The 115,343-nt window shown below is 57.5% G+C and carries 107 protein-coding genes and 1 pseudogene (2 of these 108 only partly in view); 66 read left to right on the top strand and 42 right to left on the bottom strand.

All coding sequences use genetic code 11. The features are described 5' to 3' along the window. Together sitC and sitD are read left to right on the top strand one after the other, a co-directional pair. Nucleotides 1–686, top strand: the 3' portion of a protein-coding gene (gene sitC / locus BN3796_RS16735) for an iron/manganese ABC transporter permease subunit SitC (protein ID WP_061709492.1). 163 nt of this gene lie to the left of the window's left edge; the window shows 686 of its 849 coding nt (coding positions 164–849); its start codon lies off the left edge, out of view; it ends in the stop codon at nt 684–686. Beyond that, on the top strand, nt 683–1,522 hold the full coding sequence (sitD, locus tag BN3796_RS16730) for an iron/manganese ABC transporter permease subunit SitD (RefSeq protein WP_061709491.1): 840 nt from the start codon (nt 683–685) through the stop codon (nt 1,520–1,522). The genes sitC and sitD overlap by 4 nt, the downstream gene beginning before the upstream one ends. Here the strand turns inward: sitD and entD are convergent. Then, nucleotides 1,458–2,147: an enterobactin synthase subunit EntD gene (gene entD, locus BN3796_RS16725; protein ID WP_061709490.1), complete on the bottom strand. Its 690-nt coding sequence runs from the start codon at nt 2,145–2,147 to the stop codon at nt 1,458–1,460. The genes sitD and entD overlap by 65 nt on opposite strands. 276 nt (nt 2,148–2,423) lie before the next feature. Beyond that, the gene (locus BN3796_RS16720; RefSeq protein WP_061709489.1) at nt 2,424–4,673 is read right to left on the bottom strand and encodes a TonB-dependent siderophore receptor; all 2,250 of its coding nucleotides are present in this window, start codon (nt 4,671–4,673) and stop codon (nt 2,424–2,426) included. 251 nt (nt 4,674–4,924) lie between these two features. Between BN3796_RS16720 and fes the strand changes: the two genes are divergently transcribed. The 3 genes from fes to entF are packed head-to-tail and all read left to right on the top strand — an operon-like array spanning nt 4,925 to nt 10,236. Further along, nucleotides 4,925–6,133: an enterochelin esterase gene (gene fes / locus BN3796_RS16715; RefSeq protein WP_061709488.1), complete on the top strand. Its 1,209-nt coding sequence runs from the start codon at nt 4,925–4,927 to the stop codon at nt 6,131–6,133. 27 nt (nt 6,134–6,160) lie between these two features. Then, nucleotides 6,161–6,373: an MbtH family protein gene (locus BN3796_RS16710; protein WP_061709487.1), complete on the top strand. Its 213-nt coding sequence runs from the start codon at nt 6,161–6,163 to the stop codon at nt 6,371–6,373. Then, on the top strand, nt 6,370–10,236 hold the full coding sequence (gene entF, locus BN3796_RS16705; protein WP_061709486.1) for an enterobactin non-ribosomal peptide synthetase EntF: 3,867 nt from the start codon (nt 6,370–6,372) through the stop codon (nt 10,234–10,236). The genes BN3796_RS16710 and entF overlap by 4 nt, the downstream gene beginning before the upstream one ends. A 189-nt stretch (nt 10,237–10,425) precedes the next feature. Here entF and cmoB read toward each other — a convergent pair whose 3' ends face one another. The 5 genes from cmoB to BN3796_RS16680 are packed head-to-tail and all read right to left on the bottom strand — an operon-like array spanning nt 10,426 to nt 14,004. After that, the gene (cmoB, locus tag BN3796_RS16700; protein ID WP_061709485.1) at nt 10,426–11,397 is read right to left on the bottom strand and encodes a tRNA 5-methoxyuridine(34)/uridine 5-oxyacetic acid(34) synthase CmoB; all 972 of its coding nucleotides are present in this window, start codon (nt 11,395–11,397) and stop codon (nt 10,426–10,428) included. Beyond that, nucleotides 11,394–12,137 carry a carboxy-S-adenosyl-L-methionine synthase CmoA gene (gene cmoA, locus BN3796_RS16695; protein ID WP_061709484.1) on the bottom strand — a complete coding sequence of 248 codons (744 nt, stop codon included), beginning with the start codon at nt 12,135–12,137 and terminating at the stop codon, nt 11,394–11,396. The genes cmoB and cmoA overlap by 4 nt, the downstream gene beginning before the upstream one ends. A 40-nt stretch (nt 12,138–12,177) precedes the next feature. Next, on the bottom strand, nt 12,178–12,573 hold the full coding sequence (locus tag BN3796_RS16690; protein WP_061709483.1) for an MAPEG family protein: 396 nt from the start codon (nt 12,571–12,573) through the stop codon (nt 12,178–12,180). Nucleotides 12,574–12,622: 49 nt separating this feature from the next. Beyond that, the gene (locus tag BN3796_RS16685) at nt 12,623–13,441 is read right to left on the bottom strand and encodes a DUF72 domain-containing protein (protein ID WP_061709482.1); all 819 of its coding nucleotides are present in this window, start codon (nt 13,439–13,441) and stop codon (nt 12,623–12,625) included. Then, entirely contained in the window at nt 13,438–14,004 is a 567-nt protein-coding gene (locus BN3796_RS16680; RefSeq protein WP_061709481.1) for a hydrolase, read from the bottom strand. Before BN3796_RS16680 ends, BN3796_RS16685 begins: the two co-directional genes overlap by 4 nt. A gap of 263 nt (nt 14,005–14,267) precedes the next feature. Between BN3796_RS16680 and aspS the strand changes: the two genes are divergently transcribed. The 6 genes from aspS to ruvB all read left to right on the top strand — a co-directional run bounded on the left by aspS (nt 14,268) and on the right by ruvB (nt 19,770). Continuing rightward, the gene (gene aspS, locus BN3796_RS16675; protein ID WP_061709480.1) at nt 14,268–16,040 is read left to right on the top strand and encodes an aspartate--tRNA ligase; all 1,773 of its coding nucleotides are present in this window, start codon (nt 14,268–14,270) and stop codon (nt 16,038–16,040) included. 117 nt (nt 16,041–16,157) lie between these two features. Further along, nucleotides 16,158–16,610, top strand: a complete 453-nt coding sequence (nudB, locus tag BN3796_RS16670) for a dihydroneopterin triphosphate diphosphatase (RefSeq protein WP_148381823.1) — start codon at nt 16,158–16,160, stop codon at nt 16,608–16,610. Between the two features lie 27 nt (nt 16,611–16,637). Next, on the top strand, nt 16,638–17,378 hold the full coding sequence (locus tag BN3796_RS16665) for a YebC/PmpR family DNA-binding transcriptional regulator (RefSeq protein ID WP_061709478.1): 741 nt from the start codon (nt 16,638–16,640) through the stop codon (nt 17,376–17,378). Between the two features lie 34 nt (nt 17,379–17,412). Beyond that, entirely contained in the window at nt 17,413–17,934 is a 522-nt protein-coding gene (gene ruvC, locus BN3796_RS16660) for a crossover junction endodeoxyribonuclease RuvC (protein ID WP_061709477.1), read from the top strand. Between the two features lie 205 nt (nt 17,935–18,139). Continuing rightward, nucleotides 18,140–18,751, top strand: a complete 612-nt coding sequence (gene ruvA / locus BN3796_RS16655; protein WP_061709476.1) for a Holliday junction branch migration protein RuvA — start codon at nt 18,140–18,142, stop codon at nt 18,749–18,751. A gap of 8 nt (nt 18,752–18,759) precedes the next feature. Further along, the gene (gene ruvB / locus BN3796_RS16650) at nt 18,760–19,770 is read left to right on the top strand and encodes a Holliday junction branch migration DNA helicase RuvB (RefSeq protein WP_061709475.1); all 1,011 of its coding nucleotides are present in this window, start codon (nt 18,760–18,762) and stop codon (nt 19,768–19,770) included. A 288-nt stretch (nt 19,771–20,058) separates the two neighbouring features. Here the strand turns inward: ruvB and znuB are convergent, their stop codons facing one another. Together znuB and znuC are read right to left on the bottom strand one after the other, a co-directional pair. Beyond that, nucleotides 20,059–20,844, bottom strand: a complete 786-nt coding sequence (gene znuB / locus BN3796_RS16645) for a zinc ABC transporter permease subunit ZnuB (protein WP_061709474.1) — start codon at nt 20,842–20,844, stop codon at nt 20,059–20,061. After that, nucleotides 20,841–21,596, bottom strand: a complete 756-nt coding sequence (gene znuC / locus BN3796_RS16640; protein WP_061709473.1) for a zinc ABC transporter ATP-binding protein ZnuC — start codon at nt 21,594–21,596, stop codon at nt 20,841–20,843. Before znuC ends, znuB begins: the two co-directional genes overlap by 4 nt. A 77-nt stretch (nt 21,597–21,673) precedes the next feature. Between znuC and znuA the strand changes: the two genes are divergently transcribed. The 3 genes from znuA (at nt 21,674) to lpxM (ending at nt 25,042) form a co-directional block, all read left to right on the top strand. Beyond that, nucleotides 21,674–22,618, top strand: a complete 945-nt coding sequence (gene znuA, locus BN3796_RS16635; RefSeq protein WP_061710047.1) for a zinc ABC transporter substrate-binding protein ZnuA — start codon at nt 21,674–21,676, stop codon at nt 22,616–22,618. A gap of 15 nt (nt 22,619–22,633) precedes the next feature. Then, nucleotides 22,634–23,953 (top strand): murein DD-endopeptidase MepM, encoded by a 1,320-nt coding sequence (gene mepM, locus BN3796_RS16630; RefSeq protein ID WP_061709472.1) that lies wholly within the window; start codon nt 22,634–22,636, stop codon nt 23,951–23,953. 117 nt (nt 23,954–24,070) lie between these two features. Continuing rightward, nucleotides 24,071–25,042, top strand: coding sequence for a lauroyl-Kdo(2)-lipid IV(A) myristoyltransferase (lpxM, locus tag BN3796_RS16625; RefSeq protein WP_061709471.1), 972 nt, complete (start codon nt 24,071–24,073; stop codon nt 25,040–25,042). A 30-nt stretch (nt 25,043–25,072) separates the two neighbouring features. On the opposite strand, the gene pyk is transcribed toward lpxM, so the two are convergent. After that, nucleotides 25,073–26,515: a pyruvate kinase gene (gene pyk / locus BN3796_RS16620; RefSeq protein ID WP_061709470.1), complete on the bottom strand. Its 1,443-nt coding sequence runs from the start codon at nt 26,513–26,515 to the stop codon at nt 25,073–25,075. A 109-nt stretch (nt 26,516–26,624) separates the two neighbouring features. Next, a complete protein-coding gene (locus BN3796_RS16615) occupies nt 26,625–27,494 on the bottom strand; it encodes a MurR/RpiR family transcriptional regulator (protein ID WP_061709469.1) in 870 nt (289 codons plus the stop codon). Between the two features lie 354 nt (nt 27,495–27,848). Between BN3796_RS16615 and zwf the strand changes: the two genes are divergently transcribed. From zwf to kdgA, 3 genes are all read left to right on the top strand, one after another. After that, nucleotides 27,849–29,324, top strand: a complete 1,476-nt coding sequence (gene zwf, locus BN3796_RS16610) for a glucose-6-phosphate dehydrogenase (protein WP_061709468.1) — start codon at nt 27,849–27,851, stop codon at nt 29,322–29,324. A 232-nt stretch (nt 29,325–29,556) separates the two neighbouring features. Then, nucleotides 29,557–31,368 (top strand): phosphogluconate dehydratase, encoded by a 1,812-nt coding sequence (gene edd / locus BN3796_RS16605; protein WP_061709467.1) that lies wholly within the window; start codon nt 29,557–29,559, stop codon nt 31,366–31,368. A 39-nt stretch (nt 31,369–31,407) separates the two neighbouring features. Beyond that, nucleotides 31,408–32,049, top strand: coding sequence for a bifunctional 4-hydroxy-2-oxoglutarate aldolase/2-dehydro-3-deoxy-phosphogluconate aldolase (kdgA, locus tag BN3796_RS16600; RefSeq protein ID WP_061709466.1), 642 nt, complete (start codon nt 31,408–31,410; stop codon nt 32,047–32,049). A 64-nt stretch (nt 32,050–32,113) separates the two neighbouring features. Here the strand turns inward: kdgA and purT are convergent, their stop codons facing one another. Continuing rightward, entirely contained in the window at nt 32,114–33,292 is a 1,179-nt protein-coding gene (gene purT, locus BN3796_RS16595) for a formate-dependent phosphoribosylglycinamide formyltransferase (RefSeq protein ID WP_061709465.1), read from the bottom strand. 170 nt (nt 33,293–33,462) lie between these two features. Between purT and BN3796_RS16590 the strand changes: the two genes are divergently transcribed. Both BN3796_RS16590 and ptrB read left to right on the top strand, forming a co-directional pair. Further along, nucleotides 33,463–34,110, top strand: a complete 648-nt coding sequence (locus tag BN3796_RS16590) for a tellurite resistance TerB family protein (RefSeq protein ID WP_061709464.1) — start codon at nt 33,463–33,465, stop codon at nt 34,108–34,110. A gap of 86 nt (nt 34,111–34,196) precedes the next feature. Continuing rightward, nucleotides 34,197–36,272, top strand: a complete 2,076-nt coding sequence (ptrB, locus tag BN3796_RS16585; RefSeq protein WP_061709463.1) for an oligopeptidase B — start codon at nt 34,197–34,199, stop codon at nt 36,270–36,272. Here ptrB and exoX read toward each other — a convergent pair. The 3 genes from exoX to BN3796_RS16570 all read right to left on the bottom strand — a co-directional run bounded on the left by exoX (nt 36,254) and on the right by BN3796_RS16570 (nt 37,931). Continuing rightward, nucleotides 36,254–36,916 (bottom strand): exodeoxyribonuclease X, encoded by a 663-nt coding sequence (gene exoX / locus BN3796_RS16580; RefSeq protein ID WP_061709462.1) that lies wholly within the window; start codon nt 36,914–36,916, stop codon nt 36,254–36,256. The genes ptrB and exoX overlap by 19 nt on opposite strands. Nucleotides 36,917–36,940: 24 nt before the next feature. Further along, entirely contained in the window at nt 36,941–37,594 is a 654-nt protein-coding gene (locus tag BN3796_RS16575) for a carbon-nitrogen hydrolase family protein (protein ID WP_061709461.1), read from the bottom strand. A gap of 106 nt (nt 37,595–37,700) precedes the next feature. Then, nucleotides 37,701–37,931: a DNA polymerase III subunit theta gene (locus BN3796_RS16570; RefSeq protein ID WP_061709460.1), complete on the bottom strand. Its 231-nt coding sequence runs from the start codon at nt 37,929–37,931 to the stop codon at nt 37,701–37,703. Between the two features lie 124 nt (nt 37,932–38,055). On the opposite strand from BN3796_RS16570, the gene yobA reads away from it, so the two are divergent. From yobA to pphA, 4 genes are all read left to right on the top strand, one after another. After that, nucleotides 38,056–38,430, top strand: a complete 375-nt coding sequence (yobA, locus tag BN3796_RS16565) for a CopC domain-containing protein YobA (RefSeq protein WP_061709459.1) — start codon at nt 38,056–38,058, stop codon at nt 38,428–38,430. A gap of 1 nt (nt 38,431) precedes the next feature. After that, nucleotides 38,432–39,304 (top strand): copper homeostasis membrane protein CopD, encoded by an 873-nt coding sequence (copD, locus tag BN3796_RS16560; RefSeq protein WP_061709458.1) that lies wholly within the window; start codon nt 38,432–38,434, stop codon nt 39,302–39,304. Nucleotides 39,305–39,316: 12 nt separating this feature from the next. Continuing rightward, complete coding sequence (locus BN3796_RS16555) at nt 39,317–39,655, top strand: YebY family protein (protein WP_061709457.1); 339 nt, start codon at nt 39,317–39,319, stop codon at nt 39,653–39,655. 453 nt (nt 39,656–40,108) lie between these two features. After that, nucleotides 40,109–40,753, top strand: coding sequence for a protein-serine/threonine phosphatase (gene pphA / locus BN3796_RS16550; RefSeq protein ID WP_061709456.1), 645 nt, complete (start codon nt 40,109–40,111; stop codon nt 40,751–40,753). Here the strand turns inward: pphA and BN3796_RS16545 are convergent, their stop codons facing one another. From BN3796_RS16545 to yebS, 5 genes are all read right to left on the bottom strand, one after another. After that, a complete protein-coding gene (locus BN3796_RS16545; protein WP_061709455.1) occupies nt 40,754–40,945 on the bottom strand; it encodes a YdfD/YebW family protein in 192 nt (63 codons plus the stop codon). Between the two features lie 100 nt (nt 40,946–41,045). Then, complete coding sequence (locus tag BN3796_RS16540) at nt 41,046–41,285, bottom strand: YebV family protein (protein ID WP_061710046.1); 240 nt, start codon at nt 41,283–41,285, stop codon at nt 41,046–41,048. A gap of 102 nt (nt 41,286–41,387) precedes the next feature. Beyond that, a complete protein-coding gene (gene rsmF, locus BN3796_RS16535; protein ID WP_061709454.1) occupies nt 41,388–42,827 on the bottom strand; it encodes a 16S rRNA (cytosine(1407)-C(5))-methyltransferase RsmF in 1,440 nt (479 codons plus the stop codon). Between the two features lie 76 nt (nt 42,828–42,903). Beyond that, nucleotides 42,904–45,537 (bottom strand): PqiB family protein, encoded by a 2,634-nt coding sequence (locus tag BN3796_RS16530; RefSeq protein ID WP_061709453.1) that lies wholly within the window; start codon nt 45,535–45,537, stop codon nt 42,904–42,906. Beyond that, nucleotides 45,506–46,789, bottom strand: coding sequence for a membrane integrity lipid transport subunit YebS (gene yebS, locus BN3796_RS16525; RefSeq protein ID WP_061709452.1), 1,284 nt, complete (start codon nt 46,787–46,789; stop codon nt 45,506–45,508). Before yebS ends, BN3796_RS16530 begins: the two co-directional genes overlap by 32 nt. 130 nt (nt 46,790–46,919) lie before the next feature. On the opposite strand from yebS, the gene BN3796_RS16520 reads away from it, so the two are divergent. The 4 genes from BN3796_RS16520 (at nt 46,920) to htpX (ending at nt 51,339) form a co-directional block, all read left to right on the top strand. Further along, on the top strand, nt 46,920–47,417 hold the full coding sequence (locus tag BN3796_RS16520; RefSeq protein WP_061709451.1) for a GAF domain-containing protein: 498 nt from the start codon (nt 46,920–46,922) through the stop codon (nt 47,415–47,417). 96 nt (nt 47,418–47,513) lie between these two features. Next, nucleotides 47,514–48,197 carry an RNA chaperone ProQ gene (gene proQ, locus BN3796_RS16515; protein ID WP_061709450.1) on the top strand — a complete coding sequence of 228 codons (684 nt, stop codon included), beginning with the start codon at nt 47,514–47,516 and terminating at the stop codon, nt 48,195–48,197. A 19-nt stretch (nt 48,198–48,216) separates the two neighbouring features. Beyond that, the gene (prc, locus tag BN3796_RS16510; RefSeq protein ID WP_061709449.1) at nt 48,217–50,265 is read left to right on the top strand and encodes a carboxy terminal-processing peptidase; all 2,049 of its coding nucleotides are present in this window, start codon (nt 48,217–48,219) and stop codon (nt 50,263–50,265) included. A 192-nt stretch (nt 50,266–50,457) separates the two neighbouring features. Then, nucleotides 50,458–51,339 carry a protease HtpX gene (htpX, locus tag BN3796_RS16505; protein WP_061709448.1) on the top strand — a complete coding sequence of 294 codons (882 nt, stop codon included), beginning with the start codon at nt 50,458–50,460 and terminating at the stop codon, nt 51,337–51,339. Nucleotides 51,340–51,401: 62 nt separating this feature from the next. On the opposite strand, the gene BN3796_RS16500 is transcribed toward htpX, so the two are convergent. Then, nucleotides 51,402–52,775, bottom strand: a complete 1,374-nt coding sequence (locus BN3796_RS16500) for an MFS transporter (protein WP_061709447.1) — start codon at nt 52,773–52,775, stop codon at nt 51,402–51,404. Nucleotides 52,776–52,952: 177 nt separating this feature from the next. Here BN3796_RS16500 and kdgR point away from each other — a divergent pair, with 177 nt between their 5' ends. Continuing rightward, nucleotides 52,953–53,744 carry a DNA-binding transcriptional regulator KdgR gene (kdgR, locus tag BN3796_RS16495; protein WP_061709446.1) on the top strand — a complete coding sequence of 264 codons (792 nt, stop codon included), beginning with the start codon at nt 52,953–52,955 and terminating at the stop codon, nt 53,742–53,744. Nucleotides 53,745–53,807: 63 nt separating this feature from the next. On the opposite strand, the gene BN3796_RS16490 is transcribed toward kdgR, so the two are convergent. Further along, on the bottom strand, nt 53,808–54,047 hold the full coding sequence (locus tag BN3796_RS16490; protein WP_061710045.1) for a YobH family protein: 240 nt from the start codon (nt 54,045–54,047) through the stop codon (nt 53,808–53,810). A 163-nt stretch (nt 54,048–54,210) separates the two neighbouring features. Between BN3796_RS16490 and mgrB the strand changes: the two genes are divergently transcribed. From mgrB to rlmA, 7 genes and pseudogenes are all read left to right on the top strand, one after another. Beyond that, the gene (mgrB, locus tag BN3796_RS16485) at nt 54,211–54,354 is read left to right on the top strand and encodes a PhoP/PhoQ regulator MgrB (RefSeq protein WP_061709445.1); all 144 of its coding nucleotides are present in this window, start codon (nt 54,211–54,213) and stop codon (nt 54,352–54,354) included. 73 nt (nt 54,355–54,427) lie between these two features. Then, a complete protein-coding gene (locus BN3796_RS16480; RefSeq protein WP_061709444.1) occupies nt 54,428–54,712 on the top strand; it encodes a YebO family protein in 285 nt (94 codons plus the stop codon). 22 nt (nt 54,713–54,734) lie between these two features. Beyond that, entirely contained in the window at nt 54,735–55,724 is a 990-nt protein-coding gene (locus BN3796_RS16475; RefSeq protein ID WP_061709443.1) for an MBL fold metallo-hydrolase, read from the top strand. A gap of 525 nt (nt 55,725–56,249) precedes the next feature. Continuing rightward, nucleotides 56,250–56,394: pseudogene (locus BN3796_RS16470) on the top strand (DUF2627 domain-containing protein). A 12-nt stretch (nt 56,395–56,406) separates the two neighbouring features. Next, nucleotides 56,407–56,616: a transcription antiterminator/RNA stability regulator CspE gene (gene cspE / locus BN3796_RS16465; RefSeq protein ID WP_001062678.1), complete on the top strand. Its 210-nt coding sequence runs from the start codon at nt 56,407–56,409 to the stop codon at nt 56,614–56,616. 217 nt (nt 56,617–56,833) lie between these two features. Then, complete coding sequence (gene ftsI, locus BN3796_RS16460) at nt 56,834–58,552, top strand: peptidoglycan glycosyltransferase FtsI (protein ID WP_061709441.1); 1,719 nt, start codon at nt 56,834–56,836, stop codon at nt 58,550–58,552. 62 nt (nt 58,553–58,614) lie between these two features. After that, on the top strand, nt 58,615–59,427 hold the full coding sequence (gene rlmA / locus BN3796_RS16455; protein ID WP_061709440.1) for a 23S rRNA (guanine(745)-N(1))-methyltransferase: 813 nt from the start codon (nt 58,615–58,617) through the stop codon (nt 59,425–59,427). Here rlmA and mntP read toward each other — a convergent pair. From mntP to manX, 5 genes are all read right to left on the bottom strand, one after another. Further along, complete coding sequence (gene mntP, locus BN3796_RS16450; protein WP_061710044.1) at nt 59,424–59,990, bottom strand: manganese efflux pump MntP; 567 nt, start codon at nt 59,988–59,990, stop codon at nt 59,424–59,426. The genes rlmA and mntP overlap by 4 nt on opposite strands. A 393-nt stretch (nt 59,991–60,383) precedes the next feature. Next, nucleotides 60,384–60,842, bottom strand: a complete 459-nt coding sequence (locus BN3796_RS16445) for a DUF986 family protein (protein ID WP_061709439.1) — start codon at nt 60,840–60,842, stop codon at nt 60,384–60,386. Nucleotides 60,843–60,893: 51 nt separating this feature from the next. Further along, nucleotides 60,894–61,745: a PTS mannose transporter subunit IID gene (locus BN3796_RS16440; RefSeq protein ID WP_061709438.1), complete on the bottom strand. Its 852-nt coding sequence runs from the start codon at nt 61,743–61,745 to the stop codon at nt 60,894–60,896. 12 nt (nt 61,746–61,757) lie between these two features. Then, a complete protein-coding gene (locus BN3796_RS16435; RefSeq protein WP_061709437.1) occupies nt 61,758–62,558 on the bottom strand; it encodes a PTS mannose/fructose/sorbose transporter subunit IIC in 801 nt (266 codons plus the stop codon). A 59-nt stretch (nt 62,559–62,617) separates the two neighbouring features. Then, nucleotides 62,618–63,580, bottom strand: a complete 963-nt coding sequence (gene manX, locus BN3796_RS16430) for a PTS mannose transporter subunit IIAB (RefSeq protein ID WP_061709436.1) — start codon at nt 63,578–63,580, stop codon at nt 62,618–62,620. A gap of 319 nt (nt 63,581–63,899) precedes the next feature. Between manX and BN3796_RS21205 the strand changes: the two genes are divergently transcribed. After that, nucleotides 63,900–64,058, top strand: coding sequence for a protein YoaL (locus BN3796_RS21205; RefSeq protein WP_407681211.1), 159 nt, complete (start codon nt 63,900–63,902; stop codon nt 64,056–64,058). Continuing rightward, nucleotides 64,046–65,599 carry a CNNM family cation transport protein YoaE gene (yoaE, locus tag BN3796_RS16425; protein ID WP_061709435.1) on the top strand — a complete coding sequence of 518 codons (1,554 nt, stop codon included), beginning with the start codon at nt 64,046–64,048 and terminating at the stop codon, nt 65,597–65,599. Before BN3796_RS21205 ends, yoaE begins: the two co-directional genes overlap by 13 nt. 6 nt (nt 65,600–65,605) lie before the next feature. Here the strand turns inward: yoaE and BN3796_RS16420 are convergent, their stop codons facing one another. The 4 genes from BN3796_RS16420 to pabB all read right to left on the bottom strand — a co-directional run bounded on the left by BN3796_RS16420 (nt 65,606) and on the right by pabB (nt 70,795). Then, on the bottom strand, nt 65,606–67,207 hold the full coding sequence (locus tag BN3796_RS16420; protein WP_061709434.1) for an EAL domain-containing protein: 1,602 nt from the start codon (nt 67,205–67,207) through the stop codon (nt 65,606–65,608). 111 nt (nt 67,208–67,318) lie between these two features. Then, nucleotides 67,319–68,683: an L-serine ammonia-lyase gene (sdaA, locus tag BN3796_RS16415; RefSeq protein ID WP_061709433.1), complete on the bottom strand. Its 1,365-nt coding sequence runs from the start codon at nt 68,681–68,683 to the stop codon at nt 67,319–67,321. 171 nt (nt 68,684–68,854) lie between these two features. Then, nucleotides 68,855–69,433 carry a CoA pyrophosphatase gene (locus tag BN3796_RS16410; protein WP_061709432.1) on the bottom strand — a complete coding sequence of 193 codons (579 nt, stop codon included), beginning with the start codon at nt 69,431–69,433 and terminating at the stop codon, nt 68,855–68,857. Nucleotides 69,434–69,436: 3 nt separating this feature from the next. Next, complete coding sequence (gene pabB, locus BN3796_RS16405) at nt 69,437–70,795, bottom strand: aminodeoxychorismate synthase component 1 (RefSeq protein WP_061709431.1); 1,359 nt, start codon at nt 70,793–70,795, stop codon at nt 69,437–69,439. Nucleotides 70,796–70,856: 61 nt separating this feature from the next. On the opposite strand from pabB, the gene BN3796_RS16400 reads away from it, so the two are divergent. Beyond that, the gene (locus BN3796_RS16400; RefSeq protein ID WP_061709430.1) at nt 70,857–71,036 is read left to right on the top strand and encodes a YoaH family protein; all 180 of its coding nucleotides are present in this window, start codon (nt 70,857–70,859) and stop codon (nt 71,034–71,036) included. A 6-nt stretch (nt 71,037–71,042) separates the two neighbouring features. On the opposite strand, the gene BN3796_RS16395 is transcribed toward BN3796_RS16400, so the two are convergent. Beyond that, on the bottom strand, nt 71,043–71,387 hold the full coding sequence (locus BN3796_RS16395) for a RidA family protein (protein ID WP_061709429.1): 345 nt from the start codon (nt 71,385–71,387) through the stop codon (nt 71,043–71,045). Between the two features lie 128 nt (nt 71,388–71,515). Here BN3796_RS16395 and BN3796_RS16390 point away from each other — a divergent pair, with 128 nt between their 5' ends. From BN3796_RS16390 to rnd, 5 genes are all read left to right on the top strand, one after another. Continuing rightward, the gene (locus BN3796_RS16390) at nt 71,516–73,426 is read left to right on the top strand and encodes an ATP-dependent DNA helicase (protein ID WP_061709428.1); all 1,911 of its coding nucleotides are present in this window, start codon (nt 71,516–71,518) and stop codon (nt 73,424–73,426) included. A 65-nt stretch (nt 73,427–73,491) separates the two neighbouring features. Next, on the top strand, nt 73,492–74,187 hold the full coding sequence (tsaB, locus tag BN3796_RS16385; protein ID WP_061709427.1) for a tRNA (adenosine(37)-N6)-threonylcarbamoyltransferase complex dimerization subunit type 1 TsaB: 696 nt from the start codon (nt 73,492–73,494) through the stop codon (nt 74,185–74,187). Nucleotides 74,188–74,224: 37 nt separating this feature from the next. Then, the gene (locus BN3796_RS16380) at nt 74,225–74,800 is read left to right on the top strand and encodes a Slp family lipoprotein (protein WP_061709426.1); all 576 of its coding nucleotides are present in this window, start codon (nt 74,225–74,227) and stop codon (nt 74,798–74,800) included. A 203-nt stretch (nt 74,801–75,003) separates the two neighbouring features. Continuing rightward, the gene (gene fadD / locus BN3796_RS16375; RefSeq protein WP_073885261.1) at nt 75,004–76,689 is read left to right on the top strand and encodes a long-chain-fatty-acid--CoA ligase FadD; all 1,686 of its coding nucleotides are present in this window, start codon (nt 75,004–75,006) and stop codon (nt 76,687–76,689) included. A 71-nt stretch (nt 76,690–76,760) separates the two neighbouring features. Further along, entirely contained in the window at nt 76,761–77,888 is a 1,128-nt protein-coding gene (rnd, locus tag BN3796_RS16370; RefSeq protein WP_148381813.1) for a ribonuclease D, read from the top strand. Nucleotides 77,889–77,970: 82 nt separating this feature from the next. Here rnd and minE read toward each other — a convergent pair whose 3' ends face one another. The 3 genes from minE to minC are packed head-to-tail and all read right to left on the bottom strand — an operon-like array spanning nt 77,971 to nt 79,789. After that, entirely contained in the window at nt 77,971–78,240 is a 270-nt protein-coding gene (gene minE, locus BN3796_RS16365; protein WP_008500504.1) for a cell division topological specificity factor MinE, read from the bottom strand. Between the two features lie 3 nt (nt 78,241–78,243). Further along, nucleotides 78,244–79,056 (bottom strand): septum site-determining protein MinD, encoded by an 813-nt coding sequence (minD, locus tag BN3796_RS16360; RefSeq protein WP_061709424.1) that lies wholly within the window; start codon nt 79,054–79,056, stop codon nt 78,244–78,246. 22 nt (nt 79,057–79,078) lie between these two features. Next, on the bottom strand, nt 79,079–79,789 hold the full coding sequence (minC, locus tag BN3796_RS16355; RefSeq protein ID WP_061709423.1) for a septum site-determining protein MinC: 711 nt from the start codon (nt 79,787–79,789) through the stop codon (nt 79,079–79,081). Between the two features lie 124 nt (nt 79,790–79,913). Between minC and BN3796_RS16350 the strand changes: the two genes are divergently transcribed. From BN3796_RS16350 to BN3796_RS16340, 3 genes are all read left to right on the top strand, one after another. Next, on the top strand, nt 79,914–80,189 hold the full coding sequence (locus tag BN3796_RS16350) for a YcgL domain-containing protein (protein ID WP_061710042.1): 276 nt from the start codon (nt 79,914–79,916) through the stop codon (nt 80,187–80,189). Between the two features lie 46 nt (nt 80,190–80,235). Then, a complete protein-coding gene (locus BN3796_RS16345) occupies nt 80,236–80,895 on the top strand; it encodes a fumarylacetoacetate hydrolase family protein (RefSeq protein WP_061709422.1) in 660 nt (219 codons plus the stop codon). A gap of 93 nt (nt 80,896–80,988) precedes the next feature. Next, complete coding sequence (locus tag BN3796_RS16340; RefSeq protein WP_061709421.1) at nt 80,989–81,429, top strand: YcgN family cysteine cluster protein; 441 nt, start codon at nt 80,989–80,991, stop codon at nt 81,427–81,429. A 49-nt stretch (nt 81,430–81,478) separates the two neighbouring features. Here the strand turns inward: BN3796_RS16340 and dsbB are convergent, their stop codons facing one another. Beyond that, complete coding sequence (gene dsbB, locus BN3796_RS16335; protein WP_061710041.1) at nt 81,479–82,009, bottom strand: disulfide bond formation protein DsbB; 531 nt, start codon at nt 82,007–82,009, stop codon at nt 81,479–81,481. A gap of 139 nt (nt 82,010–82,148) precedes the next feature. Further along, the gene (gene nhaB, locus BN3796_RS16330) at nt 82,149–83,687 is read right to left on the bottom strand and encodes a sodium/proton antiporter NhaB (RefSeq protein WP_061709420.1); all 1,539 of its coding nucleotides are present in this window, start codon (nt 83,685–83,687) and stop codon (nt 82,149–82,151) included. Between the two features lie 200 nt (nt 83,688–83,887). Here nhaB and fadR point away from each other — a divergent pair, with 200 nt between their 5' ends. After that, nucleotides 83,888–84,607 (top strand): fatty acid metabolism transcriptional regulator FadR, encoded by a 720-nt coding sequence (fadR, locus tag BN3796_RS16325; RefSeq protein ID WP_061709419.1) that lies wholly within the window; start codon nt 83,888–83,890, stop codon nt 84,605–84,607. A 33-nt stretch (nt 84,608–84,640) separates the two neighbouring features. Here the strand turns inward: fadR and BN3796_RS16320 are convergent, their stop codons facing one another. Then, the gene (locus BN3796_RS16320; RefSeq protein WP_061709418.1) at nt 84,641–86,173 is read right to left on the bottom strand and encodes a SpoVR family protein; all 1,533 of its coding nucleotides are present in this window, start codon (nt 86,171–86,173) and stop codon (nt 84,641–84,643) included. Between the two features lie 321 nt (nt 86,174–86,494). Between BN3796_RS16320 and BN3796_RS16315 the strand changes: the two genes are divergently transcribed. Together BN3796_RS16315 and dadX are read left to right on the top strand one after the other, a co-directional pair. Continuing rightward, nucleotides 86,495–87,793: a D-amino acid dehydrogenase gene (locus tag BN3796_RS16315; protein ID WP_061709417.1), complete on the top strand. Its 1,299-nt coding sequence runs from the start codon at nt 86,495–86,497 to the stop codon at nt 87,791–87,793. A gap of 9 nt (nt 87,794–87,802) precedes the next feature. Then, nucleotides 87,803–88,873 carry a catabolic alanine racemase DadX gene (gene dadX, locus BN3796_RS16310; protein WP_061709416.1) on the top strand — a complete coding sequence of 357 codons (1,071 nt, stop codon included), beginning with the start codon at nt 87,803–87,805 and terminating at the stop codon, nt 88,871–88,873. 28 nt (nt 88,874–88,901) lie between these two features. On the opposite strand, the gene BN3796_RS16305 is transcribed toward dadX, so the two are convergent. Together BN3796_RS16305 and ldcA are read right to left on the bottom strand one after the other, a co-directional pair. Further along, entirely contained in the window at nt 88,902–90,641 is a 1,740-nt protein-coding gene (locus tag BN3796_RS16305) for a potassium/proton antiporter (protein WP_061709415.1), read from the bottom strand. A 96-nt stretch (nt 90,642–90,737) separates the two neighbouring features. Further along, a complete protein-coding gene (ldcA, locus tag BN3796_RS16300) occupies nt 90,738–91,652 on the bottom strand; it encodes a muramoyltetrapeptide carboxypeptidase (protein ID WP_061709414.1) in 915 nt (304 codons plus the stop codon). 113 nt (nt 91,653–91,765) lie between these two features. On the opposite strand from ldcA, the gene emtA reads away from it, so the two are divergent. Beyond that, entirely contained in the window at nt 91,766–92,377 is a 612-nt protein-coding gene (gene emtA / locus BN3796_RS16295; RefSeq protein ID WP_061709413.1) for a membrane-bound lytic murein transglycosylase EmtA, read from the top strand. Between the two features lie 36 nt (nt 92,378–92,413). Here emtA and ycgR read toward each other — a convergent pair whose 3' ends face one another. Continuing rightward, entirely contained in the window at nt 92,414–93,145 is a 732-nt protein-coding gene (gene ycgR, locus BN3796_RS16290; protein WP_061709412.1) for a flagellar brake protein YcgR, read from the bottom strand. A 207-nt stretch (nt 93,146–93,352) separates the two neighbouring features. On the opposite strand from ycgR, the gene BN3796_RS16285 reads away from it, so the two are divergent. Next, nucleotides 93,353–93,607: a GlsB/YeaQ/YmgE family stress response membrane protein gene (locus BN3796_RS16285; RefSeq protein ID WP_061709411.1), complete on the top strand. Its 255-nt coding sequence runs from the start codon at nt 93,353–93,355 to the stop codon at nt 93,605–93,607. Between the two features lie 107 nt (nt 93,608–93,714). Continuing rightward, a complete protein-coding gene (locus BN3796_RS16280; protein WP_061709410.1) occupies nt 93,715–95,814 on the top strand; it encodes a TonB-dependent siderophore receptor in 2,100 nt (699 codons plus the stop codon). Nucleotides 95,815–95,860: 46 nt separating this feature from the next. Here the strand turns inward: BN3796_RS16280 and BN3796_RS16275 are convergent, their stop codons facing one another. After that, nucleotides 95,861–97,555, bottom strand: coding sequence for an alpha,alpha-trehalase (locus BN3796_RS16275; protein ID WP_061709409.1), 1,695 nt, complete (start codon nt 97,553–97,555; stop codon nt 95,861–95,863). Between the two features lie 272 nt (nt 97,556–97,827). On the opposite strand from BN3796_RS16275, the gene BN3796_RS16270 reads away from it, so the two are divergent. From BN3796_RS16270 to BN3796_RS21050, 14 genes are all read left to right on the top strand, one after another. Next, nucleotides 97,828–98,643 (top strand): OBAP family protein, encoded by an 816-nt coding sequence (locus tag BN3796_RS16270; protein ID WP_061709408.1) that lies wholly within the window; start codon nt 97,828–97,830, stop codon nt 98,641–98,643. Between the two features lie 154 nt (nt 98,644–98,797). Then, on the top strand, nt 98,798–99,547 hold the full coding sequence (locus BN3796_RS16265; RefSeq protein ID WP_061709407.1) for a phage antirepressor KilAC domain-containing protein: 750 nt from the start codon (nt 98,798–98,800) through the stop codon (nt 99,545–99,547). A 392-nt stretch (nt 99,548–99,939) separates the two neighbouring features. After that, nucleotides 99,940–100,431, top strand: a complete 492-nt coding sequence (gene tssB / locus BN3796_RS16260) for a type VI secretion system contractile sheath small subunit (RefSeq protein ID WP_061709406.1) — start codon at nt 99,940–99,942, stop codon at nt 100,429–100,431. Nucleotides 100,432–100,464: 33 nt separating this feature from the next. Further along, nucleotides 100,465–102,006: a type VI secretion system contractile sheath large subunit gene (gene tssC, locus BN3796_RS16255; protein ID WP_073885259.1), complete on the top strand. Its 1,542-nt coding sequence runs from the start codon at nt 100,465–100,467 to the stop codon at nt 102,004–102,006. 12 nt (nt 102,007–102,018) lie between these two features. Beyond that, entirely contained in the window at nt 102,019–103,359 is a 1,341-nt protein-coding gene (tssK, locus tag BN3796_RS16250; protein WP_061709405.1) for a type VI secretion system baseplate subunit TssK, read from the top strand. Further along, nucleotides 103,356–104,009 carry a type VI secretion system protein TssL, short form gene (gene tssL, locus BN3796_RS16245; protein WP_061709404.1) on the top strand — a complete coding sequence of 218 codons (654 nt, stop codon included), beginning with the start codon at nt 103,356–103,358 and terminating at the stop codon, nt 104,007–104,009. Before tssK ends, tssL begins: the two co-directional genes overlap by 4 nt. A 3-nt stretch (nt 104,010–104,012) precedes the next feature. After that, nucleotides 104,013–105,731: an OmpA family protein gene (locus BN3796_RS16240; RefSeq protein ID WP_061709403.1), complete on the top strand. Its 1,719-nt coding sequence runs from the start codon at nt 104,013–104,015 to the stop codon at nt 105,729–105,731. 2 nt (nt 105,732–105,733) lie between these two features. Next, nucleotides 105,734–106,225, top strand: coding sequence for a type VI secretion system effector Hcp (gene hcp, locus BN3796_RS16235; RefSeq protein ID WP_029883904.1), 492 nt, complete (start codon nt 105,734–105,736; stop codon nt 106,223–106,225). Nucleotides 106,226–106,388: 163 nt separating this feature from the next. After that, nucleotides 106,389–109,049, top strand: coding sequence for a type VI secretion system ATPase TssH (gene tssH, locus BN3796_RS16230; RefSeq protein WP_061709402.1), 2,661 nt, complete (start codon nt 106,389–106,391; stop codon nt 109,047–109,049). Continuing rightward, the gene (locus BN3796_RS16225) at nt 109,049–109,591 is read left to right on the top strand and encodes a hypothetical protein (protein WP_061709401.1); all 543 of its coding nucleotides are present in this window, start codon (nt 109,049–109,051) and stop codon (nt 109,589–109,591) included. Before tssH ends, BN3796_RS16225 begins: the two co-directional genes overlap by 1 nt. Further along, nucleotides 109,585–110,109: a putative T6SS immunity periplasmic lipoprotein gene (locus BN3796_RS20355; protein ID WP_073885258.1), complete on the top strand. Its 525-nt coding sequence runs from the start codon at nt 109,585–109,587 to the stop codon at nt 110,107–110,109. The genes BN3796_RS16225 and BN3796_RS20355 overlap by 7 nt, the downstream gene beginning before the upstream one ends. Nucleotides 110,110–110,191: 82 nt before the next feature. Then, complete coding sequence (locus BN3796_RS21200; protein WP_407681210.1) at nt 110,192–110,491, top strand: putative T6SS immunity periplasmic lipoprotein; 300 nt, start codon at nt 110,192–110,194, stop codon at nt 110,489–110,491. 252 nt (nt 110,492–110,743) lie between these two features. Further along, nucleotides 110,744–113,245, top strand: coding sequence for a DUF2345 domain-containing protein (locus BN3796_RS16220; RefSeq protein ID WP_061709400.1), 2,502 nt, complete (start codon nt 110,744–110,746; stop codon nt 113,243–113,245). Nucleotides 113,246–113,263: 18 nt separating this feature from the next. Beyond that, nucleotides 113,264–115,343: the 5' portion of a hypothetical protein gene (locus BN3796_RS21050; protein WP_238379242.1), read on the top strand. It continues 182 nt past the right edge of the window; only the first 2,080 of its 2,262 coding nucleotides appear in the window; it begins with the start codon at nt 113,264–113,266; the stop codon falls past the right edge of the window.

Below are 115,343 nucleotides of genomic sequence, written 5' to 3'. Positions count from 1 at the left end.
CGGGGGCTTACATGCTCGGGCTGCCCTTCTCGCTGGGGGCCTTTTTATCGGGTGGACTGGCGGCGGGGAGCATGCTGTTTCTCAACCAGCGCAGCCGCCTGAGGGAGGACGCCATTATCGGGCTGATCTTCTCCTCCTTTTTCGGCCTCGGCCTGTTTATGGTTTCGCTCAACCCGACCTCGGTAAACATTCAGACCATCGTGCTCGGCAATATTCTGGCTATCGCCCCGGAAGATATCCTCCAGCTGGCGATTATCGGCGTGGTGTCGATGGTTATCCTGCTGTTCAAATGGAAAGATCTGATGGTGACCTTCTTTGATGAGAACCACGCCCGCGCCATCGGTCTGCGTCCTGAACGGCTGAAGATCCTCTTCTTCACGCTGCTGGCGGTCTCTACCGTGGCGGCGCTGCAAACCGTCGGTGCCTTTCTGGTGATCTGTCTGGTGGTCACCCCCGGCGCAACCGCCTGGCTGCTCACCGACCGCTTCCCGCGCCTGCTGATGATTGCCGTCGCCATTGGCAGCATCACCAGCTTCCTCGGCGCGTGGGCCAGCTACTACCTGGACGGCGCGACCGGCGGCATTATCGTGGTCGCCCAGACGCTGCTGTTCCTGCTGGCGTTCGTCTTTGCGCCGAAGCACGGGCTACTCGCCAGCCGCCGCCGGGCGAAGGAGGTACACCCATGATGGCGCTGCTCCTCGAACCTTTCCAGTTTGCGTTTATGAATAACGCGCTGCTTATTTCCCTTCTGGTGGCCGTACCCTGTGCACTGCTGTCGGTTTTTCTGGTGCTGAAAGGCTGGGCGCTGATGGGCGATGCCATGAGCCACGCGGTCTTTCCCGGCGTCGTGCTGGCGTGGATGATGGGCCTGCCGCTGGCGCTGGGCGCCTTCGTTGCCGGTCTCTTCTGCGCGGTCGCCACCGGATACCTGAAGGATAACAGCCGAATCAAGCAGGATACGGTCATGGGGATCGTCTTTTCCGGCATGTTCGGCGCCGGGCTTATTCTCTACATTGCCGTGAAACCCGAAGTGCATCTCGACCACATTCTGTTCGGCGATATGCTGGGCATTAACGGGATGGACATTGTGCAAAGCGGTATCGTGGCGGGGCTGATTGCGCTGGTCATCGGAGTGAAGTGGCGCGATTTTCTGCTGTTCTGCTTTGATTATCAGCAGGCGCAGGCGAGCGGCCTGCGCACCCGCTGGCTGCACTACGGCTTACTGTGCATGGTTGCCCTGACCATCGTGGCGACGCTGAAAGCGGTGGGGATTATTCTGTCGATTTCGCTGCTGATTGCCCCGGGGGCGATCGCGGTGCTGATCACCCGGCGCTTTCATATGGCGCTGCTGGTCGCGGTCGCCATTTCAGCCCTCGTGTCGGTGAGCGGCGTCTATGCGTCGTTTTATCTCGACAGCGCGCCTGCGCCGACCATTGTGGTGCTGTTCGCGGTGGTATTTATCGTAACGTTTGTGGTGACCAGCGTGCAGGCCCGGCGGCGGGAGAGTGTGACAGCAGCGTAATCACCCCCTCGCCGTTGTGTAGCCAGTGAAGGGTGAAAGCGGTGCCTTCGGCAAACCCCGTCAGCGGACGGGGCAGCGCCAGCGTCAGCGTCTCCTCGTCCAGCATGGTGACGCGGGCGGCTTCAAATCCCATAAACGCCTGCACCTGCGGGAAGAGGGCCTTAAACAGGCTCTCTTTGGCGCTGAATACCAGCGTCAGGGCGAGGGCGAACGGGTATCCCGAGCGGGAAAGCACGGTCTCTTCCTCTGTATCAATGATGCCGTCTTTGATCTCCCTGGCTTCGTTTTCGGGGGGGATCGTTTCGCAATCGATGCCGATAAGCGCAGGGTGTTGCGTGACAATGGCCATAGCCTGCGTACCGCTGTGGGTGATGCTGCCGGAAATGCCGTCCGGCCAGAGTGGTTCTCCGCCGGGGCCGATGCCGGGAACCGTGTGGTCAGGTAAGGCATGCGCGGCGGCGATGCGCCCGGCCAGGTGATCGGTTTTGCGTTTGCGTCCGGCGTTAGCCAGCAGCGCGTAGTGGGGGAGCCAGAGAAGATCGGCGTCGCTGAAGGTGGTGGGGTCGAAAAAGATGCGGTGAACGGTGTGGCCGGCAAGAGAAAATGTGCTGTGGGTGGTGTGCATGGTTTTCCCCTATTTGACAGTGTGGCGTGGGGCCCCTCACCCCGGCCCTCTCCCCAAAGGGGAGAGGGAGAAAACACTAAAAACGCAGCGGGGTTGCCGTTTTGCTTTTACCTTGCCCTCACCCCGGCCATCTCCCCAGAAGGGAGAGGGAGAAAATACTAAAACGGCAGCGGGGCTGCCGTTTTGCTTTTACCTTGCCCTCACCCCGGCCATCTCCCCAAAGGGGAGGGGGAGAAAACACTAAAAACGGCAGCGGGGCTGCCGTTTTGCTTTTACCTAGAATCGCGTATTCACGCTCATATACCAGGTACGGCCAGGCTCGTTGTAAGTATATGCCCCTGCGCCATACATATAGGCGCCAGTCGTGGCGTTGCCCGTGGTCTGGGCATTACCTGCACGCCACTGGCGCTTATCAAAGACGTTATCCACGCCGCCGGTCAGGCTGACGTTTTTGGTCACGTCCCAGGTCGCGCTCAGGCCCACAATGCTGTACGGGCTCACCTCATCCGTCTCGGAGCCGGTCGCCGGTTCGCCTTTGTAGTTGTACTTCTTCGGCTGCTGCTTGCCGTACCAGGTGAAGGTCGACTGCAATGACACATCCTGACGTACCTGCCAGCTGAGGGTCGAGTTCAGCGTGTACTCCGGGATGATCGACAGACGGTCGCCAGTCTCCTTGTTCTTGCTTTGCAGCATCCAGGTGATGTTGTTGGTCCAGTTGATGGTATCGCTGACCGGCACGTTCAGCGTCCCTTCCAGTCCTTCCACCACCGCTTTCGGCACGTTTTCCCACTGGTAAATATCGGTCTGTACCTTACCGGAAGAGGTATGGCCAATCGGCGCATAGCCCGCTTCAATCTTGTCGCGATAGTCGTTACGGAACCAGGTCACGCCCGCCAGCCAGCCGTCGCGCTTCCACTCCAGCCCAACCTCTTTGTTGATGCTGGTTTCGGCCTTCAGATCGTCATTACCCAGCATGTAACAGCCCACGCCGTCGCTGCTGGCATAGCAGCCCTGGCCTTTACTGTACAGCAGGTAGTTCGGGTTGGTCTGGTAAAGGCTCGGCGCTTTATAGGCGCGGGCGATGCCCATCTTCAGCGTAAAGTCATCGCCAAGCCCCTGAGAGAGGTTCAGGGAGGGGCTCCAGTTATTACCCACAATGGTGTGATGATCGAAGCGCAGTGCCGGAGTCAGCATGGTGCTCTCGGTCAGCTCCATGTTGTCTTCCGCGAACAGGGAGAAAATCTCCGCCGAGGAGTAGGGGCTGCGGTCGTTGGACATACCGGGGATCGCGCCCCCCTGCAGAGCCTGGGTGTTAGAGGCACTATCCTTCATCCGCTGCTGGTTCCACTCGGTGCCCAGCGTCAGGTTCTGGTTGACGATAAAGTCGATCGGCAGGTTGATTTCGCTGTGCAGCATCACATCGGCCAGATCGGTGTCGGTAAATTTATTGCTGTTGAACAGCCCCTCCGTTCCCCCGGCGAGACCTTCGCCCAGACGGGAGTTGCGGGTATGCTCGTACTGCGCCCAGTTGCTGGTGGTGATGCCGTTATCCCAGCCGCCGTTCCAGGTCACCGCGTAGTGCTGGCGATAGATCCGGTTAGTCTCTTTGCCGTAGTTTTTCTTCACCAGGCCGTTAGTGCTGTTGTCGTTGTTGGTATTCTGGGTATCGCCCGCGTAGAGGTTATTCTGACGGCTGTAGCCCGCCTCAAACTCCAGCGACTGCATCGGGGCAAAATCCCAGCGCAGCACGCCGTTAATATCTTTATCTTCCACCCCTTCGCGGCCTGCCGGCAGGGTATCCGCGTAGATGCCGGTACGCTCAGACTGGTGACCGTCGTTAATATCCCAGGCGTCTGCCTGGGTTTTATCCAGATTACCGTACATGCGGAAGCTGAAATCGCCGCCCAACGGGCCGCTCAGGCTGAAGTTAGTGCGTTTTGTGGAACCCTCATCTTTATGCTCAGGGGCATTGAGGTAGGTGTTCCAGGAGCCATGCCACTGGCTATCGAATTTTTTGGTGATGATGTTCACCACGCCGCCTGCCGCGCCGTTACCGTAACGCGCCGCCGCCGGGCCGCGGATCACCTCGATACGTTCGATCATCTCTGGCGGCACCCAGCCGGTATCGCCGCGAGTATCGCGCTCGCCGCGCCAGCCCAGACGGATGGAGTTGCGGCTGGTAACCGGCTTGCCGTCGATCAGAATCAGGGTGTTTTCCGGACCCATGCCACGGATGTCGATCTGGCGGTTATTACCGCGCTGGCCGCTGGTGGAGTTACCGGTCAGGTTTACGCCCGGCATGGTGCGGATAATTTCCGACACGTCGCGGGCGGGGGGATTTTTACGAATTTCATCGGCGGTAATGGTGGAGACGCCCGGCGCCTGGAGATTCTGCTCGGCGGCGGTGATCACCATCGTCTCTTCCTGTGGCGCGCTACCGGTTGTCTCCTGCGCCATTGTCGGCAGCGCAACGCCATAAATTCCCACGTTGACCAGGAAGGCCAGGGAGTGAATCTTCTTATTCATTTTATGTCCTGCTTTTCGTTGCCGCGCCTCTCCGGGCTCCGTTCCCGAAAGGGAGAGAAGACAGCATGTTGTTCCGTCTCCTGCGTAAGCGTTCCCCTCCCGGGCGCACACAGGGCGAAGTCTCTTTTTTTTATCAACGCGCTTGCCACAGCGCGGGCACTACGCTATTGCAAATGCAAATTGTTATCAATAATATTATCAATAATTTTTGGCATCTAATAAAAAAATATGCATTTACATGAGGTTAAAGAGTGACGGCGCAAGTAACGGGAAGTGATGGCTGGTGGCAATCGAAGCGAGGCCCGCAGACGGTACGCGAAGGGGAGCATTACCGCGTGACCTTCTGGTGGCGCGATCCGGCCGGAACGGAACTTACCTCCCCCGTGAAGCGTGTCTGGATCTATATCACCGGCGTGACTGACCACCATCAGAACGCCAGGCCGCAGTCGCTGGCGCGCGTGCCGGGCACTGATGTCTGGCAGTGGGAGGGGGAGTTCAGCCCCGGCTGGCGCGGCAGTTACTGCTTCATTCCCTCTGATAACGCGCAGGACTTTGCCACAGATGTGTTTCATGGTGCCCTCCCGGATCGGATGGCGCTGCGCGAAGGCTGGCGCAAGCTTTTACCGAAGGCGATTGCCGATCCGCGTAATCCGCTGAGCTGGCGCGGCGGCCGGGGCCACCCGGTCTCGGCGCTGGAGATGCCCGACGCCCCGCCGCAGCCCGGCTGGGATTGCCCCGATGCGCCTTACACTCCCCCGAAGCAGATTCGCTGGCGCAGCCAGCGGCTCGGCAACGCGCGTCGCGTCTGGCTATTTACCACCGGCGAGACGACAGCGAAAGCGCGCCCGCTGGTCATTCTGCTGGATGGCCAGTTCTGGGCTGAAAGTATGCCGGTATGGCCGGCGCTGGCGGCGCTGACGGCGGAAGGCAAACTGCCCCCGGCGGTCTATCTGCTGATTGATGCTATCGACACCACCCATCGCAGCCGCGAACTGCCCTGTAATCCCGCCTTCTGGCAGGCGATCCAGGAGGAGTTACTGGAGCAGGTGCGCGCGCTGGCCCCCTTCAGCGATCGCGCCGATCGCACCGTGGTGGCGGGGCAGAGCTTCGGCGGGCTCTCCTCCCTGTACGCCGCCCTCAACTGGCCGCAGCGTTTCGGCTGCGTGCTGAGCCAGTCCGGATCGTACTGGTGGCCGCACCGGGGCGGTCAGGAGGAGGGGCTATTAACGACGCAGCTGAAAGCGGGTGAAAAAACCGCGCACGGGCTGCGCATTGTGATCGAGGCGGGCCGCCGGGAACCGCTGATTTTTCGTACCAGTCAGGAAATTTATACCCAACTACAACACACAGCACAGTCGATTTTCTGGCGTCAGGTTGACGGCGGACATGATGCGCTCTGCTGGCGGGGCGGGCTAACGCAGGGGCTGATAACCCTCCTGGATCCGCTCAGCAGCCAGTGACGCGCTTTTTTACGACAGGAGTTTGCTATGGAATTACGTCATCCTTTTGACGATCCGCAGGGGCAGTTCACCCTTCTACGTAACAGACAGAATCAGTACAGTCTCTGGCCGCAGCAGTGCGCGCTGCCCGCGGGCTGGGAAGTGGTTTGTGCGCCGCAGTCGCAGGAGGCGTGCCAGCAGTGGCTGGCGGAGCACTGGCAGACGCTGCTGCCCGTCCATTTTGCCGGGGAGAGAAGATGATGCGTTATCCTCTGGTAGCCGCCCAGCCGGGGATCTGGATGGCGGAACAGCTCTCCAGCCTGCCCAACGCCTGGAGCGTGGCTCACTACGTCGAGCTGAAGGGCGACATTGATGCCCCCCTGCTGGCAAAAGCGGTGGTGGCAGGCATGATGCAGGCTGATACCCTGCGAACCCGCTTTGAAGAGGATAACGGCGAGATCTGGCAGTGGATCGACGAATCAATGGCCCTCGCCGGGCCGCAAATTATCGACCTGCGCGCTTGTGCCGATCCCCATGCGGCGGCGCTGGCGCGCATGGAGGCGGATCTCAGCCAGAACCTGCGCGTCGACAGCGGCGAGCCGCTGGCGTGTCATCTGCTGCTGCAGGTGGGCGAGCAACACTGGTACTGGTATCAGCGCTATCACCATCTGGTGGTGGATGGCTTCAGTTTCCCGGCGATTACCCGCCAGATTGCCGCGATCTACAGCGCATGGCGTCATCATCTGCCGACGCCTGCATCGCCCTTTACCCCCTTTGCGGAGGTGGCAGACGAATATCAGCGCTACCGCGACAGCGACGCCTGGCATCGCGACGCCGCTTTCTGGGCTGAACAGCGCCGCCAGCTTCCGCCGCCGGTGTCGCTTTCCGCCGCGCCGCTGCCGGGACGTGCCGCCAGCAGCGAGATCCTGCGCATGAAGCTTAAGGACAGCCGCGATTTTCGCCAGCTTGCGCAGCGCGCAGGCCAGGTGCAGCGCACCGATCTGGCCCTGGCGCTGGTGGCGCTCTGGCTGGGCCGTCTCACCGGACGACCGACGTATGCCGCCGGGTTTATCTTTATGCGCCGCATGGGGTCGGCGGCGCTGACCGCCACCGGACCGGTGCTCAACGTGCTGCCGCTGGCGGTGACCATTGACCCCCGGGAAACCCTGCCGGGGCTGGCCGCGCGTCTTGCAGGACAGCTTAAGAAGATGCGTCGTCACCAGCGCTACGACGCCGAGCAGATTGTCCGCGACAGCGGGCGTCCCGCGGGAGAATCGCCGCTGTTTGGCCCGGTACTGAACGTGAAGGTCTTTGATTACCAGCTCGCGCTCGAGGGTGTGGAGGCGACGACCCACACCCTGGCGACCGGTCCGGTGAACGATCTGGAGCTGGCACTCTTCCAGGACGAAGAGGGCGGGCTGAGCATAGAGATCCTTGCCAACGCGCAGCGTTACGATGGAGCCACGCTTGGCCGCCACGTCGCGCGTCTGCATGCCCTGCTGGCGCAGTTTGCCGCCAACGGCGAGCTGACCTGCGGGGAGGCGGAAATGCTTCTGCCGCAAGAGTACCGGCAGCTTGCGGAAATCAACGACACCGCCGTGATGTTGCCCGAAACCACGCTGAGCGCGCTGGTGGCGGAGCAGGCGCGAAAAACGCCTGAGGCTCCGGCGCTGGCGGATGGGCAGATAACGCTCACCTACCGCGAGATGCGCGAGCAGGTGGTGGCGCTGGCCACGATCCTGCGCGAGCGCGGCGTGAAGCCCGGCGACAGCGTGGCGGTGGCGCTGCCGCGCTCCGTATTCCTGACGCTGGCGCTGCACGCCATCGTCGAGGCGGGGGCTGCCTGGCTGCCGCTGGATACCGGCTACCCGGACGATCGCCTGCGCATGATGCTGGAGGATGCGAAGCCGTCGCTGCTTATCACCACCGACGATCAGCTGTCGCGCTTTCGCGATCTGCCCGTCAGTAAGTTTAGTTACAACACACTAATGGCGGGGCAGGGGAGCGAGCCGCTCAACCTCGCGCGTCCGCACCAGACCGCCTATATCATCTTCACCTCCGGCTCGACAGGACGTCCGAAAGGGGTGATGGTGGGGCATACCGCCATCGTCAACCGCCTGTTGTGGATGCAAAACCACTATCCGCTCGATGCAAGCGACGTGGTGGCGCAGAAAACGCCGTGCAGCTTTGACGTCTCGGTCTGGGAGTTCTGGTGGCCCTTTATCGCCGGGGCGAAGCTGGTGATGGCCGAGCCGGAAGCGCACCGCGATCCGCTGGCGATGCAGCACTTCTTTGCCCGTTACGGTGTCACCACTACCCATTTTGTTCCCTCTATGCTGGCCGCCTTTGTCGCCGCATTAACCCCGGAAAATGCGGCCTGCTGCCGGAGCCTCCGACGGGTCTTTTGCAGCGGCGAGGCGCTCCCTGCCGCGCTCTGTCGCGAATGGGAGCAGCTTACCCGCGTGCCGCTGCATAACCTCTACGGTCCGACGGAAGCGGCGGTGGATGTCAGCTGGTATCCCGCCTGGGGTGACACGCTGGCGGCGGTCACCGGCAACAGCGTGCCGATCGGTTTTCCGGTATGGAATACGGGGCTGCGCATTCTCGACAGCATGATGCGCCCGGTGCCGCCCGGCGTGGCGGGGGATCTTTATCTCACCGGCATTCAGCTGGCGCAGGGCTATCTGGGCCGCCCGGATCTGACCGCCAGCCGCTTTATCGCCGACCCGTTTGCCCCGGGCGAGCGGATGTATCGCACCGGGGATGTGGCCCGCTGGCTGGATAACGGCGCGGTGGAGTATCTGGGGCGCAGCGACGACCAGCTGAAAATCCGCGGCCAGCGCATAGAGCTGGGCGAAATTGACCAGGCGTTGCTCTCCCTGCCGGACGTGGCGCAGGCGGTGACGCACGCCTGCGTCATCAACCAGGCGGCGGCCACCGTGGGCGACGCGCGCCAGCTGGTGGGCTATCTGGTCTCGGAGTCGGGGCTGCCGCTGGATCGCGATGCGCTGCGCGAGCGCCTGAAGGCGCAGCTGCCGCCGCACATGGTGCCGGTCCTGCTGCTGCAGATCGGCGCGCTGCCGCTCTCCGCCAACGGTAAGCTGGATCGCAAGGCGTTGCCGCTGCCCGAGCTGACTTGCCACACCGCTGGCCGGGCGCCGGAAACGGAGACTGAAGTGGCGGTGGCGCAGGCCTTTGCCGCGCTGCTGGGCTGCGACGTGAACGATAGCGAAGCGGACTTCTTTGCCCTGGGCGGTCACTCTCTGCTGGCGATGCGCCTGGCGGCGCAGCTCAGCCGCACCTTCTCCCGCAAGGTGACGCCGGGACAGATTATGGTGGCCTCGACGGTGAGTCAGCTTGCCGCTCTGCTGGAGAGCGAGCTGAGCGATGAGCAGGCAGAGCGGCTGGGCCATGAGACGCTCCTTCCGCTACGTAAAGGGAGCGGGCCGACGCTGTTCTGCTTCCATCCCGCCTCCGGCTTTGCCTGGCAGTTTAGCGTGCTGGCGCGCTACCTCGATCCGCGCTGGAGCATCACCGGTATTCAGTCGCCGCGCCCCGAGGGGCCAATGGCACAGTGTGCCACGCTCGACGAGGCGATCGCGCACCATCTGGCAACCCTGCGGGTACAGCAGCCGCACGGGCCATATTATCTGCTGGGGTATTCGCTCGGCGGCACGCTGGCCCAGGGGATTGCCGCCCGGCTGCGCGAAGAGGGAGAGACGGTGGCGTTTCTCGGTCTGCTGGATACCTGGCCGCCGGAGACGCAAAACTGGTCAGAAAAAGAGGCCAACGGACTCGACCCCGAGGTGCTGGCGGAGATCGAGCGCGAGCGTCAGGCATTTATCGCCGCTCAGCAGGGGCAGACCTCCGGCGAACTCTTCCGCGCCATTGAAGGCAACTACGCGGATGCGGTGCGCCTGCTTACTACCGCCCACAGCGCCAGGTTTGACGGCAAAGCGACGCTGTTTGTCGCCAGCCGTACGCAGACAATGGATCCGCATCAGGCATGGGCGCCGTGGGTAAGCGAGCTGGAGGTCTCTTATCAGGATTGCGCCCACGTGGATATCATCTCCGCAGAGGCGTTTGAGTCGATTGGCCCGGTGCTAAAGGAGAAGCTGGGCTAGGTTGTGTTTCACCTTCTCCTCTCGGAGGAGAGGACCGGAGTGCGAGGCTGTTTTTCACCTTCACCTCTCGGAGGAGAGGACCGGAGTGCGAGGCTGTTTTTCACCCTCTCCTCTTGGAGGAGAGGACCGGAATGCGAGGCTGTTTTTCACCCTCTCCCCTTTGGGGAGAGGGCTGGGGTGAGGGGCCCGTCAGGGCTTCGTCGCAATCAGCACCGCGCGCACCGGCGCGGGATAGCCTTCCACCGTTCTGCTCTGATCTTTCGGGTCGAGAAAATCGGCCAGCGATTCGGTAGTCATCCACCCGGTGCGACGCTGCTCTTCGGTTGTCGTCACACACTCGTCGGCGATACGGATATCGACAAAACCACACTTCGCCAGCCAGTTTTTCAGCGCCAGCGCGGAAGGGATAAAGTAGACGTTACGCATCTGCGCATAGCGATCGCCCGGGACCAGCACCGTATGTTCATCGCCCGGAACGACCAGCGTCTCCAGCACCAGCTCGCCGCCGCTGACCAGCTGATCCTTAAGCTGCCACAGATGCTCCAGCGGTGAACGCCGGTGGTAGAGCACCCCCATGGAAAAGACGGTATCAAAGGCCTTCAGAGCGGGAAGCTGTTCGATGCCAAGCGGCAGCAGGTGGGCGCGCTGGTCATTGCCCAGCAGCTTGCGCACCGCCTCGAACTGGCAGAGAAAGAGCTGGGTGGGATCGATGCCGACCGCCAGATGCGCGCCCGCGCCAATCATGCGCCACAGGTGATAGCCGCTGCCGCAGCCGACATCCAGAATGGTGCGCCCGCTCAGATCGGAGAGGTGCGGCAACACGCGCTCCCATTTCCAGTCAGAACGCCACTCGGTGTCGATATCGACGCCATACAGCGAAAACGGCCCTTTGCGCCAGGGCATCAGGTTGCGCATTAGCTTCTCGATACGCCGTTTTTGCCCTTCATCCAGCGGCGTTTCGCTCTGCGCCGTCACGCTGTGCAGCAGATCGAGTTTATAAGGGGCCATCTCCGGCAGAAACTCTACCGCGTTATTCCACTGTTTGAACTGTCCATGGAGGGCATCGCGCTGCCAGGCGGCGATCTGCGCGGGCAGCGTCTCCAGCCAGTGGCAGAGATGATTTTTCGCGATCAGCTGGTAGAAGTTACTGAAGTCAATCATGCGGATTTACTGTCCTTCAGCGCCACCAGCGAGCCAAAGTTAAAGCACTGGAACCACAGCTCGCTATGTTCAAATCCCGCCTGGCGCAGACGCGCCTTGTGGGTCTCCACCGAGTCGGTCAGCATCACATTCTCCAGCATGCTGCGCTTCTGGCTGATCTCCAGCTCGCTGTAGCCGTTGGCCCGCTTGAAGTCATGATGCATGTTAAACAGCAGTTCACCCACCTTCGCATCTTCAAAGCTGAATTTTTCCGACAGCACCAGCGCGCCGCCCGGATTCAGCCCCTGATAAATTTTGTCCAGCAGCAGCTGGCGATCGTCCGGCGCCAGAAATTGCAGGGTAAAATTCAGCACGACCATGGAGGCGTTCTCGATGGTGATATTACGGATATCGCCCTCAATCACCTCTACCGGGGTGGTGGCTTTCCAGGCGTCAATATGGCGGCGGCAACGTTCCACCATCGCGGGGGAGTTATCCACGGCGATGATCTTACAGCCTGCCTGATTGACGTTACGGCGGATGGAGAGCGTCGCGGCGCCGAGTGAGCAGCCCAGATCGTAGACCTGCGTATCGGGCTGAACGAAGCGCTCAGCCAGCATGCCGATCATTGAAATAATATTGGAATAACCAGGAACCGAGCGCTGAATCATATCCGGGAAGACTTCAGCTACCCGTTCATCGAAGGTCCAGTCGCCCAGGCTGGCGATAGGCGCGGAAAAAAGCGTGTCGCGATCAGACATAACGTTACTATCCGGGAAAAATAAAGGGGCGTATTGTGCGCTAACGCAGCGAGAAAACCAACTCCCACGGCATATACCACAGGTTAGCCAGCACCATTAGCAAAAGCGAGCACCAGGTGGCGCTCATGCCGGAACGACGCCAGCGAATCAGGCGATGATGAAAACCGTAATAGTGCATCAGGCGGCCGGCAATCAGCAGGATGCCGCAGACGTGCACCATCCAGGTTTCCGCGCCGTTCATCTCCATAAACAGCAGCAGAATCAGCGCCACGGGGATGTACTCCACCGCGTTGCCGTGAATACGGATAGCGCTTTGCAGCTCTGAAAAGCCCCCGTCACCATAGGAGACGCGGTACTGCGTTCTCAGGCGCACGACATCGAATGAAAATTTAATCAGCAGTAATGCACCCAACACCGCATACAACGCGCTGACCATACTTACTCCCTGTTTTTGGCAGATGGCGCGTCTATGATAGGCGCAGCGGCTAAAAAAGAGAAGATTGTTGTGGAATAGCCGGGGGGGCGCCCAACGAGGGGATGGCGTTGCGCAGCGCCTGCCAGAGCAGATCCACCAGCTCCGGCGCCTGGGCGATGTCGGGGGTGTGCAGAAAAAGATAAGGGGTGGTGGTCTGTTCCCATTTCGGCAGGGTGTTTAGCCAGACATCAAACAGCTCGCGGTTCTGCTGCATATTATCGCTGCCGATAAAGCGCACCATCGGATTCTGCGCCGTGACCACCGCATGTACCGGCACCTTCGGCTTTTTACGCTGGGCTTCCCGCACCGCCTCGCTGTGGGGCAGGGCGCTGTGTACCGGACGGCTGTCGAGCACCACCCGGTTAACGCCGCGTTCATGCAGGCCGCGGTTGAGCGCTTTTTCCGCCTCCCCCTTTTCAAAGAATGCCGGGTGGCGCACCTCCACGCCGTAGGTAAACTCTTTGGGGAGCGCGTCGAGAAAGTGCCAGAGCGCCGGAAGATCGCGCGGGCTGAAGCGCGCCGGCAGCTGGAGCCAGTACTGACCGATACGGCTGGCCAGCGGGGCCATGCGGGTGAAAAACTCCTGCGTCAGATCCTCGCAGCCGCGCAGCGCGGCGTCGTGCGAGATGGTCGCCGGGAACTTAAAGCAGAAGCGGAAGGCGTCGGTGGTCTGATCCCGCCACCGCTCGACGATCTCCGCGCGCGGCAGGGCGTAGAGGGTGGTATTCCCCTCCACGCAGTTAAAGTGCCGGGCGTACTCCTCCAGGCTGGTGATGCCAAGGCGCACCCATTTCGGGTGCGACCATTGGGGAAGGCCCACGTAGATCATAAGGCGCTAAGGATCTCATCCGTGCTGCGCACGCGGCCAATGCGCGGGAAGATATGGGTCATGCTGCCCTGATGCTCGGCTGCGGAGCCGGCGCTGCAGGCGTCTTCTGCGATCACCAGGTTAAAGCCCAGCTCCCAGGCGTTGCGGGCGGTGGATTCCACGCCAATATTGGTGGAAATACCACACAGAATAATGGTGTCGATACCGCGACGGCGCAGCTGCAGCTCCAGGTCGGTGCCGTAGAACGCGCCCCACTGACGCTTGGTCACTTCGATGTCGGTATCACGCTTGCCCAGCGCTACCGGGTAACTCCACCAGTTTTCCGGCAGGGCATGAGCCGGTGCCTGGGCGTCCACCGGCTGCTTCAGCGCTTCGGCGAAATCGGCTGACCAGCCGACGCGCACCATCACCACCGGGGAGCCACTGGCGCGGCACTTTTCCGCCAGCCGCGCGCTGCGGCTGACCACATCCTCAGCCGTGTGAGGACCTCCGGCAAACGGCAGGATCCCTTCCTGTAAATCAATCACCACCAGGGCGGTTTTCGCGGCTTCGAGTGTAAACATAGTAACTCCAGTCAAATGAATAACGACGGTGACACCATACGAGATCGGCCCTGTTGATTATCGGATAATTTTGTTAATTTTTGTGAGAAGAGGCAATAAGCGAGTAGCAAACCGGCTTCTCGTAAGCTTCGCTCTTATCGTCGGGCGGAATATCCAGTATAATAGCCGCCTTTTTTCATCCAGTTGTGACATACAAAAAGCTGCGACATAGTAGCCTGGTAACCAGGCGACATTTAGCCTGCGGCTAAATTAAGGGATATCTCATGCGTACAGAATATTGCGGGCAGCTGCGTAAGTCCCACGTTGGGCAGCAGGTGACCCTGTGTGGTTGGGTCAACCGTCGTCGTGATCTCGGCAGCCTTATCTTTATCGATATGCGCGATCGCGAAGGGATCGTTCAGGTCTTTTTCGACCCGGATCGGGCGGACGCGCTGAAGCTCGCCTCCGAACTGCGCAACGAGTTCTGCATTCAGGTGACCGGCACCGTGCGTGCGCGTGACGAGAAAAATATTAATGCCGATATGGCGACCGGCGAAATCGAAGTGCTGGCCTCCTCGCTCACCATTATCAACCGCGCAGAATCACTGCCGCTGGACTCCAACCACGTCAATACCGAAGAAGCGCGTCTGAAGTACCGCTATCTGGATCTGCGTCGCCCGGAAATGGCCCAGCGCCTGAAAACCCGCGCCCGCATCACCAGCCTGGTGCGCCGTTTTATGGACGATCACGGCTTCCTCGACATCGAAACCCCGATGCTGACCAAGGCGACGCCGGAAGGGGCGCGCGACTATCTGGTTCCTTCGCGCGTACACAAGGGCAAATTCTACGCCCTGCCGCAGTCTCCGCAGCTCTTTAAACAGCTGCTGATGATGTCCGGCTTCGATCGCTACTATCAGATTGTTAAATGCTTCCGTGACGAAGATCTGCGCGCTGACCGTCAGCCTGAATTTACCCAGATCGACGTGGAAACCTCCTTCATGACCGCCGAACAGGTGCGTGAAGTGATGGAAGCGCTGGTGCGCAGCCTGTGGCTGGATGTGAAAGGGGTGGATCTGGGTGATTTCCCGATCATGACCTTCGCAGAAGCCGAGCGCCGCTACGGTTCTGATAAACCGGATCTGCGTAACCCGATGGAGCTGGTGGATGTGGCTGACCTGCTGAAAACCGTAGAGTTCGCGGTATTCTCCGGCCCGGCTAACGATCCGAAAGGCCGCGTCGCGGCGCTGCGCGTACCGGGCGGCGCCACCCTGAGCCGTAAGCAGATTGATGACTACACCAGCTTCATCAAAATCTACGGCGCGAAAGGGCTGGCCTGGATGAAAGTGACCGAGCGTGCGAAAGGTCTGGAAGGTGTAACCAGCCCTGTGGCGAAGTTCCTGAGCGCGGAAATCGTTGAAGCGATTCTGGAACGTACCGGTGCACAGGATGGCGACGCGATCTTCTTCGGCGCAGACAACAAGAAAGTTGTTGCGGATGCGATGGGCGCGCTGCGTCTGAAGCTCGGCAAAGATCTGAGCCTGACCGACGAAACCAAATGGGCGCCGCTGTGGGTCATCGACTTCCCGATGTTTGAAGACGACGGCGAAGGCGGCCTGACCGCGATGCACCACCCGTTCACCTCCCCGAAAGATATGAGCGCCGCCGAGCTGAAGGCCGCGCCGGAAGAGGCGGTGGCTAACGCGTACGATATGGTTATCAACGGCTACGAGGTGGGCGGCGGTTCCGTGCGTATTCACAGCGGTGAAATGCAGCAGACCGTGTTCGGCATCCTCGGTATTAACGAGCAGGAGCAGCGTGAGAAGTTCGGCTTCCTGCTGGACGCCCTGAAGTACGGTACGCCGCCGCACGCGGGTCTGGCGTTCGGTCTGGATCGTCTGACCATGCTGCTGACCGGCACCGATAACATCCGTGATGTTATCGCCTTCCCGAAAACCACCGCAGCGGCCTGTCTGATGACAGAAGCGCCAAGCTTTGCCAACCCGGCCGCGCTGGCCGAGCTGGGCATCGAGGTGGTGAAGAAGGAAGAGAAAAACTGATATGGCATATATACACGACATCATTCGCGCTGCATCGCGGCGGCAACTGAGTGAACTCCCATGAGTATAGATAACTATGTGAATGGGATGAACGAAGGCAGCCAACAAAGAGGCAGCGTGAAGGATAAAGTGTATAAGCGTCCCGTTTCTGTCTTAGTTGTAATTTACGCCCAGGACACGAAGCGGGTGCTGATGTTGCAGCGGCGCGACGATCCCGATTTCTGGCAGTCGGTTACCGGCAGCGTGGAAGAGGGGGAGACCGCGCCGCAGGCCGCCGCGCGTGAAGTAAAGGAAGAGGTCACCATTGACGTTGCTCGCGAGCAACTGACCCTGAAGGACTGTCAGCGCACGGTGGAGTTTGAAATTTTTAGCCATTTACGTCATCGCTATGCGCCGGGTATTGAGCGCAATACGGAATCGTGGTTCTGTCTCGCGCTCCCCCACGAACGGGAGATTGTGTTCACCGAACACCTTACCTACCGCTGGGTGGATGCGGCGGAAGCCGCCGCGCTGACCAAGTCGTGGAGCAACCGGCAGGCGATTGAAGAATTTGTAATTAACGCTGCCTGAAAAGGCGCGCTCTTTGAGGATATTTTTATGGCAGGTCATAGTAAGTGGGCCAACACCAAACACCGTAAAGCGGCACAGGATGCCAAGCGCGGTAAAATCTTTACCAAAATCATTCGCGAGCTGGTGACAGCGGCGCGTCTGGGCGGCGCCGATCCGGCCTCTAACCCACGTCTGCGCGCAGCGGTTGATAAAGCGCTCTCTAACAACATGACGCGTGACACCCTGAACCGCGCTATCGCCCGTGGCGTGGGCGGCGATGAAGACGCGAACATGGAAACCATCATCTATGAAGGCTACGGCCCTGGCGGTACCGCCGTGATGGTAGAGTGCCTCTCCGACAACCGTAACCGTACCGTTGCCGAAGTGCGTCACGCCTTCAGCAAATGCGGCGGTAACCTTGGCACCGACGGCTCCGTGGCCTACCTCTTCAGCAAAAAAGGGGTCATCTCCTTCGAGAAAGGCGATGAAGATGTAATCATGGAAGCGGCGCTGGAAGCGGGTGCGGAAGATGTGGTGACCTACGATGATGGCGCGATTGACGTCTACACCGCCTGGGAAGAGATGGGTGCCGTACGCGACGCGCTGGAAGCGGCGGGCCTGAAGGCGGACAACGCCGAAGTTTCCATGATCCCGTCCACCAAAGCGGATATGGACGCGGAAACCGCGCCGAAGCTGCTGCGTCTGATCGACATGCTCGAAGATTGCGACGACGTGCAGGAGGTCTACCATAACGGGGAGATCTCTGACGAGGTGGCAGCGACTCTCTGATGAGAGTCCTTAAACCGTTGACGGGAGGGGCGTGATGTCCATTATTCTCGGCATTGACCCCGGCTCCCGCATAACCGGTTATGGCGTGATCCGCCAGGTGGGACGGCAGCTGACCTATCTGGGCAGCGGCTGCATTCGCACCAAAGTGGACGATCTTCCGTCGCGTCTCAAGCTCATTTATGCGGGCGTGACGGAGATCATCACCCAGTTTCAGCCCGACTATTTCGCCATTGAGCAGGTCTTTATGGCGAAAAATGCCGATTCGGCGCTGAAACTCGGCCAGGCGCGCGGCGTGGCGATTGTCGCCGCCGTGAACCAGGATTTGCCGGTATTCGAATATGCCGCCCGTCAGGTCAAGCAGACCGTGGTAGGGATCGGGAGCGCGGAGAAGAGCCAGGTGCAGCACATGGTGCGTACCCTGCTGAAGCTCCCCGCGAACCCCCAGGCGGACGCCGCCGATGCGCTGGCTATCGCCATCACCCACTGCCACGTCAGTCAGAATGCGATGCAGATGAGCGAGTCGCGTCTCAATCTGGCACGCGGGCGGTTACGATAATCTCAAATCAGGCTGGATGTTTATCCAGCCTTTTTTTATTATACCCGTCATACTTCAAGTTGTATGTGCGTTGGCTGCACTCGCTCACCCCAGTCACTTACTAATGTAAGCTCCTGGGGATTCACTCCCTTGCCGCCTTCCTACAACTCGAATTATTTAGGGTATATGTCGTCAGTAAATATTTTCCAGAACGCAGGAGCGCGACGTGATAGGCAGACTCAGAGGCATCATCCTTGAAAAACAACCCCCGTTAGTGCTGCTTGAGGCGGGAGGCGTAGGTTATGAAGTCCATATGCCGATGACCTGCTTTTATGAACTGCCTGACGCCGGGCAGGAGGCGATTGTCTTTACCCATTTCGTGGTGCGAGAAGACGCCCAGCTGCTTTATGGTTTCAACAACAAGCAGGAGCGCACCCTTTTTCGCGAGCTTATCAAGACCAACGGTGTAGGTCCCAAGCTGGCGCTGGCCATTCTTTCGGGCATGTCGGCGCAGCAGTTTGTCAATGCCGTTGAGCGCGAAGATCCCGCCGCGCTGGTCAAGCTGCCGGGTATCGGCAAAAAGACCGCCGAGCGTCTGATTGTAGAGATGAAAGATCGCTTCAAAGGGCTGCACGGGGATCTCTTTACCCCGGCGGCCGATCTGGTGCTTACCTCGCCTGCGGCGCCGTCGGCGGACGATGCGGAGCAGGAAGCGGTTGCCGCGCTGGTTGCGCTGGGCTATAAACCGCAGGAAGCGAGCCGGATGGTGAGTAAAATCGCCAGACCGGACGCCAACAGTGAGACTCTGATTCGTGAAGCGCTGCGCGCTGCATTGTGAGGTAAAGGATGATTGAAGCAGACCGTCTGGTATCAGCCGAAAGCAGCCAGCCTGAAGATGTAATCGATCGCGCGATTCGTCCCCGCCTGCTGGAAGAGTATATCGGCCAGCCGCAGGTGCGTTCCCAGATGGAGATATTTATCCAGGCGGCGAAACTGCGCGGCGACGCGCTCGATCACCTGCTGATTTTCGGCCCGCCAGGGCTGGGTAAAACCACCCTGGCGAATATCGTCGCCAACGAGATGGGGGTCAACCTGCGCACCACCTCTGGCCCGGTGCTGGAGAAAGCGGGGGATCTGGCGGCAATGCTCACCAACCTTGAACCGCACGACGTGCTGTTTATTGATGAGATCCACCGTCTCTCCCCGGTTGTGGAGGAGGTGCTCTACCCGGCGATGGAAGATTACCAGCTCGATATCATGATTGGCGAAGGGCCCGCGGCGCGCTCGATTAAAATCGACCTGCCGCCCTTTACGTTGATTGGCGCCACCACCCGCGCCGGCTCGCTCACCTCGCCGCTGCGCGACCGCTTCGGCATCGTGCAGCGTCTGGAGTTCTATCAGGTGCCCGATCTGCAGCATATCGTCAGCCGCAGCGCCCGCTTTATGGGGCTGGATATGAGCGAGGAGGGGGCCTTTGAGGTGGCGAAGCGTTCCCGCGGCACGCCGCGTATCGCTAACCGTCTGCTGCGTCGCGTGCGGGATTTTGCCGAAGTGAAGCACGACGGCACTATCTCTTCGGATATCGCGTCGCAGGCGCTGGATATGCTCAACGTCGATGCGGAAGGCTTTGACTACATGGACCGCAAGCTGCTGCTGGCGGTGCTGGATAAGTTCTTTGGCGGCCCGGTGGGGCTGGATAACCTGGCGGCGGCCATCGGGGAAGAGCGCGAAACGATTGAGGATGTGCTGGAGCCTTATCTGATTCAGCAGGGCTTTTTACAGCGAACCCCCCGCGGACGCATGGCGACGGTGCGGGCGTGGAACCATTTCGGGATCACCCCGCCAGCCATGCCGTAAACGATGCCGGATGGCGGCTTCGCCTTATCCGGCCTACGGGATCTTTGACGGTCCGGGGCGGTGCGGGCGTGGAACCATTTCGGGATCACCCCGCCAGCCATGCCGTAAACGATGCCGGATGGCGGCTTCGCCTTATCCGGCCTACGGGATCTTTGACGGTCCGGGGCGGTGCGGGCGTGGAACCATTTCGGGATCACCCCGCCAGCTATGCCGTAAATGGCGCCGGATGGCAGCTTTGGCGGGAAAGATTTTGTAGGCCCGGTAAGCGAAGCGCCACCGGGCAGGCGTCTAGCTGGCAGGTTTCTTCAGCATACTGAAGATAAAAAGCAGCGCCGCGCAGAGTACCACCGACGGGCCCGCTGGCGTGTCATAGAACGCCGAGAAGGTTAACCCTCCTGTGACGGCAACCATCCCGACAATCACCGCCACACCCGCCATCTGCTCCGGGGTACGGGCAAAACGGCGGGCGGTGGCAGCCGGGATAATCAGCAGCGAGGTAATAATCAGCGCACCGACAAATTTCATCGCCACGCCGATGGTCAGGGCAGTCACCAGCATCAGCAGCAGCTTCACCCGCTGCAGCTTCACCCCATCCACAAAGGCCAGATCCGGGCTGACGGTCATCGCCAGCAGGTTGCGCCACTGCCACAGCAGAATCAGCAGCACCACAACCACGCCAATGGCAATGGCAATCAAATCCTCCGGCGTCACCGCCAGCAGATCGCCAAACAGATAGGCCATCAGATCGACACGTATATTCGACATCAGGCTCACCACTACCAGCCCCAGCGACAGGGCGCTATGAGCCATAATGCCGAGCAGCGTATCCACGGCAAGGTGGGGGCGTTTCTCCAGCCACACCAGCCCGGCGGCCAGCAGTAGCGTGACGACAATCACCGCATAAAACGGATTGACGTTCAGCAGCAGCCCGAAAGCGACCCCCAGCAGGGAGGCGTGGGCCAGGGTATCGCCGAAATAGGACATCCGGCGCCAGACCACAAACGATCCCAGCGGCCCCGCGGCGCAGGCAAGCATAATCCCGGCCAGCCAGCCGGGCAGTAAAAGTTCAATCATGAGTGTCTATTTCCCCGACGCAGGACGATTCGTCCCTGTAAATCATGGCGGTGGTTGTGATGATGGCGATAGATGCCAAGCTGCTCGGCCCCGCGGGGGCCAAACATGGAGATAAATTCCGGGTGCGTGGAGACCACTTCCGGCGTACCGGAACAGCAAATGTGGTGATTCAGACAGAGCACTTCGTCCGTTTTCGCCATTACCAGATGGAGATCGTGGGAGACCATCAGCACCGCGCAGTTCAGCTCCTTACGCAGCTGGTCGATCAGATCGTAAAGCGCCACCTGGCCGTTAACGTCCACCCCCTGGGTGGGCTCATCCAGCACCAGCAGCTGCGGTTTGTTAAGAAGCGCCCGCGCCAGCAGCACGCGCTGGGTTTCGCCCCCGGAGAGCTTTTGTAACGGCGCTTCGATAAGATGTCCCGCCTGTACGCGCTTGAGCGCCGGCAAAATATCCTCTTTGCGCGTTCCGGGGCGTAACCGGAGAAAGCGGCTGACCGTCAGCGGCAGGGTGGCGTCCAGGTTAAGCTTTTGCGGCACATAGCCAATGCGCAACTGACCGTCGCGCTTGATGACGCCTTCATCAGGTGCTACCAGCCCCAGTACCACGCGCACCAGCGTTGATTTCCCCGCGCCGTTGGGGCCAAGCAGGGTAAGAATTTTCCCCGGCTTCAGATCCAGCGAAATCTCAGAGAGCACGCGGCGCTGGCCGAACGAGACAGAAATTTTTTCGAGTGAAACTAAACTAGTCATATTATTTTATGCTTGCAGAACTCATCGAATGTTATAATATCACATTCCACTTATTCATGACGATGATTGGACGCATTATGTTACATAAAAATACGCTTCTTTTCGCTGGACTCTCAGCCGCTTTTTTGAGCGTAACCGCAACGAATGCCAGCGCGGCCGTAGTGGCTTCGCTTAAACCGCTCGGTTTTGTCGCCGCCGCCATTGCCGACGGGGTAACAGAGACCCAGGTTCTGCTGCCAGACGGTGCTTCCGAGCACGATTATTCCTTGCGTCCTTCTGATGTAAAACGCTTACAGAACGCAGACTTAGTGGTCTGGATCGGCCCGGAGATGGAAGCCTTTATGCAGAAGTCAGCGCAGAAGGTTCCCGATGCGCATAAAGTGACAATTTCCGAACTCTCCGGCGTAAAACCGCTGCTCATGAAGGGGAGCGATGACGACGAAGATGAACATGAACATGCACACGCTGAAGGCGAAAAAAGTGATGAACATCACCATCACGGCGAGTACAACATGCATCTCTGGCTCTCCCCGGAGATAGCGCGCCTGTCGGCGGTTGCAATCCACGATAAATTAGTGGAACTTATGCCGCAAAGTCGAGCCAAACTCGACGCCAACCTGAAGGATTTTGAGGCAAAATTAGCCTCGACCGATGAGCAGGTAGGTCGCGAGCTCGCACCGGTGAAAGGTAAAGGGTATTTCGTTTTTCATGATGCCTATGGCTACTACGAAAAACACTATGGTCTGACCCCGCTGGGTCACTTTACCGTCAACCCTGAGATTCAGCCCGGTGCGCAGCGTTTACATGAAATCAGAACAGAGTTGGTTGAGCAAAAAGCAACCTGCGTTTTTGCTGAGCCACAGTTCAGGCCAGCGGTTGTAGAAGCCGTGGCCAGGGGAACTTCCGTGCGCATGGGAACCCTGGATCCGCTTGGTATGAATATCCAGTTGGGTAAAGCGAGCTATTCGCAGTTCCTCAGCCAACTGGCGAACCAGTATGCCAGCTGCCTGAAAGGAGATTAACGAGGAAGTGAATACGTGCAACAGATAGCCCGCTCTGTCGCCCTGGCATTTAATAATCTGCCCCGACCCCACCGCGTTATGCTGGGGTCCCTTACTGTTCTTACCTTAGCGGTCGCCGTCTGGCGGCCCTATGTGTATCACCCTAACACTGCCCCCATCGTTAAAACCATCGAGCTTGAGAAGAACGAAATTCGTTCTTTACTGCCGGAGGCGAGCGAGCCTATCGATCAGGCCGCTCAGGAAGATGAGGCCATTCCGCAGGATGAACTGGACGATAAAACCGCTAATGAAGCGGGAATACATGAGTATGTCGTATCAACGGGCGATACGCTGAGCAGTATTCTCAATCAGTACGGCATTGATATGAGCGACATCAGCCAGCTGGCCGCGTCGGACAAGGATTTGCGTAACCTGAAAATTGGTCAGCAGCTCTCCTGGACCCTGACGGACGATGGCGATCTGCAGCGTCTGACCTGGGAGATGTCCCGCCGGGAAACGCGTACCTACGATCGCCAGGGTAACGCCTTTAAAATGACCAGCGCCCTGCAGCAGGGTGACTGGGTGAATAACGTCTTAAGCGGCACCGTGGGCGGCAGTTTCGTCGCCAGCGCACGGAGTGCCGGCCTCACCAGCGGCGAGATCAGCGCCGTTATTAAAGCGATGCAGTGGCAGATGGACTTCCGGAAGCTGAAAAAAGGCGACGAGTTCTCGGTGTTGATGTCGCGCGAAATGCTCGACGGCAAGCGCGAACAGAGCCAGCTGCTGGGGGTGCGTTTACGCTCCGCAGGAAAAGATTATTACGCTATCCGCGCCGAGGATGGCAAATTCTACGATCGCAACGGTACCGGGCTGGCGAAAGGCTTCCTGCGCTTCCCGACATCCAGACAGTTCCGCGTCTCCTCCAACTTTAACCCGCGTCGTCTCAATCCGGTGACCGGGCGCGTGGCGCCGCACCGTGGCGTTGACTTCGCCATGCCGCAAGGTACGCCGGTACTGGCGGTGGGTGATGGCGAGGTGGTCGTGGCGAAACGTAGCGGCGCCGCCGGTTACTACGTCGCCATCCGTCACGGTCGCACCTACACCACCCGCTATATGCACCTGCGTAAGCTGCTGGTGAAGCCGGGGCAGAAGGTCAAGCGTGGCGATCGCATCGCGCTGTCGGGCAATACCGGCCGTTCAACCGGCCCGCACCTGCACTATGAGGTATGGATTAACCAGCAGGCGGTTAACCCGCTGACGGCGAAACTGCCGCGTACCGAAGGGCTCACCGGTAAAGACCGTAGCGAGTACCTGGCGCAGGTCAAAGAGGTTCTGCCGCAGCTGCGCTTCGATTAATCAGGCGTTTCTCAAAAGCCGGCGCAGGCGTGTGCCGGCTTTTTCTTTTGTGCGCGGCAAAGTGCCTCGCTACACTATCTGTTGAAAATTTTGCGTCCCCCAGACCCTGGAACCAGCATGGAAAACAAAAAAAACAACATTGAATATATTCCCGAGTTTGAAAAATCCTTTCGCCACCCGCGCCACTGGGGCGCGTGGCTGGGCGTTTACGCTTTTGCAGGAATGGCGCTGCTGCCGGCCAGGGTGCGCGATCCCATTCTGGGCAATATAGGGCGCATCGCCGGACGGCTTGGCAAAAGCGCGCGCCGCCGCGCGCAAATCAACCTCTTGTACTGCTTCCCTGAAAAGAGCGAAGCAGAACGGGAAGCGATTCTGGATGCCATGTACACCACCGCGCCGCAGGCAATGGCGATGATGGGCGAGCTGGCGCTGCGCGGCCCGGAGAAGCTGCGCGATCGCGTTGACTGGCAGGGGCTGAAGATTATCGAGGAGATGCGGCGCAACGAGGAAAAGGTGATTTTCCTGGTGCCGCACGGCTGGGGCGTCGATATTCCGGCGATGCTGATGGCCGCCGGCGGACAGAAGATGGCCGCCATGTTCCATAACCAGGGCAACAAGGTGTTCGACTACGTCTGGAACACGGTACGGCGTCGCTTTGGTGGCCGCCTGCACGCCCGTAACGACGGCATTAAGCCCTTTATCCAGTCGGTCCGTCAGGGCTACTGGGGCTACTATCTGCCGGATCAGGATCATGGCCCGGAGCACAGCGAATTTGTCGATTTCTTTGCCACCTACAAAGCGACCCTGCCGGCGATTGGCCGTCTGATGAAGGTCTGCCGCGCCCGCGTTATTCCGCTTTTTCCCATCTATGATGGTAAAACGCACCGCCTGACGATTGTGGTTCGCCCGCCAATGGACGATCTGCTGACCGCGGACGATCACACCATCGCGCGACGCATGAACGAAGAGGTGGAGATTCTGGTGGGGCCGCAGCTGGAGCAGTACACCTGGATCCTGAAGCTGCTGAAAACAAGAAGGCCCGGTGAAACCGAGCCTTATAAGCGCAAAGAGCTGTTCCCGAAGAAATAGTTACCCCTCTCCCGTGGGAGAGGGCGGTTCTTATTCGACGGTCAGCACGCGGGTGGTGTTGGTGGAGCCGATGGTGCTCATCACATCACCCTGGGTGACGATAACGATATCTCCGGAAACCAGATAGCCTTTATCGCGCAGCAGGTTGACCGCGTCGTGCGCCGCAGCGACGCCGTCGTTATTGCTGTCGAAGTAGACCGGCGTTACGCCACGGTAGAGGGCAGTGAGGTTAAGGGTACGCTCGTGGCGGGACATGGCGAAAATCGGCAGGCCAGAGCTGATGCGCGAGGTCATCAGCGCGGTGCGGCCAGATTCGGTCATGGTGATAATCGCCGTAACCCCTTTCAGGTGGTTAGCCGCATACATCGCGGACATGGCAATCGCCTCTTCCACGTTGTCGAACTGCACATCCAGACGGTGTTTGGAGACGTTGATGCTCGGGATCTTCTCCGCCCCAAGGCAGACGCGCGCCATGGCGGCGACGGTTTCTGCCGGATACTGGCCCGCAGCGGTTTCTGCGGAGAGCATCACCGCATCGGTGCCATCCAGCACGGCGTTGGCCACGTCCATCACTTCCGCACGGGTCGGCATCGGGTTGGTGATCATCGACTCCATCATCTGGGTGGCGGTGATCACGGCGCGGTTCAGCTTACGTGCGCGGCGGATCAGCGTTTTCTGGATACCCACCAGCTCCGGGTCGCCAATCTCAACGCCGAGATCGCCGCGTGCCACCATCACCACGTCGGAGGCCAGGATAATGTCATCCATCGCGTCCTGGCTGCAGACCGCTTCGGCACGTTCCACCTTGGCGACAATTTTCGCATCGCAGCCAGCGTCGCGCGCCAGACGGCGGGCGTAGTTCAGATCTTCGCCGCAGCGCGGGAAGGAGACCGCGAGGTAATCCACCCCGATCTGCGCCGCCGTAATGATGTCAGCCTTATCTTTATCGGTCAGCGCTTCGGCAGAGAGGCCGCCGCCGAGCTTGTTGATACCCTTGTTGTTCGAGAGCGGGCCGCCGACGGTCACTTCGGTAAAGACCTTCATACCCTGAACTTCCAGCACTTTTAGCTGCACGCGGCCGTCGTCAAGCAGCAGGATATCCCCTGGCACAACGTCGGCAGGCAGCCCTTTATAGTCGATACCCACACGATCTTTGTCGCCTTCGCCTTTACCCAGGTCGGCGTCGAGCAGGAATTTGTCGCCAATGTTAAGGAAAACTTTACCTTCCTTGAAGGTTGAAACGCGGATTTTCGGTCCCTGCAGGTCGCCCAGGATGGCGACGTGACGGCCTAATTTTGCGGCGATCTCACGCACCTTGTCCGCGCGTAATTTATGATCCTCTGGCGTGCCGTGGGAGAAATTCATGCGCACCACGTTGGCGCCTGCAGCGATAATTTTCTCAAGGTTATTATCGCGATCGGTGGCCGGGCCTAAGGTGGTGACGATCTTGGTTCTGCGAAGCCTTCTGGACATGTAATACTCCGTTGACTGAAACAACTTTGGTGTTGCGTGAACATTGATTCGGTGTGCTGTGAAGAAACTTACCGAATACCTGAAGAAGTTACAAACTTGTTATAAGCATTTAAGTTATATTGCCCTTAATCAGCAATTCTTTATCAAAACGCGATTCCCTGAGCGCTTCTTTGACCCGCTTCAAGTTATCCCGGAATTTTGTCCCTCGCCGTAGCGTAAAACCGGTGGCCAGCACGTCGATAACCGTCAGCTGCGCCAGGCGGGAGACCATCGGCATATACATGTCGGTATCTTCCGGCACGTCGAGGGTGAGGGCGAGAGTCGCCTCGCGCGCCAGCGGCGTACCGGCGGTCGTCAGGGCGATAACCATCGCGTCGTTCTCCCGCGCCAGCTGCGCCAGCTCTACCAGGCTTTTGGTGCGCCCGGTGTGGGAGATGAGCACCACTACATCGTCCTCGCTGCAGTTCATGCAGCTCATGCGCTGCAGCACGATATCGTCTGAATAGATAACCGGGACGTTGAAGCGAAAAAATTTGTTCATGGCGTCGTGCGCCACCGCGGCTGACGAGCCGAGCCCGAAGAAGGCGATCTTTTTCGCCTGGGTGAGCAGATCCACCGCCCGGTTGACCGAGGCCATATCCAGCGACTGGCGAACGTGGTCGAGGGTGGCCATCGCCGACTCAAAGATTTTCGCGGTATAGGCTTCGACGCTATCGTCTTCATCAACATTACGATTTACATAGGGCGTACCGTTTGCCAGACTCTGCGCCAGATGCAGTTTAAAATCGGGAAAGCCCCGGGTATCCAGGCTGCGGCAAAAGCGGTTGACGGTAGGCTCGCTGACGCCCGCCTGCTGCGCCAGAGAGGCGATGCTTGAATGAATAGCCTGAGCAGGAGAGGCGAGAATGACTTCAGCCACTTTCCGCTCAGATTTGCTAAGGTGTTCCAGTTGAAACTGGATTTTTTCCAGCATGTTCATTATCACGGGACACTCAAGTGTGTAAGCGATTTCACGAAGATGAAATCATGGCTCGTTGCAGTCGATATTACCCCTGTGACCAGTCTAAAGGATAATGAACAACGCAAAATGTTGTTGTTTTTTTTCATAACTTGATCGCTGTCGGGTTTTGACTACGGCCCGGCAGCGCAAAGATTCGCCAGTTTCCCCTTAGCTGACGAATCTCTGTGCGCCATAGCGTAAAAAATCACGGTATCGCACGTGAGGTTAAGCGCTGGTGGTTTCGGGAAATCGGTAAAAGCAGTACAGTGCAATGTAATAAAATTACAACGATACCTGGCGAAAGTACCAGGTAATCTAACTGAGGAGAATGACATGGCGGTAACGCAAACAGCCCAGGCATGTGACCTGGTCATTTTCGGCGCGAAAGGCGATCTTGCACGCCGGAAATTGCTGCCTTCCCTTTATCAACTGGAGAAAGCGGGTCAGATCCATCCGGATACCCGCATCCTTGGCGTGGGGCGCGCCGACTGGGACAAAGCGGCCTATACCGACGTGGTGCGCGAAGCGCTCGAAACGTTCATGAAAGAGAAGATCGACGAAAGCCTGTGGGACAAGCTGAGCGGCCGTCTTGATTTCTGCAACCTCGACGTGAACGACACCTCCGCATTCACCCGTCTGGGTGAGATGCTGGACCAGAAAAATCGCGTGACGATCAACTATTTTGCCATGCCGCCAAGCACCTTCGGCGCCATCTGCAAAGGGCTGGGCGAAGCGAAGCTGAATGCCATGCCGGCGCGCGTGGTCATGGAAAAACCGCTGGGCACCTCCCTGGCGACCTCGCGCGAGATCAACGATCAGGTGGGCGAGTACTTTGACGAGTGCCAGGTCTACCGTATCGACCACTATCTTGGTAAAGAGACGGTGCTTAACCTGCTGGCGCTGCGTTTTGCCAACTCCCTGTTTGTTAATAACTGGGATAACCGCACTATCGATCACGTAGAGATCACCGTGGCGGAAGAGGTGGGTATCGAAGGCCGCTGGGGCTATTTCGACCAGGCCGGACAGATGCGCGACATGATCCAGAACCACCTGCTGCAGATCCTCTGCATGATCGCCATGTCTCCGCCGTCCGACCTCTCCGCAGACAGCATCCGCGACGAGAAGGTGAAAGTGCTGAAGTCCCTGCGCCGTATCGATCGCTCCAACGTGCGCGAGAAAACGGTGCGCGGCCAGTATACCGCCGGCTTCGCCCAGGGTAAGAAAGTGCCGGGCTACCTTGAGGAAGAGGGGGCCAACAAGACCAGCAATACCGAAACGTTTGTCGCTATTCGCGTCGATATCGACAACTGGCGCTGGGCGGGCGTGCCATTCTACCTGCGTACCGGCAAACGCCTGCCGGCAAAATGTTCCGAAGTGGTGGTCTACTTTAAGAACCCTGAGCTGAACCTCTTTAAAGAGTCCTGGCAGGAGCTGCCGCAGAACAAGCTGACCATTCGCCTGCAGCCGGACGAAGGGGTGGATATTCAGGTACTGAACAAGGTGCCGGGGCTGGATCACAAGCACAATCTGCAGACGACCAAGCTCGATCTGAGCTACTCCGAAACCTTCAACCAGACCCATCTGGCGGACGCTTACGAACGACTGCTGCTGGAGACCATGCGCGGTATCCAGGCGCTGTTCGTACGCCGTGACGAAGTGGAGGAAGCCTGGAAATGGGTCGACTCCATTACCGAAGCCTGGGCCGCCGATCAGGATGCGCCGAAGCCGTATCAGGCGGGCACCTGGGGGCCGGTCGCCTCTGTCGCGATGATCACCCGCGATGGTCGTTCCTGGAATGAGTTTGAGTAAATAAACCGCTAACTCGAAGGGGTTATTTTACCGGTAACATGATCTACCACAGATTGTGGCACAATTTTTAATCTTTTAAGCTCCGGGTGGATTCACCCCCGGAGCTTTTTTTATTACACTGGCTGAAGCGATTTTGCCCAAGGGTGCCGGACTTCAGGCCTTTTTCCTTCCCAAAACAGGGAAGCGAACCTGATTTTCTCGCCGCCCGGACAACATAATTTTAGGAGCCTCTATGAATCCTGTATTGTTACGCGTAACACAACGCATTATTGAACGCTCAGCCAGTACCCGCGCCGCCTACCTTGCCCGTATTGAGCAGTCAAAATCGGATACGGTGCACCGCTCGCAGCTGGCGTGCGGTAACCTGGCGCACGGTTTCGCCGCCTGCCAGCCGGACGACAAAGCCTCTCTGAAGAGCATGCTGCGTAACAATATTGCGATCATCACCGCCTACAACGATATGCTCTCCGCTCACCAGCCCTATGAGCGCTATCCCGAGATTATCCGTCGCGCCCTGCACAGCGTGAACGCCGTAGGGCAGGTAGCAGGCGGCGTACCGGCCATGTGCGACGGCATCACCCAGGGGCAGGACGGTATGGAGCTCTCCCTGCTGAGCCGGGAAGTGATCGCCATGTCCGCCGCGGTGGGCCTCTCCCATAACATGTTTGACGGCGCGCTCTATCTTGGCGTCTGCGACAAAATCGTCCCGGGACTGGCGATGGCGGCGCTCTCTTTCGGGCATCTGCCGGCGATCTTTGTCCCCTCCGGCCCGATGGCGAGCGGCCTGCCGAACAAAGAAAAGGTGCGTATCCGCCAGCTCTACGCAGAGGGTAAAGTGGACCGTATGGCGCTGCTGGAGGCGGAAGCGGCCTCATACCATGCGCCGGGAACCTGTACGTTCTACGGCACCGCCAACACCAATCAGATGGTGATCGAGGTGATGGGGATGCAGCTCCCGGGCTCCTCCTTTATCCAGCCGGATGCGCCGCTGCGCCAGGCGTTAACAGAGGCGGCGGCGCGCCAGGTGACGCGTCTGACCGGCAACGGCAATGAATGGATGCCGATGGGTAAACTGGTCGACGAGAAGGTGATCGTCAACGGTATCGTCGCGCTGCTGGCGACCGGCGGGTCCACTAACCACACCATGCATATGGTGGCGATGGCGCGCGCGGCGGGGATCCAGATCAACTGGGATGACTTCTCCGAGCTCTCTGACGTGGTGCCGCTGATGGCGAAGCTCTACCCGAACGGCCCGGCGGATATTAACCACTTCCAGGCGGCGGGCGGCGTGCCGGTGCTGATCCGCGAGCTGCTGAAAGGGGGGCTGCTGCATGAAGATGTCAATACGGTGGCCGGTTTCGGCCTGAGCCGCTATACCCTGGAGCCGTGGCTGAATAACGGCGAACTCGACTGGCGCGAAGGGGCGCAGGGCTCCCTGGATACACAGGTGATCGCCTCGTTTGACAACCCCTTCTCCCGTCACGGCGGTACCAAAGTACTGAGCGGCAACCTTGGCCGCGCGGTGATGAAAACCTCCGCCGTGCCGCAGGAAAACCAGGTTGTTGAAGCGCCCGCGGTAGTTTTTGAAAGCCAGCATGACGTTATGCCGGCCTTCGAAGCGGGTCTGCTGGATAAAGATTGCGTGGTGGTGGTCCGTCATCAGGGGCCAAAAGCGAACGGTATGCCAGAATTACATAAACTTATGCCGCCGCTTGGTGTATTATTGGACCGCCGTTTCAAAATTGCGCTGGTGACCGATGGACGCCTCTCCGGCGCATCGGGTAAAGTGCCCTCTGCGATCCACGTGACACCGGAAGCTTACGACGGTGGTCTGCTGGCGAAAGTGCGCGACGGCGACATCATCCGCGTGAACGGTCAGACAGGGGAGTTGACCCTGCTGGTGGACGAGGCCGAGCTGGCCGCGCGTCAGCCGCATATTCCTGACCTGAGCGCGTCGCGCGTGGGCACGGGGCGTGAAATGTTTGGCGCGCTGCGCGAGAAGCTCTCCGGCGCTGAGCAGGGCGCAACCTGTATGACGTTTTAAGACGACAAGATTATCGATCTGGCGAGAGAAAATACTCTGATGAAAAACTGGAAAACAAGTGCAGAAGCAATCCTGAAAACCGGCCCGGTAGTGCCGGTTATCGTGGTCAACAAACTGGAGCACGCCGTCCCGATGGCGAAAGCGCTGGTTGCCGGCGGCGTTCGCGTGCTGGAAGTGACCCTGCGTACCGCCTGTGCCGTTGACGCGATCCGCGCTATCGCCAAAGAGGTACCGGAAGCGATTGTCGGCGCGGGTACCGTGCTGAACCCGCAGCAGCTGGCGGATGTGACCGAAGCGGGCGCGCAGTTCGCCATCAGCCCGGGTCTTACCGAGCCGCTGCTGAAAGCCGCCACCGAAGGAACCATTCCGCTGATCCCGGGTATCAGCACCGTCTCTGAACTGATGCTGGGTATGGATTACGGTCTGAAAGAGTTTAAATTCTTCCCGGCGGAAGCGAACGGCGGCACTAAAGCGCTGCAGGCGATCGCGGGTCCCTTCTCCCAGGTTCGTTTCTGCCCGACCGGCGGGATCTCTCCGGCGAACTACCGTGACTACCTGGCGCTGAAAAGCGTGCTCTGCATCGGCGGCTCCTGGCTGGTGCCGGCGGATGCGCTGGAAGCGGGCGACTGGGATCGTATTACGAAGCTGGCGCGTGAAGCAGTTGAAGGCGCGAATCAGTAAGCGCTTATGACGGCTGGAAACGGGTCACTTCGGGTGACCCGTTTTGTTTTCAGCGACAGGCGCGTTAACCCTCTGCCTGCACGCTGGCCGCCGCTTTTTTCGCGCGGGCGACGGCCTCATCCACGGTCTCGCCCGTCGCTAAAGCCACGCCGAGACGGCGCGAACCGTCGATCTCCGGTTTGCCAAACAGACGCAGCTGCAGGCCCGCGCCCACGCTCTCCTCAACCTGGCTAAAGCAGACGTCGCTGCTGGTGAGGGTCGGTAAAATCACCGCCGAAGCCGCCGGACCATACTGCCGCACGCCCCCTACCGGCAAGCCCAGGAAGGCGCGCACGTGCAGTGCAAACTCTGAGAGATCCTGTGAAATCAGCGTCACCATCCCGGTATCATGCGGACGCGGCGAAACTTCGCTGAAGATCACCTCATCGCCGCAGACAAAAAGCTCCACCCCGAACAGGCCATAGCCGCCGAGTGCCAGCACCACCTTGCGGGCGATCTCCTGTGCGCGCTGCAACGCCAGCTCGCTCATCTGCTGCGGCTGCCAGGATTCACGGTAATCGCCATCCTGCTGGCGGTGGCCGATGGGATCGCAAAACCAGACGCCGTCCACGGCGCTGACGGTGAGCAGGGTTATCTCGAAATCAAACTTTACCGCCCCCTCGACAATCACGCGGCCCGCGCCTGCGCGCCCGCCCTGCTGGGCATACTCCCAGGCCTGGCTAAGGGTGGCGGCATCGCGAAGAAAACTCTGCCCTTTGCCGGAGGAACTCATTACCGGCTTAATAAAGCAGGGATAGCCAACGGCGTTTACGGCGTCGGTAAATTCCGTCACGTTTCCGGCAAAACGGTAGGCGGAGGTGGGCAGCGCCAGCTCCTCCGCCGCCAGGCGTCGGATCCCTTCACGGTTCATGGTCAGCCTGGTGGCGCGGGCGCAGGGCACCACGTGCAGGCCTTCTTCCTCCAGCGCCAGCAGCGTGTCGGTGGCGATGGCTTCGATCTCCGGCACCACAAAGTCTGGCTTCTCTTTAGCGATAAGGGCGCGGAGCGCCTCGCCATCAAGCATATTGATTACATACGCGCGGTGAGCCACATGCATGGCGGGCGCGTCGGCGTAGCGATCCACCGCAATCACCTCCACCCCGAGGCGCTGGCACTCAATCGCCACCTCTTTTCCCAGCTCGCCCGATCCGAGCAGCATGACGCGCGTCGCCGACGGGCGCAGAGCAGTTCCTATACGAGTCATAAATCCCCCTGAAAAAGTTGCGCGCAGTATATACGAAATCGTTTGCGTCTGTCTTGCCTCCGGCGAAACGAGCGCACCGGGAAATTTTCGCATCTTTAGCGGCCGCAGACGTTTCCTGACATCTTGTCGCTTACGCTGGGAGCAATGTTCATGATTGAGGGAGGAGAATTATGTCAGGCTGGTTAAATCAACTTCAGTCCATGTTAGGGCAAAAATCATCATCCGACGGGCAGGGGCTGAATAAGCTGCTGGTGCCCGGCGCACTTGGCGGACTGGCGGGTTTGCTGGTTGGTAATAAATCATCGCGCAAGCTGCTGACAAAGTATGGTACCGGGGCGCTGCTGGCAGGCGGAGGTGCGATTGCCGGTACGGTGCTGTGGAATAAATATAAAGAGAAGATCAAAACGGCTCATCAGGGTGAACCGCAGTTTGGCCAGACCGCTACGCCGCTGGATCAGCGTACCGAACGTTTGATCCTTGCGCTGGTGTTTGCCGCGAAAAGTGACGGCCATATTGACGATAAAGAGCGCGCGGCGATTGAGCAGCAGATGCGTGAAGCGGGCGTGGAGGAGCAGGGGCGGGCGCTGGTGGCGCGGGCCATTGAACAGCCGCTCGACCCGATGCGTCTCGCGCAGGGCGTAAAAAATGAAGAGGAGGCGCTGGAGCTCTATTTCCTCAGCTGTGCCGCGATCGATGTTGACCACTTTATGGAGCGCAGCTATCTGCAGGCGCTGGGTGATGCGCTGAAGATCCCCCAGGAGGTACGTGACGGCATTGAGCAGGATATTCGGCAGCAAAAACAGGCTCTCCCGGAATAATTAATTTTCAAAGGCGTCATGTTTCGCTTGCATCATGCGCGTGTTTTGCCACCCTTATAGGGTGTAAAACGCAGAAGAAATCCGACATGTTACCGAAAGCCAGACGCATACCGAAAGCCATCACCACCCACGGTGATACCCGCATCGACAACTACTACTGGCTGCGAGACGATACGCGCTCGCAGCCAGAAGTTCTCGACTACCTGCACGACGAAAACGACTATGGCCGCCGGGTAATGGCCTCCCAGCAGGATCTGCAGGACAGGCTGCTGGGGGAGATGGTCGGCCGCGTGCCCCAGCGGGACGTCTCCGCGCCATGGACCAAAAACGGCTATCGTTACCGGCATATCTACGAGCCGGGCAACGAATATGCCATCTACCAGCGCCAGTCGGTGCTGATGGCTGAGTGGGATGAGTGGGAAACGCTGCTGGATGCCAATAAGCGCGCCGCCCATAGCGAGTTTTATACCCTGGGCGGCATGGCGATCTCCCCGGACAATAACATTATGGCGCTGGCGGAAGATTACCTCTCCCGGCGGCAGTACGGGCTGCGCTTTCGCAATCTGGAGACCGGCAACTGGTATCCCGAGATGCTGGATAACGTCTCCTCCGATTTTGTCTGGGGCAACGATTCCGAGACGGTTTACTACGTTAAAAAACATGCCACCACGCTGCTGCCTTACCAGGTGTGGCGGCACACCATCGGTACCGCCTCCTGCGACGATGAGCTGGTCTACGAAGAGAAGGACGACACTTTTTACGTCAGCCTGCATAAGACCACGTCCCGTCACTATGTCATTATCTTCCTCGCCAGCGCGACTACCACCGAGGTGCTGCTGCTGGATGCGGAGCTTCCCGACGCGCAGCCGCTCTGCTTCCTGCCGCGGCGCAAGGATCACGAATACAGTCTCGACCACTTTCAGCACACCTTTTACCTGCGCTCCAACCGCGAAGGGAAGAACTTTGGGCTCTATAAAACCAAAGTGCGCGATGAGCGCAAGTGGGAAGTGCTGATCCCGGCCCGGGAGCAGGTGATGCTGGAGGGATTCACTCTCTTTACCGACTGGCTGGTGGTGGAAGAGCGCCAGCGCGGGCTGACCAGTATCCGGCAGATCAACCGCAAAACGCGGGAGGTGATCGGTATCGCCTTTGACGATCCCGCTTACGTCACTTGGATCGGCTATAACCCGGAGCCGGAGTCGACGCGCCTGCGCTATGGCTACTCCTCCATGACCACCCCGGATACGCTCTTTGAACTGGATATGGAAACCGGCGAGCGGCGGGTGTTAAAGCAGGCGGAGGTGGCCGGTTTCGACGCCAGCAACTACCGCAGCGAACACCTGTGGGTGGTGGCGCGCGACGGGGTGGAGGTGCCGGTCTCGCTGGTCTATCACAAGGAACATTTCCGGCGCGGTAAAAACCCGCTGCTGGTCTACGGCTATGGCTCGTATGGCTCCAGCATAGACGCTGACTTCAGCAGCAGCCGGCTCAGTCTGCTGGATCGCGGATTTGTTTTTGCCATCGCCCATATTCGCGGCGGGGGCGAGCTGGGCCAGCACTGGTATGAAGAGGGTAAGTTCCTCAAGAAAAAGAATACCTTTAACGACTATCTCGACGTCTGCGACGCTCTGCTGGCGCAGGGGTATGGCGATCCCGCCCTCTGCTTTGGTATGGGCGGCAGCGCCGGGGGAATGCTGATCGGGGCGGCGATCAACCAGCGGCCCGAACTGTTTAAAGGGGTAATTGCGCAGGTGCCGTTTGTGGATGTGGTCACCACCATGCTCGACGAGTCTATTCCGCTGACGACCGGCGAATTTGAAGAGTGGGGGAACCCGCAGGATGAAGAGTATTACTGGTATATGAAATCGTACAGCCCCTACGATAACGTGGAGGCGAAAGCCTACCCGCATATGCTGGTCACCACCGGTCTGCACGACTCCCAGGTACAGTACTGGGAGCCGGCCAAGTGGGTGGCGAAACTGCGCGAGCTGAAAACGGACGACAATCTGCTGCTGCTCTGTACCGATATGGACTCCGGCCACGGCGGGAAATCGGGGCGCTTTAAATCCTATGAAGGGGTGGCGCTGGAGTACGCTTTCTTAATTGGCCTGGCACAGGAAACCCTGACAGGCCAGACGGGAGATCAGGCTTCGCCCAGGTAGTGGCGCAGCGTGAGGCGCAGCTCCGGGCTCATTTTGTCGAGGTTATTGTAGAGCCAGCGCAGATAGCCCGGATCGCGCTCGGCGACCTCGGCGACCGCCTTGCCACGATATTTACCGAAGGGGAAAACGGTGAGGAGTGCCGGGCGCCCGGTGATATCCGCCATTTCGTCCGGCGTCCAGCCGGAGGTAGCCATAATATCGATAAGCAGCGCGGCCGTGATATAGCAGTCATAAAGCGCCCGGTGGTGATGCAGACCATCGGGCGTTTTCACGCTCAGCTTGCGCGACTTATAGAGCGCCATGTTGCTGTACTGAATACCCGGCCACAGGCGACGCGCCAGCTTCATGGTGCAAATCCACTCCCCGGGCATCTCCGGCAGCACGCGTCGGTCAAAGCTGGCGTTGTGGGCCACGTACCATGTGCTGCCGTAATAGTGGGGGATCACCTCTTCGATCCACGGTTTATCCGCCACCATCGCTTCGGTGATACGATGGATCGCCATCGCCTGCGGGCTGATAGGGCGGTCAGGGCGGACCAGATGACTCATGGGATTCACAATTTTCCCGTCGATGACGTCGACCGAGGCGACTTCCACAATCCCTCCCTGAAGACCGCAGGTTTCGGTATCGATTACGCGTAACATGGTTCACTCCTGAGCCTAAAACGCCTAGCGTAATGGAATGATATCCCCTTGCCAACCCCGCCGGTCCCGGTAGCCGGTCAGAAGCAGTTCGCCTTTATCCGCCCGCACCACCAGCTGGCCCTGATCGTCCCAGAGAGCGCTGCCGCCGCGCGCGTTCGCCATCAGTACGGCGATGGCGTAGCGGTGGGCAAAATGCTGCAGGCTGCTGATGGTATCGCGCCAGCGCGTTTCGGTGACCGACTGTGGGCTGGTAAAGAGCGCCGCCTGCGGATCGAGGCAGACGTCGGCGGGATGCCCCAGAATGGAGAGTCTGGCGGCGTCCGGCTTCAGGCAGGCGCCGCTGCCCTGAAGGTAGTGTTCCGGGCGATCGTTTTCCGGATTAAACAGAAGCAGCCCTTTTTTCCGGCCGGTCCGGGTAGTGATGGTGGTGCCGGCAATCACTGCCATTCCGCTTGTCTGTACCGCCTGCATGAGGGGAGAGAGCGCCTCTTCAGTGGGCGGTTCGGGCAGGGGAGCTGCATCCATGGCGCAGCCTGTCAGGGAAAGTTCGGGGAAAACAAGCAGATCGCAGTTATGCCGTGCGGCAGCATGAATGAAACGGAGATGATGTTTTACGTGTACGCCGGTGCAGTTATGCCGGGGGACATACTGCGCGGCCGCGATATTCCAGTGGGACATCGTGATTTCCTTATACACTTGTCGCAGGAGCCATAATACACCCTGATAATTGAGGGTATTCTTATCCTGCCATAAAATGTGTAAGGAAAGGTAACATTGATTAAGATTATTTGACTTTGGGCTCGTAGGGCAGGCGAGAGAGGTTAACAGAGTTAAGGCGATGAGCGATCAGCCGTTCGCGAAACCAGTCGCGCAGGTGCGCGGGCTGCTCGCGTTCCACCACTTCGGCGATAACCGGCATGTTATAGCGTTCTTTAAAAGCGACCCCGGCAGCAGCAAGATCGACGTTGACCTTGTCCATCTCGTCCTGAGGAAGGGCAGCAAGATTAATCTTCATGGCTCTCTCCTGTTCTGGCGGCGTAACGTTACCGCGCTTATCCGGCGTTGACAAGCCAGACAGCGCGCCTCGACTGCGATATTATACAGAGTTATCCTTTATCGGACAGAGATAACTAAAAGGAATGAATAACATGACACAGACTACACGCCGTGCCGCCGTTTTTCTCTTTGCGCTTTTCACTGCCCCCGCCGCGCTGGCTCATGCCCACCTGAAACATCAGTATCCGGCTGCCGATGCGGAGGTGGTGGCTTCGCCGCAGGCGCTCACCCTTAACTTTTCTGAAGGGATAGAGCCTCAGTTCAGCGGCGTGACGGTGACGGGCGACAAGCAACAGCAAGTTCCTGTCGGGGCGGTAAAACGTAACGAGCAGGATAAAACCCAGCTCATCGTGCCGCTCGAAAAACCACTGACGCCGGGAGGGTATGAGGTGCAATGGCATGTGGTCTCCGTAGATGGTCATAAAACACAGGGCCACTACCGCTTTCATGTGAAATAACATGCTGGCGTCAATTTACGTGGCGCTGCGTTTTGCCCATTTCGCCGCGCTGATGCTGATCTTTGGCAATGCCCTCTACAGCGCCTGGCTGGCGCCGCGCGCGCTGACCCGGCTGATGACGCGCCGCTGCTGCCGTCAGCAGCAGATAGCCGTGCTGGTGAGTTTTGCCACGGCGCTGCTGATGCTGGCGTTTCAGGGCGGGCTGATGGGCAACGGCTTGCAGGATCTCTTTCGTCCTGCGATCTGGCTGGCGGTGACGGGAACACAGTTTGGCAGCGTCTGGGTGTGGCAGATTATTTTTGCCTTACTGACCGCCTGCGCGGTCTGGCTGGCGCCGACGCGCAACGCGCGGCTGGTGCTGCTGCTGGCGGCAGGGCAGTTTATTCTGCTGGCGGGCGTAGGGCATGCGGCGATGCGCGACGGGCCGCTGGGGTTTACCCAGCGCCTTAACCACGCGCTGCATCTCCTCTGCGCCGCTACCTGGCTTGGCGGCCTGCTGCCGCTGCTCTTTTGCCTGCGGCTGGCGAATGGGCGCTGGAGCGAACAGGCGATAACGACCATGATGCGTTTTTCCCGCGCCGGGCACTATGCGGTGGCGGGGGTAATTTGCACCGGTATTGTCAACGCGCTGCTGATTCAGGGCCTGACGCTGCCTTGGCGCACATCTTACGGCGAGCTGCTTTTGTTCAAATGTGCGCTGGTGATGATGATGGTGGTACTCGCACTCGTTAACCGGTATGTTCTGGTGCCACGTTTTCGCACAAGCCAGGGGCGGGCGCAGCGTCTCTTTATTCGTCTGACGCAGGCTGAAGTGGTCACCGGCGCGCTGGTGGTCGCCTGCGTAAGTCTTTTCGCTACCTGGGAACCCTTTTGACAAGGTTGAACAATGAAAAAAATGCTACTTTCGCTTTTGCTGCTGGCCTCTGCAGGTTCGGCCTTTGCCGCCCCGCAGGTCATTACGGTGAGCCGTTTTGAGATTGGAAAGGATAAGTGGGCCTTTAACCGTGAAGAGGTGATGCTCACCTGCCGCCCGGGCCATGCGCTCTACGCGATTAACCCGAGCACGCTGGTGCAATACCCGCTGAACGACGTTGCGCAGCAGCAGGTCGCCAGCGGTAAAAGCAGCGGCCAGCCGATAAGCGTGATTCAGATAGACGATCCTCAGAATCCGGGGCAGAAGATGAGCCTTGCCCCCTTTATTGAGCGCGCCGAAAAGCTCTGCTGAGAGCGTTTTTCCAAAAAAAAACCGCAGGCTTAAACCTGCGGTTTTCTCTTTTTTTATCGATAAATCGCTTTTTTTCAGACCACTTTTGCTGCGGACTGGAAAACCTGGCGCGGTCATCTATTCTTATAGTGCAAGGCGACTGAGCCTGCATTAATGCCAACTTTTAGCGCACGGCTCTCTCCCAAGAGCCATTTCCCTGGACCGAATACAGGAATCGTATTCGGTCTCTTTTTATCTGTATGATTTTCACTGGGTTTTATTTGGCATCTCCCTGCCTTCCCCGAAATCAGTCCGCACTTCGCGTCCGGTTTATTCTGTTATACCACACCGTTTTTAACATTCACAATTCATTTACACGGAAATGCGATCCTGGAAGGTGGCCCCCTGTGCCTCAGGGCCGGGTTTATACTGAGATTACGGGGGCGCAACGCGTGTATGCAGACGGGAGGTGCAATGTATCAACGACTCGATGGCAACGACTGGCAACATATCTGGGTGGTGAGCGATCTTCACGGCTGTTACGACGCGCTGATGGCCGCGCTGAAAGCGCGCCGCTTTAATCCTTATGCGGATCTGCTGATTTCCGTTGGCGATCTCATCGACCGCGGACCGGATAGTTTGCGCTGCCTGGCGCTGCTGCATGAGAGGTGGTTTCGCGCGGTGCGGGGGAATCATGAGCAGATGGCGCTGGATGCGCTGGCAACTAAAGATTTCTCACTCTGGCGGCTTAACGGCGGGAGCTGGTTTTCACAGCTGGAGTCGGCGCAAAAAGAGGAGGCGGCGACAGCGCTGCTGGCCTGCGCGAATTTACCGCTGATTCTTGAAATACGGTGTACCAACGGACTCAACGTGATTGCCCATGCAGATTACCCCTCATCCACTTACCAGTGGCAAAAACCGGTGTCGAGTGAACGGGTGCTGTGGGATCGGGATCGTCTGATGGGGTTTATGGTCGGGAAAGGGCAGAACATTGCGGGGGCGGATCATTTCTGGTTTGGGCATACGCCGCTGGATAAACGCTACGACTTCCCTCCGCTGCATTATATCGATACCGGCGCTGTGTTTGATGGATATTTAACGCTGGCGCAACTGCAATAGTTAAAGATCGCTATACTCCTGAGCCGGTGTCCAGAAACTGTCGATAAACTCTTCTACCGGATAGCAGCCGCCGTGGCGGATACGTTGCTCTTTTTTGGCGACGACGCATTGCTGCTCGGTGTTATAGACATCCACCACAATATCATCGCATCCCCCATCCAGATAACAGACAAAAAGTACCAGGGCGAACATTACATCCTCAGTTCCGGCTTCCATAATAAGAGTGTAGGAGAGGATAGCGTGCAGGGGAAACGGAAATAAATAACCCGCCTTCGGGCGGGTTCTTTTTGAATCAGGCAAGTCGCATGATCCAGGCGTCGGTCTGATGGTCGTAATGTTCGCGATAAAGGACGGAATGTTCCCCGTTGAGAATGGCGGGAACGCTGGTGTCGGCATCCCAGGCATCTAACTGCATGCATAAATCGGGGTCAGATTTGCAAGGAATACTTAACGTTCGTTCGCCCTGGTCTTCGCCGCGTAATTCGGCGTCGTCGATCTCAAAAGCGCCAATGCGCACGTTGGTTTTGGTCATAATGCTCTCCAAAGTCAGATAAATCTGGTACGACCAGTATTGTCGCCCATTTTTCAGCCTAGCCAAGGAGAGCAAAAACGCCAGTCAAAATGTGCTCTTTTTTTATCCAGCGTGAGTGTTACCGGTAAACAAGCGCCCGTCGCGAACCAGCTCGCGGGGGTAACTGTTTTTCAGCCGCGCGCCCACTTTTTTGGCCAGCCCCAGCGGGAAGCCCTGCCAGCAGACAATCACCTCGTCACGCGACGGGCTCTTCTCCGGGTAGAGATCGCGTCCGCGATACCACTCCTCCGCCTCCGCCGGGGTCAGCTCAAAGCGATTATCCTCCCCTGCCAGAGCGATGACCGCTTCATGCTGCCAGCGATAGCCTTTGTTATGCACCTCGGCAAGCCGAATGCCGATACGCGAGAAGCGCACCCTACCGATAAGCGGCTCCATCTCTGCCGGGAAGAGCCAGATCTCTTTGTCGCGCTGCCAGAGGTGAAGGCCATCGGCAATATCCAGCCCGATCTGGCGCGCGGCGGCGGTGACGTTTGCCGCCTCACGTCCTTTTAACGGGGTAAAGGGAAAATTACCCACCTTAAATTTGGGAGCCGGTAGCGGGGGGATGGCGGCGGTTTTGCGCAGGCGGGCAACAAAGAACCCTTCGCAGTCGTACATATGTGGGAAGACGTGCAGAAAGCCTTCCGGCGTCAGGGCGGTGGCCGCCGTACTGAATAGCTTCTCCAGCGGTAAAAATTCCACCGCGTCGGGGTACTGCGCCTGCAGCCACAGACAGACCGCTTCGTTTTCATCGCGATTCAGTGTGCAGGTGGAGTAGACCAGCGTCCCGCCGGGACGCAGCGCGTGAAAAGCGCTGTCGATAAGCTCGCGCTGGGTCGCGGCAATCTCCAGATTGCTCTCAACCGACCAGTTTTTTAGGGCGTCAGGATCTTTACGCACCACCCCTTCGCCGGAGCAGGGGGCGTCAAGCAGGATCGCGTCGAACGACTCCGGCAGCGCGGCGCCAAATACCCGCCCGTCAAAGTGGGTAAGCGCCACGTTCTGGATGCCGCAGCGGCTGATGTTGGCGTGCAGTACCTTCACGCGGCTGGCGGAGAACTCATTCGCGAGGATAGCGCCGCCATTGCCCATGCGCGCGGCAATTTGGGTTGTTTTCGAACCCGGCGCGGCGGCAACATCCATCACCCGGACGGGGGTATTTCCCTCGGCGAAGAGGGCCGCCACCGGCAGCATGGAGCTGGCTTCCTGAATATAGAAGAGTCCGCTCAGGTGCTCGGCGGTGCTGCCAAGCGGAACGGATTCATCGTCGCGCTCGATCCAGAAACCCTCTTCGCACCACGGGATGGGGATCAACTGCCAGCCGTAAGAGGAGGTCAGTTCAAGAAACGCCGCCACGCTGATTTTTAAGGTATTCACCCGCAGGCTGCGGCGCAGGGGCCGTTGACAGGCGGCGATAAACGCCTCGAACGAGGCGGGATCGGGGAGCGCCTCGCGCATCTGCGCCAGGAAGGGATCGGGAAAAAAAACAGAATATTGAGCCACGCTTGCACCACAGGCAGGAAATCAGGCGCGCAGTGTATCATAAAGGCTCCGGTGCGTTGACACCGGAGCCTCGGGTTTAACGCGGCAGGGCAGTACCCCATTCGCGCCACTCTTTCGGCTCGCTATCCAGCAGCAGGAAGTGTTTACCCGGCTGTGCTTTCGGCGCCAGCGGCGTTCCCGGCGGCGTGGCAAAGGCGATACCGCCACGGATAAACTGGTTAAAGGTACCGGTTTTAACGACGCCTCCCGTCAGGCCAAAGTCCAGCGAGTAACCTGAGGCAAGCCAGAACACCGAGTTGTTGCGCACCAGATGCTGGTAGCGCTTGCTGATGCGAATGCCCACCATCACGCGATCGGAGAGAATGCCCAGCGACAAGCCGGTCACCGTGCCCACCTCAATGCCGCGGAACAGCACCGGCGTGCCGATATTCAGCGATCCCGCTTCCGGTACCTCCACCACCAGGCTCAGGCCGTCAAGATATCGCGAGTCAGCGATCGTGGCCTCCTGCAGCTCAAAGTCACGGCGGGCATTGCCGCGGCCCGGCTCAACGTTGATGTAGGGTTGCAGGATAGTATCCAGATGCTCCACGCCCGCGGCGGAGATCTGCGGCGTCACCACCGAGAAACGAGTCCCGTTGCGGGCGAAGGTTTTGACATATTCCGGGTAGAGCACCGCGGTCGCCTGTACCTCGTTACGCTCCGTGATCAGCGTCAGCTTCTGCACCTGGCCGATATCAATGCCCAGATAGCGAATCGGCATCCCCTCGGCCAGCTTGCCGGCGTCGAAGGCGTGCAGGGTGATCTGTCCGCCCACCGCGCGGGCAGCGGTCTCTGACGGATAGAGAATGCGTTTATCGCCCTTGCGCTGGTTAGCGCTGGCGCCGCTGAGGTTATCAAAGCTGATGGCGCCGCGCAGCGCGCGGGAGAGGGGAGAGGCCTGCACCGTCAGGCCGCTGCCGTTAAGCTGCACTTTCGCGCCGCCCTCTGCCCAGAATACGCTGTTGGCGGTTAGCAGATGGCGATACTCCGGCTTGATGTGCAGTTCGATATCAAACGCATTGGCGCGAGGGCGAACGGTAATCACTTCACCCACCTGGAATTTACGGTAAAGCACCACCGAACCGGCCTGTACGTCAGGCAGCGTCGCCGCGCTTAGCACCATCGTGGTAGTCGGCAGATCGCTCAGGCTGTTTTCAATCGCCTTGTCCAGGTTAGCGAACAGAGGATAGCTTTCACGCATCGCCCCTTTGTCGCCCGGTAAAATACGGATGCCGCCGCTGATCCACTCCCCGGCGCTTGCGCCGAGAAACTCCACCCCATCCAGGCCGACCTTCACGTCCACGCGGCTGTTCACCACGAATTTACTGTCGCCATGCAGCAGATCGCGATAGCGGGGGTCTACTGCGGCGGTGAAGGTGACCCCTTTCGCCGTCAGGGTGCGCTCCATCACCTGGCCTACCTCTACGCCATGCAGCAGCAGCGGCTGGCCCGCATCAATGCCGTAGCTTTCCGGCGCGGTCAGGGTAACCGTCAGCACGCCCGGCTTTTGCAGCAGCGTTTTGTCGGCCGGGGCGACCACAAAGTGTTTACTCGGCTGCCCTTCTCCGGGAACCAGCTCGAAGGTATTGCCGGTGAGCAGGCTGCTGATATTGGCATCGCTCAGGGAGAGTTTAGGGCTATGCAGCTCAATGCGCGTCTTCTCGCGCAGTAGCTCGACCACGCTCGGATCAACGGTCATTTCTCCCGTGACGGAGCCGCCGGGATTGAGGGTCAGCTTGGTCAGCTGACCCACCTCCAGCCCCTGATACATCAGCGGTGTGGAGTCAGCTTTCAGCCCTTTGGCATCCGGCAGGGTCAGGCTGATAATCACGCCGCGCTGGCTGTGGGCTAAATCGGCATAAAGACCAAAGTTATCTTCAGCTTCGGCCGGCTTGGAGTTTTCCGGGGAGTCGAATGCGATGGCGCCATTTACCAGCGCGGCGAGGCTCTCCAGCTTCACCTTCGCCCCGCTGAGGCTGAGATCAGCATCCACCCCCGAGACGTTCCAGAAGCGGCTTCCTTTCTTCACCAGAGAGGTAAAGCGGCGGTCGATAAGCACGTCAATGGTTACCCCCTGCTTGTTGGGGCTGATGGAATAATCATAGACGCGCCCTACGGGAATTTTGCGGTAGTAGACCACCGAGCCGCTGTTAAGCGAACCGAGATCGGAGGCATGCAGATGAATCATCAGATCGCCGTTGTTGAGCCGGTATTTGGGCTGCGTGTCCAGGGCGGTGAAGTGATCCTGCGGCTCGCCTTTGCCGGGCATCATCCCGATGTAGTTTCCGCCCACCAGTGCGTCCAGGCCAGATACGCCCGCCAGAGAGGCTTTCGGCGTGACCAGCCAGAACTGGGTTTCGCTACGCAGGGCATCTTTCATGTCCGATTTGATACTGGCGCGAACCTGGATCTTGTTCAGATTTTTACCCAGGCTGATGTCCTGCACCGTTCCCACTTCAACCCCCTGAAAACGAACGGGGGTGCGGCCAGGGACAATGCCGTCCGCTGACTGAAAGTCGATGGTGATGGTATTACCGCGGTTTTCATAGCTCGTCCAGATAAGCCAGCCCGCAATCAGCAGCGCGATGACGGGCAGTAACCAGAAAGGTGAAATACGGCGTTTTGTTTTAATTCTCGCTTCAGTCGGCGAAGCGGGCGTTTCCTGACTCATGTGCGTCCCAAAGTAAGCGGCTGTCCAGCCATTCCACTGCAAGAATAGTCAATATCACCGCAGCGCCGAAATAAAACGCAGCGGGTCCCATGTTAAATGAGAGCAGCTGATCGCGGTCGATCAGCGACATCATCAACGAAATCACAAACAGATCCAGCATCGACCAGCGGCCAATCCAGGTGACGAACCGCAGCAGGAGGATACGGGTGCGCAATCCTTGCTCGCATTTAAAATGAATACTCACCAGCAGAGTAAACATCACTATAACTTTAGTAAACGGAACGAGAATACTGGCAATAAATACAATTGCCGCAACTGCGATGTTGCTGTCGGCCAGGGAAACGATGCCTGACATGATGGTATCTTCCTGCCGGCCACCATTGACGTAGATCACCGAGATGGGCAACAGATTAGCAGGTAAGAGAAAAACCATCGAGGCGATCAGCGCCGCCCAGCACTTTTGCAGGCTGTGATTGCGCCGGAGGCGCAGCGGGATATGGCAGCGCGGACAGCGGCCTCGCGCGTCGGGAAATCCGGTAAAATGACAGCCCAGGCAGGCGCGAAGATGCTCGTCAGGCCGGGTGGCGGGACGCTGTGGATAAAACCGATCCCAGAGCTGCTCCACGTTGAGGTGAATCAGGGTCAGCACGCTAAGCAGCACCAGGGCGATAAAGGCAAATAGCCCGATGCCCGGCTCAAGATAGGCGTAGTCCTGAACCTTGATCGAGGCGACGCCGATGCCTACCAGATAGATATCCAGCATCACCCACTCCTTGAGCCGCTCCAGCATCAGCAACACCGGCCTCAGGTTCATACCGAGGATATTGCCGAGCCAGAGATAAGCGATGGAGGCGACAAGAATGAGCGGAGCGCCGACGGTACAAAACAGCACCATCGCGGCGGTGACAGGATCGCCCTGGCGGGTCATCTGCCAGATCCCCTCCAGCAGATTAGCGTCGATCCGCATTCCCAGCAGATAGAGCCGCAGCAGCGGCTCGCTGAAGGCAAACGGCATCAGCAGAAGCATGGTGATGGCCATCGCCGCCAGTCGCGTCAGGGACCAGTCGCGGCCGTCGCGGATTTTAGCATTGCAGCGCGGACAGTAGGCGCTTTGGTGCGATTTCATCTTCGGCAACATAAAAAGCGTATCGCACTGCGGACAACGCTGATAATGTGCTCGCGGTAGCGCATCGCTGACCGAATGAACGGTAATCTTTTTTGTCGGCGTAATTTTTGGTGTATTAAGGGCCATCAGTCGCGCATGAAAAAGGTTTAATTAACGTTATATTAACTCATCCTGGGATTCATCTTGAGAATGAGCGCATTTAATGTTTATTTTAATAGGCTATGCTCTACTTTTTCGTTAAACAAGTGATTTAATAATGAACAAAACAGAATTTTACGCCGACCTGAACCGGGATTTTCAGGCATTGATGGCAGGCGAAACCAGTTTTTTAGCGATGCTGTCCAATACCAGCGCGCTGCTCTTTGAACGTCTATCCGAAGTGAACTGGGCCGGCTTCTACCTTCTGGAAGGTGATACGCTGGTGCTGGGGCCCTTCCAGGGCAAGCTGGCCTGCGTGCGCATTCCGGTTGGACGCGGCGTTTGCGGCACCGCAGTGGCGCAAAATCAGGTGCAGCGTGTGGAAGATGTGCATGCCTTTGACGGGCACATCGCCTGCGACGCGGCCAGTAATGCTGAAATCGTACTGCCGCTGGTGGTAAATAATCAGACAATCGGCGTGCTCGACATCGACAGCGTGGCTTACGGCCGCTTTACCGCTGAGGATGAGCAGGGTCTGCGCGAGCTGGTGGCGAATCTTGAAAAGGGGCTTGCCGCTACCGATTATCATAAATTCTTTGCGAGCGTCGCAGGATAATCAACGGATAACGTAGCATTTACGGTTGGCGTCATTATAATGACGCCTGTTCATGCCTGCGCTTGTTGGCAACGTCCGTTGTAATCAGGAAATTTCATGGAAAATCAACCTAAGTTGAATAGCAGTAAAGAAGTTATCGCCTTTCTGGCAGAGCGTTTCCCGCAGTGCTTTAGCGCCGAAGGCGAAGCGCGTCCCCTGAAAATCGGCATTTTTCAGGATCTGGTAGAGCGCGTTGAGGGTGAGATGAATCTCAGCAAAACCCAGCTTCGTTCCGCCTTACGTCTTTATACGTCGAGCTGGCGTTATCTGTACGGTATCAAACCGGGAGCGACGCGTGTCGATCTCGACGGCAACCCGTGCGGTGAGCTGGATGAGCAGCACGTAGAGCACGCTCGCAAGCAGCTCGAAGAGGCGAAAGCGCGCGTTCAGGCGCAGCGTGCCGAACAGCAGGCGAAAAAGCGTGAAGCTGCCGCCGCCAGCGGCCAGGAAGAGGCGCCGCGTCGCGAACGTAAACCTCGTCCAGCCCCGCGTCGCGCTGAAAACGGCGACCGTAAACCGCGTGCGGAAAAACCAGCCGCGAAAGCGCAGCGTGCGCCACGCGAAGAACGCCATACCCCAGTTTCTGATATCAGCGCCCTGAGCGTAGGTCAGGCCCTGAAGGTGAAAGCGGGTAACAACGCGATGGACGCCACCGTACTGGAAATCACCAAAGATGGCGTACGTGTACAGCTGACTTCTGGTATGTCAATGATTGTACGCGCAGAACACTTGTTGTTCTGAAACGGAGGCCAAGCCTGGCATGAACACTTTTTTTAAGCTCACCGCGTTGGCGGGCCTGTTTGCCATAACAGGTCACGCCTTCGCTGTGGACGATATTACGCGCGCCGATCAAATTCCGATTCTAAAGGAAGAGACGCAGCACGCGACGGTGAGTGAGCGCGTGACGTCGCGCTTTACCCGCTCGCATTATCGTCAGTTCGATCTCGATCAGGCCTTTTCAGCCAAAATCTTCGATCGTTATCTGAACTTGCTGGATTACAGCCATAATGTGCTGCTGGCAAGCGATGTAGAACAGTTCGCGAAACGTAAAACCCAGGTGGGCGATGAGCTGCGTAGCGGTAAGCTGGATCTCTTTTACGATCTCTATAACCTGTCGCAGCAGCGCCGTTTTGAACGTTATCAGTATGCGCTGAAGGTGCTTGAGCGACCGATGGATTTCACCGGGACCGACACCTTCAATCTTGACCGCAGCAAAGCACCGTGGCCGAAAGATGAAGCTGAGCTGAACGCGCTGTGGGACAGCAAAGTTAAGTATGACGAGCTGAGCCTGAAGCTGACCGGGAAAGATGAGAAAGAGATCCGTGAGACGCTGACGCGTCGTTACAAGTTCGCTATTCGTCGCCTGGCGCAGACCAACAGCGAAGATGTCTTCTCGCTGGCGATGACCGCGTTCGCCCACGAAATCGACCCGCACACGAATTACCTCTCGCCGCGCAACACCGAGCAGTTCAATACCGAAATGAGCCTCTCTCTGGAAGGTATCGGCGCCGTGCTGCAGATGGATGATGACTATACCGTCATTAACTCGATGGTGGCGGGCGGACCGGCCGCGAAAAGCAAGGCGATAAGCGTGGGCGATCGTATCGTCGGCGTCGGACAGCTCGGTAAAAACATGGTGGATGTCATCGGCTGGCGGCTGGATGACGTGGTGGCGCTGATCAAAGGGCCGAAAGGCAGCAAGGTGCGTCTTGAGATCCTGCCTGCCGGGAAGGGCACTAAAACCCGCATTATTACGCTGACGCGTGAGCGCATCCGTCTGGAAGACCGCGCCGTGAAAATGACGGTGAAAACGGTCGGCAAAGAGAAAGTCGGCGTGCTGGATATTCCGGGCTTCTACGTCGGGCTGACCGACGATGTGAAGGTGCAGCTGCAGAAGCTGGAAAAACAGAATGTTAAAAGCGTCGTGATTGACCTGCGTACCAACGGCGGCGGCGCGCTTACCGAAGCGGTATCGCTCTCTGGCCTCTTTATCCCGTCCGGCCCGGTGGTGCAGGTGCGCGATAATAACGGCAAAGTGCGTGAAGATGCCGACAACGACGGTGTGGTCTATTACAAAGGTCCGCTGGTGGTGCTGGTTGACCGCTTCAGCGCCTCGGCGTCTGAGATCTTTGCCGCCGCGATGCAGGACTATGGTCGCGCGCTGATCGTGGGCGAGCCTACCTTTGGTAAAGGTACGGTACAGCAGTATCGCTCTCTTAACCGTATTTACGATCAGATGCTGCGCCCTGAATGGCCGGCGCTGGGCTCCGTCCAGTACACCATTCAGAAGTTCTACCGCGTCAATGGCGGCAGTACGCAGCGCAAGGGCGTAACGCCGGATATCATCATGCCTACGGGCAATGAAGAGACGGAAACCGGCGAGAAGTTTGAGGACAACGCGCTGCCGTGGGATAGCATCAACGCCGCGACATACGTGAAGTCCGGAGATATGTCTCTCTTTGGACCGGAGCTGCTGAAAGAGCATAACGCGCGGATCGCCAGCGATCCTGAGTTCCAGTACATCATGAAGGACATTGCCCGTTTCAATGCCCTGAAGGATAAACGGAACATCGTGTCGCTTAATTTTGCACAGCGTGAAAAAGAGAACGACGAGGATGACGCCATTCGTCTGGCGCGGATCAACGATCGCTTTAAGCGTGAAGGCAAGCCGCTGCTTAAGAAGCTGGACGATCTGCCGAAAGATTATCAGGAACCCGATCCCTATCTCGATGAAACGGTGCACATTGCACTCGATCTGGCGAAGCTGGAAAAGGACAAACCTGCCGTCGAACCGGCACCCGCAAAATAATCTCCTGACAGGCACAAGAAATTGTGCCTGTTTTTTTAGATTTCCCTCCTCAGGTAAGCAAGCCGCCATACAATGTAAAGTTGTGTCTTTCTGGTGACTTACGCGCCGCTTATCCTTGAAAATAGCCGCAATACCCATACGATGTGGGTAATCGCGTAGTGCGTTTTGTTAAACTGAGGTTAAAAGAAAATTATGATGCGAATCGCGCTTTTCCTGCTTACCAACCTTGCGGTGATGGTAGTGTTCGGGCTCGTGCTAAGCCTGACAGGAATACAATCGAGCAGCATTCAGGGCCTGCTGATTATGGCGCTGCTGTTCGGTTTTGGTGGCTCCTTTGTCTCTCTGCTGATGTCGAAATGGATGGCGTTGAAATCTGTGGGCGGTGAGGTTATCGAGCAACCGCGTAACGATATGGAGCGCTGGCTGATGGATACGGTGGCGCAGCAGTCGCGTCAGGCCGGGATCGCCATGCCTCAGGTAGCTATCTATCACGCGCCGGATATTAACGCCTTTGCAACCGGCGCGCGTCGCGACGCCTCGCTGGTGGCTGTCAGCACCGGTCTGCTGCAGAACATGAGCCGCGACGAGGCGGAAGCAGTCATCGCGCATGAAATCAGCCACATCGCGAATGGTGACATGGTGACCATGACCCTGATTCAGGGGGTAGTGAACACCTTCGTTATCTTTATCTCGCGTATTCTGGCGCAAATTGCGGCGGGCTTTATGGGCGGTAACCGCGACGAAGGCGAAGAGAGCAACGGCAACCCGCTGATCTACTTTGCAGTCGCCACGGTGCTGGAGCTGGTGTTCGGTATTCTGGCCAGCATTATTACCATGTGGTTCTCCCGTCACCGTGAATTTCATGCGGACGCCGGTTCGGCGAAACTGGTAGGGCGTGAGAAGATGATCGCCGCGCTGCAGCGCCTGAAAACCAGCTATGAACCGCAGGAAGCGACCAGCATGATGGCATTCTGCATTAACGGTAAATCGAAATCGTTAAACGAGCTGTTTATGACTCACCCGCCGCTGGATAAGCGCATCGAAGCGCTGCGCAGCGGAGCGTACCTGAAGTAAAAGAGGGCGAAAGCTCAAAAAGATGAAAAGGCCGGGCAGTTTAGCTGCCCGGCCTTTTTTTATCACGTCTCCTCGCGGGGTTGCGTGACGCGAAGCCCGCTGACGATAGCCGCGATAATGGCCAGCGTTCCTGCTGTATAGAGCGCCAGATGGGTGCCGTTATTACCGGCCAGGTTAAACATTAACGCCACCAGCGCCGCGCCGCTGCTTTGTCCCAGCAGACGGGCGGTGCCGAGCATACCGCTCGCGCCGCCGCTGCGATGGCGGGGAGCAGCGGTAATAATGGTGTGATTATTAGGGGACTGGAACAGGCCAAACCCGGCGCCGCATAGAATCATCGGCCAGATAATATCAAAGTCGGTCGGAGAGGCGGGAAGCAGCGCCATGGCAAAAAACCCGACCGCCATTACAATCAGACCAACCGCCCCCAGCATGCCCGCATGCACCCGCTCTATCAGATAGCCCGCCAGCGGCGCCATAACCATGGTCGCCAGCGGCCAGGGGGTCAGCAGCAACCCTGTTTCCACCTCCGAGCGACCAATCACGCTTTGCAGATAGAAGGGGAGCGACACCATCGCCAGCATCTGGGCGCAAAAGGAGCAGATCGAGGTGCCAATCGAGAGGGAAAAGAGTGGAATGCGCAGCAGATCGACCGGCAGCAGCGGCACGGGCAGCGACAGCTGACGGCGGACAAAGAAAAAGCCGATAACGATCATCGCCACAACTTCCGCTGCGACAAGCGTTAATGACTGCCCCTGGGCAAAGCCGCTCAGGGCGGTGATCAGCAGGCCAAAGGTGAGCGCGTTCATCACCGCGCTCGGCAGGTCAAAGCGCGGCATGCTGCTTTTCGCCGCATTGGCGGGCAGATAACGCAGCGCCAGAAGCAGGGCGGCAATGCCAAGCGGGACGTTAATTAAAAACAGCCATTTCCATGAGGCGACCGAGAGGATGGCGGCGGCGATGGTAGGCCCCGCCGCTGACGAAACCGCCACAATAAACGAGTTTATCCCCATTCCGCGCCCGAGATGGCGATGGGGATAGATAAGCCTTATCAGCGCGGTGTTGACGCTCATAAGCGCCGCGCCGCCAAAACCCTGGGCGATACGGGCAATGGTGAGGGTTTGCAGCGAATCCGACAGGGCGCAACCGAGCGAAGTAAAGGTGAAAACCAGCAGACCGCACTGGTAGACCCGACGGTAGCCGAACATATCTCCCAGAAACGAGAAGGAGAGAAGCGAGACGATAATCGCAATCTGGTAGGCGTTTACGACCCAGATAGAGCTGGCGGGCGAGGCGTTAAGATCGCTGGCGATAGTCGGCAGGGCGACGTTGGCAATAGCCCCGTCGAGCACAGCCATAGAAATACCGATGATAATTGTGGCAATCGCGCCATACCGCTGTGGCAGGGGCAGGCCATCAGATGCGTTGTTAACCATAGGAAGTGGAAGACCCAGTGAGGAATTATTTCAGAATGACTAGTTTAGCATTGCTATTTCGGTTTTATGTCGCAGATTTGTAACGAAGTAAACTCACAGCGATTGCAGCATGACGGCCACGAAATTATAATAAAAACCAGTTCTGATTTTTATAAAACACTCGCAATGAGGTGATAAATGGCAATCGCAGATTTGGATAAGCAGCCAGATTCTGTCTCTTCCGTGCTGAAGGTATTTGGCATCCTGCAGGCGCTCGGGGAAGAACGTGAAATTGGTATTACGGAGCTCTCTCAGCGAGTAATGATGTCAAAAAGCACCGTTTATCGCTTTTTACAGACCATGAAGTCCCTGGGCTATGTGGCTCAGGAAGGCGAGTCGGAGAAATACTCCCTCACCCTGAAGCTGTTCGAACTGGGTGCCCGCGCCCTGCAAAACATCGACCTGATCCGCAGCGCCGATATTCAGATGCGCGAACTGTCCCGCCTGACCAAAGAGACCATTCACCTGGGGGCGCTGGATGAGGACAGCATCGTCTACATCCATAAGATCGACTCCATGTATAACCTGCGCATGTATTCGCGCATCGGGCGCCGTAACCCACTCTACAGCACTGCTATTGGTAAAGTGCTGCTGGCCTGGCGCGATCGGGAGGAGGTAAAAGAGATCCTCGATGGCGTGGAGTATAAGCGCAGCACTGAGCATACTATTACCAGCACAGATGAACTGCTGACTGTCCTGGAACAGGTGCGCGAGCAGGGTTATGGTGAAGATAACGAAGAGCAGGAAGAGGGGTTACGCTGCATTGGCGTTCCGGTGTTTGACCGCTTCGGTGTGGTTATCGCCGGGCTGAGTATCTCTTTCCCGACGCTGCGCTTCTCTGAAGAGCGTCTGCAGGAGTATGTCGCTATGCTGCACACCGCTGCGCGGAAAATCTCTGAGCAGATGGGTTACAACGACTATCCCTTCTGATGTTATCGGGAGATTCGCATAAAAACGCCGCATTACTGCGGCGTTTTTATTGTCAGGTCCGGATTAACCGTTGTCGATAACCCGTTCGCTTTTGCGCAATACCGGGCAGTTTGTCAGGCCGATAATTCCGCTGTCAGAGTGAAGATATTGTGCGGTAGCAGAGCCGCGAGCCGTGAGGTATTTACACTGGATACCTAAACCGGCGGCATTCTCTGTGCTTCCCACGAGCACGCCATAGCCTGACAACAGCAGGCCGATCCAGACAAGAGCCAGCAACATGATCGAACGAAGAAGTACACGCATCATTGCCTCGTATTTATTATGCTAATGATGATCAAAGCCTAATAGATTTCCTATATGAAACAAGTGCATGATTCCGAAAAATAAAGGAGAGGAGTGACAGTGAGCCGCGGTTTAAGATTAGCATGCTAACCTGGAGAGATAACGCTATAGCCTGGAGAGTGGAGTGAAAAAAATACGCTGGGTGATCCTGATTATTGTGCTTATCGCCTGCCTCTTTTTGTGGACGCAGACGATCAATGTGTTGTGCGATCAGGATGTACAGTTCTTTACCGGCATATGTGCAATCAATAAGTTTATCCCCTGGTAGCCCTCTTTTTATGGCAGACGATTTCCTTCCTTTGCGCCAGTGGTAGAATGGGCGCTTTTATTGAGGTGGTGAAATGAGTGAGTTACTCAACGCCGGGATGCTGAACATCGCTTCCCTGGTCGTTTCGGCAGTAATGATGATCGTCGGACTGGTGCTCTGGTTCTTTGTTAACCGGGCCAGCTCCCGCACTTCCGAGCAAATTGAGCTGCTGGAGGCGCTTCTCGATCAGCAGAAGCGGCAAAATGCGCTCCTGCGTCGCCTGTGTGAGGCGAACGAGCCGGAAGAGAAAGCGGAACTTCGCGTCAAAGCCGACGCGAAAAAAGATGATGAGTTCGTTCGTCTGGTCGCTGAACGCTAACGGATGAGCAGGGGGAGGGGAAATGGCGTGGAAAAATCCGTGGTATAACCCCTCTCTTGCGCATCACACTCCCGACGGCTTTCGCAATAGCGCGCCGGTGGGTCATCAGCCAGGCGATCTCGAACGCTGGCGCAGAGAGCGTAAAGCGGCTGGTTTGCCAAAGCCGCCTGCGGCAGGCTATGAGGCCTTTAGCGCGCAGTGGTGGCAACCCTTTGAGTTTAACGACCTGCCCGAAGATGGCGCCTGGTGGCTGGGACACGCCACTGTTCTGCTGCGAATCAATGGCCGTTACCTGTTAACCGATCCTGTTCTCTCTTCTCGCGCCTCTCCTGTCTCCTGGCATGGCCCTTTACGTAAAACGCCCTCTCCGGTGCTGGTGGAAAACCTTCCCGAACTTGATGCGTTACTGATCTCCCATAATCATTACGATCATCTGGATGACGCAACGGTTCGCCAGCTCCTGCGACGTTTTCCCCGGCTCACGGTATTTGTTCCGCTGGGGCTGGCCGCCTGGTTTCGCCGCCGGGGGGCGATAAATATTATCGAGCTGGACTGGTGGCAGTGCGTTATTTTTCAGGGAATGGCGGTGACGGCTGTCCCGGCACAACACTGGAGCATGCGCACCTTATGGGATCGCAACCGCTCGCTGTGGTGTGGCTGGGTGATAGAGGGGGAGCTGCGGCGCTTCTGGTTTAGCGGCGATACGGGCTATACGCCGGAGCTTTTAACCATCGCGCAGCGGCTGGGAAAAATCGATGCCGCCGCCATTCCGGTGGGCGCCTATGCGCCGCGCTGGTTTATGTCGCCGCACCACATGGATCCTCAGTCCGCCGTGGCGCTCTGGCAGCAGCTTGGCGAGCCGCGCGCCTTTCCCATTCACTGGGGCGTTTTTGAGCTTGCCGATGAATCGCTGGATGCACCGGTGCGTGAGTTAAACGAAGCCCTTGGTAATGTAGCATCGTTAAACAATAACTTTAGCGTTATGAAAATCGGGCAATACATATCCTTGTAATCCCGTCGTTACGCTGGAATATATTATGCACCCGCGATGTTTTATTTTTTTCAAAACGTTTTAAGACTCTTTTTAACGCCCCGTTATGAAGCGCGTACATAAAAAATTCATTATTCTGGTGCATTAACCGAATTATTAACGTGTCGTTTAATCCCGAAAATGTTAAGGGCAATTTAAGCGGCAATACTTCGTTTGCTGCACCTCTTCTTTACAAACAATAGTGCATAACTTTGCATAAATTGTTCTAACTCAATTGTTGCGATTAAGAAATTTTCATTGCTGACTGGACGGATCAAAGCGTATGAGCTATGGTAAAAAAGTCTTAGATTACAGCGGCTCTGGAAGACACGACCAGGCCGCGCGCGCTCTGGCGTGTGCATAGAGTTAAATCGCATAATTGCTCAGTTTGTAGCAAGTCAACGTGAGGAATTGTGCGGCGGATCGAGACACGTTTAAAAATGGCTTGCCATATTTAACGTTGTGTGTGATAACACGGTTAGGGTCAAACGAGGTACAGTTCTGTCTATGTGTGGCATTTTCAGTATAGAAGTCCTGAGTAAACACGTTGTCGTTGAATACCGCTTCTCTGCCGAACCTTATATTAGTGCCTCAAGCAGTAATGTCTCAGTTTTAACTCAGTAAATGCCTGCGGGCGAAGAAAACTCTCTAAGGAATTTTGCAAATGGCAAAGATTAAAGGTCAAGTTAAGTGGTTCAACGAGTCTAAAGGCTTTGGTTTCATTACTCCTGCAGACGGCAGCAAAGATGTGTTCGTACACTTCTCTGCAATCCAGGGTAATGGCTTCAAAACCCTGGCTGAAGGCCAGAACGTTGAGTTCGAAATTCAGGACGGCCAGAAAGGTCCGGCTGCTGTTAACGTAACCGCTATCTGATCGAACCTCTGCTAACGAGCAACACGCTCGCGTGCCTCGTCAGAACAAGCCTCGCCTGTGCGGGGCTTTTTTACGCCCCTCTTTTACAAAATGTTTCTCATTTGTCCCGCTGTTAGCACGTTGTTGCAAAGCTTAGACATTCGTAGCACTGTTTTCTCCCAGACACCCTCTCTTTTCCCGTTAAATCAGGGCGTTGCTCGTTTGCTCTGGAGTTCAGTTGAAAATTAAAACCTCTACGCCCGTCGGAAATTTCACCCCGACTCGCTTTGCGCTGCTGTGTCTGGCTATCCTCCTGAGTCTGGCTTTCCTGTTGGGACGGGTCGCCTGGCTGCAGATCATCAAACCTGATCCCCTGGTGAAGCAGGAGGATATGCGCTCCCTGCGTGAGTTGCCCATTGACGCGCCGCGGGGGATGATCACCGATCGCGAAGGGCGGCCGCTGGCCGTCAGCGTGCCGGTGCGGGCGGTCTGGGCCGATCCGAAAACGGTGCTGGCGAAAGGCGGGGTGGGGTACGATAACCGCTGGAAGGCGCTGGCGAACGCGCTGCACCTTTCGCTTGGTACCCTGGCGGCACGTATTAACAGTAACCCGCAAGGGCGTTTCATCTATCTTGCCCGGCAGGTTGATCCCGCGCAGGCGCAGTGGATAGACCGGCTCAAACTGCCCGGCATCAATTTACGGGACGAATCCCGGCGCTTTTACCCGGCGGGACACGTGGCGGCCAACCTTATCGGTTTTACTAATATCGACGGGCAGGGGATCGAAGGCATTGAAAAAAGCTTTAACGCCCAGCTTACCGGCAAGCCCGGCGTGAGGCGGGTGAGGGAGGATCGCTTCGGTCGCGTGATAGAAAATCTCACCGAGGTGCCACCGGTGCCCGCGCACAATATTCAGCTCAGTATTGATGAGCGCCTGCAGACCATTGTGGAGGATGCGCTCGATAACGCGGTGGCGTGGAACAAAGCCGAGTCCGGGGCGGCGGTGCTGATCGATGTCCAGACCGGGGAGATCCTCTCCATGGCGAGCTACCCGGATTTCAACCCCAATAACCGCGAGGGGGCGACGCTTAATGATTTCCGTAATCGCGCCATTAGCGACACCTTCGAACCTGGCTCCACCGTAAAGCCGCTGGTACTGATGACGGCGCTTCAGCAGGGGCTGGTACAACCCGACAGCGTCATCGACACGCATCCTTATACCCTGGATGGACACCGCATCCGTGACGTGGGCTATTATCCGGAGCTGACGCTGACCGGGATCTTGCAAAAATCGAGCGACACGGGGGTTTCCCGCCTGTCGCTGGCGATGCCGGTCAGACACCTGCTTGACACCTACAAAGGCTTTGGATTCGGCACAACCACGGGCCTGGGGCTGACGGGGGAGAGCAGCGGCATGCTGCCGCACCGTAAATTCTGGAGCCAGCTCGATCGCGCCACCTTTGCCTTTGGTTATGGGCTGATGGTTACGCCGCTGCAGCTGGCGCATGTATACGCGACTATCGGCAGCTTTGGCCTGGAGCGTCCGCTCTCTATTACCCGTATCGATCCGCCGGTAATGGGGCACCAGGTGATGCCTGCCGGCATTGTCCACCAGGTGGAACATATGATGGAGAGCGTGGCCCTGCCGGGCGGCGGGGGGATCAAGGCGGCGGTGCGCGACTACCGCGTCGCCATCAAGACGGGAACCGCGAAAAAAATTGATGAAGATGGTAAATATGTCGACAAATATGTCGCCTATACCGCTGGCGTCGCCCCGGCAAGCAGGCCGCGCTTTGCGCTGGCGGTGGTAATAAACGATCCGCAGAACGGCAGCTATTATGGTGGTGCGGTCTCGGCGCCGGTGTTCAGCCAGATTATGGGAGACGTACTGCGCCTCGAAAATATCAAGCCGGATGGACTACCGCCCGATTCCGATCACCTCATCGTCATGAGATAGCCATTTTATAGCCGGGCGAATAGCGTTACACTTTCGCCCTTTGTCATTGCACCGGAGTTGTCATGTCGTTCACCTGTCCCCTATGCCACGCGCCGCTGACGCGCGCCGAAAAGAGCTATGTCTGTCCGCAGGGGCATCGTTATGACAGGGCGAAAGAGGGTTACGTTAACCTGCTGCCGGTGCAGCACAAGCGATCCCGTGACCCGGGCGACAACGCGGAGATGATGCAGGCGCGGCGGGCGTTTCTTGATGCTGGCCACTACCAGCCGCTGCGCGATGCTCTGGTCGGGTGGATAGCGGGCGAGCTGGGGGAAGGGGCCTCGGTACTCGATATTGGCTGCGGCGAAGGCTATTACACGGCCGCGTTTGCCGATGTCGTTGCAGGCCGGGGCGGTCACACTGTGGGGCTGGATGTCTCTAAATCCGCCATTCGCGCGGCGGCCCGACGCTACCCGCAGGTGAGCTTCTGCGTCGCGTCAAGTCATCGCCTGCCGTTCGAGGCGGCAAGCCAGGATCTGGTTATCCGCATCTATGCGCCCTGTAAAGGGGAGGAGCTGGCGCGGGTGGTTAAACCGGGTGGCTGGGTGGTGACCGTCACCCCCGGGCCGCGTCATCTGATGGCGCTGAAGGGGTTGATATACGACGAGGTTCGCCTGCACGCGCCACACGCGGAAGCGCTGGAGGGGTTTACCCTGCGCCATGCGCAGTCGCTGGAGTACGAGATGCGCCTCACGGGACAGGAGGCGGTGGCGTTGCTGCAGATGACGCCCTTTGCCTGGCGCGCGAAACCGCAGGTGTGGGAGACATTAGCGCAGCAGGCGCTCTTTAGCTGCCAGACCGATTTCAGTATCCATTGCTGGCAGCGTGACGATTAACCCGCGAAATGGGTCCAGAGGATCTGGACGCCAATACCGATCAGTACGATCCCGCCGAGAATTTCGGCCCGTTTGCCCAGCAGCGGGCCGATAAAACGACCGATCATCATCCCCAGCGTGGACATGGTGAGCGTGGCGCAGCCGATGGCCAGCGCGGTGGCAACGATATTAACCTGCAGAAAGGCCAACCCGACGCCGACCGCCATGGCATCCAGACTGGTGGCGATGGCGGTGGTGACCAGTAGCCAGAAGCCGTGACGCTGCAGCGGCTCGCACTCTTCGTCGTCGTTACCGCGTATTCCCTCTATCACCATACGGCCGCCAAGAAAAAGCAGCAGAATAAAGGCGACCCAGTGGTTCCATTCGAGCACGAAGCGGCTGGCCAGCATACCCAGCCCCCAGCCAATAAGTGGCGTCAGCGTTTCGATTGCACCAAAGATCAGGCCGGTGCGCAGGGCTTCGGAAAATTTCGGTTTGTGGAGCGTGGCGCCTTTGCCAATTGAGGCTGCGAAAGCATCCATTGACATGCCAAAAGCGAGCAGAAGCGTGGAGGAAAGATTCATTAGCGCGTCCAGACCGGGGATATCCATATGACGCATCACTGCCCCCAGTAAACAGCAGTTGATGCATCTATGGTCTCGCCTGACCTTCTGCACACGGTGTGCAAAACGATCCGTACGCGCCACGTTTTTCAACGAGCATGTTGACACGTACATTTCCTGAAAGCAGGAAATCGGCTACTCCCCAACGACGGGCGCAACCTTAACATAATTTGAGAATATAAAACAACTTTCTGAAAGGCTTATTTACGCCAGAATGTGATAACGATTTTCATTTTGGTTAAAGAGTGAAATTCTGGTTAAATATTTGCGCCGTATGGGCGAATAAATATAGCGATGGCTATATTTAGCGGCCGCCAGATACCTGCCAGATATAGCCTTTGCTATGAATGTAACTCATTGAGTTCTTATGAGAAGTTTGTATATCTTTTCCAGATCGTCAATATTCTTCACCCGAATCAGCAGGCGGCGCTGCTCTAATTGCATCACCAGCACCCCATCTTCCGATAAATTCATCTCTTTAATACGGTTATATTCTATCCAGGCACTGGAGAAGAAAAAGCCAGTCGATTTAAAGATAATCTTCGGCGTACGGATCCAGAAGAGATAGATCGCCATTAAGGCCAGCGCACATAATAACCATGTGGTTAATAATGCGCCGTGGTTCATCATATTATTGTAAATCAGGATCGCCAGCAGCCCGGCGAAGATAGCACCATCAACCCGGCCACGACGCAGAAGGGGGAGGGAGAGCAGCGTCTCGCCGTAACGGCGGGGCAGAATAAATTCGTCATAAATGGCATAAGCCAGAAGAGCGGCAATAAAGAGAACCAGTACGATATCCGCGATCGTCATTCAACCTCCGAAAAAAAACCGGGGGCAAGCCCCCGGCGTATACAGCGTTACTTACTGACCCAGCAGGCCGATGGCGTAGCCAACGATACCGATGACAAAGAAGCCAACGATGATCCACAGCGGGTTAACTTTCTTACGCAGCAGCCACATGCAGGCGAAGGTCAGCAGCAGCGGCACCAGGCCCGGCATCAGCTGGTCAAGGATGGTCTGCACGGTGGTCACACGGGTCTGACCGTCCTGCCCGGTAATGGTCGACACCACCAGCGGAATATTAACGTGCGTCCATTTGTTAACCAGCGCCCCCATGACAAAGAGGCCGAGAATAGATGCCCCCTCCGTCAGTTTCTGCAGGAAGCCGCCGCCCATATCCTTAACGATATCTACCCCTTTGCGGTAACCGTACGCCACGCCGTAGTAACGGGTCGCCAGGCGCACCAGGTTGAAGAGGATAAAGAACAGCAGCGGTCCAAGCAGGCTGCCGCTCATGGCGATCCCGGCGCCCAGTGCAGCAAATACCGGACGAACGGTACCCCAGAAGATCGGGTCGCCCACGCCTGCCAGGGGACCCATCAGACCAACTTTGATACCGTTGATGGCGCCATCGTCAATCTCAGCGCCGTTCGCGCGTTGCTCTTCCATCGCCAGCGTCACGCCGAGCACCGGAGCGGCCACGTAAGGATGCGTGTTGAAAAATTCCAGATGACGTTTAATCGCCTGACGGCGCGCTTCGTTATTTTCCGGGTAGAGGCGTTTGATCGCCGGCACCATGGAGAAGCAGAAGCCGAGCGCCTGCATACGTTCGAAGTTCCATGAACCCTGGAACAGGTTTGAACGGATGAACACGCCGCGAATATCACTCTGGGTGAGTTTTTTCACAGTGGTAGTTTTAGTCATATCAACCATTTCGTTCACCTGTTAGTCCAGTTCGTTATCGAGATCGTTGTTACCAGCAGCCTGTACCGGCCCACCTGCGACGCGGTTGTATTTCGGGCTGAGCTGAATATAGAGAATCGCCATGACCGCGCCGATGACGCCCAGCGCCACCAGGTTGAAGTTGGTGAACGCGGCGGTGACGAAGCCCAGGTAGAAGAAGGGCATCAGGTAGCCTGCGCGCATCATGTTGATGACCATTGCGTAACCGACTACGACGATCATGCCGCCCGCGATGTTCAGGCCGCCGGTAACGACTTCCGGAATGGCGTTGAGCATGCTCTGTACTTCACTGGTACCGACAGAGATGGCGACGATAACCGCCGGGATAGCGATACGCATTGCCTGCAGGAACAGGGAAGAGACGTGCAGCCAGGAGAGCGCCGTCAGGTTGCCGTTTTCGGCCGCCTTATCCGCCGCGTGCTGGAAGGCCACGGTAATGGTACGAACGATAATAGTCAGCACCTGGCCTGCTGCCGCCAGCGGAATCGCCAGCGCGATACCGGCGCCGATGCTCTGATGTCCGGCAATAACCAGAACGGTTGAGATGATGGAAGCCAGAGCGGCATCCGGCGCAACGGCGGCGCCGATGTTCATCCAGCCCAGGGCGATCATCTCCAGCGTACCACCGATGATGATGCCGGTTTTCATATCGCCGAGGACGGCGCCGATTAACGTACACGCCACCAGCGGACGATGGAACTGAAATTCATCAAGTACGGATTCCATACCCGCAATACACGCGACGATGAACACCAGCACAATCTGAAGAGTGGTAATCTCCATTGTACTTCTCCTATTGCTTATACAGACTTAAGTGTGAATATTGAGAGGTCCGGCCCCGGTTATTTCGCCACTTTGGCGATCAGATCCATCATTTTCAGTCTCGGGTCGTTAGAGACTTTACGCACCTCGAGTTCAACTCCACGTTCGTTCAGTTTTTTGAACGCTTCGATATCCTTCTCGTCCACCGATACCGCGTTATTGACCTGGGTTTTTCCCTGACGATAAGCCATCCCGCCAATGTTGACGGAGGTGATCTTCACGCCATTTTCAACCAGACGCTCAACGTCCGTAGGATTCGTGAACAGCAGCATGACGCGCTCGCCCGCATATTTCGGGTTGTTGTAGACGCGGATCATTTTGGCGACGTCCACCACGTGTGCGGTAACGCCCGGAGGAGCAACCTGGGTCAGAAGGGTTTTACGAACGGTGTCTGCCGCCACTTCGTCGCTGACGACGATAATACGGCGCACGTTCGTCTCTTTGGTCCAGCGGGTAGCAACCTGACCGTGGATCAGACGATCGTCGATACGGGCAAGGCCGATAACCATGTAGTCATTCTCGCCCATCGGCTTAACCGGCGCGGCAGCTTTCGGCGCGGCGGCGGCCGGAGCGGGAGTTTCCACCGGTTTAGCCTTCAGCGCTTTTACCCCTTCGCGACCGGTTTCAACGGCAAGCGCAACCAGTTCATCAAAGGATGGATCGTCGTCACGCGCCATCAGCGTTTCGACCAGCATAGGAATGTTGACGCCCGCCACGACCTCATGATGCTCTTTATCAACGACAATGCGGCTGGCGGCGTTAAACGGACTGCCTCCCCATGTATCGACGAGAAACAGTACGCCTTTGCTGGTATCCAGTTTTGCCATCTGGGCCGTATATTTCTCAATCAGCGTTTCCGCATTTTCGCCTGGGACAAAATCGATCCAGCCGACGTTTTCCTGCTCTCCTAACAGCATTTCTGCCGTCTTGAGCAGCTGCTCTGCAGCCCAACCATGTGTGCCTATAACAATAGCAATGGTCACTTGCTACCTCCTTTTATTATCATTTATACGTCCGCTACCGCGGGCGTATCGTGAATCATCTGCGGCGTACCGAATCGATTCAGATAAGGGTTAGAGTCGAATGTAGTGAAAACTTACGCGATTTATTTTAGATACCGAAAAAATAATTTATGTGATGAAGATCCGTAATTTAGCTATGGGTTACAGAATTTTCTGTATCATAAAACGGCTCTGTTACAGATATTTGCAAAGGAAGGTAAATCTTTGCCAAACTCTAATTGTCTCTGTTACGTTTAGCCTCCGTTTAATTATTCAGGAGTAGAGGGCAGCAGCCCACCGTATGGACCGTCACCGACGTCAATCACGCAGCAGGCCATTTCGCGCCTCATCTATCGGCGATTCCCGCCACCGGTTACCTTTTTCCTTCTTCGTTTCGCCCGCTCCCGTTGCGGCGCCGTTTTGTCATTCCTTTAGCAGGAGCTTCCCATGGAATTCTTAATGGACCCGTCAATCTGGGTAGGATTACTCACGCTGGTGGTACTGGAGATCGTACTCGGTATCGACAACCTGGTTTTTATCGCGATCCTTGCCGATAAGCTGCCGCCTAAGCAGCGCGACAAGGCACGCCTGATCGGCCTGTCGCTGGCGCTGGTGATGCGACTGGCGCTCCTCTCTGTCATCTCCTGGATGGTGACGCTGACCAGACCGCTCTTCAGCGTCTGGGACTTCACCTTCTCCGGCCGCGATCTGATTATGCTGGTGGGGGGGCTGTTCCTGCTCTTCAAGGCGACAACGGAGCTACACGAACGGCTGGAGAACCGGCAGCATGACGACGGCCACGGCAAGGGGTACGCCAGCTTCTGGGTGGTGGTGATGCAGATCGTGGTGCTCGACGCCGTCTTTTCGCTGGATGCGGTGATTACCGCGGTAGGGATGGTGAACCATCTGCCGGTCATGATGGCTGCGGTGGTTATCGCCATGGCGGTGATGCTGCTCGCCTCGAAGCCGCTGACGCGCTTTGTCAACGAACACCCCACGGTGGTAGTGCTCTGCCTGAGCTTCCTGCTGATGATTGGTCTGAGCCTGGTGGCGGAAGGCTTTGGCTTCCATATTCCGAAAGGCTACCTCTACGCGGCGATTGGCTTCTCAATCATCATTGAGCTGTTTAACCAGATTGCGCGCCGCAACTTCATCAAACAGCAGTCAACCCTGCCGCTGCGCGCCCGTACCGCCGATGCCATTCTGCGCCTCATGGGGGGCCGCCGCCAGGTGACCGTCCAGACGGAGAACAGCAGCCATACGCCGGTGCCGGAAGGGGCATTTGTGGAAGAGGAACGCTATATGATTAACGGCGTACTCTCTCTGGCCTCCCGCTCCCTGCGCGGTATTATGACCCCGCGCGGAGAGATTAGCTGGGTGGATGCCAGCCTGAGCGTGGATGAAATTCGCCAGCAGCTGCTCTCTTCACCCCACAGCCTCTTCCCGGTCTGTCGCGGCGAGCTGGATGAGATCATCGGCGTGGTGCGCGCGAAAGAGCTGCTGATGGCGCTCGCAGAGGGGATCGACGTGGAGGCTATCGCTGCGGCGTCGCCTGCGATTGTGGTGCCGGAGACGCTGGATCCGATCAACCTGCTGGGCGTTCTGCGTCGCGCCCGCGGCAGCTTCGTTATCGTCACCAACGAGTTTGGCGTGGTGCAGGGGCTGGTCACGCCGCTTGACGTACTGGAAGCGATTGCGGGCGAGTTCCCGGACGCCGACGAAACGCCGGAGATCGTGGCCGACGGCGACGGCTGGCTGGTTAAAGGCACCACGGATCTGCACGCCCTGCAGCATACGCTGGGGCTGGATAACCTGATCAATGACAATGACGATATCGCCACCGTGGCGGGTCTGGTCATTGCCATCAACGGTCAAATCCCGCGTACCGGCGACAGCCTGGCGCTGCCGCCGCTGCAGATTACGGTTATTGAGGCGAACGACTACCGCGTGGATCTGGTACGGATTGTTAAAGAGCAGCCCGCCCACCATGAAGAGGAGTAAGCGTGGCTAACGTAACGGCATCAACGGCATAATCTCCTGGTGCTGATGGGCTGACGGCGGGGAACCTCTCTCCGTCAGCCATTTTGGAAAATCCCGCAGCGGCATCGGCCGCGCGTAAAGATACCCCTGCAATAGCGTCACCCCGTGCTGGCGCAGATAGCGCGCCTGCTGCTCCGTCTCCACACCTTCCGCCACCAGTTCGATATGCAGCCGCTGGCCCAGCGCAATAATGATGTCTGTTACCGTGGAGTTCACGGCATCTGTCCCGATGGCGGTGGTGAAGGATTTATCGATCTTCAGCACGTCCGGGCGCAGTTTTTCCAGCCATGACAGGGAGCTGTTGCCGGTACCAAAATCGTCGATCGCCATCTTCGCCCCTTTACGGCGTAGTTCACGCACCAAGCGGTAATCCACATCCCGCAAGGCGTCACGTTCGGTCAGCTCCACAATCAGCTGCTGAACCGGCCGGGCGCTGAACCAGTAATGGTTTAAATCCTGCAGCAGCATGCCGTGGCGAAAATGGCTGGCGGCCACGTTGATGCCGATATGAAAGTCGGGCGTGGCGGGGAAATAGTCTATCTGCCGCACGGTTTCCGCCAGCACGTAGCGCGTCAGCGGCACGATCAGATGGTGCTCCTCCGCCAGCGGAATAAAGACATCCGGAGAGATCCACCCCTGGCGGGGATTATTCCAGCGCAACAGGATCTCCACCCCCATGCACTGCTGCGTGCGGGCGTTGAGTAGCGGCTGGCAGAATAGCTCAAACTCGCGCGCCGCCAGCCCCAGATTAATCTCCCAGGTAAAACTCATGCGCGAGGCGGTAACAAGCCATGCCAGATAGCCCATAAGCAGGCTCAGCATCAGCGCCAGCGGCAGTTGCCCCGGCAGACTCAGTAGCGCTACCTCACTGGCGCTGGGGCTGACCACCGTCAGGCTAAAGGGGAAGTGGTCCGAGGGATGTTCGAGCCGGTTGCCGTTCTCCTCCACCTGCAGCGAATCTGTGACGCCTTGGCTGTAGCGCAGATATCTCTCTCCCACATTGAGGCTGACGTCGGTGATCAGCGGCGGCTGCGGCTCCAGCATAATTTTGGCAATCAGCGCGATATTAACGATCTGTACGACGCCGCTCTCGCCATCCTCAGACACCGGATGCCAGAGGATCAGAACCGGCGTCCCTTTGAGCAGGGACGAGTCGGTTGAGAGCAGCAGTTTCGATTCAGGGGAGGGAAGATCGGGCTGAAGCGTCCGCAGGGGAATATTGCGGCTGCCGAAGATGCTTGAACAGTAGAGAATGCCTTTCTCGACAAGGGCGATGGACCGGACGGTTTGTAGCGCAGCGGCCTGTTTACGCAGCGCCAGATGCGCCTGGCTGCAGGACTGGCCCACCAGGGTCTGCATCGGCGCTTGCGCTGCCTTCAGGGGGAGCAGCAACTTGTCCAGCGCGTTAACCGACTGGCTGGCGAAATTCAGCACGCTTTGCTGATTTAAATTACGCTGTGAAATAAAGCGCACCCCCAGCGTCAGGACAAGCGTCACCAGCGCAATCGTCAGGCAGACGATAATGCGTTTGCGGCGATAAGCATTAATAATCCGTTGCGCAGTCTGCATGCTGGGCACTCACTGCCGGGGAGACACAGCAAGTGTAGTGGGGAAACGGTAAGGAGACGAGGAGGGGATGAAATATCGCCCGTCCGTAGCAGACGGGCGAAAGGGGGAAGATTAGTCGCACTGCACCTTGATGGCGAGACCGCCGCGGGAGGTTTCGCGGTACTTGGCGTTCATATCTTTACCGGTTTCGTACATCGTCTCGATCACCTTATCCAGCGAGACGCGCGGGGCGCTGGTGCGACGCATCGCCATGCGCGAGGCGTTGATCGCCTTCACGGAGGCGATGGCGTTACGTTCGATGCAGGGCACCTGCACCTGGCCCGCCACCGGATCGCAGGTCAGACCGAGGTTATGCTCCATACCAATTTCAGCCGCCACGCAGACCTGTTCCGGGCTGGCGCCCAGCAGTTCCGCCAGGCCCGCCGCCGCCATGGAGCAGGCAACGCCCACTTCCCCCTGACAGCCCACTTCCGCACCGGAGATGGACGCGTTCATTTTATAGAGCGCGCCGATCGCTCCTGCTGCCAGGAAATAGCGGATATAGATATCCGGCGTGACCGGCTCAATAAAGTGATCGTAATAGGCGAGCACCGCCGGAACGATCCCGCACGCGCCGTTGGTTGGCGCGGTAACCACACGTCCACCTGCGGCGTTCTCTTCATTCACCGCCAGGGCAAACATATTGACCCAGTCCACCACGTTCATCGGATCGTTAGAGAACTTATCGGAAGTCACCAGCATACGGCGCAGCGCGGAGGCGCGACGCGGTACGCGCAGCGGCCCCGGCAGCACGCCTTCGGTATTGATCCCGCGATCGATACAGGCCTGCATGGTCTGCCAGACGTTGGCAAAGTAGGCCTCGATCTCCTCTTTACTGTGCAGCGCCAGCTCGTTCTGCATTACCATGCCGGAGAGTGACAGGCCGGTCTCCTTGCAGTAGTCCAGCATTTCCGTGGCGGACTTAAAGGGATAAGGGACGCTCACGTCGCCGCTGGTATCCTGACCAAAATGCTCCTCGTCGACGATAAAGCCGCCGCCGATGGAGTAGTACGTTTTGCTGTAGATAACCTTATCGCCGCTAAAGGCGTGGATCTGCATGCCGTTTTCATGCAGGGAGAGGTTATCGCTGCGAAAACGCATACCGTCGTTTTGCGGAAAATCGACCTCGTGCCGGCCATTGGCCAGCAGCAGACGACCGCGGGACTCCACGTCGCGAATAAACGCCGGGATGGCGTCAATATCAACAGTGTCCGGCATATTGCCCGCCAGACCCATAATAATGGCGATATCGGTGTGGTGGCCTTTACCCGTCAGAGACAGCGAACCGTAAACATCCACGGCAACGCGGGTAACGCTTTCCAGTAATCCTTTTTCGACCAGATCATCGACGAACTGTTTTCCGGCCTTCATCGGCCCTACAGTGTGGGAAGAAGATGGACCAATCCCCACTTTGAACATGTCGAATATACTAATCACTTTAACACTCCTGACAGGGTTACCCTTCCGGTAACGATGTTATAACTGCGCATAGTGTAAGAGGGAACGCGGGTGACAGTTTAACTATTCACATGAATTAAACTAATGCATAACCTCTGTTTTACTAATAGCGCGACGCCCGTCGCAAAAGGGCTGGAATGTAAAGTATAGTCAGGGCTTCAGGCCGATTTGCAGCGCCAGTTCACGAATAATGCCTGCCGTCATGCCCCAGACAAAATAATGTTGATACCACGACAGCCACACCCGGTGATCGACTCCCCGGCGGTGAATATCGAGCGGATGATAACGCCCGAGACGCAGCGCCTCGGCGAGCGGCATTTCAAAGACCGCCGCCACTTCATCTTCGCTGGCGTGGTAGGGCAGATCGGGCGGGATCACCCCCACCACTGGCGTCACCTGAAAGCCGGTCACGCTGTCCACGGGAGGAAGAACGCCAATGACCTCCACCGTCTCCGGCGGGATGGCCACCTCCTCATGCGCCTCGCGCAGCGCGGCGGCAATTAGCGAGGCGTCAGAGGCATCCACCGCGCCGCCGGGAAACGCCACCTGGCCGGCATGCTTGCGCAGATGCGCGGAGCGCTGCGTCAGCAACAGGCCGGGCTGCTCTCGGCGCACCACCGGGATCAGCACCGCCGCCTGACGGCAGTTTAGCGCCTCGCGGTTGACCTGAGGACGCAGAAGCTGAAAGCGTGACAGAAAATCGTTCAGGGTCAGATCGCGTTGCTCCACCCGTTACTCCTTCAGTTGTTGCAGGATACGGTTAACTTTATCAAATGTTTCCTGATATTCCGCCCCGGCGTTACTGTCAGCCACGATCCCCCCGCCGGCGGAGCAGTAAAGCTGCCCGTCGCAGGCGGTCAGGGTGCGAATGGTAATGCTGGTATCCATCGTCCCGCAGACGCTCAGATAGCCAATGCTCCCGCACCAGGCGTTCCGGCGATGGGGCTCCAGCTCATCGATAATCTCCATCGCCCGCACCTTAGGCGCCCCGGTGATGGAGCCGCCCGGAAAGGCGGCGCGCAGCAGATCGCAGGCTGAGTGTGACGCCGGCAGCCGGGCGGTAACGGTGCTGACCAGGTGATGCACCGCCGGGAAGGGCTCAACCACGAAGAGCTCCGGTACGCGCACGCTGCCCGGTTCCGCCACCCGGCCAATGTCGTTACGCATTAAATCCACAATCATTAAATTTTCCGCGCGATCTTTCGGCGACGCCGCCAGCTTCTCCGCCTGGGCGCGATCCGCCCCGGGATCGGCCAGGCGCGGTAGCGTGCCTTTGATAGGGCGCGTCTGGATGGTTTTCTGGGCCAGATGGATAAAGCGCTCCGGCGAGAGGCTTAAAATCGCCCCCTTTTCGAGACGTAAAAAGGCGCTGAACGGCGCGCGGTTGCTGGCGTTAAGACGGGTGAAGGCCTGCCACTCATCCCCTTCAAAGCTCGCCTGAAAACGCTGGGCAAGGTTTACCTGATAGCAGTCGCCGCTTTGCAGATAAGCCTGCACGCGATCAAACTTCTCCCGGTAAGCCTGCGGCGTCATATTCGAGCGCCAGTCCGAGGTAAGGGAAAACGGTCTGGCTTCCGGCGCGTGCTGCGCCTCAAGCCAGGCCAGTCTGGCCTCTACATCCTGGTGGGAGAGGAGGGTGACGCGCTTTTTAAGGTGATCGACAATCAGCGCCCAGTCATACAACCCCACCGCCATGTCGGGCAGCGAAATGTCCGCCTGCGCGATCCCCGGAAGGGATTCAAACCGCCGCCCCAAATCATAGCCGAAAAGCCCCAGCGCGCCGCCCTGAAAGGGGAGGTCGTCATTCGCACTGGCATTGAGCTCAAGCGCGTTAATGGCCTGCTCCAGCAGGGAGAGCGGATCGTCATTCGAGAGGCTGGTTTCGCAAGCGTTCAGCTTTGTGGTCTGCCCCCGGGTCACGAGCGTAGCCCGCGGGTCGGCAACCAGAATGTCGAAGCGGCTATAGGGGTGATCCGCATGGCCTGAGTGCAGCAGCATCGACCAGGGAAGATGGCTGAGGCGGCTAAACCAGTATTCGGCGGCGTCCTGGCGCCACGGCAGCGTAATAACAGCAGGTGATAACGAGTTCATCTATAGCAAACAACCGGGCAGCGTGAAATAATTAGCGCTGACAATTTAGCAGGAGTTGACGATGTTTGCAGGTTTACCTTCCCTTAGCCACGAACAGCAGCAAAAGGCAGTTGAGCGTATTCAGGAACTGATGTCCCAGGGGATGAGCAGCGGGATGGCGATTGCCCAGGTGGCAGAAGAGCTTCGCGCCACGCACACCGGCGAGCGTATCGTGGCGCGTTTTGAGGATGAAGAGGAGTAGCCGGGCTTAAACAGCCGCGACGATCTTGATCTCCACTTTATACTCCGGCTTCATCAGCGCGGCCTGTACGGTACAACGTACGGGCGCGTGACCCGCCACGACCCAGGCATCCCAGGCCTTGTTCATCGCCGCGAAATCGGCTTTGTCCGCCAGAAAAATGGTGGCGTCCAGAATACGTGACTTATTGCTGCCCTGTTTTTCCAGTACCGCATCGATCTGCGCCAGCGTGTTCGCCGTCTGTTCGAATGCATCCGCATCCAGATTTTCCGGTACGCCGGTGTAATAGAGCGTCTGGTTGTGAATTACTACGTCAGACCAACGGGCTTCGGCATCAATACGTACAATTGTCATACAATTTCCTCGTGAAGGGTTTGAGGCCGCAAGACTGCCACAATGTTTCTCCCGAGTCACCATTTCGACTGGCACAGGCGGGGGCAGCCTGACATAATCCCTGTGCAAAAATACAGTGAGAGAACAACGTGGCAGACGATTTTTCAGCAGACGGTCAGTTAGCACAGGCGATCCCCGGTTTTAAACCGCGCGAACCGCAGCGGCATATGGCCCAGGCGGTAACCCATGCGATTGACCAGCGCCAGCCGCTGGTGGTCGAGGCGGGAACCGGTACGGGCAAAACCTACGCCTATCTCGCGCCGGCGCTGCGCGCTGACAAGAAGGTCATCATCTCGACCGGATCGAAAGCGCTACAGGATCAGCTCTACAGCCGCGATCTGCCGACGGTGGCGAAAGCGCTCGGCTATAAAGGCCGTCTCGCGCTGCTGAAAGGGCGTTCAAACTACCTCTGCCTGGAGCGTCTTGAAGCCCAGGCGCTGGCGGGAGGCGATCTGCCGGTGCAAACCCTGAGCGACGTCATTATTCTGCGTGCCTGGGCTAACCAGACGGTGGATGGCGATATCAGCACCTGCGCAAGCGTGGCGGAAGATTCCCCCGCCTGGCCGCTGGTGACCAGCACTAACGACAACTGCCTCGGCAGCGACTGCCCGCTCTATAAAGATTGCTTCGTGGTGAAGGCGCGTAAAAACGCGATGGATGCCGACGTGGTGGTAGTTAACCACCACCTCTTTCTTGCCGATATGGTGGTGAAAGAGAGCGGCTTTGGCGAGCTGATCCCCGAGTCGGAGGTGATGATCTTCGATGAGGCGCATCAGCTGCCCGATATCGCCAGTAACTACTTCGGGCAGTCGCTTTCCAGCCGGCAGCTGCTCGATCTGGCAAAAGATTTCACCATCGCCTACCGCACCGAGCTTAAAGATACCCAGCAGCTGCAAAAGTGCGCTGACCGCCTGGCGCAGAGCGCGCAGGATTTTCGGCTGCAGCTGGGAGAGCCGGGCTTTCGCGGCAACCTGCGGGAGCTGCTGGCGAACAACAATATCCAGCGTTCGCTGCTGTTGCTCGATGATGCGCTGGAGCTCTGCTACGACGTGGCGAAGCTGTCGCTGGGGCGCAGCGCCCTGCTGGACGCCGCCTTTGAGCGCGCCACCCTGTACCGGGCGCGTCTTAAGCGTCTGAAAGAGATTAACCAGCCTGGCTTCAGCTACTGGTACGAATGCACCTCGCGTCACTTTACGCTGGCGCTGACCCCGCTCTCGGTGGCGGAAAAATTCAAGGAGGTGATGGCGCAAAAGCCGGGCAGCTGGATCTTCACCTCCGCCACGCTCTCAGTGAATGACGATCTGCACCACTTTACCGAGCGTCTGGGAATTGAGCAGGCGCAGTCGCTGCTGCTGCCGAGTCCTTTTGACTACCAGAAACAGGCGTTGCTCTGCGTGCCGCGTAATCTGCCGCTGCCCAATCAGCCGGGCGCGGCGCGCCAGCTGGCGGCGATGCTGAAGCCGGTCATCGAGGCCAATAACGGCCGCTGCTTTATGCTTTGCACCTCGCACGCCATGATGCGCGATCTCGCGGAGCAGTTTCGCGCCAGCCTGACCCTGCCGGTGTTATTACAGGGGGAGACCAGCAAAGGGCAGCTGTTGCAGCAGTTTGTTACCGCGGGCAATGCCCTGCTGGTGGCGACCAGCAGCTTCTGGGAAGGGGTGGATGTCCGTGGCGACGCCCTGTCGCTGGTGATTATCGACAAGCTCCCCTTTACCTCCCCGGACGATCCGCTGCTGAAGGCGCGAATGGAGGATTGCCGTCTGCGCGGGGGCGATCCCTTTGACGAGGTGCAACTGCCGGACGCGGTGATTACCCTGAAGCAGGGGGTGGGGCGGCTTATCCGTGACGTGGATGACCGGGGCGTGCTGGTCATTTGCGACAACCGCCTGGTGATGCGCCCTTACGGCGCCACCTTTCTCGCCAGCCTGCCGCCCGCGCCGCGCACCCGCGACCTTGGCCAGGCGGTGCGTTTTCTGGCTTCGCCGTCGGCGGAGTAATTTCCCCCGGAGTGTGCTAAGATGCGCGCCATTTTGTAACTGACCATTGCGAGAGCGCGATACTCATGCGAATTCTGGCTATTGATACCGCTACGGAGGCGTGTTCCGTCGCCCTGTGGGATAACGGTGATCTTTTTGCTCACTTTGAAGAGTGCCCCCGGGAGCACACCCAACGTATTCTGCCGCTGGTTAAAACGATCCTTGACCAGGGCAATACCTCTTTATCGCAGCTGGATGCGCTCGCATTCGGGCGCGGGCCGGGCAGCTTTACCGGTGTGCGTATCGGCATCGGCATCGCGCAGGGGCTGGCGCTGGGAGCCGCGCTTCCGATGATTGGCGTCTCTACGCTTGCCACCATGGCGCAGGGCGCCTTTCGTAAAACCGGCGCGACTCGCGTGCTGGCCGCGATTGATGCCCGTATGGGCGAGGTCTACTGGGCGGAATATACCCGCGATGAGCAGGGCGTCTGGCACGGGGAAGAGAGTGAAGCGGTGCTCAAGCCTGAGGCGGTGAGTGAACGGCTGAAACAACTTTCCGGCACATGGGCCACCGTGGGCACAGGCTGGCAGGCCTGGCCGCAGATGGCGGAAGGAAGCGGCCTGACGCTGAGCGATGGCGAGATGCTGCTGCCCGCCGCGGAAGATATGCTGCCGCTCGCCTGCCAGCAGCTGGCGGCGGGGAAAACCGTGGCGGTGGAAGCGGCGCAGCCAGTTTATTTGCGAAACGAAGTGGCATGGAAGAAACTTCCGGGCCGGGAGTGAATCTCAGTAACAGAAACTGAGAAACAGGAGTCGCAGTATGGCGCTTCAGATAAAAGTAGCCCGCCTGGTACTGGCGGGCGTAGTGGCCGCAGCGTTAAGCGGTTGTGTTTCCGTTCCTGACGCGATCAAGGGTTCCAGCCCGACCCCGCAGCAGGATCTGGCGCGCGTCATGAACGCCCCCGAACTCTATGTCGGCCAGGAGGCGCGCTTTGGCGGGAAGGTGATCACCGTCCTCAACCAGCAGGGGAAAACCCGTCTCGAGATCGCTACCGTCCCGCTGGATAGCGGCGCGCGCCCGATCCTCGGGGAAGCCTCCCGCGGGCGTATCTACGCGGATGTGAACGGCTTCCTCGATCCGGTTGATTTCCGCAATCAGCTGGTGACCGTGGTTGGCCCGATCACCGGTGCGGTGGAAGGGAAAATTGGTAACACCCCCTATAAATTTATGACCATGCAGGCCAATGGCTATAAGCGCTGGCGTATCGCTCAGCAGGTTATTATGCCGCCGCAGCCTGTCGATCCCTGGTTCTGGGGGCCTCATCCTTACGGTTACGGCGGGTGGGGCTGGTATAACCCCGGGCCGGCACAGGTTCAGACCATCGTTACTGAATAATTCCTTGTTATTTCAGATAAAGAGACAGCGGCTGGTCCGCTGTCTCTTTGTTATTACAACTATAAGAAAAATAAATAGTGACGCGCTTCGCAACCTTCAATTCGAACAATTAATAAACTGGTACGCTGAGTTAATATAATGTTAACAGTTTGTTTATGGCAGGGGTTGTGATGACGACGAATAGTTACTTCAGAGGTGAAGCAGTGAAAAAGGTTTGGCTTAACCGTTATCCCGCCGATGTTCCCGCGGAGATCAATCCTGACCGTTATCAATCCCTGGTAGAGTTATTTGAACATTCGGTGCGCCGTTACGCGGATCAGCCCGCCTTCGTCAACATGGGGGAGGTGATGACCTTCCGCAAGCTGGAGGAGCGCAGCCGCGCCTTCGCCGCCTACCTGCAGCAAGGGCTGGGCCTGCAAAAAGGGGATCGCGTCGCGCTGATGATGCCAAACCTGCTGCAGTACCCGGTGGCGCTGTTTGGTATTCTGCGCGCCGGTATGATCGTGGTGAATGTCAACCCGCTCTATACCCCCCGCGAGCTGGAGCATCAGCTTAACGACAGCGGCGCATCGGCGATTGTTATCGTTTCGAACTTTGCCCATACCCTGGAAAAAGTGGTCGAAAAAACCAGCGTACGCCACGTGATCCTCACCCGCATGGGCGATCAGCTCTCCTCCGCCAAGGGGACGCTGGTTAACTTTGTAGTGAAGTACATCAAGCGGCTGGTGCCCAAATACCATCTGCCGGATGCTATCTCCTTTCGCAGCGCCCTGCATAACGGCTACCGGATGCAGTATGTGAAGCCGGAGGTCTCGTCAGAGGATCTCGCTTTCCTGCAATATACCGGCGGGACGACCGGGGTGGCGAAAGGGGCGATGTTAACCCACCGCAATATGCTGGCGAACCTGGAGCAGGTCAACGCCACCTACGGGCCGCTGCTGCATCCGGGCAAAGAGCTGGTGGTGACGGCGCTGCCGCTTTATCACATCTTTGCGCTGACCATGAACTGCCTGCTGTTTATTGAGCTGGGCGGGCAGAACCTGCTTATCACCAACCCGCGTGATATTCCGGGGCTGGTAAAAGAGCTGGCGAAGTACCCCTTTACCGCCATGACCGGCGTCAACACGCTCTTTAACGCCCTGCTGAACAACAAAGAGTTTCAGCAGCTCGACTTCTCCTCCCTGCATCTTTCTGCGGGCGGCGGTATGCCGGTTCAGCAGGCGGTGGCGGAGCGTTGGGTCAAGCTGACGGGCCAGTATCTGCTGGAGGGCTATGGCCTGACGGAGTGTTCCCCGCTGGTGAGCGTCAATCCGCACGATATCGACTACCACAGCGGCAGCATCGGTCTGCCGGTACCCTCCACCGAAGCGAAGCTGGTGGATGACGACGACAACGAGGTGGCGCCAGGCCAGCCGGGCGAATTGTGCATTAAGGGACCGCAGGTGATGCTGGGCTACTGGCAGCGTCCCGACGCCACCGATGAGATCATCAAAGAGGGCTGGCTGCACACCGGTGATATCGCGGTGATGGATGACGAGGGCTTTTTACGTATCGTCGATCGTAAAAAAGATATGATCCTTGTCTCCGGCTTTAACGTCTATCCCAACGAGATAGAGGATGTGGTCATGCAGCACAGCAGCGTGCTGGAAGTGGCCGCCGTGGGCGTTCCTTCCGGCAGCAGCGGCGAGGCGGTGAAGATCTTCGTGGTGAAAAAAGAGGCCACGCTGACCGAGGAGGCGCTGATTGCCTTCTGCCGCCGGCATCTGACGGGCTATAAAGTGCCGAAGCTGGTGGAGTTTCGCGATGAACTGCCTAAATCCAACGTGGGGAAGATATTACGACGAGAATTACGTGACGAAGCCCGCGCCAAAGTGGACAATAAGGGCTGAGCCTCGCCTGTTTCCCAAAAACGCCGGTTTAGCCGGCGTTTTTTATGGGTGCTAATTAAAGAGATATTGTTTTGAATTACCAGATGATCACCACGAACGACGAGCTGGCCACGCTGTGCGACGTCACCCGCGATTTTCCGGCTATCGCTCTGGATACCGAGTTTGTCCGCACACGGACCTATTACCCCCAGCTGGGGCTGATCCAGCTCTATGACGGCAAACATGTGTCGCTGATTGACCCGCTTGGCATTACTGACTGGGAGCCGATGCGCAAGCTGCTGCTGGATCCCGCCGTGACCAAATATCTGCACGCGGGCAGTGAAGATCTGGAGGTATTTCTCAATACCTTTGGCATTATGCCGCAGCCGCTGATCGACACCCAGATCCTGGCCGCCTTCAGCGGTCGCCCGCTCTCCTGGGGCTTTGCCGCGATGGTGGAAGAGTATACCGGTCTGACAATCGACAAGAGCGAGTCGCGCACCGACTGGCTGGCCCGTCCGCTGACGCCGCGCCAGCTTGACTACGCGGCGGCGGATGTCTTTTATCTGCTGCCGATTGCGGGCCAGCTGATGAAAGAGGCGCAGGCTTCCGGCTGGCTGGAGGCGGCGCTGGATGAATGCCGCATGACGCAGCAGCGTCGTCAGGAGGTGGTCGATCCGAAAGAGGCGTGGCGCGATATCAGCAACGCCTGGCAGCTTCGTACCCGCCAGCTCGCCTGCCTGCAGCTGCTGGCTGACTGGCGGCTGCGCAAGGCGCGTGAGCGCGATCTGGCGGTGAACTTCGTAGTACGCGAGGAGCATCTCTGGGCGGTGGCGCGCTATATGCCTGGCAGCCTCGGCGAGCTTGACAGCCTGGGTCTCTCCGGCAGCGAAATTCGCTTTCACGGTAAAACCCTGCTGGCGCTGGTCGCCAGGGCGCAGGAAATTCCTGAGAATGAACTGCCGGAGCCGCTGATGAATCTGGTGGAGATGCCGGGCTATCGTAAAGCGTTTAAGGCGATTAAGGCGCTGGTGCAGGAAGTGGGGGCGGAAAAGGGAGTGAGTCCGGAACTGCTCGCTTCACGTCGGCAGATCAACCAGCTGCTGAACTGGCACTGGAAGCTGAAGCCGCAAAACGGCCTGCCGGAACTTATTGCGGGCTGGCGTGGCGAACTGATGGCCGATCGGCTGAAAACTCTGCTGGAAGCGTATCCACGCTAGTGATTTGTTGCCCCGGTAAGCGGTGCGCCACCGGGGTAACTGCCGGGCGGCGCGCTGCTTGCCCGGCCTGCAACTACCCTTTCTAGGGGCGCGACTCTTCCGCTTCCGGCAGCGTCACGTTCAGCTCAAGAATAGAGATATCCCCATCCTTTTGTTCCAGCTGCACCGTTACCATCTCCGGATCAATCTGCACATACTTACAGATTACTTCCAGGATATCTTTGCGCAGCTGCGGCAGGTAGTGCGGCTCCGCATCGCTACGGCGACGCTCCGCGACGATAATTTGCAGTCGTTCTTTCGCAATGTTGGCGGTGTTCTTTTTCCGCGAGAGAAAAAAGTCCAGTAATGCCATAACTTATCCTCCGAACAGGCGTTTGAGGAAACCTTTCTTCTCTTCTTCAATGAAGCGGAAAGGACGTTCTTCTCCAAGCAGACGGTCGACGGTATCGGCATAGGCTTTACCTGCATCTGCGTTGGTGTCGAGGATCACAGGCTCACCCTGGTTGGAGGCACGCAGTACCGACTGATCTTCCGGTATCACACCCACCAGCTTGATGCGCAGGATCTCCAGCACGTCTTCCATGCTTAACATATCCCCTTTGCTCACGCGGCCCGGGTTGTAGCGGGTGAGGAGCAGGTGCTCTTTAATCGGATCTTCGCCATTCTCCGCGCGACGGGACTTCGAGGCGAGGATGCCGAGGATGCGGTCTGAGTCACGCACCGAGGAGACTTCCGGGTTGGTCGTAATGATCGCTTCGTCCGCGAAGTAGAGCGCCATCAGGGCACCCGTCTCGATACCCGCCGGGGAGTCGCAGACGATAAAGTCGAACTCCATCTTTTTCAGCTCGTCGAGAACCTTCTCCACCCCTTCGCGGGTCAGGGCATCTTTATCACGGGTCTGCGACGCCGGGAGAATATAAAGATTTTCGGTGCGTTTATCCTTAATCAGCGCCTGGTTTAATGTGGCATCGCCCTGTATGACGTTAACGAAATCGTACACGACGCGGCGTTCACAACCCATAATTAGGTCAAGGTTACGCAGGCCGATATCAAAATCGATAACGACGGTTTTCTTTCCCTTCTGGGCCAAACCAGTAGCGATGGCCGCGCTGGAGGTGGTCTTGCCAACGCCTCCTTTACCCGATGTAACTACAATAATGCGTGCCATAGAAATTCCTTGTTAAAAGGGATCAGTTCAACGGTTCAATGGTCAAAGCGTTCTCTGCCAGTCGCAGTCGCGCCGCTTTGCCATAAAATTCGGCTGGCAGCTTATCGCTCAGCCAGTAAACACCTGCGATGGAGACCAGCTCCGCCGTCAGATGGGTACAAAAAATTTGCGCTTCCCGATCGCCGCTGGCGCCAGCCAGCGCACGTCCCCGCATCATGCCGTAAACATGGATATTGCCATCGGCAATGAGCTCTGCACCAGCGCTAACGTGGTTAGTTACAATTAGATCACAATTTGGCGCATAAATCCGTTGCCCGGAACGTACCGGCAGATCAATCAGGCGCGTTTTTGTGAGGGGCGTAACGGTTTGTTCAACGGGCGGAGGAGGGGGAGCGGCCTCTTGAGGCGCCGGGCGAGGCGCTTTTTCTTTACCTTCCGTCAGGAGCGGAAGGCCAGCGCGATCGATTTCGGCTTTGAGTTGCTCATCTTTGCAGCCGCTAATGCCAACGATGCGCAGCCCGGTAGAGGCTACCGCCTGCTGCAGCTGACGCCAGTTAATCGGCGCCTGCAGATCGCTAACGTTGACCACCACAGGGGCATGCTTCAGAAATGCGGGCGCCTGTGCAATTTTGTCTTGTAACGCCTGACGAATAACCTCGGGCTTTGCATCATGCAAATGAACCACTGATAAGGTGAAGCTACTGCCTTTAAGCTCGATGGGCGTATTTGACATCCTGGCCTTACTCAATTTGCTGTTAATCGCAGCACTGCTGATGCGATATTCCGAAGAGTATCAGGCATGTTATAGTCACTATTATATTGAGGCAAGCAACCACCCGATAATTCAGAGTAAAAACATGTTTTGTGTGATCTATAAAAGTGTTAAACGCGACCAGACCTATCTCTATGTCGAAAAGAAAGACGATTTTTCCCGCGTGCCGGAAGAGTTAATGAAAGGATTCGGTACCCCGCAACTGGCGATGCTGCTGCCGCTGGATGGCCGCAAAAAGCTGGTGGGCGCCGATCTGGAGAAAGTCAAAGCTGCGCTGGCTGACCAGGGCTATTATTTACAGTTACCGCCTCCACCTGAGAATTTATTAAAACAGCATCTGGAGACGATGGGTAAAAAATAAGCCCGGGAGTTGCGCGGGCGACACATCAACCGTTCAGGGGACAAGTATGTATCAACATCATAACTGGCAAGGAGCATTACTGGATTATCCCGTCAGCAAAGTGGTCTGCGTTGGCAGCAACTATGCGAAACATATTAAGGAGATGGGCAGCGAGACGCCGGATGAACCGGTGCTCTTTATTAAGCCGGAAACGGCGCTGTGCGATCTTCGTCAGCCGCTGGTGCTGCCGCAGGGGATGGGCTCGGTGCATCATGAGGTGGAGCTGGCGGTGTTGATTGGCGCGACGCTGCGCCAGGCGTCAGCGGATCATGTTGAAAGGGCTATCGCCGGTTATGGCGTGGCGCTGGATCTGACGCTACGCGACGTTCAGGGCAAGCTGAAGCGAGCGGGCCAGCCGTGGGAGAAAGCCAAAGGGTTCGATAATGCCTGTCCCCTTTCCGGCTTTATTCCGGTTGCCGAGTTTAACAGCGATCCCCAGAACATCTCCCTGAGCCTGAAGGTGAATGGCGAGGTGCGCCAGCAGGGTAATACCGCCGACATGATCCATAAAATCGTGCCGCTCATTGTGGAAATGAGCCGTTACTTTACCCTTAAACCGGGCGATGTCATCCTCACCGGTACCCCGGAAGGGGTGGGGCCGCTTTTGAGCGGGGACGATCTGGAGGTGGAATTTAACGGGCAGGTCGTGAAAACCCGCGTGCTGTAAAGACCATTTGCCGCCTTTCGTGGCGGCAAAACTTGCATCCCCGTGCCAGACTGGTTATAAGGTGCGCTTTGTTTTTGACGTGTGGACATCCTTATGAGCGAAACCCCTTTCTGGCAACATAAAACTCTCGACGACATGACCGACGCGGAGTGGGAATCGCTGTGCGACGGCTGCGGTCAATGCTGCCTGCATAAGCTGATGGATGAAGACACGGATGAAATTTACTTCACCAACGTCGCCTGCAAGCAGCTGAATATCAAAACCTGCCAGTGCCGTAACTACGAGCGCCGCTTCGAGTTTGAGCCAGACTGCATCAAGTTGACCCGTGAAAATCTGCCTACCTTTGAGTGGCTTCCTCCCACCTGCGCCTACCGCCTGCTGGCGGAGGGGAAAACGCTGCCGGCATGGCATCCGTTACTGACAGGGTCAAAAGCGGCGATGCACGGCGAGCGTATCTCCGTGCGACATATTGCGGTGAAAGAGTCGGACGTGCGCGACTGGGAAGATCACATCATGAACCACCCGGGTCGCTGATGCGCCAAAGGTAAAAAAAACGACAACCCCGGGGTTGTCGTTTTATATTTTAGCGGCCAAACAGGTCGCGTTTTTTCGGTTTGAAGAACTGGGCAATCAGCACCAGCAGCGCCACGATAAAGTAGGCGGCGAAAATACCCACCAGCCACTGCGGCATCTCCAGCGTCAGAAACTCCCACTGACGAACCGCGCAGTCGCCCGAAGCGACAAACATCTGCGGCAGCCATTTATCGAGCGGCAGCCAGGCAGGAAAACGGGCGGCAAAATCGCAGGTCATAAACGGCGACGGATGGAGCTGGATCATGGTGTGCTCCCACGCCAGCGCAATACCTTTTCCGGCGCTGTAGAGCCAGACCGCCAGCGCCGCATAGCGCAGCGGCGTGTTGGGCGCGATAGCGCCAAGCAGGCCAGCCCCCATTACCCCCAGCAGCGCGCAGCGCTCGTAGATGCACATGACGCACGGTTGTAACCCCATCCCGTGCTGGAACCAGAGCGCGACCACTTCGAGCGCAAATGCGGTAAGGGCCATCAGCAACCACGCCCCGCGACCGCGAGAGCACTGGTTTAAAAATCTCAACATAATCATTTCCCTGGGACATGTCAGAAAGCGCAGTTTAAACGAAAACATCCTCTGCGCCACCTGGTCATAAAAAATAAAACAAGGGCCTTTTTATCGTTAAAGCAGGCCAGCCGGGGAGACATCTTCCCGGCTGTAGGTGTTAATGCGCCGTCAGTATACCGGTTTGCATTAGCCATTGTGTAAAGGGAATGAGAGTAATTTTGACGCACAGCAGGCCCACCACGGTCAGCACCAGCGTGTAGGGCAGCGCCATCCAGACCATTTTGCCATACGAGAGGCGAATCAGCGGCGCGAGGGCAGAGGTGAGCAGGAACAGAAACGCCGCCTGGCCGTTGGGGGTCGCCACCGAGGGCAGGTTGGTGCCGGTATTGATCGCCACTGCCAGCAGCTCGTAGTGCTGCGCGTTAATCACGCCATGCTCGAGGGCCGTTTTTGCCTCGTTGATATAGACCGTGCCCACAAAGACGTTGTCGGAAATGGAAGAGAGCAGGCCGTTAAACAGATAGAAGAGCGTAAGCTGCGCGTCAGGATCCGCCTTGAGGACGTAATCGATAATTGGCGCGAAAAGCTGCTGATCGATGATCACCGCCACCACGGCAAAAAAGACCGTCAGCAGGGCGGTGAAGGGTAGCGCTTCGGTGAAGGCTTTGCCGATGGCATGCTCGTCCGTTACGCCGGTAAAGGTGGTCGCCAGCACGATCACCGACAGGCCGATAAGTCCCACTTCCGCCAGATGCAACGCCAGGGCGACAATCAACCAGACGCCGATGATCCCCTGTGCAATCAGGCGAAGCGTATCCTGGCGGCTCCGCTGGCTGCGATTTTTGCGATCGTAGTCGCGCAGCACGTCACGCACCTGCTCAGGCAGCGCGGCGCCATAGCCGAACCAGCGGAACCGTTCCACCAGATAGCAGGTAAGCAGGCCGCACGCCATAACCGGTATGCTGACGGGGGCCATGCGCAGGAAAAATTCGCCAAAATGCCATTCGGACGCTTTGGCAATAATCAGGTTTTGCGGCTCACCCACCATGGTCATTACGCCGCCCAGCGCCGTCCCGACCCCGGCGTGCATCATCAGGCTGCGCAAAAAGGCGCGAAACTGCTCCAGCACCTTTCGGCGATCGTCATCCAGCGTGCTGTCATCCTGCATATCGGCGTCGCTGCGCGATGAGGCGACGCGGTGATAGATACCATAAAAGCCGACCGCCACGCTGATAACCACGGCTACCACAGTGAGTGCGTCGAGAAAAGCGGACAAAAACGCAGCGGCGATACAAAAGGAGAGTGAAAGCAGCGCCTTGGAGCGAATGCTCAGCAGCAGGCGGGTAAAAATAAACAGCAGCAGCTGCTTCATAAAATAGATGCCCGCCACCATAAACATCAGCAGCAGCAGTACTTCCAGGTTGTTCGCCAGCTCTTCGCGAACGTGTGTCGGGCTGGTCATGCCAATCGCCACGGCCTCGATAGCCAGCAGGCCGCCCGGCAGAAGCGGATAACATTTCAGCGCCATGGCGAGGGTGAAGATAAACTCAGCCACCAGCAGCCACCCGGCGCTAAAAGGATTGAGCAGAAAGACAAGCGGGTTGATAACCAAAAACAGCAGCAGCGCGAGTTTATACCAGTCCGGTGATTGTCCTAAAAAATTGCGCCAAAGGGCGCGCCCATAAGAGATTTCCATGACAGACTTCTTCCCGCTAACGTGAAATAAAAGCTTATTATACGCAAATTTGAGTGGGACGTCGGATGGAGAGCGCCTGGGCTTATTTGATGAAAATGAAACGGCGATCCCTTTTTTCTCTCCCGGCTGCGCTATCTGCCTTTCACTGCCTCTGGTATGATGAGTGAAATGAATGAAAGCTGTGTAATGGAAATCTTACTATGGTCATTAAGGCGCAAAGCCCGGCGGGTTTCGCGGAAGAGTACATCATCGAAAGCATCTGGAATAACCGTTTTCCACCTGGATCGATTCTTCCCGCAGAACGCGAACTCTCTGAACTGATTGGCGTCACCCGCACCACCCTGCGCGAAGTGTTGCAGCGCCTGGCCCGGGACGGCTGGCTGACGATTCAGCACGGCAAGCCGACTAAAGTGAATAACTTCTGGGAAACCTCCGGCCTGAACATTCTCGAAACGCTGGCGCGTCTCGATCACGAAAGCGTGCCGCAGCTGATTGATAATCTGCTCTCAGTACGCACCAATATCTCGACGATATTTATCCGCACCGCGTTTCGTCAGCATCCTGATAAAGCGCTGGAGGTGCTGGCCAACGCGACCGTTGTGGAAGATCACGCTGACGCGTTTGCCCAGCTCGACTACAACGTCTTCCGCGGGCTGGCTTTCGCCTCCGGCAATCCGGTTTACGGTCTCATTCTTAACGGGATGAAAGGCCTCTATACCCGCATTGGCCGCCACTATTTTGCCAACCCCGAAGCGCGCAGCCTGGCGCTGGGCTTTTACCACAAGCTGAGCGAGCTCTGCTCAGAGGGGCAGCACGATAAGGTCTATGAAACGGTGCGCCGCTACGGTCGCGAGAGCGGTGAGATCTGGCACCGGATGCAAAAGACCCTTCCGGGGGATCTGGCCATTCACAGCCGTTAATAAAAAAACCTCTCAGTTGAGAGGTTTTTATTTTTACAGCGCGTTTCCTCGCGCCGGGCAGCGCTCCAGCAGTTCCACACTGCCATCCTCGTTCTGCTGCTCCAGCATCACGTCAAATCCCCACAGGCGGTGCACGTGCTTCAGCACCTCTTTGCGCCCCTTGTCCAGCGGCGCGCGGTTGTGCGGGATATAGCGCAGCGTCAGGGAGCGGTCTCCCCGCAGATCGACGTTCCAGACCTGAATATTCGGTTCCAGATTGCTCAGGTTGTACTGGGAAGAGAGGCGCGAGCGGATCTCCCGGTAACCCTCTTCATTGTGGATGGCGGAGATCTCCAGGTAGTTATTACGATCGTCATCCAGCACGGTGAAGAAGCGGAAATCACGCATGATTTTCGGCGACATAAACTGGCTGATGAAACTTTCGTCTTTAAAATCGCGCATGGCGAAATGGAGCGTCTCCAGCCAGTCGGACCCGGCAATATCCGGGAACCAGTATCTGTCCTCCTCGGTAGGGGACTGGCAGATACGTTTGATATCCTGGAACATGGCAAAGCCCAGCGCGTAGGGGTTGATCCCGCTGTACCAGGGGCTGTTGTAGGGAGGCTGGAAGACCACGTTGGTGTGGCTGTGCAGAAACTCCAGCATAAAGCGGTCGGTCACTTTCCCTTCATCATAGAGATGGTTGAGAATGGTGTAGTGCCAGAAGGTCGCCCAGCCTTCGTTCATCACCTGGGTCTGCTTTTGCGGATAAAAATACTGGCTCACCTTGCGCACGATGCGCAGGATCTCTCGCTGCCATGGCTCCAGCAGGGGGGCGTTTTTCTCCATAAAGTAGAGCAGGTTCTCCTGCGGCTCGGAGGGGTAGCGGCGCGCTTCGGTGACCTGTTTTTCCTCTTCCCGCTTCGGCAGGGTGCGCCAGAGCATATTGACCTGGCTTTGCAGATACTCTTCGCGGCTCTTCTGACGGGCCTTCTCCTCCTGCAGGGAGATCTTCTGCGGGCGTTTATAGCGATCCACCCCGTAGTTCATCAGCGCGTGACAGGAGTCGAGCAGTTTTTCCACCTCGTCAACGCCGTAGCGCTCTTCGCAATCAGTAATGTAATTACGGGCGAAGATCAGGTAGTCGACGATCGAGCTGGCATCGGTCCAGCTGCGGAACAGATAGTTATTCTTGAAAAACGAGTTGTGGCCGTAGCAGGCGTGAGCCATTACCAGCGCCTGCATGGTAATGGTGTTCTCCTCCATCAGGTAGGCGATACAGGGATTGGAGTTAATCACAATCTCGTAGGCCAGACCCTGCTGCCCGTGCTTGTAAAGCCGCTCGGTCTCAATAAATTTTTTCCCGAACGACCAGTGAGGGTAGTTGATGGGCATACCGACGCTGGAGTAGGCATCCATCATCTGCTCGGAGGTAATGACTTCAATCTGATGGGGATAGGTATCCAGCCGATAGAGCTTCGCCACCCGGTCGATCTCCGCCAGGTAGACATCCAGTAGCTCAAACGTCCAGTCGGGTCCATCGCTCAGACGTGTGCTGTCCTTATTCATGGGGTCAATTGTAGCCATTAGCGCGCCCTCGTTGTTAATGCCCTCTCTCTCTGGAGAGCCTCAAAACAATCATAGATCACCCCATTCAAAAGCGTGCTGGCGCAGAACCTTTTTCTTTGCGATTTCCCATGATGTCGGCGGCAAAAAAAGGCAATTTAATAGCATTTTATTCTGCGGAAAATGGGGGTGCAGCAGGAGATGCCAAATTGCCCCCTGGCCCGCAGGCTGGGGGAGATGTGAGATAAGTCACCATAAAAAAAGCGTATGTTGAATAATATTTTCATCTAGGTTATCAATCTGTAATCAGATGATTGTTCTTTTGCTTAAAATGGAGTCGCTATGCGTGTTGTCATACTGGGAAGTGGTGTGGTGGGCGTAACCAGCGCCTGGTATTTACGTCAGGCGGGACATGAAGTCACCGTTATCGATCGCGAGCCGGGCCCCGCTCTGGAGACCAGCGCCGCCAATGCCGGGCAAATCTCTCCCGGCTATGCCGCCCCCTGGGCCGCGCCGGGCGTACCGCTGAAGGCGATCAAGTGGATGTTTCAGCGCCATGCGCCGCTGGCCATCAGCCTTGACGGCACCCAGTTTCAGCTTAAATGGATGTGGCAGATGCTGCGCAACTGTGACACCCGCCACTATATGGAAAATAAGGGACGCATGGTGCGGCTGGCAGAATATAGCCGCGACTGCCTGAAGGCGCTGCGCGCTGCGACGGGCATCGAGTACGAAGGCCGCCAGGGCGGCACGCTACAGCTGTTCCGCACCGCCCAGCAGTATGAAAACGCCACCCGCGATATCGCCGTGCTGAAGGATGCAGGCGTGCCCTATGAGCTGCTGGAATCCGGCCAGCTGGCGCGGGCGGAGCCGGCTCTGGCCGAGGTGGCGCACAAGCTGACCGGCGGCCTGCGTCTGCCTAACGATGAGACGGGCGACTGCCAGCTTTTTACCCAGCGTCTGGCGCAGATGTGCGAGCAGGCGGGCGTGATTTTCCGCTTTAATACGCCTGTCGACAAACTGCTCTCGGAAGGGGAGAAGATCTATGGCGTGAAGTGTGGGGAAGAGGTGATCAAGGGGGATGCATACGTCATGGCCTTCGGTTCCTACTCCACCGCCATGCTGAAAAACATTCTCGATATTCCGGTCTATCCGCTGAAAGGCTACTCCCTGACTATTCCGGTAAAAGAGGAGAGCGGTGCGCCGGTGTCGACCATCCTGGATGAGACCTACAAAATCGCTATCACCCGTTTCGATGACCGCATCCGCGTTGGTGGCATGGCTGAAATTGTCGGCTTTAACACCGAGCTGCTCAAGCCGCGCCGGGAAACCCTTGAGATGGTTGTGCGGGATCTCTTCCCGCGCGGTGGCCGCGTGGAGCAGGCGACTTTCTGGACCGGCCTGCGCCCGATGACCCCGGACGGCACGCCGATTGTAGGACGCACGCCGTTTAAAAACCTCTGGACCAACACCGGCCACGGCACGCTCGGCTGGACGATGGCCTGCGGTTCCGGCCAGCTGTTAAGCGATCTGATCTCTGGCCGCACGCCGGCCATTCCTTTTGATGATTTAAGCATTGCACGCTATCGTCCGGGTTTTACCCCGACGCGCGCGCAGCATCTTCACGGTGCGCATAATTAAGGAGGCATTATGTCCCGTCCCATTCAGGCCCAGCTGGATCTGCAGGCCCTGAAGGATAATTTGCAGATTGTCCGCCGCGCGGCGCCGGGCACCCGCGTCTGGTCGGTCGTGAAAGCCAATGCCTATGGCCATGGCCTGGATCGGATCTGGAGCGCGCTCGGCGCGACCGATGGCTTTGCGCTGCTCAATCTGGAAGAGGCGATCCTGCTGCGGGAGCGCGGCTGGAAAGGGCCAGTGCTGCTGCTGGAGGGCTTTTTCAGCGCCGACGAACTGCCCCTGCTCGATAAATACCGTCTTACCACCAGCGTACACAGCAACTGGCAGATTAAAGCGCTGCAAAACGCGAAACTGCATGCGCCGCTCGACATCTATCTTAAGGTCAACAGCGGCATGAATCGCCTGGGCTTTCAGCCCGATCGCGTGCATACCGTCTGGCAACAGCTCCGCGCGCTGAAAAACACTGGCGAAATGACCCTGATGGCCCATTTCGCCGATGCGGAGAAGCCGGAGGGGGTTGTGGACGCGATGGTACGCATCAACCAGGCGGGGGAAGGGCTCAACTGCCCGCGTTCGCTCGCCAACTCGGCAGCGACGCTCTGGCATCCGCAGGCGCACGGCGACTGGGTCCGGCCGGGGATTATTCTTTACGGCGCTTCCCCGTCAGGCCAGTGGCGGGATATCGCCGACAGCGGCCTGAAGCCTGTCATGAGCCTGCGCAGCGAAATCATTGGGGTGCAAAACCTGAAGACGGGCGATACCGTCGGCTATGGCAGTCGCTACCGTGCGACCGGCGAACAGCGGATCGGCATTGTAGCGGGCGGCTACGCGGATGGTTACCCTCGCGTGGCCCCCACGGGGACGCCAGTCTGGGTAGATGGCGTACGGACCGGCACCGTGGGAACCGTCTCGATGGATATGCTGGCGGTGGATCTCACCCCTTGTCCACAGGCGGGAATCGGTTCGCCGGTTGAGCTGTGGGGCAACGAGGTGAAAGTCGATGATGTCGCCGCGGCGGCTGGCACGGTGGGCTATGAGCTGTTGACCGCGCTGGCGCCCCGGGTGCCTGTTGTGACGTTGTAACGCAGGCGGGTCGGTAAACCGGCCCGCTTTAACCCTGGTCGGTTTCCTCTTCCACTGGCCTTACCCCGACCTTACGCACGGCATTATTCTCTTTCTCCGCCACCGTCCAGATCATACCGGCAAACTCAACCTGATCGCCGACCACAGGCGCCGCTCCCAGGAGCTTCTGAATAATCTCCCCCAGCGTCTGCTGCTTGTCGCGATATTCCAGCCCCTCTTCCAGGCCGTAGATCAGCGCGACGTCGGCGAATTTGGCATCGGCTTCAAGGATAAAATCGCCAAAGAAACGCTGATCCAGCGCCACCGGCGGCGACTGGCTGAAGAGCTTGCCGAGGGCGGGAAGGTCGCGCTCGCGGCCAATCACGCAGAGAACATCGCCTTCACGCAGGCGGGTGCTGCCAGTGGGGTGGAGCAGGACATTATCCCGGAAGAGGGCGGCGATACGCGTCTCCTGCGGCATATGCAGATCCCGCAGGGAGGCGCCGACGCACCACTTTTCAGCATTCAGCTGATAGATAAACTGCTCCCAGGGATTCTCGGGGTGAATATCCAGCCCCAGGCGTGAAACGGGACGGCCCACGGGTGGCACCACCACCTTCGCTTTTTTAGCCGCCCAGCCGAGCGTGGTTCCCTGAAACAGCAGCGATATCAGCACCACAAAGAACGCCACGTTAAAAAAGAGTCGCGCGTTATCCAGCCCCGCCATCATCGGAAAGACGGCAAGGATAATCGGTACCGCCCCGCGCAGGCCCACCCAGCTGATAAAGATCCGCTCGCGCAGGTTAAAGCCGCGGAAGGGGAGCAGGCCGGCAAAGACCGACAGCGGACGGGCAAAAAAGATCATCCATGCGGAAAGCAGCAGCGCCGGAATGGCGATAGGCAACAAGTCGGAGGGGGTAACCAGCAGCCCCAGCACCAGGAACATGCCAATCTGCGCAAGCCAGGCCAGCCCGTCAAAGTTTTGCAGGATGTTATAGCGGTTGCGGATAGGCCGGTTGCCCAGTAAAAAGCCGCACAGGTAGACCGCCAGGATACCGCTGCCGTCCAGCGCCGTGGTGAGCGCAAACACCAGTATCCCGCCACTCAGGGCCAGCAGCGGATAGAGTCCGCCTGGCAGGGTGATACGGTTAATCATCTGCTGCAGAAGATAGCCACCGCCCAGCCCTAACACGATGCCGAGACCGAACTGCTGAAGGATGTGCCAGACAAAAGAGAGATCCAGCCCCGTCTCATGCTTCTGGATCATCTCTATCAGGGTGATGGTAAGAAAGACGGCCATCGGATCGTTACTGCCGGATTCGATCTCGAGGGTGGAGCCGACACGCTCGTTAAGCCCCTTGCCGCCGAGCAATGAAAAGACCGCCGCGGCGTCGGTGGAGCCGACTATCGCGCCGATCAGCAATCCCTCCATAATATCGAGATGGAAGAGCCAGGCGGCAACGACGCCGGTCAGCCCGGAGGTTATCAGCACCCCCACCGTCGCCAGCGACAGCGCCGGGCCTAAGGCGACACGAAACGAACTTGCCTGGGTTCGCATCCCGCCGTCCAGCAGGATCACCGCCAGCGCCAGGTTACTGATCATCCAGGCTAAGGGGTAGTTGTCGAAAGGGATGCCGCCAATGCCATCAACGCCTGCCAGCATGCCGATGGCGAGAAAGATAACCAGAATAGGTATGCCGAGGCGCGAAGAAAATGAACTTAATAAAATACTGCAGGTTACCAGCACAGAACCCAGTATAAAAAGGCTGATTATTACCGTGGCTTCCAATGTTCTTTTTCTCCTACCCTGATCGCGTTATTACTCCCTAGACCCTAACATATTAGCCTGTGGTGCAACGTTTTATTAGGGTAATTAACAGCCTTTTTATGCCTTTAAGGTGGGATGACCGCTCAGGATCAGGCGAGAAGTGCTCCCTTCATGCGTAAGACGCGCCTGTGCCCCCAGCGGCAGCGTCACGGTTTGTTGCTCATGACCGAAGGCTAAACCGGTAATCACCGGCACCGTCAGACGGGAACGGAGATAGTCCACCATTGTCGCCAGCGTATAGCCCGCATCGTAGTCGTTCGGCGCTGCGTTGCTGAAGCTGCCCAGCACGATAGCGCGCTGGCGGGAGAGGATGCCGGCATGATAAAGCTGTAACAGCATGCGTTCTACGCGGAACGGATGTTCATTGATATCCTCCAGAACCAGAATGCCGTTTTCAATGGCGGGCAGCCAGGGCGTGCCAACAAGCGAAACCAGCATCGCCAGGTTTCCGCCCCAGAGCTGGCCTTCGCAGTGACAATGCGGCCCGTTGCCCTGCCACTCCACGCTGAAGGTGGGCTGTTGCAACGCTTTCCAGAAGTGGGCTTCCGTGAAGGGATCCATCTGCGGCGCGCCGAAATTGCCCGCCAGCATCGGGCCGCTAAAGGTGATGACGTTGTGTAGCGCTAACAGACCAAGCTGAATCGCGCTGAAGTCGCTGTGCCCGCAGATCAGCAGCGGCTGGTCGCGCTGACGGGCCGCCAGCCCCGCCCAGTCGATCTGCTCCAGCAGTCGGCTTGCCCCGTAACCACCACGCACCGCCAGCACGATATTATTCTCCCCGGAAAGGGTGGTCAGCGTGTTGATGTCGGCCAGGCGCTCGTTTTCGGTGCCGGCGAAGCGCTGCTGGCGGCGGGGAATAATCGACTGATTTGTGACATGATGCCCCCCGACCAGCAGGCGCTCAACGCCCCGGAAAGCGGCCTCCTGGTTAAGGCAATATCCGGACGGCGCAATAAGATGAAACTGAGGCATGGCAATTCCTTGCTGAATGAATAAGTAAATGCTTATATCATGCCGCTGACAGCCTCTCTTCATCAAGCAAAGAGAGAGGGTGACCGCGACGATCGGACATAAGGACAGATGACGTGAAATTGAGATGGTTTGCTTTTTTAGTTGTGATACTTGCTGGCTGTAGTTCAAAACAGGATTATAAAAACCCGCCGTGGAACCCGGAAGTACCCGTCAAACGGGCGATGCAGTGGATGCCCATTACCGAAAAAGCAAGCGCCGCCTGGGGCGTCAGCCCGCGACTGGTGACCGCCATTATCGCGGTCGAATCGGGTGGTAATCCGACGCTGGTCAGTAAATCGAACGCGGTGGGCCTGATGCAGCTCAAGGCCTCTACGGCGGGACGGGAAGTCTATCGCTATATGGGCTGGAGCGGTCAGCCCTCCACCAGCGAGCTGAAAAATCCCGAGCGTAACATCTCCATGGGGACCGCCTACCTGAGCATTCTGGAACATGGCATCCTGAAGGGGATCGAGGATCCTGAGGTGATGCAGTACGCGCTGGTGGTCTCCTATGTAAACGGCGCCGGAGCGCTGCTGCGCACCTTCTCCTCCGATCGTAAAGAGGCGATAGAGGAGATCAACGACATGGATAAAGATGAGTTCTTTGAACATGTGGTGGAGAAACATCCGTCGCCTCAGGCGCCGCGCTATATCTGGAAAGTGCAGAAAGCGATGGACGCCATGTAACACCGCTGCCGGGCAGCACAGCGCTGTCCGGCCTGTTCAGCGAACTTTTTTCGCTCTTTCCCGCGCCTCGCGCTCCAGCGAGAAGATAATGCGCTGAAGCTCGCGTTCAGCCGCCGGCCCCACGTTCAGGAAGCGAAAGCTCAGGCGGGGCGTGGTGATAGTCTCATTTTTGCTGTCGACGATTTTACGTTCGCTGATGGCAATAAGCTGCGCGTCAAAGTAAAACCGTCCCCAGCCGCCCATATCCAGCTCAATTTGCGAAAACTGCATCCCTTCCACCAGCGTTTCCGGTTTTGGCGTATCCATCAGCGTTCCCATGCCGCCAAGCGACAGGTCGCAGAGACGCAGGCGAAGCTCTTTTTTGTCCGGCATCCTGGCCTTGCAAAAGTAGGCTGGGTGAAGCGGGGCGCCGATACGGAAAAACTCCCGGCGCTGGATAAACCACAGGCTCTGCGGAAGCGGTGTGAAAAAGGCGGGCAGATTTTGAAAATCGCCCTCGGTGAAGCGGGGCACAACAAACTCCACCTTCGCGCCGTGGGTCTCAGCCAGCACGGTGACCTGCTCCGCACGCAGGATGGCGCGGTTCTCATACGCCTGGCTCCCCAGGTCGATGATCAAATGCTCGGGGGTCGCCTCCAGAATTTTGCTGATGAACTGATTACTGGACCAGCTAATACGCACCGGCACACTTCCCTTTTGCAGGTCGCGTAGCACCCCTAATACAGCCAGCGGATTTTGCTTCAGGAATTGCTCACTGTAATGACTCACGCCGAAAGGCTCCTCGTTTTTATGCGACAGTGTCGTTGTGTTATCGGCAGCCGAACGCGGAACTTAATATAAACGGGTGAATTTTTTTTACGCAGCGATCAATTAAGTCGGTGAGAAGAAAACGCTTTTCCTGCCCCTGACCTATACTTTAGATACCTGCGCAGGCGTTGGCTTGCGTCTTCTTCACATCTGCACGAGGGAATTACTATGGGTATTATCGCGTGGATTGTCTTTGGCCTGATCGCTGGCGTGATCGCTAAATTTCTGATGCCAGGACGCGACGGCGGTGGCTTTATTCTGACCTGTGTGCTTGGGGTGATCGGTGCGGTAGTCGGCGGATGGCTGGCGACCATGTTCGGCTTAGGGGGCGACGTGACAGGATTTAACCTGCAAAGCTTCCTGGTGGCGGTCGTCGGAGCGATTGTTGTCCTGCTCATCTTCCGGCTTGTCCGGCGCGCATAAATTCTCCGCGAAGCGGCCCTCAATGAGGGCCATTTTTTTTAGTTGATTTGCTAATCGAAATGATAATAATTGTCGTTCTCTATTACATTTTATAACAAGACGACAATATGAAGAGTTCCTGTTTCCGGGTTTGCGCGCTCGCCGGCGCGGTGGCTTTCGCGATCTCCTCCGCGCAGGCGGAAGAGTCAACTATCGTGGTAACCGGTGCAGAAGGGGAAAGCGCCCTGCCTGAATGGACCAACAGCGCCACTAAATCAGCCGTCGCGGAAAGCAAAACGCCGCAGGTGATCAACACCATCTCCGCGCAGGAGATCACGCAGCGGCATGCTAACTCGGTCAATGAAATTCTGCGCTACGCGCCGGGCGTCTCAACTGAGACGCGCGGTAGCACCTCCTATATGAGTGAATATAAGATCCGCGGCTTCACGGTCGATCAGGAGTTTTATAACGGCCTGCAGCTGCCCTACAACGTCACCGGCAACACCAAAGCGCGCATCGACCCTTTGCTGATTGAGAGCGTGGATATTCTGAAAGGTCCCGCGTCGGTACTCTATGGTGGCGGATCGCCGGGTGGACTGGTGAATATTCAGGGCAAAAAACCGCAGCAGGCCTCCCGCACCGAAGTGGGATTCAATACCGGCACCCGCAATCTTAAAGAGGGCTATCTCGACTCGACCGGCCAGCTGGTTAACGATGAGTGGAGCTACCGGCTGCTGGGCAAAGCCGCAGAAGGGGACGATCAACCGCACACTACCCGTACGGAGAACTATCTGATCGCCCCCTCCGTCACCTGGCAGCCCGACGCCAGAACGCGCCTGACCATTGACGCCCTGGCGCAAAACTCCCCCAGTCTTTCCCCCTCCAACCCCTTGCCGCTGGCTTACCTGCGCTCGGGCTATGCCGACCGTCGCGATTATGCGGGCGATGAGTGGAGCGGTTTTAAACAGCGTCAATGGATGCTGGGCTACAGCCTGGAGCATGAGTTTGAGAACGGCTGGGGCTTTAACCAGAAAGCGCGCTATTTCGACGTGGATACCCATCAACAGAGCATCTACGCCACCGGTACGGGGAGCGAGGTTTATCAGTTAAACCGCTTCGCCTACACCACTGATGAAGATCTGCACAGCTTTAATATTGATAACCAGGTCACCAAAACCGTGGCGCTGGGTGAATGGCGTCATCATCTGCTGGCCGGGTTTGACTACCAGAAACTCAACTCCCATTTCCACTATCGTTACGCCTCCGTCACGCCGGGTATTGATATGCGCGACCCGAACTATGGCCAGGTTGATGAAAACGCCCTTGGCCTCTATACCGCGCAGAAAAACCGCCTGAGCTACCAGCAGAACGGTTATTACCTGCAGGATCAGATCGAGTATGGCGGGCTGAATCTGCTCGGCAGCCTGCGCTACGATGATTATCGCTCGGTCACCACCGACTACCTGCAAAACGGCGACAAGGCCTGGGTTTCCCAGGATCGGGTTACCAAACGTCTGGGCGCGCTTTATGCGTTTGAGAATGGCATCTCGCCGTTTATCAGCTATTCGGAAGGCTTTGCCCCGGTATCGCCTCAGGGAACGCTGACGGCAAAAGATGTGAAGCCGACCACCAGCAAGCAGGTGGAAGGTGGGGTGAAATATCTGCTGGCGGACTACGCCACCACCCTGACCGCATCGGTGTTTAATATCCGCCAGAAAAACGTGGTGACCAGCGATCCCGGGTTCCTCAACTATCGTCAGACCGGCGAGGTGGAATCTAAAGGGGCAGAGCTTTCGCTCATCAGTCGCCCGACCGATACGGTGACGCTGATTGCTAACTATGCCTATACCCATGCCATTAACACGGAAGATGATAAATATAAGGATAAGCGCCCGACTCAGGTGCCGGAAAACGCCTTTAACCTTTGGGGAGACTATACCTTCGACAGCACGCCCCTGCGTGGGCTTACGCTGGGCGCCGGCGCGCGTTATACCGGGCCGATGGAGATCTCTCCAGCCAACGATCAGGGCAAGCTCGGCGGGACGGTGCAGTACGATCTGGCCGCCTCTTACCAGATGGGCGATCTGCTGCCGTCGCTGGCGGGGCTAACCCTGAAAGCCAGCGCGCAAAATATCACCAATAAAGAGACGCTGACCTGTTACGATGCCACCAACTGCTGGATTGGGCGTGATCGCACAGTGCAGGTGGGGGCAAGCTACACATTCTGATAGCGAACAAAAACGGCAACCCGGTTGCCGTTTTTGCCCTCGCTGGTTATTGCGCCGCGCTGGCCGGAGTCGCGGCCTCATCGTTGGCCGCAGGCTGACGAGCGGGTACACTGTCGCAGGGTTTCTCTTTCGGGCAGACCCAGTCGAGCATCTTCAGCGTCACGCCATTCGTCCAGCCAAAGCCATCCTGCAGCGGATATTCGCCACCGCCGCCACCTGTTCCGGTGCTCGACACGTCATATTTCTCCACCAGCTTCTGCTCGCGGTCGTAGGTGTGCTGCACGTTGGAGAGGAAGCGCCACGTGACATCCATCGCTACCTTTTTGTGACCGTAGTTTTGCAGCCCCTCTGCCGCCACCCACTGTAACGGCGCCCAGCCGTTTGGCGCATCCCACTGCTGGCCGCTGTTAACGGTAGTGGTCGTTACGCCGCCCGGCTTCAGCAGGCGGGAAGCGGTAGCGGCGGCCATCTTATCGGCGCGACCGGTGGAGGCGGCATTTACGTACAGCGGGAAGAGCGCCGCAGCGGTAAGCTGATTACGTACCTTTTGGGTTTTCAGATCGTAATCAGCATACCAGCCCTCTTTGTCGTTCCACAGATGGCTCTCTATCGCCTTCTGGCGTGCGTTGGCGAGTGCTTCATATTTGCTGGCGCTGGCCGCGTCGCCGGCGGCCTGGGCTGCGGCGGCGAGCATTTTCTCCATTTTAAACATCAGGGCATTGAGATCGACCGGTACGATGCTGGTGGTGCGGATCGTCCCCAGCTTTTGCGGATCGTCCATCCAGCGGGAGCTAAAGTCCCAGCCGGAGGCGGCGGCGGAGCGCAGATCGCGGTAAATTTCGGTTGCCGGCCGGTCAGGATTATTTTTCGCGGTGGTCACATCATCCAGCCAGGATTCCGGGCGCGGTGTGTCGCGATCGTCCCAGTAGCGATTCAGGATCGAGCCGTCTTGCAGCTTCACGACCCGTTTGTTCGCCTGGCCGGATTGCAGCGCGTCTGCCCCCTCCATCCAGTAGGCATACTCTTTTTCCATCTGCGCCCGGTAGGTGGTCAGCGCCGCTTTGTCATGGGTGGCCAGCAGTTCCACCATCAGGGAGAAGAATGGCGGCTGGGAACGGCTCAGGTAGTAGCTGCGGTTGCCGTTGGGAATGTGGCCCCAGTTGTCGATTTCGTAGCCGAAGTTTGCCACCATGTCGCTAATCTTATCCCAGTGGCCGCTCTCCGCCAGCCCGAGCATGGTAAAGTAGCTATCCCAGTAATAGACTTCGCGAAAGCGCCCGCCCGGCACGACATAAGGCTTCGGCAGCGGCAGCAGCGAATCCCACTTGCCGGCGGTGTCGGTGGTGCGCGTCAGCACCGGCCACAGCCCGTCGATATGTTCGCGCAGGCTCTGGCCGGCGGGCGGCACATATTTCTCCCGCTCTTCGGGCAGGGTGAAATTGACCTCAACAAAATGACGCAAATCGAAGCCGGACTGATTACGTTGCATACGGTAATCCGCCAGGATCGTCAGCGGATCGCTTTTCGGTACCGCGTCGGCGAAGGTTTTTTGATCGGGGAACAATTTTGCGCTTTGCACGTCATTAAAGAGTGGCCCCAGCAGAATATCTGGCGATGGCGGCTGGCTGGAGGAGGTCTCCTCCGCAAAGCTCAGCGAGGCTGCGCCAAGCAGTACGCCACCCAGCGCAATCCGCAGCGCAAGCTGCAAAGGGGAGGTGGGACGCATTTCGGTACGGGTCATGAGTTCTTCTCCTTTATTCACTGAGCAGCGTGAACGCTGTCGTCAATCACCTGAAAACCTTAGACGAATATCCAGCGCTTCGCGTGTCGTATCTCCCATTTTGCACATAAACAGACAATTTACCGGCCAGAAGAAACCCACCGGGAAGGTACTGAAATCGCATTAAAAAATAGTCCCGCGCGGGTTTGTTGCCCGTATTAAATAAAGGGGATTAAGACGTAATCGCCTCCATGCGCTACCTTCATTACAGGTGTAAATAAAATGGAGAGCCAATGAAATCTTTACCTCTGATGACCCTGTTATCCCTCGTTTTAACCGGCTGTGGCGCCAACAACACGCCGCCCCAGGCGCCGATTCCCGGCGCGAAAACCTCCGCTGAGCTGCGTACCCTTGAAACGGGGGCGCAGGTCATTCAGTCCCGCCCGCCCGTGGAGGCTATCAGCGCTTATCTGGACGGCTTTCACTTCTACAGCGGAGATAAAAACGGGCAGATGGAGGCGCACCACTACGTCACGGTACTGAATGAAGATGTGATGCAGGCGGTGATTTACGACGGTAATACCAAAGATGCTCGACTGATGGGAGTGGAGTACATCATCAGCGAACGGCTGTTTAATACCCTGCCGCCGGAGGAGAAAAAGCTCTGGCATAGCCATCAGTACGAGGTGAAATCGGGCAGCCTTGTGGCGCCTGGTCTTCCTGCAGTGGCTGATAAAGCGCTGATGACAAAAATCGTCAATACCTACGGTAAAACCTGGCATACCTGGCACACCGATCGCGATAAAACGCTTCCTCTCGGTATTCCGGCGCTGATGATGGGCTTCACCGGTGAAGGGCAGCTCGATCCGGCGCTACTGGCTGACCGGGATCGCCGTCTTGACATCGATACGCAGGCGATTAAACGCCAGCGGGCAGATATTGTCGCGCATCCGGTTGCAGAAGGTGCAAACGCCTGGGAGAAAGGCGAGGTGATTCAGCTCAAGCGAGTGCAAGGTTCGGGCGAACAGGGGCACGGAGAGACGAATCATTTCGGTACCTCTGAACAAACGAAACGGGCGCAAGAGGCAGGTAAAACGCCAAAAATGTAATTATTTCCGCAGGTTATAATTTTGACACTTGACATCTGCGTGTAACCGCGCTGACGGCGGTTTGCGCCTAAAAAATATACTGGATATTTAAACAGGTAACTGTATACTATTAGAGCAAATTACCCGATATGTGTATGAGTGAGGGGTGAAACCTATGGTAATTCCTGTTGAAACTTTTCAGTCGCCCGACCGGCTTGCCACCATGAGCAGCCGGGAAATCGCCAGGCTGACCGGCATCGCTCACGCGGAAGTTAAGCGTATGGTCAAAAGCCTTGAAACGGCACAGCGCCTGTCGCAGCCGGTTACGGCCAGCGTTTATGAGCGTGAAGGCGAGATGCGGCAGGAGTTTTTGCTCAATAAACGGGACTCCCTGCTGACCGTGTCGCGCATCTCTCCGGGCTTTACGGCGACCATGCTCGATCGCTGGCAGGAGCGGGAAAAAAGCGTCAACCTGCCTGACTTTACCAACCCGGCAGCGGCGGCCCGCGCCTGGGCGGAACAGTATGAAAAACGCCAGCAAGCGGAGGCGCAACTGGCGCTTTCCGGCCCAAAGGCGGCTTTTTTTGACCAGTTTATCCGGGTGGATGAATCGCTCGGCTTTCGGCAGCTCTGTAAGATGCTGAAAGCGAAAGAGCCGGAATTCAGGCAGTTCCTGCTGGAGCGCAACATCATGCAGCGCGTAGGTGGCGCTCTGATGCCCCCTCAGCACCATATTGAGGCGGGTTATTTCACTCTGCACGGTGGGGTGGGTGAGAACCGCCATACCTGGTCGCAGGCGCGCTTTACCGCGCGCGGCGTGAAATGGGTCGCGGACCTGTGGGTGAAACACCTTTCGTCGCTCTCCATAGAGATGCCGCGAGCCGAGCGCAGTGAAAGCGCCGGACAAGGACAAAACTGGTTCTGAGAAGAGGGCGGCATGCCGCCCTGTTATTTATCACAACGCATTATTATATTCTCCTCCCCTGAACACTCTTGTTTCCCTTCCTTTATTTTTCCTGTTTATATTTCCGATCGTTGTCGCTATTTTCTGATATGTGTGAAAACATATTTTTTAATTGTATTGGCTACTGTAAAATTCTTATAAGAATATCCTATAAAGTATCGTGAATAATTTGCGTGAATCATGCTATGGTTCGCTTTTATTAATCTCGTTAATATATACAGTCATTATCTTTCTTTGTTTTTAATTTATTTTTCACGTTGGTTGATTGATTTTCATTGAATGCTTAATTTATTATCTGCTGCGCAGATAAAAACGTTCACACCACTATTATTTCCACAAGGAAAGAGATCGCCATGGCCGATACGTTCCAGAATGAAGTACCCAGAGCGCGCATTAATTTAAAGCTAAGCCTGCATACCGGCGGCGCGCAGAAGAAGGTCGAACTGCCGCTTAAACTCCTCACCGTCGGTGATTTCAGTAATGGCAAAGAGAGCCGACCATTATCTGAAAGAGAGAAAATCAACGTCAATAAAAATAACTTTAACAGCGTACTTTCGGAATTTAGCCCGGAAGTAAATCTGACTGTACAGAACACGCTGGCAGGCGATGGCACGGAAGAAAGTCTGAAGCTGCGTTTTTCCGATATTAAGGATTTCGAGCCTGAACAGGTGGCCCGCCAGATCCCCCAGCTTCGCGCCATGCTGGCGATGCGTAATTTATTGCGCGACCTCAAGTCTAACCTGCTGGACAACGCCACTTTCAGAAAAGAGCTCGAGAAAATTCTTAAGGACCCGGCGCTCTCTCAGGAATTACGCGACGAAATGAGTGCGCTGGCCCCGAAATAAGCGGCGTGCGTTTTTAATGGATTAACCGGGAATATGCTGATGTCTGTAAATAGTGAAACCGCCTCCGCGCAGGGGCAGACCACCTTCCTTACCAGAGAGGGCGTTTACGCCTCCCTGTTTGAAAAAATTAACCTGACCCCGGCCTCCCGCCTGGGCGATATCAATGACTTTCTGGATGATGCGGCGCTCTCCGACGCCCCGGCAGGGGAACGGCTGACGGCGGCGATGCAGGTCTTTATGGAGTGCATCCGTAAATCGGGCCGGCAGGTGGAGAAGCTCGACAAGACGCTGATTGACCACCATATCGCGGAGCTGGATTATCAAATCAGCCGTCAGCTGGACGCGGTCATGCACCATCCGGAATTTCAGAAAGTCGAGTCCCTGTGGCGCGGCCTGAAGCATCTGGTGGACAATACCGACTACCGCCAGAACGTGAAAACCGAAATTCTGGATGTGGCGAAAGACGACCTGCGCCAGGACTTCGAGGATGCGCCGGAGCTCATCCAGAGTGGTCTTTACTGGCACACCTACACCGCCGAATATGACACCCCGGGGGGTGAGCCGATTGGCTCGGTGATTTCCGCTTACGAATTTGACGCCAGCCCGCAGGACGTGGCGCTGCTGCGCAATATCTCGAAAGTCTCCGCCGCGGCGCATATGCCGTTTATCGGCGCGGTTGGTCCGGCTTTCTTCCTGAAGGATGCCATGGAAGAGGTGGCGGCCATCAAGGATATCGGCAACTACTTTGACCGCGCCGAGTACATCAAGTGGAAAGCCTTCCGCGAAACCGACGACGCCCGCTATATCGGCCTGGTGATGCCGCGCGTGCTCGGCCGCCTGCCGTACGGTCCGGACACCGTGCCGGTACGCAGCTTCAACTACGTTGAGCAGGTGAAAGGCCCTGACCACGAGAAATACCTCTGGACCAGCGCATCGTTTGCCTTTGCGGCCAACATGGTGAAGAGCTTTATCAGTAACGGCTGGTGCGTGCAAATCCGCGGCCCGCAGGCGGGCGGTGCGGTGAAAGATCTGCCGATCCACCTGTATGACCTCGGCACCGGCAACCAGGTGAAAATCCCCTCTGAGGTGATGATCCCGGAAACCCGCGAGTTTGAGTTTGCCAGCCTCGGCTTTATCCCGCTTTCCTACTACAAAAACCGCGACTACGCCTGCTTCTTCTCGGCCAACTCCGCCCAGAAACCGGCGCTGTACGACACCGCTGACGCCACCGCCAACAGCCGCATCAACGCGCGCCTGCCGTACATCTTCCTGCTGTCGCGCATCGCCCACTATCTGAAGCTGATTCAGCGCGAGAACATCGGCACCACCAAGGACCGCCGCCTGCTGGAGCTGGAGCTGAACACCTGGGTGCGCACGCTGGTGACCGAGATGACCGATCCGGGCGACGAGCTGCAGGCCTCCCATCCGCTGCGCGACGCGAAAGTGGTGGTGGAAGATATCGAGGACAACCCGGGTTTCTTCCGCATGAAGCTCTTTGCGGTGCCGCACTTCCAGGTGGAAGGCATGGACGTGAACCTGTCGCTGGTTTCTCAGATGCCGAAGGCGAAAGCGTAAGGCGGCGCAGGGATGAAAATTTATCGTCCGTTGTGGGAAGACGGGGCCTTTCTGGCCCCACAGCAGTTCCAGCAGCAGGCCCGCTGGGATGCACACGTGGCCGACACCGTAGCCAGGATGGCGCTGGCGCACCCGTGGGGCGTATTGTGCGCGGAGTTTGATGATGGCGCGCTTACGCTCTCCCGGCTTAACGCTACCCGGTTAAGCGTTCGCTTCGCCGACGGGACGCTGGTGGATACTGACCTGGCGGATAATCTGCCGCCGGTTTGTGATTTATCCGCGGCAGGGCAGGAGAGCGTGGAGGTGCTGCTGTGCCTGCCGCTGCTCAGTGCGAACGGCGGTAATCTGGATGACGGGCGAGACAGCACCCGTCCGCGCCGCTGGCAGGCTGAACGGGTAACGGTGCAGGAGCTTGCCGGGCATGAGCGCAGCGAACTGGCGGTGCTGCGCCATGCGCTGACGCTTCGCCTGTCCAGCCAGGAGAACGGCGCTTACCTGACCTGTCCGGTAGCGAGGCTGGCCCGTAATGCGCAGGGGCTATGGGTGCGTGATCCGGCCTTTATTCCGCCGCTGCTGGCATTATCGGCGAGCCCTGTGCTGCTCCGGGAACTGAACGATCTGCTTCACCGGCTTGCGGCGAGGCGTAAGCGCCTGATGGCAATGCGTCGGGAAAGCAATGAACGGATGGCTGATTTTGCGGTGGCGGATGTTTCACTGTTCTGGCTGCTCAATGCTCTGAACAGCGCGGAGCCGGTGCTAACGGAGCTGCACCAGACGCCGTCCCGCCATCCTGAGCTGCTGTACCGCGAGCTGGCGAGGCTGGCAGGCGGGCTGATGACCTTTTCACTTGAGCATAACGCCGGCAATATCCCTCTTTACCAACACGACGCCCCGGAACGTGTATTCCCACCGCTGTTTGCCCTGCTGGATACGCTGCTTGAAGCGAGCCTGCCGTCGCGGGTCATCGCCATTGCGCTGGAGCAGGGAGAGGACCGGGAAATCTGGCGAGGAAAACTGCACGATGCGCGGCTGCGCGAAGGAGCGGATTTTTATCTCTCCGTGCGCTCTTCCATGCCAAATCATGAACTGCAGACCCGCTTTCCGCAGCTTTGCAAGGCGGGCAGCCATGATGATGTCTCCGAGGTGGTCAATATCGCCCTGAGCGGGATGGTGATTAAGCCGCTGAGCCATGTTCCGGCGGCCATCCCGTTACGCCTGGAGAATCAGTATTTCGCACTGGACCTGGCTACTGATGCTGCCCGCGCCATGCTGGAGGCTGGCAACTGTACCTTCTACACCCCGGAATCGCTGGGCGACGTCAAACTAGAACTGTTCGCGGTGCTGCGCTCATGAATACCCCCGACATGAATCTCATTAATAAAACATTTTATCCGGGCTGGCTGATGGTCAGCCAGTTGCGCAGCGGCCAGGAAATCAAGGATGGGGACGCGCTCTATCGCCGCGCCTGTCGGTGGGTGGGCGAGGCCCGTGAGTCTCTGACGCAAGCCGGCTACAGTGAAACGAGCTGTGAAAGGATGCTGTATGCATACTGCGCTCTGCTGGATGAGAGCGTACTCAACCGCGACAGACAGGACGACGGTTACCGCAAATGGCGCAAGGATCCGCTGCAGGCCCGGTTTTTTAGCACCCTGAACGCCGGGGAAGAGCTGTGGGAGCGTATCCGCACCATCCTGCGCGAGCCCGCGCCGGATGTGGCGGTGCTGACCTGCCTGTACCGCACCCTGCAGCTGGGCTTTGTCGGCCAGTACCGGGCGCAGGATGACGAGCGCCGGGAGGATGTGGTGCGCGAGCTCAGCGAGCGGGTACCCCCATTTACCCTGACGCAGGACGCGCCCGTAGTGGTCAGAGCTCCCGGTCTGCGGAGCGGACGGCGGCTTTACTGGCTGGGCTGGGCCGCTGGCGCGGTGGTGCTGGCGGCGATGTGGTTCACCTTCTCCTCGCTGCTGGCGCAGGAAGTCGCGCAGATTGCAGGGCGGGGATAAGGGATGCGTGAATTTCCCCGTGCGGTATTGACCGTTCTTGCTGTTGTTCTGGCGCTGTGGCTGGTGCTGGGCTTCTGGCCGCTATCTGGCGCAGGCCAGTTGGCGTTCAGCCTCTGCATTTTGCTGGCCGGGGGTACCGCACTCTGGCGTCAATGGCGATATTTTCAGCGCCACAGGGTCTCCATGGAACAGCTGACGGAAAACAGCCTGCCGCCGGAGGATTATCAGGGCGCGGTGGTGCTGGTGTGCGGCGATACCGCTTCCCTGTTTCCGGTGGAGGCGGCTCATCGTGAAACCCGCCAGGGTTGGTATCTGCAGGCAGAGAATGCTGAGCAATTGCCGTTGCTCGCGCAGCATCTGGCGAACGCGCGTCCGGCACTGGTGCCACAGGTCTCTGTGCTGCTGGCTCTGATGCCGGAACAGCATCTCTCAGAAGAATCGCTGGCGCAGTCCCTGCGCGGATGGCGGCGGAGTATTGCACAGTGTCGGATCTGGCTGAATGACCTGCCGCCTGTCTGGAGCGTGGTCTGGGTATCGCCCCCGAATAGTGAATATCAGGAAGAGGGGTGCTGGTTTACCGTGACGCCAGATCTGCCAGGGGCCCGGGTGCGGCAGAGCAGCCATGTACCACTCCCGCTTGATGACTGGCAGCGTGAAGCTGGCAACAACGCTTCGCGTTTCTGCCATCTACTTTGGCTCGACAGCGTACAGGCTCTGACTGAGCGCCATATTATCCGTCCATTCAGCACCCGACAGGGAGATCTTCCGGCCCTGAAATTCTGCGCCAGCGGCATCAGCCTGACACCGGTTATGGCGGCTGCGGATAACCTCTGGCAGCAGCAGATCGCACAGATCACCACGCTCTCCCCGATGGGTTCCTCTGTGCCTGCGATGCCGTCTCTTCCGGATGTCCTTCTTCCATACATGCCGCGCCGCCAGGGTATCAGCCGCCGGATGCAGGATATGCGTCTGGTCGGCGGTGTCTGTTTCCTGTTCCTGGCGCTGGCGATGCTGGCGTCCTTTATCAACAACCAGCGCCTGGTTCGAAGCGTTGGTGACCATCTGGTCGTCTATCACCGTCTCAGCGGCAATCCGCCTGAACCAAAGCGGCAGGCGCAGCAGCGTCTTCGCGCCGACAGCCATCTGCTTGATGACTGGCTGCGGCGTGGAGAACCGCTGCGTTACGGTCTGGGGCTGTACCAGGGGGTGCGGTTGATACCGCCCGTGGAAGCAGCCATTAGCGACTGGACGCCACCGCCGCCACCGCCTCCGGTGATTAAGAAAGTTATGCAGGGGCCGCAGACCATCCGCCTCGACAGTATGTCGCTGTTCGACACCGGTAAGTGGGCGCTGAAGCCGGGCTCGACCAGGCTGCTGGTGAACTCCCTGGTCGGGATTAAGGCGAAACCCGGCTGGCTGATTGTGGTGGCGGGCCACACCGACAGCACGGGGGATGAACCGTCCAACCAGGCGCTGTCGCTCAGGCGTGCGGAGTCCGTGCGGAACTGGATGCGCGACACCGGCGACGTGCCGGAGAGCTGTTTTGCGGTGCAGGGCTACGGCGAAAGCCGTCCTGTCGCCACCAATGACACGGCGGAAGGCCGGGCGCTGAACCGCCGTGTCGAAATCAGTCTGGTACCGCAGGCGAACGCCTGCCGGCTGCCGGGCAGCACACCGGCGTCATCGGATGATGATGTCTCAAAAAATGAAATGGAGAAGTAAACATGGCAATCCCAGTTTATCTGTGGCTGAAAGACGATGGCGGCGCTGATATTAAAGGTTCCGTAGATGTGAAAGATCGCGAAGGAAGCATCGAAGTTGTTGCTCAGGAACACAACCTGTACATCCCGACCGATAATAACACCGGCAAACTGACCGGTACGCGTATCCACACGCCGTTCCTGTTTACCAAGGAAATCGACTCTTCCAGCCCGTACCTCTACAAAGCAGTGACCACCGGGCAGACCCTGAAGTCGGCTGAATTCAAATGGTACAAAATCAACGACGCCGGCCAGGAAGTGGAGTACTTCAACACGAAGCTTGAGAACGTGAAGCTGGTGAAAGTGAACCCGAAGATGCATGACATCAAGGACCCGGCGTTCGAGAAGCACAACCACCTCGAGCAGATTGAGCTGCGTTACGAAAAAATCACCTGGACCTACAAAGACGGCAACATCATTCATTCCGACAGCTGGAACGAACGTACCACTGCATAAGACCCTGGCGGACAGTTCCCCTCTGTCCGCCATCTTGCTTTGCTCCGCACAGCGCCTGTCAGACGGACGCTTTGCAGAGCAGTTTTACAACTTATCGGCATGAACCTTATGGGCATCGGTTGACGGCCAGGGGCGGTAGCGTGCCTGAACTAGAGGGAACGACATGGAACATCATTCAGCAGTCCTGCTACGACGACTAAACCCTTATTGCGCCAGAGCACTGGAAGGTGCGGCTTCTTTATGTCAGACCCGTGCACATGCAGTAATTACGCCGGAGCACTGGTTATTAAAGTTGCTGGAGCAGGGCGAAGGTGATCTGACGGTTCTCGCTCGCCGCTATGATTGGGATATGGATGCCATCTGGCAGTCACTCCTGAGCTGGCTGGATGCACAGCCTCGTTCAGTGTGCACCCGACCAGAGCTTTCTACGTCACTTCAGACATTGCTGAAACAGGCCTGGCTTGCCGCCACGCTCGCCGGAGATGAGCGGATCCGCAGCATTCATTTGCTTACGGCCATGATTGATACGTCAGGGCTGACGCGCTGTGATGGTCTCTGGCCTTTAATGACGCTGACCACCAGCCAACTGGAAAGGTTACGTCCCTTACTGGAAGCGCAGTCGGACGAGCGATATGACATTACGCTCAACGAGCAGGCTGGCAATGCCACCATTATTGGTCGGGCGGCGCCATTACAAGATGAAGCACAAAACCAGGCTGAAGGAGGAAGTGCGCAGCCTGCCGTTTCACAGGAAGAGTCCATTCTCAATCGTTTTACGGTCGATGTGACCGCCCGTGCCCGGGAAGGAAAGATTGACCCGGTCTTTGGACGGGATAACGAAATCCGTCAGATGGTGGATATTCTCTCCAGACGCAGGAAGAACAACCCGATCCTTGTGGGTGACCCCGGCGTTGGCAAGACCGCGCTCGTGGAAGGGCTGGCGCTGCGTATTGCGGAGGGCAACGTGCCGGAAAGTCTAAAGCCGGTAAGCGTGCGCACCCTCGACCTTGGTCTGCTGCAGGCGGGGGCGGGCGTGAAGGGAGAATTTGAGCAGCGACTGAAAAACATCATCGAAGCCGTACAGCAGTCGCCGTTGCCGGTGCTGCTGTTCATCGACGAGGCGCACACCATTATCGGCGCCGGCAACCAGGCGGGCGGCGCGGATGCGGCCAACCTGCTGAAGCCCGCGCTCGCCCGCGGTGAGCTCAGAACCATCGCCGCCACCACCTGGAGCGAGTACAAGCAGTACTTCGAGCGCGACGCCGCACTGGAGCGACGCTTCCAGATGGTGAAGGTGGACGAGCCGGACGACGACACCGCCTGCCTGATGCTGCGCGGTCTGAAATCACGCTACGCGCAGCACCACGGGGTGCATATCACCGATGAGGCGGTCAGGGCGGCCGTCACGCTCTCCCGCCGTTACCTGACCGGCCGTCAGCTGCCGGACAAGGCGGTGGACCTGCTGGACACGGCTTCAGCCCGTATCCGCATGAGCCTCGACACCGTGCCGGAGCCGCTGACCCGGATGAAGGCGCAGCTGACGGCCCTTGCCATGGAAAAGCAGGCACTGCTGGAGGATATCTCAGCGGGTAGCGCCACCCACGGTGAGCGTCTGGCGTCGATAGAAGAGGAAGAAGTCCGGATTATTTTACAGCTCGACGAACTGGAAACGCAGTACGGCCAGGAGCTGAAACTCACGCAAGCACTGCTCGCCTGCCGGGCGGATATCTCCCGTCAGGCAGAAACTGCAGACCTGCAACAGCAACTGAGTGACGTTCAGCAGGGTAACCCTTTGCTGGGTCTGGACGTGGACGCACGTACCGTCGCCACGGTGATTGCCGACTGGACCGGGGTCCCGCTCTCTACCCTGATGAAGGATGAACAGACGGAACTGCTGACTCTGGAAGCGAGCCTCGGTAAACGTGTGGTGGGCCAGGAGGCGGCGCTGCACGCCATCGCGCAGCGCCTGCGCGCCAGTAAAACCGGTCTGGCGCCGGAGAACGGCCCGCAGGGCGTGTTCCTGCTGACCGGTCCGAGCGGTACCGGCAAAACCGAAACCGCGCTGGCGCTGGCGGACGCGCTCTTCGGCGGTGAAAAATCCCTGATTACCATCAACCTCTCCGAATACCAGGAGCCGCATACCGTCTCCCAGCTCAAGGGGTCGCCGCCGGGCTATGTCGGCTACGGCCAGGGCGGCATTCTCACCGAGGCTGTCCGTAAGCGGCCATACAGCGTGGTGCTGCTGGATGAGGTGGAGAAGGCGCACCGGGATGTGATGAACCTCTTCTACCAGGTTTTTGACCGCGGCTTTATGCGCGACGGCGAGGGGCGGGAAATTGATTTTCGCAACACCGTCATTCTGATGACCTCGAATCTCGGCAGCGACCACATCATGCAGATGCTGGATGAACAGCCGGAAGCCACGGAGCCTGAGCTGCATGAACTGCTGCGCCCGCTGCTGCGCGATCACTTCCGGCCGGCATTGCTGGCCCGTTTCCAGACGGTGATTTACCGCCCGCTGGCAATGGATGCCATGCGCACCATCGTCGGTATGAAACTGGCGCAGGTGAGCACGCGTCTGCAACGCCACTACGGCATTTCCACTCACATTGGCGAAAGTTTTATCGACACGTTGACGACGGCGTGTTTGCTGCCGGATACCGGGGCGCGCAATGTTGACAGCCTGCTGAACCAGCAGATCCTGCCGGTGCTGAGCCAGCAGCTGTTAAGCCATATGGCGGCAGGGCAAAAGCCGCAGCATCTGACCCTTGGGTGGGATGAGGATGAGGGGGTTATGATTGAGTTCCGGCAGAAAGGCGCGTGATGAACAATCTTGATCAAAAAGCAGAGAAGGAAGGCTCGCTGCGATTACTGACGTCAGGGGAGATTACGCTGGCGAAGTCGGTTTACAAATCGACGATCCCGTACCATAAGGTCTGGATCCATCATGACAGTTATCTTCCGTTTGGCCTCCAGAATAAAAATACGGCCATGGCACCAAATGGGGAAATGTATTTCCGTGAGCATTACCGGGAAGATTATTCGCTCAGTGTCCCTTTCTATAAGCATATGTTTATTCATGAAATGGCATATGTCTGGCAACGAGAAAAAGGAATGAATGTCATTGGGCGGGGGCTGGTCAGCTGGGCGGTGAGTTACCGTTATGTCCTCGATGGACGTCTGTTAAGTGAATACCCCATGGAACAGCAGGCACAGATTATCGCCGACCATTTTATTCTGCATGCCGAGGGATACATAAAATGGTGTGGGCTCCGGGATCAGGATGTCATCACGCTTGACGGGAATATCAGCGAGTTGGTTATTGAGAAACAGTATGAAAATGCGTTGCGGGGGTTTCCATGGTAGGCATTATCCGGCAACGTTATTTATCAGCTCTTCTTTTGACGTGTTGCCTCACTGTACTGACGGGGTGTCCGGGGGACCGGTGGCAATTCGACGAAGAAGCAACAGTCAGTACCAGAGGCGAAAATATCTGTTTTGCCGTACCGGACGCGGAAGATTATCAACCGGTCAATATTGGCATTAATCCCCGGGGGACACTGCCACGCGAGGAGAAAATTATTTTTAGCCCTGTTCTCAGGGTCGAAAAGGGGCTGTTATGCCTCCCCCCGTCTTTTTATCATTTCCCGGATAAAGGGCAGTTCATTATCACCTATGTTCTGCACTCAAAACGCCATGAAGACACGCCACGAAGAATGGTCTCTGGGGTGGAAATTACCAGTGGGTGTATTTTCAACATTCCTCTTACAGATATGGAGATAGTACGACCCTATAGCGAAATGAAAAATACAGCTATTACGTCTGTTCAGAGCCGTCATGCTGGATCCTGCGAGCACCCTTATCCCCCGGATTTCCATAATTAATTTCGTGGAGTGAGCGTGATGAATTTTACTGACTCCCTGCAAAACGCTCTTGCGACGTCGTGAGCCCTGAGCCGTTACCTGCATGGCTGGAAATATGAGTTTTACCTCGAACAAAGCTACCCGAAGCGCGAGCAGGTATGCTTTTTTGCTTACCCTGACGTTAATAACTGGTTGCCCCGGCCGCGGGGATTACCTTCGGCCTGATGAAATAACAACGGTCAGCACACGAGGCGACAACGTTTGTTTCAGCGTTCAGGAGCCAGAGGACTACCAGCCGGTCACTATTTCCATCCATCCAGGAGGAACCCGATTCAGGGAACGGCAAATTACGTTTGATCCCACACTGCGTGTTGTGAACAGTCAGCTATGTATCGCTCCTTAATTCCATCATTTCCTGATAAAGGCCAGTTCATTGTCAGATACGTTCTACACTCTGCGCGCCATAAGAATACACCGCGCAGAATGGTCGCCGGGGTGGAGATTGCTGGCGAGTGTATTTTTAACATTCAGCTTAATGACATAGAGGCAGTGAGGCCGTACGGCGAGTTGGACAACAGCGATGTTCAGCCTGAACAAAGCATACGTAATGGTTCCTGCAAATCCCCTTTTAGATCCGTTCATGGAGTGAAAAACAATGAATCTCACTGACTCTCTGCAAAACGTTTTATCCGGAGCGGGAACCCTGAACCGCTACAGGCTGGATATTCCTTCCTGTCCTTCTCCGCTTGATGTGGAAGACCTCAGCGGAATTGAAGGTCTGAGCAGGATTTACAGCTATGACATCATTTTTACCAGTACGGACAAACATCTGGATGCTGCCTGGTTTTTGCGTAAACCCGTAACACTGACGATGGGGGGAGGGGTTCTGGAGAGTCTGACTGAACAGAAAAAAGTGCACGGTGTTATCACTGATTTCAGACGTATTTCGGGCTCTGCCGACCAGACACAGTACCTGATCACGCTTAAACCATTTCTGTTCTTGCTGGATAAGCAGCACCGCAGTCACCGTTTCTTTGTCAATAAGTCTGTACCCGAAGTGGTCGAGCAGGTGTTACAGGAGCATAACCTGCATAGCTGGGAATATGAATTTAACCTCAAGCAGAGCTATCCGAAGCGGGAGCAGATAAACCAGTATCAGGAAAGTGACCTGGCGTTTATCCAGCGTCTGCTGGCGGAGGTGGGGATATTTTACTGGTTTACCCTCCAGGAAGACGCTCAGACAGAAGTCGTGCACTTTGCCGATGCGCAGCGTGCGCTGGTATTTGGTAAAAACCTCCCCGTAAACAGCCCGTCCGGGATGAGCGACAGCGGAGCTGAATCAGTGTGGGGGCTGAATATTACCCATAACGTTGTGGAAGCGAGCGTTACCACGAAAGATTACAACCACCGTGACGCACAGAGCATACTGCAGTCGGCACCGGCGGATATGACCCGGGGAGACGGGGAAGGGGTCACCTATGGTGATGTCTACCACTACCGACTGCGCCACCTGGAACGCGGTGATAAAATCGATCCGGCAGCGGAGACCGCCAACTTTTACGCTCGCCTCGATCATGAGCGTTTTCTGGCAAAACAGACCCAAATCACAGGCTACAGCACTGCGGCGTGGCTGGCACCCGCTCAGGTGCTGAAAATTACCGACGGCATGCCATCCACCCTGCCTGCTGTCTTACAGGAACCAGTGCTGATTATCAGCACGCATTTTACAGCCAGCCGTAAGAGTGCCCTTCAGGTTGATATTTCTGGCGTACCGTACAGCGAAACGGTCTGCTGGCGTCCGGCGCTGCTGCCGCGCCCGAAAGTAACCGGCACGCTGACGGCGCGTGTTACCAGCGCAAAAGCCAACGACATCTACGCCTGGCAGGATGCGTCCGGCCTCTACCGGGTGAAGTTTGACGCTGACCGGGACGGCAAATCGCCAGGCCAGGAGAGCATGCCGGTACGTCTCGCTAAACCCTACGGCGGTGACGTATACGGTTTTCACTTTCCGCTGATCCAGGGGACGGAAGTGGCGATCGCGTTCCATGAGGGCGATCCTGACCGTCCCTATATCGCCCATGCGCTGCATGATTCCCGGCATGTTGACCATGTGACGGAGAAGAACAGCACCCGTAATGTTATCCGGACCGCGGGGCTGAACAAGCTGAGGATGGAGGACAAGCGGGGCGAGGAGCATATCAAACTCAGCACCGAGTACGGGGGGAAGACGCAGCTCAATTTAGGACATAACGTTGATGCGTCGAGGGCGTTGCGGGGGGAAGGCGCGGAGCTGCGGACGGATAAGTGGGTGAGTATTCGGGGTGGTGCCGGGGTGTTTATCAGCGCGGATAAACAGCCCTCGGCAGGCGACAGGATGCTGGCGATGGAGGAAGCGATAGCCCAGCTTGAAAATGCGCTGGGTATAGCGAAAAGCCTGGCGTCGGCGGCGGAGTCGGCACAGGCCCTGCCGCCGGATACCGGGAGCCAGCAGACGCTGAACGATGCGCTGAAAGAACTGGCGCAGCCGGGGATGGTGCTGAATGCGCCGCAGGGGATGAGCATCAGCAGTCCGCAGGCGGTGAGGTTGTCTTCAGGCAGCGCCAGCGTGGGGATTATGTCGCAGCAGAATACGGATATCAGCGCTATGAAACGCTTTACGGTGGTGGCGGGAGAGGCGGTGAGTCTGCTGGCGCGAAAGGCGGGGATGAAGCTGTTTGCGGCGAAGGGAAAACTGGAACTGCAGGCACAGGATGATGCGCTGGAGGCTGTTGCGAAGAAGGATGTCACCGTAACCAGCGTGGAAGGGCGTGTGGAAATCACGGCGGCGAAGGAACTGGTGGTGAACTGTGCGGGTGCATATATAAAACTCAGTGGTGGCAATATTGAACTGGGCTGCCCGGGAAATATCCTGCTGAAGTCAGTCAATGTGCAGAAAATGGGAGCGGCTGATTATGATGCAAAAAACACTGAACTTCCTGTCGGTTTCAGTGAGTATTTTACTGCACGGGATGAAGAATCCGGAGAGATTATGCCTTTTACCCGGTACAGAATAACAACGGGTGAAGGGAAAATATTTGAAGGCAGGACCGATGCGGAAGGTAAAACGGTTGCGGTTTATACTGCCCTGCCTGATGCCCTGCATGTAGAACTACTTTAAAGAATGAAGGAATAGCATATGGCTACCGGAGAAGAGAAAAGTAAAACATCGGTACAAGGGGCGGGGACGGTTGTAAAAGGAAAATATGGCCCTGAATGTTATTTTCACCCAGGTAGCGCAACGTTGCTTTTTCTGGAAGCTTCAGAAGCTAAAATCATCGAGCAGGAACATGATTTTCTGGCTGGTTTACTTGAAGCCCAGAAGCAGGCACAACAGAATCTCGATGATATTAATTTTGAGGCAATCACTCAGGCAGACAAAGTGCCTGCAAGAAAATTTGAAAGTGACATCACTAAAGCCTACGAAGCCTTAAACAAAGCAAACCAGGCTTTACGGAAAGAGCTTATGTCACTGACAGCGAATCCTCCGGAGGGGGAGCTGCTTAATGATAAAATGAAAGATACTGCCATTGGTATAATGGAACTTATTCCGCTTAAAAATAACACGGTGAAAGGATTCAAGAAAACTTATGTACGGTCGGATAAAATAAAACAGCACTGGCGAACATATAAACTTAGTGAGGTTGACAAAGAAAGTGGAGAAGCCAGTTTTATAAAATATAAAGATAAGACTATCACAACCCAAGATGCTGAAGGTAAAACTGTTGAGAAAACTATTCGCCAGGCAAAAATAGATGCTGAAGAACTAAAGAAACAACTCAATAGTGTTCCTGCCTCCCTGAAATTCGATCTTGTTGACGATACCAATGTTATTATCAGTCACTGGGCAGAAGAGATGAACAAGTCTCTGACCTGGCCAAAGGGCGATGGTAATGTCGACGAATCTGTTTATCACCAGTATGTTGATATCAGCGCGCAGGCTCAGTTGATGCGTTACAGCTATGGTGCCGGGGCATCAGCGAAATATAATCCGTCAGAAGGAAAACTCGAAGGAAAAATAGAAGGGCATGCCAGTTTTGCCCTGGGAGAGGCGAAGGCTGAAACTGCAATTTACCTGCCGGACAGACTGGGTATCAGCCTGTTATTTCCGGCAAAAGAGGTGACCCAACAAACACCGGGTGGCGTCTGTAATATGGGAGCACTGCGTTTTGCCATGAAACTGGTGTTGTCAGGTAGCGTTGGTGCCAGTGCTGCAATTGAATTAGGGATGACAGTAGACTGGAGCGGAGAAATGGGAAAGGGCTATGGTATTAAAGGCCGTCCAGCAACCCTGACTGTTCCACCGTTGCCAGGACAGCAGCAGGTGAATTTAAAGGCCCCAAAGATACCTGACGCGCAGGGGGGCGGTGAAATTGGTGTTTTTGTTGGCGCTCAGGCCGGAGGTAACATCAGTGGGGCTATTGAATGGTTTGACCCGCATCCTGATGAGACGCCGGCAGATAAAGGTGAGGAGAAAAATGACAAACCCATTGTTAATAAAGAGAAGAAGTTTGCCACGATAGCCAAACTGGAAGCAGGTTTGACGGTTCAGGCGGGAGCTGGTGGCAGTGGTGTTTTTTATATCACTTATATTCAGGGACGTTTCCGCATTTACTGTAAAGCGGCTTTTTGTTGGGGAGTGGGCGCAAAAGGGGATGTGGGGTTTGAGGTTGACGGCAGCAGCTTTGCGGCTTTCATGAAGAGTTTTATGTTTATGTTGAGGAATGTGGATTATCAGAAGCTTGAGCAGATGATGGTAGGGGATGCCTTTCGATCATTATGTGCAATTCCTATTATTATGGCGGCACAGGGGATACAGGCGGGTGAGGCCATGCTTGATGATCTATTTACAATATTGCAGCAAATTCGAACAGATCTTATGGCAGAAAACAAACGCGTTCATTTGATGGATAGTATTTTATCTAATCCTGATCAGCTTAAATATACCCCTCCGGAAACAAAAGGGGCAGTGATTGCCACGTTAATTGATCAGAACTGGGCGGACTGGCTTGATCCTCGCAATCAGAATAACGATTTTTTTTCTGTTAACAGCTGGAAGCTTGGCCCTTTAAAGAAACGAAAACAAGCGGTGTTTATGGCTCTAAAATGGGTGCAAAGTCAGGCAGATTATAACAATGTCATGCAGCATTTGACGTTATCTCCAGGGGAGAGGAAAGGCAGTCAAGAACTAAATGAAAAAGATGTGATTAACTTTTTAG

The organism is Pseudenterobacter timonensis (assembly GCF_900021175.1).
In the GTDB taxonomy this organism is placed as follows: domain Bacteria; phylum Pseudomonadota; class Gammaproteobacteria; order Enterobacterales; family Enterobacteriaceae; genus Enterobacter; species Enterobacter timonensis.
Note: the sequence above shows the minus strand (reverse complement) of the source record. Positions and strands in the feature narration are given on the sequence as shown.

Bases quoted from the DNA above. Each gene is read 5' to 3' on its own strand.
- pphA (WP_061709456.1), top strand. From the start codon at position 40,109: ATGTATCAACGACTCGATGGCAACGACTGGCAACATATCTGGGTGGTG.
- BN3796_RS16575 (WP_061709461.1), bottom strand. From the start codon at position 37,594: ATGTCCCACTGGAATATCGCGGCCGCGCAGTATGTCCCCCGGCATAAC.
- BN3796_RS16685 (WP_061709482.1), bottom strand. From the start codon at position 13,441: ATGATCTACGTGGGCCTTCCCCAATGGTCGCACCCGAAATGGGTGCGC.
- kdgR (WP_061709446.1), top strand. From the start codon at position 52,953: ATGGCAATCGCAGATTTGGATAAGCAGCCAGATTCTGTCTCTTCCGTG.
- BN3796_RS16315 (WP_061709417.1), top strand. From the start codon at position 86,495: ATGCGTGTTGTCATACTGGGAAGTGGTGTGGTGGGCGTAACCAGCGCC.
- BN3796_RS16475 (WP_061709443.1), top strand. From the start codon at position 54,735: ATGGCGTGGAAAAATCCGTGGTATAACCCCTCTCTTGCGCATCACACT.
- cmoA (WP_061709484.1), bottom strand. From the start codon at position 12,137: ATGTCTGATCGCGACACGCTTTTTTCCGCGCCTATCGCCAGCCTGGGC.
- BN3796_RS16285 (WP_061709411.1), top strand. From the start codon at position 93,353: ATGGGTATTATCGCGTGGATTGTCTTTGGCCTGATCGCTGGCGTGATC.
- pabB (WP_061709431.1), bottom strand. From the start codon at position 70,795: ATGAACTCGTTATCACCTGCTGTTATTACGCTGCCGTGGCGCCAGGAC.
- BN3796_RS16500 (WP_061709447.1), bottom strand. From the start codon at position 52,775: ATGGTTAACAACGCATCTGATGGCCTGCCCCTGCCACAGCGGTATGGC.
- BN3796_RS16445 (WP_061709439.1), bottom strand. From the start codon at position 60,842: ATGACGATCGCGGATATCGTACTGGTTCTCTTTATTGCCGCTCTTCTG.
- BN3796_RS16665 (WP_061709478.1), top strand. From the start codon at position 16,638: ATGGCAGGTCATAGTAAGTGGGCCAACACCAAACACCGTAAAGCGGCA.
- BN3796_RS16350 (WP_061710042.1), top strand. From the start codon at position 79,914: ATGTTTTGTGTGATCTATAAAAGTGTTAAACGCGACCAGACCTATCTC.
- htpX (WP_061709448.1), top strand. From the start codon at position 50,458: ATGATGCGAATCGCGCTTTTCCTGCTTACCAACCTTGCGGTGATGGTA.
- tssK (WP_061709405.1), top strand. From the start codon at position 102,019: ATGAAAATTTATCGTCCGTTGTGGGAAGACGGGGCCTTTCTGGCCCCA.
- BN3796_RS16570 (WP_061709460.1), bottom strand. From the start codon at position 37,931: ATGAAGATTAATCTTGCTGCCCTTCCTCAGGACGAGATGGACAAGGTC.
- BN3796_RS16540 (WP_061710046.1), bottom strand. From the start codon at position 41,285: ATGACCAAAACCAACGTGCGCATTGGCGCTTTTGAGATCGACGACGCC.
- znuC (WP_061709473.1), bottom strand. From the start codon at position 21,596: ATGACTAGTTTAGTTTCACTCGAAAAAATTTCTGTCTCGTTCGGCCAG.
- ptrB (WP_061709463.1), top strand. From the start codon at position 34,197: ATGTTACCGAAAGCCAGACGCATACCGAAAGCCATCACCACCCACGGT.
- tssH (WP_061709402.1), top strand. From the start codon at position 106,389: ATGGAACATCATTCAGCAGTCCTGCTACGACGACTAAACCCTTATTGC.
- BN3796_RS16340 (WP_061709421.1), top strand. From the start codon at position 80,989: ATGAGCGAAACCCCTTTCTGGCAACATAAAACTCTCGACGACATGACC.
- nhaB (WP_061709420.1), bottom strand. From the start codon at position 83,687: ATGGAAATCTCTTATGGGCGCGCCCTTTGGCGCAATTTTTTAGGACAA.
- entF (WP_061709486.1), top strand. From the start codon at position 6,370: ATGATGCGTTATCCTCTGGTAGCCGCCCAGCCGGGGATCTGGATGGCG.
- aspS (WP_061709480.1), top strand. From the start codon at position 14,268: ATGCGTACAGAATATTGCGGGCAGCTGCGTAAGTCCCACGTTGGGCAG.
- yoaE (WP_061709435.1), top strand. From the start codon at position 64,046: ATGGAATTCTTAATGGACCCGTCAATCTGGGTAGGATTACTCACGCTG.
- BN3796_RS16225 (WP_061709401.1), top strand. From the start codon at position 109,049: ATGAACAATCTTGATCAAAAAGCAGAGAAGGAAGGCTCGCTGCGATTA.
- BN3796_RS16545 (WP_061709455.1), bottom strand. From the start codon at position 40,945: ATGTTCGCCCTGGTACTTTTTGTCTGTTATCTGGATGGGGGATGCGAT.
- BN3796_RS16530 (WP_061709453.1), bottom strand. From the start codon at position 45,537: ATGAGTCAGGAAACGCCCGCTTCGCCGACTGAAGCGAGAATTAAAACA.
- BN3796_RS16555 (WP_061709457.1), top strand. From the start codon at position 39,317: ATGAAAAAAATGCTACTTTCGCTTTTGCTGCTGGCCTCTGCAGGTTCG.
- minC (WP_061709423.1), bottom strand. From the start codon at position 79,789: ATGTCAAATACGCCCATCGAGCTTAAAGGCAGTAGCTTCACCTTATCA.
- BN3796_RS16240 (WP_061709403.1), top strand. From the start codon at position 104,013: ATGCGTGAATTTCCCCGTGCGGTATTGACCGTTCTTGCTGTTGTTCTG.
- BN3796_RS16680 (WP_061709481.1), bottom strand. From the start codon at position 14,004: ATGTTTACACTCGAAGCCGCGAAAACCGCCCTGGTGGTGATTGATTTA.
- BN3796_RS16520 (WP_061709451.1), top strand. From the start codon at position 46,920: ATGAACAAAACAGAATTTTACGCCGACCTGAACCGGGATTTTCAGGCA.
- BN3796_RS16345 (WP_061709422.1), top strand. From the start codon at position 80,236: ATGTATCAACATCATAACTGGCAAGGAGCATTACTGGATTATCCCGTC.
- cspE (WP_001062678.1), top strand. From the start codon at position 56,407: ATGGCAAAGATTAAAGGTCAAGTTAAGTGGTTCAACGAGTCTAAAGGC.
- minE (WP_008500504.1), bottom strand. From the start codon at position 78,240: ATGGCATTACTGGACTTTTTTCTCTCGCGGAAAAAGAACACCGCCAAC.
- BN3796_RS16280 (WP_061709410.1), top strand. From the start codon at position 93,715: ATGAAGAGTTCCTGTTTCCGGGTTTGCGCGCTCGCCGGCGCGGTGGCT.
- prc (WP_061709449.1), top strand. From the start codon at position 48,217: ATGAACACTTTTTTTAAGCTCACCGCGTTGGCGGGCCTGTTTGCCATA.
- BN3796_RS16220 (WP_061709400.1), top strand. From the start codon at position 110,744: ATGAATCTCACTGACTCTCTGCAAAACGTTTTATCCGGAGCGGGAACC.
- BN3796_RS21205 (WP_407681211.1), top strand. From the start codon at position 63,900: ATGGACCGTCACCGACGTCAATCACGCAGCAGGCCATTTCGCGCCTCA.
- copD (WP_061709458.1), top strand. From the start codon at position 38,432: ATGCTGGCGTCAATTTACGTGGCGCTGCGTTTTGCCCATTTCGCCGCG.
- BN3796_RS16490 (WP_061710045.1), bottom strand. From the start codon at position 54,047: ATGCGTGTACTTCTTCGTTCGATCATGTTGCTGGCTCTTGTCTGGATC.
- BN3796_RS16690 (WP_061709483.1), bottom strand. From the start codon at position 12,573: ATGGTCAGCGCGTTGTATGCGGTGTTGGGTGCATTACTGCTGATTAAA.
- mntP (WP_061710044.1), bottom strand. From the start codon at position 59,990: ATGAATCTTTCCTCCACGCTTCTGCTCGCTTTTGGCATGTCAATGGAT.
- ruvB (WP_061709475.1), top strand. From the start codon at position 18,760: ATGATTGAAGCAGACCGTCTGGTATCAGCCGAAAGCAGCCAGCCTGAA.
- BN3796_RS16590 (WP_061709464.1), top strand. From the start codon at position 33,463: ATGTCAGGCTGGTTAAATCAACTTCAGTCCATGTTAGGGCAAAAATCA.
- BN3796_RS16320 (WP_061709418.1), bottom strand. From the start codon at position 86,173: ATGGCTACAATTGACCCCATGAATAAGGACAGCACACGTCTGAGCGAT.
- zwf (WP_061709468.1), top strand. From the start codon at position 27,849: ATGGCGGTAACGCAAACAGCCCAGGCATGTGACCTGGTCATTTTCGGC.
- edd (WP_061709467.1), top strand. From the start codon at position 29,557: ATGAATCCTGTATTGTTACGCGTAACACAACGCATTATTGAACGCTCA.
- kdgA (WP_061709466.1), top strand. From the start codon at position 31,408: ATGAAAAACTGGAAAACAAGTGCAGAAGCAATCCTGAAAACCGGCCCG.
- fadR (WP_061709419.1), top strand. From the start codon at position 83,888: ATGGTCATTAAGGCGCAAAGCCCGGCGGGTTTCGCGGAAGAGTACATC.
- entD (WP_061709490.1), bottom strand. From the start codon at position 2,147: ATGCACACCACCCACAGCACATTTTCTCTTGCCGGCCACACCGTTCAC.
- yobA (WP_061709459.1), top strand. From the start codon at position 38,056: ATGAATAACATGACACAGACTACACGCCGTGCCGCCGTTTTTCTCTTT.
- lpxM (WP_061709471.1), top strand. From the start codon at position 24,071: ATGGAAAACAAAAAAAACAACATTGAATATATTCCCGAGTTTGAAAAA.
- tssB (WP_061709406.1), top strand. From the start codon at position 99,940: ATGGCCGATACGTTCCAGAATGAAGTACCCAGAGCGCGCATTAATTTA.
- yebS (WP_061709452.1), bottom strand. From the start codon at position 46,789: ATGGCCCTTAATACACCAAAAATTACGCCGACAAAAAAGATTACCGTT.
- BN3796_RS16435 (WP_061709437.1), bottom strand. From the start codon at position 62,558: ATGGAGATTACCACTCTTCAGATTGTGCTGGTGTTCATCGTCGCGTGT.
- dadX (WP_061709416.1), top strand. From the start codon at position 87,803: ATGTCCCGTCCCATTCAGGCCCAGCTGGATCTGCAGGCCCTGAAGGAT.
- BN3796_RS16480 (WP_061709444.1), top strand. From the start codon at position 54,428: ATGAGTGAGTTACTCAACGCCGGGATGCTGAACATCGCTTCCCTGGTC.
- BN3796_RS16380 (WP_061709426.1), top strand. From the start codon at position 74,225: ATGGCGCTTCAGATAAAAGTAGCCCGCCTGGTACTGGCGGGCGTAGTG.
- dsbB (WP_061710041.1), bottom strand. From the start codon at position 82,009: ATGTTGAGATTTTTAAACCAGTGCTCTCGCGGTCGCGGGGCGTGGTTG.
- BN3796_RS16400 (WP_061709430.1), top strand. From the start codon at position 70,857: ATGTTTGCAGGTTTACCTTCCCTTAGCCACGAACAGCAGCAAAAGGCA.
- hcp (WP_029883904.1), top strand. From the start codon at position 105,734: ATGGCAATCCCAGTTTATCTGTGGCTGAAAGACGATGGCGGCGCTGAT.
- sitD (WP_061709491.1), top strand. From the start codon at position 683: ATGATGGCGCTGCTCCTCGAACCTTTCCAGTTTGCGTTTATGAATAAC.
- minD (WP_061709424.1), bottom strand. From the start codon at position 79,056: ATGGCACGCATTATTGTAGTTACATCGGGTAAAGGAGGCGTTGGCAAG.
- BN3796_RS16270 (WP_061709408.1), top strand. From the start codon at position 97,828: ATGAAATCTTTACCTCTGATGACCCTGTTATCCCTCGTTTTAACCGGC.
- ldcA (WP_061709414.1), bottom strand. From the start codon at position 91,652: ATGCCTCAGTTTCATCTTATTGCGCCGTCCGGATATTGCCTTAACCAG.
- BN3796_RS16710 (WP_061709487.1), top strand. From the start codon at position 6,161: ATGGAATTACGTCATCCTTTTGACGATCCGCAGGGGCAGTTCACCCTT.
- BN3796_RS16275 (WP_061709409.1), bottom strand. From the start codon at position 97,555: ATGACCCGTACCGAAATGCGTCCCACCTCCCCTTTGCAGCTTGCGCTG.
- BN3796_RS16615 (WP_061709469.1), bottom strand. From the start codon at position 27,494: ATGAACATGCTGGAAAAAATCCAGTTTCAACTGGAACACCTTAGCAAA.
- tssC (WP_073885259.1), top strand. From the start codon at position 100,465: ATGCTGATGTCTGTAAATAGTGAAACCGCCTCCGCGCAGGGGCAGACC.
- tssL (WP_061709404.1), top strand. From the start codon at position 103,356: ATGAATACCCCCGACATGAATCTCATTAATAAAACATTTTATCCGGGC.
- BN3796_RS16440 (WP_061709438.1), bottom strand. From the start codon at position 61,745: ATGGTTGATATGACTAAAACTACCACTGTGAAAAAACTCACCCAGAGT.
- BN3796_RS16265 (WP_061709407.1), top strand. From the start codon at position 98,798: ATGGTAATTCCTGTTGAAACTTTTCAGTCGCCCGACCGGCTTGCCACC.
- tsaB (WP_061709427.1), top strand. From the start codon at position 73,492: ATGCGAATTCTGGCTATTGATACCGCTACGGAGGCGTGTTCCGTCGCC.
- BN3796_RS16420 (WP_061709434.1), bottom strand. From the start codon at position 67,207: ATGCAGACTGCGCAACGGATTATTAATGCTTATCGCCGCAAACGCATT.
- znuB (WP_061709474.1), bottom strand. From the start codon at position 20,844: ATGATTGAACTTTTACTGCCCGGCTGGCTGGCCGGGATTATGCTTGCC.
- ruvC (WP_061709477.1), top strand. From the start codon at position 17,413: ATGTCCATTATTCTCGGCATTGACCCCGGCTCCCGCATAACCGGTTAT.
- BN3796_RS20355 (WP_073885258.1), top strand. From the start codon at position 109,585: ATGGTAGGCATTATCCGGCAACGTTATTTATCAGCTCTTCTTTTGACG.
- pyk (WP_061709470.1), bottom strand. From the start codon at position 26,515: ATGTCCAGAAGGCTTCGCAGAACCAAGATCGTCACCACCTTAGGCCCG.
- BN3796_RS16720 (WP_061709489.1), bottom strand. From the start codon at position 4,673: ATGAATAAGAAGATTCACTCCCTGGCCTTCCTGGTCAACGTGGGAATT.
- BN3796_RS16395 (WP_061709429.1), bottom strand. From the start codon at position 71,387: ATGACAATTGTACGTATTGATGCCGAAGCCCGTTGGTCTGACGTAGTA.
- rlmA (WP_061709440.1), top strand. From the start codon at position 58,615: ATGTCGTTCACCTGTCCCCTATGCCACGCGCCGCTGACGCGCGCCGAA.
- znuA (WP_061710047.1), top strand. From the start codon at position 21,674: ATGTTACATAAAAATACGCTTCTTTTCGCTGGACTCTCAGCCGCTTTT.
- purT (WP_061709465.1), bottom strand. From the start codon at position 33,292: ATGACTCGTATAGGAACTGCTCTGCGCCCGTCGGCGACGCGCGTCATG.
- BN3796_RS21200 (WP_407681210.1), top strand. From the start codon at position 110,192: ATGGCTGGAAATATGAGTTTTACCTCGAACAAAGCTACCCGAAGCGCG.
- proQ (WP_061709450.1), top strand. From the start codon at position 47,514: ATGGAAAATCAACCTAAGTTGAATAGCAGTAAAGAAGTTATCGCCTTT.
- cmoB (WP_061709485.1), bottom strand. From the start codon at position 11,397: ATGATTGACTTCAGTAACTTCTACCAGCTGATCGCGAAAAATCATCTC.
- exoX (WP_061709462.1), bottom strand. From the start codon at position 36,916: ATGTTACGCGTAATCGATACCGAAACCTGCGGTCTTCAGGGAGGGATT.